At 72.1% G+C, this 112,581-nt stretch carries 99 protein-coding genes, 9 tRNA genes, 1 other RNA gene and 2 pseudogenes (2 of these 111 only partly in view); 59 read left to right on the top strand and 52 right to left on the bottom strand.

Annotated elements, in window-relative coordinates:
* The 5 genes from ACZ619_RS16000 to ACZ619_RS16020 form a co-directional block, all read left to right on the top strand.
* On the top strand, window positions 1-602 hold the 3' portion of the coding sequence (locus ACZ619_RS16000; RefSeq protein ID WP_469598992.1) for an ABC transporter permease subunit. It extends 307 nt beyond the left edge of the window; 602 of the gene's 909 nt are visible here — the last part of the coding sequence; its start codon lies off the left edge, out of view; the stop codon is at window positions 600-602.
* On the top strand, window positions 599-1,510 hold the full coding sequence (locus ACZ619_RS16005; protein ID WP_469598994.1) for an ABC transporter ATP-binding protein: 912 nt from the start codon (window positions 599-601) through the stop codon (window positions 1,508-1,510). The genes ACZ619_RS16000 and ACZ619_RS16005 overlap by 4 nt, the downstream gene beginning before the upstream one ends.
* A gap of 10 nt (window positions 1,511-1,520) precedes the next feature.
* Complete coding sequence (locus ACZ619_RS16010) at window positions 1,521-2,240, top strand: ABC transporter permease subunit (RefSeq protein ID WP_469598996.1); 720 nt, start codon at window positions 1,521-1,523, stop codon at window positions 2,238-2,240.
* Window positions 2,241-2,319: 79 nt separating this feature from the next.
* Window positions 2,320-2,517, top strand: coding sequence for an SGM_3592 family protein (locus tag ACZ619_RS16015; protein WP_469598998.1), 198 nt, complete (start codon window positions 2,320-2,322; stop codon window positions 2,515-2,517).
* A gap of 224 nt (window positions 2,518-2,741) precedes the next feature.
* A tRNA-Ser gene (locus ACZ619_RS16020) sits at window positions 2,742-2,829 on the top strand.
* A 42-nt stretch (window positions 2,830-2,871) separates the two neighbouring features.
* Here the strand turns inward: ACZ619_RS16020 and ACZ619_RS16025 are convergent.
* The 9 genes from ACZ619_RS16025 to ACZ619_RS16065 form a co-directional block, all read right to left on the bottom strand.
* Window positions 2,872-3,669: an HAD family hydrolase gene (locus ACZ619_RS16025; RefSeq protein WP_469599000.1), complete on the bottom strand. Its 798-nt coding sequence runs from the start codon at window positions 3,667-3,669 to the stop codon at window positions 2,872-2,874.
* On the bottom strand, window positions 3,666-4,943 hold the full coding sequence (serS, locus tag ACZ619_RS16030) for a serine--tRNA ligase (RefSeq protein ID WP_469599002.1): 1,278 nt from the start codon (window positions 4,941-4,943) through the stop codon (window positions 3,666-3,668). Before serS ends, ACZ619_RS16025 begins: the two co-directional genes overlap by 4 nt.
* 529 nt (window positions 4,944-5,472) lie before the next feature.
* Window positions 5,473-6,408 (bottom strand): prephenate dehydratase, encoded by a 936-nt coding sequence (pheA, locus tag ACZ619_RS16035; protein WP_469599004.1) that lies wholly within the window; start codon window positions 6,406-6,408, stop codon window positions 5,473-5,475.
* A 128-nt stretch (window positions 6,409-6,536) separates the two neighbouring features.
* Window positions 6,537-7,814: an iron uptake transporter deferrochelatase/peroxidase subunit gene (gene efeB, locus ACZ619_RS16040; RefSeq protein WP_469599006.1), complete on the bottom strand. Its 1,278-nt coding sequence runs from the start codon at window positions 7,812-7,814 to the stop codon at window positions 6,537-6,539.
* An 8-nt stretch (window positions 7,815-7,822) separates the two neighbouring features.
* Window positions 7,823-9,853, bottom strand: coding sequence for a copper resistance CopC/CopD family protein (locus ACZ619_RS16045; RefSeq protein ID WP_469599008.1), 2,031 nt, complete (start codon window positions 9,851-9,853; stop codon window positions 7,823-7,825).
* Between the two features lie 14 nt (window positions 9,854-9,867).
* On the bottom strand, window positions 9,868-10,329 hold the full coding sequence (locus ACZ619_RS16050; protein ID WP_469599010.1) for a copper chaperone PCu(A)C: 462 nt from the start codon (window positions 10,327-10,329) through the stop codon (window positions 9,868-9,870).
* Window positions 10,326-10,979: an SCO family protein gene (locus ACZ619_RS16055; RefSeq protein WP_469599012.1), complete on the bottom strand. Its 654-nt coding sequence runs from the start codon at window positions 10,977-10,979 to the stop codon at window positions 10,326-10,328. Before ACZ619_RS16055 ends, ACZ619_RS16050 begins: the two co-directional genes overlap by 4 nt.
* A gap of 107 nt (window positions 10,980-11,086) precedes the next feature.
* Window positions 11,087-11,836 (bottom strand): YcnI family copper-binding membrane protein, encoded by a 750-nt coding sequence (locus ACZ619_RS16060; RefSeq protein ID WP_469599013.1) that lies wholly within the window; start codon window positions 11,834-11,836, stop codon window positions 11,087-11,089.
* 136 nt (window positions 11,837-11,972) lie between these two features.
* On the bottom strand, window positions 11,973-12,830 hold the full coding sequence (locus ACZ619_RS16065; RefSeq protein WP_469599015.1) for a hypothetical protein: 858 nt from the start codon (window positions 12,828-12,830) through the stop codon (window positions 11,973-11,975).
* 389 nt (window positions 12,831-13,219) lie between these two features.
* Between ACZ619_RS16065 and ACZ619_RS16070 the strand changes: the two genes are divergently transcribed.
* The 4 genes from ACZ619_RS16070 to ACZ619_RS16085 all read left to right on the top strand — a co-directional run bounded on the left by ACZ619_RS16070 (window position 13,220) and on the right by ACZ619_RS16085 (window position 16,138).
* On the top strand, window positions 13,220-13,657 hold the full coding sequence (locus ACZ619_RS16070) for an ATP-binding protein (protein WP_469599017.1): 438 nt from the start codon (window positions 13,220-13,222) through the stop codon (window positions 13,655-13,657).
* A 38-nt stretch (window positions 13,658-13,695) separates the two neighbouring features.
* Entirely contained in the window at window positions 13,696-14,271 is a 576-nt protein-coding gene (locus ACZ619_RS16075; protein ID WP_469599019.1) for a GNAT family N-acetyltransferase, read from the top strand.
* A 99-nt stretch (window positions 14,272-14,370) separates the two neighbouring features.
* Entirely contained in the window at window positions 14,371-15,312 is a 942-nt protein-coding gene (locus ACZ619_RS16080; RefSeq protein WP_469599021.1) for an intradiol ring-cleavage dioxygenase, read from the top strand.
* Window positions 15,313-15,322: 10 nt separating this feature from the next.
* Window positions 15,323-16,138, top strand: coding sequence for a triphosphoribosyl-dephospho-CoA synthase (locus tag ACZ619_RS16085; RefSeq protein ID WP_469599023.1), 816 nt, complete (start codon window positions 15,323-15,325; stop codon window positions 16,136-16,138).
* A gap of 66 nt (window positions 16,139-16,204) precedes the next feature.
* Here the strand turns inward: ACZ619_RS16085 and ACZ619_RS16090 are convergent, their stop codons facing one another.
* Both ACZ619_RS16090 and ACZ619_RS16095 read right to left on the bottom strand, forming a co-directional pair.
* Window positions 16,205-17,665, bottom strand: a complete 1,461-nt coding sequence (locus ACZ619_RS16090; RefSeq protein ID WP_469599227.1) for an aminopeptidase P family protein — start codon at window positions 17,663-17,665, stop codon at window positions 16,205-16,207.
* A gap of 106 nt (window positions 17,666-17,771) precedes the next feature.
* A complete protein-coding gene (locus tag ACZ619_RS16095; RefSeq protein WP_469599025.1) occupies window positions 17,772-19,157 on the bottom strand; it encodes a PP2C family protein-serine/threonine phosphatase in 1,386 nt (461 codons plus the stop codon).
* Between the two features lie 654 nt (window positions 19,158-19,811).
* On the opposite strand from ACZ619_RS16095, the gene ACZ619_RS16100 reads away from it, so the two are divergent.
* Both ACZ619_RS16100 and ACZ619_RS16105 read left to right on the top strand, forming a co-directional pair.
* A complete protein-coding gene (locus ACZ619_RS16100; RefSeq protein WP_469599026.1) occupies window positions 19,812-20,486 on the top strand; it encodes a bifunctional DNA primase/polymerase in 675 nt (224 codons plus the stop codon).
* Between the two features lie 55 nt (window positions 20,487-20,541).
* The gene (locus ACZ619_RS16105) at window positions 20,542-21,135 is read left to right on the top strand and encodes a hypothetical protein (protein ID WP_469599028.1); all 594 of its coding nucleotides are present in this window, start codon (window positions 20,542-20,544) and stop codon (window positions 21,133-21,135) included.
* Window positions 21,136-21,380: 245 nt separating this feature from the next.
* On the opposite strand, the gene ACZ619_RS16110 is transcribed toward ACZ619_RS16105, so the two are convergent.
* The 3 genes from ACZ619_RS16110 to ACZ619_RS16120 all read right to left on the bottom strand — a co-directional run bounded on the left by ACZ619_RS16110 (window position 21,381) and on the right by ACZ619_RS16120 (window position 24,247).
* Entirely contained in the window at window positions 21,381-22,346 is a 966-nt protein-coding gene (locus tag ACZ619_RS16110) for a DUF5926 family protein (RefSeq protein WP_469599030.1), read from the bottom strand.
* A 217-nt stretch (window positions 22,347-22,563) separates the two neighbouring features.
* Window positions 22,564-23,202, bottom strand: a complete 639-nt coding sequence (locus tag ACZ619_RS16115; protein WP_469599229.1) for an ATP-binding protein — start codon at window positions 23,200-23,202, stop codon at window positions 22,564-22,566.
* 217 nt (window positions 23,203-23,419) lie between these two features.
* Window positions 23,420-24,247, bottom strand: a complete 828-nt coding sequence (locus tag ACZ619_RS16120) for a glycerophosphodiester phosphodiesterase (RefSeq protein ID WP_469599032.1) — start codon at window positions 24,245-24,247, stop codon at window positions 23,420-23,422.
* Between the two features lie 257 nt (window positions 24,248-24,504).
* Here ACZ619_RS16120 and ACZ619_RS16125 point away from each other — a divergent pair, with 257 nt between their 5' ends.
* Both ACZ619_RS16125 and ACZ619_RS16130 read left to right on the top strand, forming a co-directional pair.
* Entirely contained in the window at window positions 24,505-26,016 is a 1,512-nt protein-coding gene (locus ACZ619_RS16125; RefSeq protein ID WP_469599034.1) for a S1C family serine protease, read from the top strand.
* 60 nt (window positions 26,017-26,076) lie between these two features.
* Window positions 26,077-26,163, top strand: a tRNA-Ser gene (locus ACZ619_RS16130).
* Window positions 26,164-26,299: 136 nt separating this feature from the next.
* Here the strand turns inward: ACZ619_RS16130 and ACZ619_RS16135 are convergent.
* Window positions 26,300-27,175 carry a bifunctional DNA primase/polymerase gene (locus ACZ619_RS16135; RefSeq protein WP_469599036.1) on the bottom strand — a complete coding sequence of 292 codons (876 nt, stop codon included), beginning with the start codon at window positions 27,173-27,175 and terminating at the stop codon, window positions 26,300-26,302.
* Between the two features lie 370 nt (window positions 27,176-27,545).
* Between ACZ619_RS16135 and ACZ619_RS16140 the strand changes: the two genes are divergently transcribed.
* The 8 genes from ACZ619_RS16140 (at window position 27,546) to ACZ619_RS16175 (ending at window position 35,254) form a co-directional block, all read left to right on the top strand.
* Window positions 27,546-27,863: a hypothetical protein gene (locus tag ACZ619_RS16140; protein ID WP_469599038.1), complete on the top strand. Its 318-nt coding sequence runs from the start codon at window positions 27,546-27,548 to the stop codon at window positions 27,861-27,863.
* Between the two features lie 154 nt (window positions 27,864-28,017).
* A complete protein-coding gene (locus tag ACZ619_RS16145) occupies window positions 28,018-29,190 on the top strand; it encodes an acyl-CoA dehydrogenase family protein (RefSeq protein ID WP_469599040.1) in 1,173 nt (390 codons plus the stop codon).
* The gene (locus tag ACZ619_RS16150; protein ID WP_469599042.1) at window positions 29,171-30,115 is read left to right on the top strand and encodes a bifunctional MaoC family dehydratase N-terminal/OB-fold nucleic acid binding domain-containing protein; all 945 of its coding nucleotides are present in this window, start codon (window positions 29,171-29,173) and stop codon (window positions 30,113-30,115) included. The genes ACZ619_RS16145 and ACZ619_RS16150 overlap by 20 nt, the downstream gene beginning before the upstream one ends.
* A 1-nt stretch (window position 30,116) precedes the next feature.
* Window positions 30,117-31,145: an acyl-CoA dehydrogenase family protein gene (locus tag ACZ619_RS16155; RefSeq protein ID WP_469599044.1), complete on the top strand. Its 1,029-nt coding sequence runs from the start codon at window positions 30,117-30,119 to the stop codon at window positions 31,143-31,145.
* Window positions 31,135-31,587: a MaoC family dehydratase gene (locus ACZ619_RS16160; RefSeq protein ID WP_469599046.1), complete on the top strand. Its 453-nt coding sequence runs from the start codon at window positions 31,135-31,137 to the stop codon at window positions 31,585-31,587. The genes ACZ619_RS16155 and ACZ619_RS16160 overlap by 11 nt, the downstream gene beginning before the upstream one ends.
* Complete coding sequence (locus ACZ619_RS16165; protein WP_469599047.1) at window positions 31,584-32,750, top strand: lipid-transfer protein; 1,167 nt, start codon at window positions 31,584-31,586, stop codon at window positions 32,748-32,750. The genes ACZ619_RS16160 and ACZ619_RS16165 overlap by 4 nt, the downstream gene beginning before the upstream one ends.
* Before the next feature lie 168 nt (window positions 32,751-32,918).
* On the top strand, window positions 32,919-33,476 hold the full coding sequence (locus ACZ619_RS16170) for a SigE family RNA polymerase sigma factor (RefSeq protein ID WP_469599049.1): 558 nt from the start codon (window positions 32,919-32,921) through the stop codon (window positions 33,474-33,476).
* Between the two features lie 122 nt (window positions 33,477-33,598).
* Window positions 33,599-35,254, top strand: coding sequence for a long-chain fatty acid--CoA ligase (locus ACZ619_RS16175; protein ID WP_469599051.1), 1,656 nt, complete (start codon window positions 33,599-33,601; stop codon window positions 35,252-35,254).
* Window positions 35,255-35,376: 122 nt separating this feature from the next.
* Here the strand turns inward: ACZ619_RS16175 and ACZ619_RS16180 are convergent, their stop codons facing one another.
* Together ACZ619_RS16180 and ACZ619_RS16185 are read right to left on the bottom strand one after the other, a co-directional pair.
* Entirely contained in the window at window positions 35,377-39,585 is a 4,209-nt protein-coding gene (locus ACZ619_RS16180; protein WP_469599053.1) for a hybrid sensor histidine kinase/response regulator, read from the bottom strand.
* Between the two features lie 261 nt (window positions 39,586-39,846).
* Complete coding sequence (locus ACZ619_RS16185; RefSeq protein ID WP_469599055.1) at window positions 39,847-40,293, bottom strand: SSI family serine proteinase inhibitor; 447 nt, start codon at window positions 40,291-40,293, stop codon at window positions 39,847-39,849.
* Between the two features lie 197 nt (window positions 40,294-40,490).
* On the opposite strand from ACZ619_RS16185, the gene ACZ619_RS16190 reads away from it, so the two are divergent.
* Both ACZ619_RS16190 and ACZ619_RS16195 read left to right on the top strand, forming a co-directional pair.
* Window positions 40,491-40,581: transfer RNA gene (locus ACZ619_RS16190), tRNA-Ser, on the top strand.
* A gap of 179 nt (window positions 40,582-40,760) precedes the next feature.
* Window positions 40,761-40,833: transfer RNA gene (locus tag ACZ619_RS16195), tRNA-Arg, on the top strand.
* A gap of 78 nt (window positions 40,834-40,911) precedes the next feature.
* Here ACZ619_RS16195 and ACZ619_RS16200 read toward each other — a convergent pair.
* Together ACZ619_RS16200 and ACZ619_RS16205 are read right to left on the bottom strand one after the other, a co-directional pair.
* Window positions 40,912-42,138 carry a tyrosine-type recombinase/integrase gene (locus ACZ619_RS16200; RefSeq protein WP_469599057.1) on the bottom strand — a complete coding sequence of 409 codons (1,227 nt, stop codon included), beginning with the start codon at window positions 42,136-42,138 and terminating at the stop codon, window positions 40,912-40,914.
* Window positions 42,135-42,341 carry an excisionase family DNA-binding protein gene (locus tag ACZ619_RS16205; protein ID WP_469599059.1) on the bottom strand — a complete coding sequence of 69 codons (207 nt, stop codon included), beginning with the start codon at window positions 42,339-42,341 and terminating at the stop codon, window positions 42,135-42,137. Before ACZ619_RS16205 ends, ACZ619_RS16200 begins: the two co-directional genes overlap by 4 nt.
* A 199-nt stretch (window positions 42,342-42,540) precedes the next feature.
* Between ACZ619_RS16205 and ACZ619_RS16210 the strand changes: the two genes are divergently transcribed.
* The 9 genes from ACZ619_RS16210 to ACZ619_RS16250 all read left to right on the top strand — a co-directional run bounded on the left by ACZ619_RS16210 (window position 42,541) and on the right by ACZ619_RS16250 (window position 53,303).
* The gene (locus tag ACZ619_RS16210; protein ID WP_469599061.1) at window positions 42,541-42,996 is read left to right on the top strand and encodes a glycosyl hydrolase; all 456 of its coding nucleotides are present in this window, start codon (window positions 42,541-42,543) and stop codon (window positions 42,994-42,996) included.
* A gap of 181 nt (window positions 42,997-43,177) precedes the next feature.
* A complete protein-coding gene (locus ACZ619_RS16215; RefSeq protein ID WP_469599063.1) occupies window positions 43,178-43,561 on the top strand; it encodes an HGxxPAAW family protein in 384 nt (127 codons plus the stop codon).
* 130 nt (window positions 43,562-43,691) lie between these two features.
* Window positions 43,692-44,567, top strand: coding sequence for a DUF2797 domain-containing protein (locus tag ACZ619_RS16220; RefSeq protein ID WP_469599064.1), 876 nt, complete (start codon window positions 43,692-43,694; stop codon window positions 44,565-44,567).
* Between the two features lie 279 nt (window positions 44,568-44,846).
* A complete protein-coding gene (locus ACZ619_RS16225; protein WP_150134013.1) occupies window positions 44,847-45,587 on the top strand; it encodes a response regulator transcription factor in 741 nt (246 codons plus the stop codon).
* Window positions 45,584-47,206 carry an ATP-binding protein gene (locus ACZ619_RS16230; protein WP_469599067.1) on the top strand — a complete coding sequence of 541 codons (1,623 nt, stop codon included), beginning with the start codon at window positions 45,584-45,586 and terminating at the stop codon, window positions 47,204-47,206. Before ACZ619_RS16225 ends, ACZ619_RS16230 begins: the two co-directional genes overlap by 4 nt.
* Before the next feature lie 14 nt (window positions 47,207-47,220).
* Window positions 47,221-48,717, top strand: coding sequence for a bifunctional glycosyltransferase family 2/GtrA family protein (locus tag ACZ619_RS16235; RefSeq protein WP_469599069.1), 1,497 nt, complete (start codon window positions 47,221-47,223; stop codon window positions 48,715-48,717).
* Entirely contained in the window at window positions 48,714-50,999 is a 2,286-nt protein-coding gene (locus ACZ619_RS16240; RefSeq protein WP_469599070.1) for an ArnT family glycosyltransferase, read from the top strand. Before ACZ619_RS16235 ends, ACZ619_RS16240 begins: the two co-directional genes overlap by 4 nt.
* Window positions 51,000-51,107: 108 nt before the next feature.
* The gene (locus ACZ619_RS16245) at window positions 51,108-52,490 is read left to right on the top strand and encodes an MFS transporter (protein WP_469599074.1); all 1,383 of its coding nucleotides are present in this window, start codon (window positions 51,108-51,110) and stop codon (window positions 52,488-52,490) included.
* Window positions 52,491-52,568: 78 nt separating this feature from the next.
* Entirely contained in the window at window positions 52,569-53,303 is a 735-nt protein-coding gene (locus ACZ619_RS16250) for a TetR/AcrR family transcriptional regulator (RefSeq protein WP_469599231.1), read from the top strand.
* 15 nt (window positions 53,304-53,318) lie between these two features.
* Here ACZ619_RS16250 and ACZ619_RS16255 read toward each other — a convergent pair whose 3' ends face one another.
* The 4 genes from ACZ619_RS16255 to ACZ619_RS16270 form a co-directional block, all read right to left on the bottom strand.
* A complete protein-coding gene (locus ACZ619_RS16255) occupies window positions 53,319-53,792 on the bottom strand; it encodes a PPOX class F420-dependent oxidoreductase (protein WP_469599076.1) in 474 nt (157 codons plus the stop codon).
* Between the two features lie 54 nt (window positions 53,793-53,846).
* Complete coding sequence (locus tag ACZ619_RS16260) at window positions 53,847-54,668, bottom strand: YceI family protein (protein WP_469599078.1); 822 nt, start codon at window positions 54,666-54,668, stop codon at window positions 53,847-53,849.
* A 113-nt stretch (window positions 54,669-54,781) separates the two neighbouring features.
* Window positions 54,782-57,268 (bottom strand): MFS transporter, encoded by a 2,487-nt coding sequence (locus tag ACZ619_RS16265; RefSeq protein WP_469599080.1) that lies wholly within the window; start codon window positions 57,266-57,268, stop codon window positions 54,782-54,784.
* A gap of 92 nt (window positions 57,269-57,360) precedes the next feature.
* The gene (locus ACZ619_RS16270; protein ID WP_469599082.1) at window positions 57,361-57,894 is read right to left on the bottom strand and encodes a MarR family winged helix-turn-helix transcriptional regulator; all 534 of its coding nucleotides are present in this window, start codon (window positions 57,892-57,894) and stop codon (window positions 57,361-57,363) included.
* A gap of 199 nt (window positions 57,895-58,093) precedes the next feature.
* On the opposite strand from ACZ619_RS16270, the gene ACZ619_RS16275 reads away from it, so the two are divergent.
* The gene (locus tag ACZ619_RS16275) at window positions 58,094-58,294 is read left to right on the top strand and encodes a hypothetical protein (RefSeq protein WP_469599084.1); all 201 of its coding nucleotides are present in this window, start codon (window positions 58,094-58,096) and stop codon (window positions 58,292-58,294) included.
* Between the two features lie 391 nt (window positions 58,295-58,685).
* Here ACZ619_RS16275 and ACZ619_RS16280 read toward each other — a convergent pair whose 3' ends face one another.
* From ACZ619_RS16280 to ACZ619_RS16300, 5 genes are all read right to left on the bottom strand, one after another.
* A complete protein-coding gene (locus tag ACZ619_RS16280; protein WP_469599086.1) occupies window positions 58,686-59,234 on the bottom strand; it encodes a hypothetical protein in 549 nt (182 codons plus the stop codon).
* Between the two features lie 573 nt (window positions 59,235-59,807).
* Window positions 59,808-60,734 carry an RNA polymerase sigma factor SigF gene (locus ACZ619_RS16285; protein ID WP_469599088.1) on the bottom strand — a complete coding sequence of 309 codons (927 nt, stop codon included), beginning with the start codon at window positions 60,732-60,734 and terminating at the stop codon, window positions 59,808-59,810.
* Window positions 60,735-61,066: 332 nt separating this feature from the next.
* Complete coding sequence (locus ACZ619_RS16290; RefSeq protein WP_469599090.1) at window positions 61,067-61,978, bottom strand: RNA polymerase sigma factor SigF; 912 nt, start codon at window positions 61,976-61,978, stop codon at window positions 61,067-61,069.
* 189 nt (window positions 61,979-62,167) lie between these two features.
* Window positions 62,168-62,461, bottom strand: a complete 294-nt coding sequence (locus ACZ619_RS16295) for a Dabb family protein (RefSeq protein ID WP_469599091.1) — start codon at window positions 62,459-62,461, stop codon at window positions 62,168-62,170.
* Between the two features lie 23 nt (window positions 62,462-62,484).
* Window positions 62,485-62,661 carry a hypothetical protein gene (locus ACZ619_RS16300; RefSeq protein ID WP_469599093.1) on the bottom strand — a complete coding sequence of 59 codons (177 nt, stop codon included), beginning with the start codon at window positions 62,659-62,661 and terminating at the stop codon, window positions 62,485-62,487.
* Window positions 62,662-62,865: 204 nt separating this feature from the next.
* Between ACZ619_RS16300 and ACZ619_RS16305 the strand changes: the two genes are divergently transcribed.
* Window positions 62,866-63,087 (top strand): PLDc N-terminal domain-containing protein, encoded by a 222-nt coding sequence (locus ACZ619_RS16305; RefSeq protein WP_469599095.1) that lies wholly within the window; start codon window positions 62,866-62,868, stop codon window positions 63,085-63,087.
* Between the two features lie 24 nt (window positions 63,088-63,111).
* Here the strand turns inward: ACZ619_RS16305 and ACZ619_RS16310 are convergent.
* The 3 genes from ACZ619_RS16310 to ACZ619_RS16320 form a co-directional block, all read right to left on the bottom strand.
* A tRNA-Ser gene (locus ACZ619_RS16310) sits at window positions 63,112-63,196 on the bottom strand.
* A 63-nt stretch (window positions 63,197-63,259) separates the two neighbouring features.
* Complete coding sequence (gene tadA, locus ACZ619_RS16315; RefSeq protein WP_469599097.1) at window positions 63,260-63,691, bottom strand: tRNA adenosine(34) deaminase TadA; 432 nt, start codon at window positions 63,689-63,691, stop codon at window positions 63,260-63,262.
* 56 nt (window positions 63,692-63,747) lie between these two features.
* Complete coding sequence (locus ACZ619_RS16320) at window positions 63,748-64,275, bottom strand: tRNA adenosine deaminase-associated protein (RefSeq protein ID WP_469599098.1); 528 nt, start codon at window positions 64,273-64,275, stop codon at window positions 63,748-63,750.
* A 410-nt stretch (window positions 64,276-64,685) separates the two neighbouring features.
* Between ACZ619_RS16320 and upp the strand changes: the two genes are divergently transcribed.
* Window positions 64,686-65,321, top strand: coding sequence for a uracil phosphoribosyltransferase (upp, locus tag ACZ619_RS16325; RefSeq protein ID WP_469599100.1), 636 nt, complete (start codon window positions 64,686-64,688; stop codon window positions 65,319-65,321).
* 102 nt (window positions 65,322-65,423) lie between these two features.
* Here upp and ACZ619_RS16330 read toward each other — a convergent pair whose 3' ends face one another.
* Window positions 65,424-66,080 carry a LytR C-terminal domain-containing protein gene (locus tag ACZ619_RS16330; protein ID WP_469599102.1) on the bottom strand — a complete coding sequence of 219 codons (657 nt, stop codon included), beginning with the start codon at window positions 66,078-66,080 and terminating at the stop codon, window positions 65,424-65,426.
* Between the two features lie 112 nt (window positions 66,081-66,192).
* A complete protein-coding gene (locus ACZ619_RS16335; RefSeq protein ID WP_003999914.1) occupies window positions 66,193-66,489 on the bottom strand; it encodes a type II toxin-antitoxin system VapB family antitoxin in 297 nt (98 codons plus the stop codon).
* A 113-nt stretch (window positions 66,490-66,602) separates the two neighbouring features.
* On the opposite strand from ACZ619_RS16335, the gene ACZ619_RS16340 reads away from it, so the two are divergent.
* Window positions 66,603-68,222 carry a helicase HerA-like domain-containing protein gene (locus ACZ619_RS16340; protein ID WP_469599104.1) on the top strand — a complete coding sequence of 540 codons (1,620 nt, stop codon included), beginning with the start codon at window positions 66,603-66,605 and terminating at the stop codon, window positions 68,220-68,222.
* 31 nt (window positions 68,223-68,253) lie between these two features.
* Here ACZ619_RS16340 and ACZ619_RS16345 read toward each other — a convergent pair whose 3' ends face one another.
* The 4 genes from ACZ619_RS16345 to ACZ619_RS16360 form a co-directional block, all read right to left on the bottom strand.
* Window positions 68,254-68,382 (bottom strand): hypothetical protein, encoded by a 129-nt coding sequence (locus ACZ619_RS16345; protein WP_469599106.1) that lies wholly within the window; start codon window positions 68,380-68,382, stop codon window positions 68,254-68,256.
* A 62-nt stretch (window positions 68,383-68,444) separates the two neighbouring features.
* Window positions 68,445-68,795 carry a hypothetical protein gene (locus ACZ619_RS16350; RefSeq protein WP_469599107.1) on the bottom strand — a complete coding sequence of 117 codons (351 nt, stop codon included), beginning with the start codon at window positions 68,793-68,795 and terminating at the stop codon, window positions 68,445-68,447.
* Between the two features lie 103 nt (window positions 68,796-68,898).
* Window positions 68,899-69,546, bottom strand: coding sequence for an HdeD family acid-resistance protein (locus ACZ619_RS16355; RefSeq protein ID WP_469599109.1), 648 nt, complete (start codon window positions 69,544-69,546; stop codon window positions 68,899-68,901).
* Window positions 69,547-69,946: 400 nt separating this feature from the next.
* On the bottom strand, window positions 69,947-70,549 hold the full coding sequence (locus tag ACZ619_RS16360) for an HhH-GPD-type base excision DNA repair protein (RefSeq protein ID WP_469599111.1): 603 nt from the start codon (window positions 70,547-70,549) through the stop codon (window positions 69,947-69,949).
* Between the two features lie 136 nt (window positions 70,550-70,685).
* On the opposite strand from ACZ619_RS16360, the gene ACZ619_RS16365 reads away from it, so the two are divergent.
* The 5 genes from ACZ619_RS16365 to ACZ619_RS16385 all read left to right on the top strand — a co-directional run bounded on the left by ACZ619_RS16365 (window position 70,686) and on the right by ACZ619_RS16385 (window position 77,031).
* Window positions 70,686-73,058, top strand: coding sequence for a penicillin acylase family protein (locus ACZ619_RS16365; RefSeq protein WP_469599113.1), 2,373 nt, complete (start codon window positions 70,686-70,688; stop codon window positions 73,056-73,058).
* Window positions 73,051-73,665 (top strand): GNAT family N-acetyltransferase, encoded by a 615-nt coding sequence (locus tag ACZ619_RS16370; protein ID WP_469599115.1) that lies wholly within the window; start codon window positions 73,051-73,053, stop codon window positions 73,663-73,665. Before ACZ619_RS16365 ends, ACZ619_RS16370 begins: the two co-directional genes overlap by 8 nt.
* Window positions 73,652-74,125, top strand: a complete 474-nt coding sequence (locus ACZ619_RS16375) for a cupin domain-containing protein (RefSeq protein ID WP_469599233.1) — start codon at window positions 73,652-73,654, stop codon at window positions 74,123-74,125. The genes ACZ619_RS16370 and ACZ619_RS16375 overlap by 14 nt, the downstream gene beginning before the upstream one ends.
* Window positions 74,122-74,880: an SDR family NAD(P)-dependent oxidoreductase gene (locus ACZ619_RS16380; protein WP_469599117.1), complete on the top strand. Its 759-nt coding sequence runs from the start codon at window positions 74,122-74,124 to the stop codon at window positions 74,878-74,880. Before ACZ619_RS16375 ends, ACZ619_RS16380 begins: the two co-directional genes overlap by 4 nt.
* 150 nt (window positions 74,881-75,030) lie before the next feature.
* Window positions 75,031-77,031, top strand: coding sequence for a copper resistance CopC/CopD family protein (locus ACZ619_RS16385; RefSeq protein ID WP_469599235.1), 2,001 nt, complete (start codon window positions 75,031-75,033; stop codon window positions 77,029-77,031).
* Here the strand turns inward: ACZ619_RS16385 and ACZ619_RS16390 are convergent.
* Window positions 77,028-77,960: a LysR family transcriptional regulator gene (locus ACZ619_RS16390; protein WP_469599119.1), complete on the bottom strand. Its 933-nt coding sequence runs from the start codon at window positions 77,958-77,960 to the stop codon at window positions 77,028-77,030. The genes ACZ619_RS16385 and ACZ619_RS16390 overlap by 4 nt on opposite strands.
* Window positions 77,961-78,223: 263 nt before the next feature.
* Here ACZ619_RS16390 and ACZ619_RS16395 point away from each other — a divergent pair, with 263 nt between their 5' ends.
* Both ACZ619_RS16395 and ACZ619_RS16400 read left to right on the top strand, forming a co-directional pair.
* Window positions 78,224-79,564 carry an MFS transporter gene (locus ACZ619_RS16395; RefSeq protein WP_469599121.1) on the top strand — a complete coding sequence of 447 codons (1,341 nt, stop codon included), beginning with the start codon at window positions 78,224-78,226 and terminating at the stop codon, window positions 79,562-79,564.
* Window positions 79,565-79,596: 32 nt separating this feature from the next.
* Window positions 79,597-81,243, top strand: coding sequence for an amidohydrolase (locus ACZ619_RS16400; RefSeq protein ID WP_469599123.1), 1,647 nt, complete (start codon window positions 79,597-79,599; stop codon window positions 81,241-81,243).
* A gap of 352 nt (window positions 81,244-81,595) precedes the next feature.
* Here the strand turns inward: ACZ619_RS16400 and ACZ619_RS16405 are convergent.
* The 3 genes and pseudogenes from ACZ619_RS16405 to ACZ619_RS16415 all read right to left on the bottom strand — a co-directional run bounded on the left by ACZ619_RS16405 (window position 81,596) and on the right by ACZ619_RS16415 (window position 85,102).
* A pseudogene (locus tag ACZ619_RS16405) lies at window positions 81,596-84,027 on the bottom strand (helicase-associated domain-containing protein).
* 374 nt (window positions 84,028-84,401) lie between these two features.
* Complete coding sequence (locus ACZ619_RS16410; protein ID WP_469599124.1) at window positions 84,402-84,827, bottom strand: hypothetical protein; 426 nt, start codon at window positions 84,825-84,827, stop codon at window positions 84,402-84,404.
* Window positions 84,824-85,102: a ribbon-helix-helix domain-containing protein gene (locus tag ACZ619_RS16415; protein WP_469599126.1), complete on the bottom strand. Its 279-nt coding sequence runs from the start codon at window positions 85,100-85,102 to the stop codon at window positions 84,824-84,826. The genes ACZ619_RS16410 and ACZ619_RS16415 overlap by 4 nt, the downstream gene beginning before the upstream one ends.
* A 233-nt stretch (window positions 85,103-85,335) precedes the next feature.
* Between ACZ619_RS16415 and ACZ619_RS16420 the strand changes: the two genes are divergently transcribed.
* Both ACZ619_RS16420 and ACZ619_RS16425 read left to right on the top strand, forming a co-directional pair.
* Window positions 85,336-85,905: a hypothetical protein gene (locus ACZ619_RS16420; RefSeq protein ID WP_469599128.1), complete on the top strand. Its 570-nt coding sequence runs from the start codon at window positions 85,336-85,338 to the stop codon at window positions 85,903-85,905.
* Window positions 85,906-87,710: 1,805 nt separating this feature from the next.
* A pseudogene (locus tag ACZ619_RS16425) lies at window positions 87,711-88,016 on the top strand (tyrosine-type recombinase/integrase); the annotation flags it as partial.
* Between the two features lie 68 nt (window positions 88,017-88,084).
* On the opposite strand, the gene ACZ619_RS16430 reads toward ACZ619_RS16425, so the two are convergent.
* A tRNA-Ser gene (locus ACZ619_RS16430) sits at window positions 88,085-88,172 on the bottom strand.
* Between the two features lie 72 nt (window positions 88,173-88,244).
* Between ACZ619_RS16430 and ffs the strand changes: the two genes are divergently transcribed.
* The 6 genes from ffs (at window position 88,245) to ACZ619_RS16460 (ending at window position 97,410) form a co-directional block, all read left to right on the top strand.
* An RNA gene (ffs, locus tag ACZ619_RS16435) (signal recognition particle sRNA small type) lies at window positions 88,245-88,343 on the top strand.
* 58 nt (window positions 88,344-88,401) lie between these two features.
* Window positions 88,402-90,672, top strand: coding sequence for a DNA polymerase III subunit gamma and tau (locus tag ACZ619_RS16440; RefSeq protein WP_469599130.1), 2,271 nt, complete (start codon window positions 88,402-88,404; stop codon window positions 90,670-90,672).
* Between the two features lie 376 nt (window positions 90,673-91,048).
* Window positions 91,049-92,302 carry a phosphoribosylamine--glycine ligase gene (purD, locus tag ACZ619_RS16445; protein WP_469599132.1) on the top strand — a complete coding sequence of 418 codons (1,254 nt, stop codon included), beginning with the start codon at window positions 91,049-91,051 and terminating at the stop codon, window positions 92,300-92,302.
* A 297-nt stretch (window positions 92,303-92,599) separates the two neighbouring features.
* Entirely contained in the window at window positions 92,600-94,630 is a 2,031-nt protein-coding gene (locus ACZ619_RS16450) for a M48 family metalloprotease (protein ID WP_469599133.1), read from the top strand.
* A 291-nt stretch (window positions 94,631-94,921) separates the two neighbouring features.
* On the top strand, window positions 94,922-96,418 hold the full coding sequence (locus tag ACZ619_RS16455; RefSeq protein ID WP_469599135.1) for a N,N-dimethylformamidase beta subunit family domain-containing protein: 1,497 nt from the start codon (window positions 94,922-94,924) through the stop codon (window positions 96,416-96,418).
* 92 nt (window positions 96,419-96,510) lie between these two features.
* Window positions 96,511-97,410 carry a phosphoribosylaminoimidazolesuccinocarboxamide synthase gene (locus ACZ619_RS16460; protein ID WP_469599137.1) on the top strand — a complete coding sequence of 300 codons (900 nt, stop codon included), beginning with the start codon at window positions 96,511-96,513 and terminating at the stop codon, window positions 97,408-97,410.
* A 76-nt stretch (window positions 97,411-97,486) separates the two neighbouring features.
* Here ACZ619_RS16460 and ACZ619_RS16465 read toward each other — a convergent pair.
* The 8 genes from ACZ619_RS16465 to ACZ619_RS16500 form a co-directional block, all read right to left on the bottom strand.
* Window positions 97,487-97,559, bottom strand: a tRNA-Gly gene (locus tag ACZ619_RS16465).
* A 22-nt stretch (window positions 97,560-97,581) separates the two neighbouring features.
* The gene (locus ACZ619_RS16470) at window positions 97,582-98,196 is read right to left on the bottom strand and encodes a response regulator (RefSeq protein WP_469599139.1); all 615 of its coding nucleotides are present in this window, start codon (window positions 98,194-98,196) and stop codon (window positions 97,582-97,584) included.
* Window positions 98,151-99,440 (bottom strand): sensor histidine kinase, encoded by a 1,290-nt coding sequence (locus ACZ619_RS16475; RefSeq protein WP_469599141.1) that lies wholly within the window; start codon window positions 99,438-99,440, stop codon window positions 98,151-98,153. Before ACZ619_RS16475 ends, ACZ619_RS16470 begins: the two co-directional genes overlap by 46 nt.
* Before the next feature lie 20 nt (window positions 99,441-99,460).
* On the bottom strand, window positions 99,461-100,273 hold the full coding sequence (locus ACZ619_RS16480) for an ABC transporter permease (RefSeq protein WP_469599143.1): 813 nt from the start codon (window positions 100,271-100,273) through the stop codon (window positions 99,461-99,463).
* A complete protein-coding gene (locus ACZ619_RS16485; RefSeq protein ID WP_469599145.1) occupies window positions 100,270-101,208 on the bottom strand; it encodes an ABC transporter ATP-binding protein in 939 nt (312 codons plus the stop codon). Before ACZ619_RS16485 ends, ACZ619_RS16480 begins: the two co-directional genes overlap by 4 nt.
* A gap of 141 nt (window positions 101,209-101,349) precedes the next feature.
* Window positions 101,350-101,425, bottom strand: a tRNA-Gly gene (locus ACZ619_RS16490).
* Between the two features lie 81 nt (window positions 101,426-101,506).
* Window positions 101,507-101,578, bottom strand: a tRNA-Gly gene (locus ACZ619_RS16495).
* Between the two features lie 133 nt (window positions 101,579-101,711).
* Complete coding sequence (locus ACZ619_RS16500; protein ID WP_469599147.1) at window positions 101,712-102,029, bottom strand: histone-like nucleoid-structuring protein Lsr2; 318 nt, start codon at window positions 102,027-102,029, stop codon at window positions 101,712-101,714.
* 361 nt (window positions 102,030-102,390) lie between these two features.
* On the opposite strand from ACZ619_RS16500, the gene purS reads away from it, so the two are divergent.
* The 7 genes from purS to purM all read left to right on the top strand — a co-directional run bounded on the left by purS (window position 102,391) and on the right by purM (window position 109,980).
* Entirely contained in the window at window positions 102,391-102,654 is a 264-nt protein-coding gene (purS, locus tag ACZ619_RS16505; protein WP_015659417.1) for a phosphoribosylformylglycinamidine synthase subunit PurS, read from the top strand.
* Window positions 102,651-103,331, top strand: a complete 681-nt coding sequence (purQ, locus tag ACZ619_RS16510) for a phosphoribosylformylglycinamidine synthase subunit PurQ (RefSeq protein WP_469599149.1) — start codon at window positions 102,651-102,653, stop codon at window positions 103,329-103,331. The genes purS and purQ overlap by 4 nt, the downstream gene beginning before the upstream one ends.
* Complete coding sequence (purL, locus tag ACZ619_RS16515) at window positions 103,328-105,586, top strand: phosphoribosylformylglycinamidine synthase subunit PurL (protein ID WP_469599151.1); 2,259 nt, start codon at window positions 103,328-103,330, stop codon at window positions 105,584-105,586. The genes purQ and purL overlap by 4 nt, the downstream gene beginning before the upstream one ends.
* 250 nt (window positions 105,587-105,836) lie before the next feature.
* Window positions 105,837-106,634 carry a maleylpyruvate isomerase family mycothiol-dependent enzyme gene (locus ACZ619_RS16520; RefSeq protein WP_469599153.1) on the top strand — a complete coding sequence of 266 codons (798 nt, stop codon included), beginning with the start codon at window positions 105,837-105,839 and terminating at the stop codon, window positions 106,632-106,634.
* 70 nt (window positions 106,635-106,704) lie between these two features.
* Complete coding sequence (locus tag ACZ619_RS16525) at window positions 106,705-107,127, top strand: META domain-containing protein (RefSeq protein WP_469599155.1); 423 nt, start codon at window positions 106,705-106,707, stop codon at window positions 107,125-107,127.
* A 221-nt stretch (window positions 107,128-107,348) separates the two neighbouring features.
* Window positions 107,349-108,878: an amidophosphoribosyltransferase gene (gene purF / locus ACZ619_RS16530; RefSeq protein ID WP_469599157.1), complete on the top strand. Its 1,530-nt coding sequence runs from the start codon at window positions 107,349-107,351 to the stop codon at window positions 108,876-108,878.
* A gap of 31 nt (window positions 108,879-108,909) precedes the next feature.
* Window positions 108,910-109,980: a phosphoribosylformylglycinamidine cyclo-ligase gene (purM, locus tag ACZ619_RS16535; RefSeq protein ID WP_469599159.1), complete on the top strand. Its 1,071-nt coding sequence runs from the start codon at window positions 108,910-108,912 to the stop codon at window positions 109,978-109,980.
* Window positions 109,981-110,064: 84 nt separating this feature from the next.
* Here the strand turns inward: purM and ACZ619_RS16540 are convergent, their stop codons facing one another.
* Window positions 110,065-110,328 (bottom strand): DUF3073 domain-containing protein, encoded by a 264-nt coding sequence (locus tag ACZ619_RS16540; RefSeq protein WP_469599239.1) that lies wholly within the window; start codon window positions 110,326-110,328, stop codon window positions 110,065-110,067.
* Window positions 110,329-110,628: 300 nt separating this feature from the next.
* Complete coding sequence (locus ACZ619_RS16545; protein WP_469599161.1) at window positions 110,629-111,720, bottom strand: Leu/Phe/Val dehydrogenase; 1,092 nt, start codon at window positions 111,718-111,720, stop codon at window positions 110,629-110,631.
* A 236-nt stretch (window positions 111,721-111,956) separates the two neighbouring features.
* On the opposite strand from ACZ619_RS16545, the gene ACZ619_RS16550 reads away from it, so the two are divergent.
* Window positions 111,957-112,581, top strand: partial view of a DUF8083 family protein gene (locus ACZ619_RS16550; protein ID WP_469599163.1) — the 5' portion only. 218 nt of this gene lie beyond the right edge of the window; the window shows 625 of its 843 coding nt (coding positions 1-625); the start codon lies at window positions 111,957-111,959; its stop codon lies off the right edge, out of view.

A 112,581-nucleotide genomic window follows, 5' to 3' on the forward strand; every position in this document is an offset into this window, starting at 1 on the left:
TGTACGTCGCCTCGCAGGCGCCCCAGGCCGTCTCCCGCGACCTGCGCTTCAAGACCATCCCGCTGTACTTCTCGCGGCCCATCGAGACCGCCGACTACGTCCGGGCCAAGTTCGCCGCCCTGGCCTCCGCGATGTTCGTCCTCACCGGAGCCCCGCTGCTCGTGCTCTACATCGGCGCACTGCTCGCCAAGATGGACTTTGCCCACCAGAGCAAGGGCTTCGGCCAGGGACTGCTCTCGGTGGCCCTGCTGTCCCTGCTGTTCTCCGGCATCGGACTGGTCATCGCCTCGGTCACACCGCGCCGCGGCTTCGGCATCGCCGCCGTGATCGCCGTCCTGACCATCTCCTACGGTGCGGTCTCCACCCTCCAGGCCATCGCCGACGCCCAGGGCAGCACCGGCGCCGTCCCATGGATCGGCCTGTTCTCGCCGGTCACCCTGATCGGCGGGCTGAGCACCGCGCTCCTGGGCGGCACCAACACCTTCCCGGGCGGCGACGGACCCTCCCACGCCCAGGGCGCGGTGTACCTGCTCGTCGTCCTCGGCCTGATCGCCGCGAGCTACGGCCTGCTGCTGCGCCGCTACCAGAAGGTGGGACTGTGACCACACTCTCCATCGACCACGTCTCCCGCTGGTTCGGCAACGTGGTCGCCGTCAACGACATCACCATGACCATCGGGCCCGGAGTCACCGGCCTGCTCGGCCCCAACGGCGCCGGGAAGTCCACCCTCATCAACATGATGGGCGGCTTCCTCGCCCCCTCCACCGGCACGGTCACCCTCGACGGGCAGCCGACCTGGCGCAACGAGGCCATCTACCAGCACATCGGCATCGTCCCGGAACGCGAGGCGATGTACGACTTCCTCACCGGCCGCGAATTCGTCGTCGCCAACGCGGAGCTGCACGGCCTCGGCGCCAAGGCGGCCGCGCGGGCGCTCGCCACGGTCGAGATGGAGTACGCGCAGGACCGCAGGATCCAGACCTACTCCAAGGGCATGCGCCAGCGCGTGAAGATGGCGTCCGCCCTGGTCCACGACCCTTCGCTGCTCCTGCTCGACGAGCCCTTCAACGGCATGGACCCGCGCCAGCGCATGCAGCTCATGGACCTGCTGCGGAAGATGGGCGACGAGGGCCGCACGGTGCTCTTCTCCTCCCACATCCTCGAAGAGGTCGAGCAGCTCGCCCGGCACATCGAGGTCGTGGTCGCCGGACGGCACGCGGCCAGCGGCGACTTCCGCAGGATCCGCCGCCTGATGACCGACCGCCCGCACCGCTACCTGGTCCGCTCCAGCGACGACCGCGCCCTCGCGGCCGCGCTCATCGCGGACCCCTCCACCTCGGGCATCGAGGTCGACCTCGCCGAGGGCGCGCTGCGCGTCCAGGCCGTCGACTTCGGCCGCTTCACCACCCTGCTGCCCAAGGTCGCCCGCGACCACGGCATCCGGCTGCTCACGGTCTCGCCGTCCGACGAGTCCCTCGAATCCGTGTTCTCGTACCTGGTCACGGCGTAGGAGGCCGAAGATGTACGACCCCACAGTCGCCCGGCTCACCTACCGGGCCCTGCTCGGCCGTCGCCGGGCCCTCATCCTGGGCGCGCTGCCCCTGCTGCTGATCGTGATCTCCGTGGTCGTCCGCGCCCTGGCCGGCGCCGACGACCAGACCGCCGCCGACCTGCTGGGCGGCCTCGGGCTGGCCACCATGGTGCCGATCATCGGCGTCATCGCGGGCACCGGCGCGATCGGTCCGGAGATCGACGACGGCTCGGTGGTGTACCTGCTGTCCAAGCCGATCAAACGGCCGACGATCATCTTCACCAAGCTGATCGTGGCGGTCGCCGTGACGATGGTGTTCTCGGCCCTGCCGACCCTGATCGCGGGCCTCGTCCTCAACGGCAACGGCCAGCAGATCGCCGTCGCCTACACGGTCGCCGCGCTGGTCGCGTCCATCGCCTACGCCGCGCTCTTCCTGCTGCTGGGCACGGTGTCACGGCACGCGGTGGTCTTCGGCCTCGTCTACGCCCTGGTCTGGGAGGCCCTGTTCGGCTCCCTGGTCCCCGGCGCGCGCACGCTGAGCGTCCAGCAGTGGGCCCTCGCCGTCGCGCACAAGGTGACCGGCGGCGAGCTGGTCACCTCCGACGTGTCCCTGACCACGGGCACGGTGCTGCTGGTCGTGGTCACGGTCCTGGCGACCTGGTACGCGGGCCGGAAGCTGCGCTCGCTGACGCTGGCGGGCGAGGAGTAGGCGCCCGCCTTGTTGACGGGGGATTCACCTCTGCCCGGGCACACTGGGCGAAGGGGACGCTGTGCGGAGAGGAACGGGGATGGCGGAGGACTGGGACGGCATCGTTCTGAACGAGGACTTCATACGGTCGGCCGAGAGCTCGGAGCCGTCCGCGCGGGCGCGGATGCTGGCGGCCCGCTGGAAGGCCGAGAAACCCGAGCCCCAGCCGTGGCGCTCGGACGAGCCGCCGGCGGGGTGGTTCTTCAGCAAGGCCCGGCGCAAGTGGTGGCGCCGGTAGGCGGTTCTTCGCCCGAGGGCGCCTGCCGGATAATCGCTGGCGCCCGACTCGGCCCGAAGGCACAGTTGTCGTGTCAGCCCATGGACCGGGAGAGGAGCCGGACGATGTCCATGCACGACAGTACGTCCCGCTCCCACCAGGGCAGCCCCCGGCGGATCGCCGTGTAGCTGCCCGGGGCGGCCGCTTCGAGCACGCGACGTCGCTCTCGCGTGGGCCGCCCACCCGGAGGATTGGCCGAGTGGTAAGGCACCGGCTTGCTAAGCCGTGGTCGGGCCCGGAAAGCCCGCGCACGTTCGATCCGTGCATCCTCCGCAGACTTCGCAGACTTCGCACCTGCCCGGGCCGGAGCGCCCCTCAGCCCAGCAGGCGCTCCACGACCACCGCGATCCCGTCCTCCTCGTTGGAGGACGTCACCTCGTCGGCCACCGCGCGCAGTTCCTCGTGGGCGTTGGCCATGGCCACCCCGCGCGCCGCCCAGGCGAACATCGGGAGGTCGTTCGGCATGTCGCCGAAGGCGATCGTGTCGGCCGCCTTCAGCCCCAGCCGGCGCGCCGCCAGCGACAGACCCGTCGCCTTCGACAGCCCCAGCGGCAGCAGCTCGACGATTCCCGCGCCCGCCATGGCCACCGTGACGAAGCCGCCGGCCGCCTGCCGCGCGGCCTCCGTCAGCTCGTCGTCGGAGAGGTCGGGGTGCTGTATGTAGATCTTGTTCAGCGGCGCCGCCCAGAGGTCCGCCACGTCTGTGAACGGCGTCGACGGAAGATGCCCCGTCACCGCGTACCCCGGCCCCACCAGCACCTCGCCGTCGAGGCCGTCGCGGCTCGCCGCGAGGTACAGCGGGCCCACCTCCGCCTCGATCTTCGCGAGGGCGACCCCGGCCAGTTGGCGGTCCAGGGTCACCGACGTCAGCAGACGGTGCGTCCCGGCGTCGTACACCTGAGCGCCCTGGGCGCAGACGGCGAGGCCCTCGTAGCCGAGGTCGTCCAGGATGTGCCGGGTCCAGGGCGCCGCACGGCCGGTGACGACGATGTGCGCGGCGCCCGCCGCGGTGGCCGCGGCGAGCGCGTCACGGGTGCGCCGGGAGATCGACTCGTCGGAGCGCAGCAGTGTCCCGTCGAGGTCGGTGGCGATCAGCCGGTAGGGGAAGCTCACCGGGACACCGGCTCCAGGACCTCCCGGCCGCCCAGGTACGGGCGCAGCACCTCGGGCACGTACACCGAGCCGTCGGCCTGCTGGTGGTTCTCCAGAATCGCCACGATGGTGCGCGGTACGGCGCACAGCGTGCCGTTGAGCGTGGCCAGCGGCTTGACCTGCTTGCCGTCGCGGACCCGGATCGACAGCCGGCGGGACTGGAACTCGGTGCAGTCCGAGGTCGAGGTCAGCTCGCGGTACTTGCCCTGCGTCGGGATCCAGGCCTCGCAGTCGAACTTGCGGGCGGCCGAGGAGCCGAGGTCACCGGTGGCGACGTCGATCACGCGGAACGGCAGCTCCAGCGAGGTCAGCCACTGCTTCTCCCAGGCCAGCAGACGCTGGTGCTCCGCCTCCGAGTCCTCGGGGGAGACGTAGGAGAACATCTCCACCTTGTCGAACTGGTGGACGCGGAAGATGCCCTTGGTGTCCTTGCCGTGCGAACCGGCCTCGCGGCGGAAGCAGGGCGAGAAGCCGGCGTAACGGAGCGGAAGGCGCTCCGCCTCGATGATCTCGTCCATGTGGTACGCGGCGAGGGGTACCTCGGAGGTGCCGACCAGGTAGAGGTCGTCCTTGTCGAGGTGGTAGACGTCCTGGGCCGCCTGGCCGAGGAAGCCGGTGCCCGCCATGGACTGGGGGCGGACCAGCGCCGGGGTCAGCATCGGCGTGAAGCCGGCCTCGGTGGCCTGCGCGATCGCCGCGTTGACGAGCGCGAGCTCCAGGAGCGCGCCGACGCCGGTCAGGAAGTAGAAGCGGGAGCCGGAGACCTTGGCGCCGCGCTCGACGTCGATCGCGCCGAGGAGCTGGCCCAGCTCCAGGTGGTCCTTGGGCTCGAAGCCCTCGGCGCCGAAGTCGCGGACGGTGCCGTGCGTCTCCAGCGTGACGAAGTCCTCCTCGCCGCCGACGGGTACGTCGGGGTGGACGAGGTTGCCGAGCCGGAGCAGCAGCTCCTGGGTCTCGGCGGCGGCCGTGTCGCGCTCGGCGTCGGCGGCCTTGACGTCGGCGGCGAGCTGGCCGGCCTGCTTGAGCAGCTCGGCCTTCTCGTCGCCGGAGGCCCGGGGGATGAGCTTGCCGAGCGACTTCTGCTCGTTGCGCAGCTCGTCGAAGCGGACGCCGGAGGACCTGCGCCGCTCGTCGGCGGAGAGGAGGGCGTCGACGAGCGCGACGTCCTCTCCACGGGCGCGCTGGGACGCGCGCACACGGTCGGGGTCCTCACGGAGCAGGCGAAGGTCAATCACGGAGCCAAGGCTACCGGGGTGGGTGGCCGCTCACGAATCACTATTCGCACGTGCTCCGAATCGCGGCTTACGTTCCGCTATGGGCGAATTGCCGAGCGTGTCAATAAAAAGAGTCCCACTCCCCGGGACGGGGCACCCGCGCGGCCCGCGGTTGACCGGATTCCCTTGTGGAGAACGGGACTTGGCGGCCCCGTTGTCCACAGGAATCCACACCCCGGCGAGAGTTATCCACAGGGTGTGTGGAAGGCGTGTGGACTCCGGAATTGATCACTCCGTAACCGTGGCGTGAAGAGAGGAGTTCCCGGTTCAAACCGGGACAAAACCCACTTTCGAGTGGAAAGGCGTCGCTCCAAAAGATGAACCATGGGAAACGAGTGGACGAAGGGTGACATCAGTGATCGCGGCCGAGCCTGTGGGTTGTAGGCCGATTTGTCGACAGGCTCATGCGCCCCTGTCGACTTGTCCCCAGGTCGAGATGGTCACCTGTGGATAACTTCTGTGGATAACGAATATCGGAGCGTACGACTGGCTAGAAGCGCCCGTCCTGGCAGCGCGCCACCCAGTCCGAGGCCGCCATGAACTCCTTGTCCGAGGTTCCCGGCCGGGTGGGCCCCGCGGTCTCGCCGGGCCGGATGTCCGCCCGCGGGTAGGAGCCCAGGAACCGCACCTGGCGGCAGATCCGCTTGAGCCCCATCAGGGTCTCCGCCACCCGACGGTCGGAGATGTGGCCCTCGGCGTCGATGCAGAAGCAGTAGTTGCCGATACCGGCGCCGGTCGGCCGGGACTGGAGCAGCATCAGGTTGATGCCCCGGGTGGCGAACTCGCCGAGCAGGTCGCGCAGCCCGCCGGGGTGGTCGTCGTTCTGCCAGAGGACGACCGAGGTCTTGTCCGCGCCGGTCGGGGCGGCGGGCCGGGCCGGGCGGCCCACCAGGACGAACCGGGTCTGCGCGTTCTCCGCGTCGTGGATCCCGGTCTCCAGGGCCTCCAGGCCGTACCGGGCCGCCGCGAACTCGCCCGCGAAGGCGGCGTCGTAGCGGCCCTCCTGGACCAGCCGGGCCCCGTCCGCGTTGGAGGCGGCGGACTCCCAGAGCGCGTCCGGGAGGTTGGCCCGCAGCCAGTTGCGCACCTGCGGCTGGGCGGCCGGATGGGCGGTGACCGTCTTGATGTCGGACAGTGCGGTGCCCGGCCGGACCAGCAGCGCGAAGGTGATCGACAGCAGCACCTCGCGGTAGATCATCAGCGGCTCGCCCGCGACCAGCTCGTCCAGCGTGGTGGTGATGCCGCCCTCGACGGAGTTCTCGATCGGCACGAACGCGGCCTCGGCCTCGCCGGCGCGCACCGCGTCCAGCGCGGACTGCACGGAGACGTACGGGAGCAGCTCCCGGGTGGCGGCCTCCGGAAGCGTGCGCAGGGCGACTTCGGTGAAGGTGCCTTCGGGACCGAGATACGCATAGCTCGCTGGCATGTCCCTCACCCTAATGGCCGCAGGGGGACCCGGCTCCCCCGTCTCACCGGAACCACTCGACCGGGTGGTTTGAAATGCCGAATCGCACCAGTAGTGATCAGAAACCGCTCCTGTGACCGGACCGCCGGTCAGCCCTCCAGCAGCCGCTGACCCACGTACTCCCCGTCGGCCGCCCCGCCCGGCACCGCGAACAGACCGCTCGCCTCGTGCCGGATGTACTGCGAGAGCGCGTCCCCGCGGTCCAGCTTCCGCTGCACCGGCACGAACCCGCGCAGCGGATCCGCCTGCCAGCAGACGAAGAGCAGCCCGGCGTCCGGCGTCCCGTCGGCGTCGATGCCGTCGTGGTACGAGAACGGGCGCCGCAGGACGGCCGCGCCGCCGTTCTGGTCGGGCCGGGTGATCCGGGCATGGGCGTTGAGCGGGACGACGTACTCCCCGTCGGACCTGGCCTTCTCCAGGTCCATCCCGGTCGTCTCGGTGCCCCCGGACAGCGGTGCCCCGGTCGCCTTGCGACGTCCGATCACGTTCTCCTGCGCGGTGAGCGACAGCTTCTCCCAGTCGTCGAGAAGCATGCGGATCCGGCGTACGACGGCGTAGGAGCCGTTCGCCATCCACGCGGGGTCGCCCGACGACGGCACGAAGATCCTCTGGTCGAAGTCCGCGTCGGCCGGCTTCGGGTTCCGGGTGCCGTCCAGCTGCCCCATGAGGTTGCGGGCCGTCATGGGGTGGGCGGTGGCGCCCGGGGTGCGGTTGAAGCCGTTCATCTGCCAGCGCACCTTCGCCGCGCTGCCCGCGTCCTTCTGGATCGCGCGCAGGGCGTGGAAGGCGACCAGGGCGTCGTCGGCGCCGATCTGCACCCACAGGTCGCCGTTGCTGCGTGAGCGGTCGAGGTGGTCGGAGGAGAAGTCGGGGAGCGGGTCCAGGGCGGACGGGCGCTGCTTCTCCAGGCCGGTGCGGGTGAAGAAGCTGTTGCCGAAGCCGAAGGTGACCGTCAGCGAGGAGGGCCCCGCGTCCTTGGCGACCTCCGTGTCGTCCTGCGTCATCGGCTCGCCCGCCATCAGCCGCGCGGCCGTCGTCGACCAGCGGCGCAGCAGCGCGGCGGCCTCGGTGCGGCCCGCGCCCGCCGCCAGGTCGAAGGCGACGAGGTGGCCGCGTGCCTGGAGGCCCTCGGTGATGCCGGGCTGATGTTTCCCGTGAAACATCGCCCGGCCGGAGCCGACCGAGCTGAGCGGGGTGGCCTGGGCGGGAGCGGCCGCGTAGCCGACGCCCGCGCCCGCGGCGCCGAGCACGAGTCCGGTGGCCCCGGCGGTGCCGAGCAGCGCGCGCCGGCTGACGCCGCCGGCCGGAGGAGCCGTCGGGCCTTCCCCGGCGGCCGGCGTACGAAGGGACTGGGACGGTTCTGGCATGGTGCGGTTCAGCCGATCTGCGCGTTCTTGGAGACGGTCACCTGGTCGATGTCGGAGGTCCGCACCGTCACGGAGACCTTCCAGTCGCCCGCGATGGGGATCTGCACCCCGTTCGCGGCCCAGTGCCCGGTGGTGATGTGGTCCGGGGCCACCGGAAGCGGCCCGAGGTTCTTGGCGGCGAGGGTGAAGGCGACCTTCACCTCGGGGATGTCGAAGGCCCGGCCGTTGGGGCGCTGGACGTAGACGTGCATCTCGTTGCCGCCCACGGTCGCGGGGTCGAGGTCGACGCGGACGACGCCCTTGCCGTCCTTGCCGCCGGTGTCGAAGGACATGTCGAGGGTCAGCGCGCCCGAGGAGGAGTCGGACGCGGCCGAGGAGGAGGACGCGGTCGAGGTGGCGGCCTTGGCGTCCTGCTCGGTGCGGCCGGGCTCGGTCTGCGTCAGCACGGTGGTGACCGCGAGCAGGACGACGGCGACGCCGGTCTCCGCGAGCACCGAGCGGCGCAGGCCGAAGCGGTGCGGGTCGGCGTCGCGGACGCGCTTCTGCCGGGCGGTGTCCATGGCGGCCTGCTGCCGGGCCAGCTGGGCGGCGCGCTCGGGGTCCCCGTCACCGGACGCGCCCTCGCCGGAAGCACCGGAAGCACCGGAAGCACCGGAAGTACCGGAAGCGTCGGAAGTGCCGAAGGCGTCGGAGGTGGGTGTGGCGGAGGCACCGGTGCCGGTCTTGGCGGACGCCTTGACCGTCTCCTTCTCCTCGGCCGGGGTCCTCGCCTCGGTGTCCTCCGCCGCCCCGGCGTCCGTCGCCACGGTGTCCGCGAGGCGTCCCGTCCACCGGCGGGAGAGGGACGCGATGCCGACGAGCAGCGCCACGAGCCCGATCTTGACCAGCAGCAGCTGCCCGTACGTCGTGTCGGTGAAGGCCGACCAGGAGCCGAGCTGGCGCCAGGACTGGTAGACGCCGGTGGCGACCAGGGCGAGCACGGAGCCGAAGGCGAGGCGGGAGAAGCGGGCCACGGCGGCGGACCCGACGGGTGTGTCGGCGGGTGCCCGGTAGAGGGCGGTCAGCAGGGCGGTGAGGCCGCCCAGCCAGGTGGCGACGGCGAGCAGGTGCAGCACGTCCACCGGCATCGCGATGCCCGGCTGGAGCCCGGTGGAGGCGTGCTCGGCCATGGCCCAGCTCGCCGCGAGCCCGGCGGCCACGACGGTTCCGCCGATGGCGAGCCCGAAGGTCAGGTCGTGCTTCTCCTCGCCCTCCTCGCGCTTGTCGTAGGCGCCGAAGAGGACGGCGACGAAGAGGGCCGCGGCCGCGAGCAGCAGCAGCCGGGAGACCAGGGCGGCGCCGGGCTTGGTCTGGAGGACCTGGCCGAGCAGGTTCAGGTCGAAGACGTCGCCGAAGCTGCCGGAGGTCGTGTAGGAGCCGCGCAGGAGCAGCAGCCAGAGGGTGGCCGCGGTGAGCGTCAGCCAGCCGCCGACGACGAGGCGCTGCAGGGCCCGTACCCCCGCGCCGCGCCGCCAGCAGGCGAGCACGAAGGCGGCACCGCCGACGAGCACGATGTAGCCGGCGTACGACAGGTAGCGGCCGAGGCCGTAGAGCCAGCCGACGACTCCGCCGCCCGCGGCCTGGTCGCCGACGGAGGCGACGGTCTTGGAGGGCGATCCGACGGAGAAGGTGTAGGCGCCGGCGACCGGGTGGCTGTCCGCCGAGACCACCTGGTAGGCGACGGTGTACGTGCCCTTGCCGAGCCCGCTCTTGAGCTGCACGGCGTAGGTGGTGCCGCTCAGGTTGGTCGGCTTGCCCGCGTCGACGCGCTTGCCCTTGGGGTCGAGGACCCGCAGGGAGTTGTCGTTCATCGACACGTTCTCGGAGAACGTGAGCGAGACCTGGTCGGGCGCCTTGGGGACCACCACCCCCTGGGCGGGGTCGCTGCCGGTCAGCGCGGCGTGCGCGGAGGCCGGGGCGGCACCGGCGAGCAGCGCGCCGGTGACGGCGAGGAACAGCAGCACCAGCGTGCGCAGGCGCGGGGTGATGGTCCGCGTCAAGGTCGGTCCCTCCCTCAGTGTCCGGTCGACGGGTTGTACGTGGCGGACTTCACCGGCATCTCGACGGTGAGCGGACCGGATTCGGCGAATGTGAGCTTCAGGGCGATCGTGTCGCCCTGTTTCGGCTGTCGCTTCAGCTTCTCGAACATCAGATGATTGCCGCCGCTTTTGAACACGAGTTGACCGTGTGCGGGCACCTCGAAGGAGCCGACCTCCTCCATGGCCCCGCCGTTGGTCTCGTGCAGGGTGATCTCGCCGGCCGAGGCACTGGTCACGGAGGTCAGTTCGTCCTTCGTGGCGCCCTTGTTGGTGATCGTCAGGAATCCGGCGGCCATGTCGGCGGAGACCGGCTGGGGCATGTAGGAGGCGCTGACGGACAGTTCGGCGGCCGAGGAGCCGGAGCCGCCGCAGCCCGCCAGCGTCAGGACGGAGCCGATCGCCGCCGCGGTCAGGGTGAGGCGCCGTGCGGGCGTCACGGGTTCTGTCCCTTGATCAGCTTGGGGAGGTCCTTGGTGTAGTCGTCGACGGTGGCGTCCTCGCCGTACAGGACGTAGCCGCCGTCGGTCTTCGGGGAGAAGGCGATGACCTGGGTGCCGTGCACCGAGACGACCTTGCCGGTCTTCTTGTCCTTGTGGGTCGGCTCGATGGAGATGCCGAGGGTGCGGGCGCCGGCCTGGATGGTGGAGAAGTCGCCGGTCAGGCCGATGAACTCGGGGTCGATGCCCTTGAGCCACTTGCCCAGTTCGGACGGGGTGTCACGGGCGGGGTCGGTGGTGACGAACACGACCCGCAGCTTCGCCTGGTCGGCCTTGGACAGCGCCTTCTTGGCGACCGCGAGGTTGTTCATGGTCAGCGGGCAGACGTCGGGGCAGTGCGTGTAGCCGAAGTAGACCAGCGTCGGCCGGCCCTTGGTCTCGGCGCGCAGGTCGTACTTCTTGCCGTGGGTGTCGGTGAGCACCAGGCCGGGCTTCTCGAAGGGCTGGTCGAGAACGGTCCCGGCCTTGTTCGAGTTGTCCCCGGAGACCACGGTGACGGGTGAGGTGCTGTCGTCGCCGCTGCCGCAGGCGGAGAGGGTCAGAGTGGCGGCGGCGAGCAGCGCGGCCGCGGCGAACGTCTTCTTGCGCATAGGAAAATGTCCCAGATGTGAGATTTCCGGCGCGCACCGGGGGTGTACGGCGGCCGTCTTCGGCGACGGCCGCCCGCACCTCCCGGTGCGCGTCACGGACGTGGTGCTCAGGCCTCGGAGCCGGTGGACCGGCGGCGGCCGGCGAGGACGCCGTAGGCGACCCCGGCCGCGCCGACGACGATGCCGACGACGCCGAGCACGCGGGCGGTGGTGTCGGTGCCGCCGGACGAGCCGGAGTCCTCGGAGGCGGTGGTCTCGGTCTTGGCCGAGGTCTCCTCGGCGGTGTCCTCGGCGGTCGTGGAGCCGTGGTGGTCGCCGGTGGCGGCGGACAGCTCAAGGACGGGCGCCGGGTTCTCCGGCTCGTCCTGGCCCTTCTGCTGGACCTCGATCCAGCGGACGACCTCCTTGTTGGAGTACGTCTGGATCGCCTTGAAGACCAGTTCGTCGGTGTTCTCCGGCAGGGCGCCCACGGAGAGCGGGAACTTCTGGAAGTAGCCCGCCTGGATGCCCTTGCCGTCGGTGGCGGTCCAGGTGACCTTGGTGACGGCCTCGCTGATCTTCTCGCCGTGCATCTCCAGCGGCTCGGCCAGCTTGGACTTGGTGACCTCGATCTTCCAGCCGGCCATCGGCTGCGGCATCACGGAGGCCAGCGGGTGGTCGGTGGGGAAGCTGACCTCGACCTTGGTGGTCGAGGCGTTGTCGCGCTCGTTGGGGACCTTGAAGTCGATGACCGCGTAGCCGCCCTTGGCCGCGGTGCCCTCGGGCACCACGCTGACGTGTGCGAACGCGGGCGAGGAGACGGCCAGGACGGCCGTGCCCGCGACGGCGGCAGCGGCGGCGATACGAGAAGCCTTCATGGCAGGGAGCACTCCACTCTGAGTGAGTTCTGTCGTTGAGGGGCGCGCGGACGGCGAAGGAGCGCACGCGCGCGTGCCGCACGACGGTGGCCGGCCCCTCCGGACCGATCCCGGGGAGTGTGCTGGTCGCGTCGTGTCAGGCGGCGAGAACGAGGACGGCGGCGGTCGCGGGCGGACCGCGCCGGATCACGGAGTGCTGGAGCGCGACGGTGTGCGGGGCGGGCGGTTCCTCCCGGGTGCGCCGGCGGCCGTGCGCGGGTGCCTCGGGTACGGCCACGAGCCCGGCGCACAGGGCCCGGGCGAGCGTGAGCGCCCCGCGCAGGGAGCGGACGAGCGCCGCCTCGGCGACCCCCTGCGCCGACAGGCCGAGCAGCCGCAGCAGCGCCAGGTCGCCGCGGCGCAGCAGCCACCCGGCCACGACGGCCGCGAGCAGGTGCCCGAGCAGCATCGGCACGGAGGGCAGCAGCGAGCCGGAGGACCCGGTGGCGTCGGACGAGTGCGTCATCGCGCTCATGTCCATGGCCGGGGCGGAGGTGCCGAGGTGCGCGGCCGAGAGGATCTTGTACGCGTGGGCGGGGCTGAGCTGGGTCGCCCCGGCCCCGCACAGCAGCTCGGCCGCCCGCTGCACCAGCGCCGCGTCGCTCATCGGCGTCGAGGCGCCGGAGCCCGTGGAGGAGCCGGCGGTCATCGAGGCCGAGGCGGCCATCGCCGTGCTGCCGTGCTGGCCGAGGCCGAACAGCGTGTGCAGCACGGTCTGCAGGACGGCGAGCAGCGCGACGGTCCCCGGCAGCGAGCGGGCCCGCCCGGTGAGCGGGGCGACGAGGGCGAGGGTGCCGAGGAAGCCCGCGCCGAGCGTCCACAGCGGGACGGTCGCGCAGGAGGCCATGGTGTGTCCCGCCGCGGCCAGCACGACGCAGAGCGCGGCGAAGACCGCGGCCCGCGTGAGCCGCAGTCCGCTTCCGGAGCGCGCCGCGCGCGGCTGGGGGGCAGTCATGGCGGGCTCATCATCGCACTGGCGCCCGGGCCGCTTCACGGCAGGTCCGGAAGATTCCGTTACGACCGGAAACGCGGGAAGAACCCGAACGGCGTGGGCGCGGCGGGCGGGTGGCGGTGCCGGGCGGCGTGGCGCGGCGGCCGCGGACGTCCGCCGGCCGGCAGAAGCGGAAGCCGCCCGGCCGGTCGACGGGTGGCTTGCGGGCGGGGAAGGAGGGGAACGAGAGGAAGAAGCGGAAGATCGAGTTTGTGCCGAACCACCCGCCCATACACCGAAACCTCCCGGGGCGCATCCCCCGGATGGGCGTTCTCACATGGACGGAGTGCTTACACCCGCGTACGGGTGGCAATAGGTATCGGTATGTCGAGCCGCGGCCAGGAGGCTGGAGCATGAGCATCTGGTGGTCACTCCATCTGCGGCGCGAGGCCGCGAGCGTCCCGCTCGCCCGGCGGTTGCTGATCGGGACGATGGAGACGGCGGGTGTCGACCCGGACATCTCCTACGACCTCTCCGTCGCCCTCAGCGAGGCCTGCGCGAACGCCGTCGAGCACGGCGGCGCCGGCCGCACCACCGGGGCGTACCGGGTCACCGCCTACCTGGACGGGGAGAAGTGCCGTATCGAAGTGGCCGATTCCGGACCGGGGTTCGCCCGTGCCCAGGGCTTCAGACCCGCGCGGCCGGACGCCGAGCACGGGCGGGGGCTCTGTCTCATCAGGGAACTCGCCGATCACGTCCACATCGGCAACAAACCGGGCCGCGGCGGCACGGTGGTGAGCTTCGACAAGATCCTCAAGTGGAAGAAAGATCCTTCTCTGCTTTCGGCATGACTCTCCCTCCCGGATAACACCCGCGCTAGGGTGCGCGCATGATTCTCAGAAAGATCAAAGAAAGCGCAATCAACCCCGGTGTGATTCTGCGTCCCATTGCCCTCGGCGACGCGAGAGCGCTGTGCTCCGCGTACGTGGACAGCCGACGTCATCTCGAACCCTGGGAACCGGTCAGACCGGAGTCCTTCTTCACCGTCGAGGGGCAGACCGAACGCCTCGATGGCCTGCTACGACAGGCCGCGGACGGGGTCGTGGTCCCCTTGCTCATGGAGTCGGCGGCGGACGGCCGCATCGTCGGCGCGATCACCCTTTCCGGAATTTCGCTCGGCCCTTTCTGCAGTTCCTACGTCGGCTATTGGGTGGCGGGCGATCAGCAGGGCCGAGGGCTGGCCACGGCCGCGCTGGACCGGGTCTGCGACATCGCCCGGGATGTCGTGGGACTGCACCGGATCGAGGCGTCCACCCTCATCGACAACACGACGTCGCAACGCGTGCTGAAGAAATGCGGGTTCGAGACGATCGGTGATGCCCCGCAGTATCTGCACATCAATGGGGAATGGCGGGACAGCCGTCTGTTCCAGCGGATCCTGCACGACCGGGACCCCGCCCTGTGACCAGCGCCTTCGCGCCGGTTTCAGCTTCCTGGGCGTTCACAGCTCGTTGCCAGCTCAACCCCATGCCCCTGACAAACGGGGTTCCTAGCTTCATCGGACATGACGGGAAACCACAAAGACACGTCGATCACCCGCCGCCGCGCCCTCGTGGTGTCCGGCGGCACGGTGGCGGCCGGCGGCCTCGCGGTCGCCGGCTTCCAGTCGGCCTTCGCCGACACGACCGACGCCAGTGCCGACGCGGATGCCACGGCCTCCGCGAGTTCCACCAGCAGTGAGTGCATGACGCTGATGAGCAGCGTCACGGAGGGCCCGTACTACCTCGATGGTGCCTTGGTGCGCAAGGACATCACCGAGGGCAAGGCCGGCGTTCCGCTGACCCTGCGCCTGACCGTCGTCGACGCCACCGACGGCTGCACCCCGGTCAAGGGTGCGGCGGTCGAGATCTGGCACTGCGACGCCTGGGGCTACTACTCCGGGTACACCACCGCGAACCCGGGCGGCTCGGCCCCCGCGGAGAGCGAGGAGGGCGACTCCGCCGACGACAACACGTACCTGCGCGGCTACCAGATCGCCAACGCCAACGGGGTCGTCAAGTTCGAGACGATCTTCCCCGGCTGGTACACCCCCCGCACCTGCCACATCCACGTCAGGGTGCACACGGGCGGTGAGAAGGCGGACGGCACCTACGAGGGCGGCACGATCAACTACACGGGCCAGCTGTTCTTCGCCGACGACATCGCCGAGGAGATCTTCACGCTGGAGCCCTACTCGAAGCACACCGGCGACTACACCGTCCTCGCCGACGACATGGTGTACGACGGCGGCGGCGCCTCCAGCGGTCTGCTGACCCTGAAGGCCGTGCACAAGAAGGACCCCTCGAAGGGCTACAAGGGCTTCCTGACCCTGGCCATCGACCCGGACGCCGAGGGCACGGGCGCGGGCAGCGGCGGCGGCACCCCGCCGAGCGACGCCCCGACGGGTACACCGCCGAGCGACGCCCCCGGCGGCAGCGCCTCCCCTTCGGCCTCCGCCTCCTCGTAAGGTAAGAGACATGACAAGCCGCGAGGACGACGCGCTGGCGCAGGCCGCGGTGGCCGCGCTCACCGGTCAGCTGGCGCTGGCCCCGAAGCCGGGGCTGCCCGACCCGCGTGACCTGGACGCCCGCAGCAGGCGCCGGGAGCACGACAGCCTGCGCTGGTCGGCCAGGGCGCTCGCGCCCGGCCTCGCGGCGATGGCCGCCTCCGCCCGGCGCACCGGCGAGGCCACGCCGCTGCTGCGGGCGGAGCTGGGTTCGATCGGCCGCTGCACCGAGCACTCCGTCGGCCTGGCCGGCGGCGGCCACAGGGGCGCCCTGTGGGCCCTCGGCCTGCTGGTCGCCGCGGCCGCCCTGGACCCCAGGGCCAAGGCCCGCGAGATCGCCGCCAACGCCCGCAAGATCGCCGCGTTCAACGACAAGGGCGCCCCCAGGCGGCCCTCCCGGGGCTCCTCGATCTCCGCGAAGTACGGCGCGGCCGGCGCCCGGGGCGAGGCCAGGGCCGGGTTCCCGCACGTGCGCCGGGCGCTGGACGCGCTCTCGGCCGCCCGCAAGGCCGGCGCCACCGAGGACCAGGCCCGCCTCGACGCCCTGGTCACCGTGATGTCCACCCTCCAGGACACCGAACTGCTCTACGACGTGGGCCCGCTGGGCCTGCGCCACGTCCAGGCGGGTGCCCGCGGCGTCCTGGAGGCGGGCGGCACGGCCACCCGGGAGGGAGCGGCGGCCCTCACGGCGTTCGACACCGACCTGAGGGAACGCGGCTGGAGCCCGAGGGGCAGCGCGGGCCTGATGGCCGGGGCGCTCTTCCTGGACGCCCTGCCCGCTCGGTGACATCCCCGCGGAACGCGACGAAGGGCCGGGCACCCACCCAGGGTGCCCGGCCCTTCTCGTTATGCGTCAGCCCTTCAGCGCGGCCATCCAGCTCTCGACCTCGTCCGACCGCCGGGGCAGCCCCGCGGACAGGTTCCGGTTGCCGTCCTCCGTCACCAGGATGTCGTCCTCGATCCGGACGCCGATGCCCCGGTACTCCTCCGGCACGGTCAGGTCGTCGGCCTGGAAGTACAGCCCCGGCTCGACCGTGAGCACCATGCCCGGCTCCAGCACGCCCTGCACATACGTCTCGGTCCGCGCGGCGGCGCAGTCGTGGACGTCCAGCCCGAGCATGTGCCCGGTCCCGTGCAGCGTCCAGCGGCGCTGCAGGCCCAGCTCCAGCACCCGCTCGACCGGCCCCTCCACGAGCCCCCACTCGACGAGCCGCTCGGCCAGCACCCGCTGCGCGGCGTCGTGGAAGTCGCGGTACTTCGCGCCCGGCTGCACCGCCGCGATACCGGCCTCCTGGGCGTCGTACACGGCGTCGTAGATCTTCTTCTGGAGCTCGCTGTACGTGCCGTTGACCGGCAGCGTGCGCGTGACGTCGGCGGTGTACAGCGAGTGCGTCTCGACGCCCGCGTCCAGGAGCAGCAGCTCGCCCGCGCGCACCGGACCGTCGTTGCGCACCCAGTGCAGCGTGCAGGCGTGCGGGCCGGCGGCGCAGATGGAGCCGTAGCCGATGTCGTTGCCCTCGACCCGCGCGCGCAGGAAGAACGTGCCCTCGATGTACCGCTCGCTGGTGGCCTCGGCCTTGTCGAGCACGCGCACGACGTCCTCGAAGCCGCGCGCCGTGGAGTCGACGGCCTTCTGCAGCTCGCCGATCTCCCACTCGTCCTTGACCAGCCGCGCCTCGGAGAGGAAGACCCGCAGCTCCTCGTCGCGCTCGGCGGTGACCTTGTCGGTCAGCGCGGCCTCGATGCCGGCGTCGTACCCGCGCACGACGCGCACCGGGCCGGTGGCCTCGCGCAGCCGGTCGGCGAGTTCGCGCACGTCGGCGGCGGGGATGCCGTAGAGCACCGCGGACTCGGTGAGGGAGTGGCGGCGGCCCACCCACAGCTCGCCCTGGCCGGAGAGCCAGAACTCGCCGTTCTCGCGGTCGGAGCGGGGCAGCAGGTAGACGGTGGCCACATGGCCGTCGCCCTTCGGCTCCAGGACGAGTACGCCGTCCTCGGTCTGGTTGCCGGTGAGGTAGACGTACTCGACCGACGCGCGGAACGGGTATTCCGTGTCGTTCGAGCGGGTCTTCAGGTTGCCCGCCGGGATCACCAGGCGCTCGCCCGGGAAGCGGGCGGACAGCTCGGCACGGCGGCGGGCGGTGTGCCCGGCCTGCTCGACGGGGGTCAGGTCGCGCAGCTCCGTGTCCGCCCAGCCGGACTTCATACTCTCGGCGAGCTCGTCGGACACGCCCGGGTACAGGCCGTTCTTGCGCTGCTTGATCGGCTCTTCCGACTCTGTCTCCGGGTTCTCCGGGGTGAGCTCGTCGGCCACGTCATCCTCCTCGACACTGCTGTGGATCCCGTCCATCGTACGTTCGTACCGAACGGCGTCCCAGGGTCGAGGGGCCCGTGACGATGTGAGACTGCTGACTGACCGGTCAGTCGAAGCGCGCGGCCAGCAGTACGACGTCCTCCTGGCCGTCCGCCGCGTCCAGCCCGTCCGGCAGCACCGTGCGCAGCACGTGGTCGGCGATCGCCCCGGGGTCCTGGCGCAGCGCGCGCGGGACGCTCGCGGCGGCCGTGTGCAGCCGGGCGAAGGCGCGGTCCATCGGGTCGCCGGTGCGGTGCAGCAGGCCGTCGGTGTAGAAGAGCACCGTTTCTCCTGCTTCGGCCTGGATCTCCACGCTGGGCGCCTCCCAGCACGCCAGCATGCCCAGCGGCGCGGACACGGAGGTCTCCGCGAACTCGGTGCGGCGCTCCCCGATCAGCAGCGGCGGGCTGTGCCCGGCCCCGGCCAGGGTGACCTTGCGCAGCGCGGGCTCGCAGTACGCGAACAGGGCGGTGGCGGACCGGGCCGGCTCGGTCAGCCGCAGCAGCAGTTCCAGATCGGACAGGACCGCCACCGGGTCCTCGCCCTCCATCACGGCGTACGCCCGCAGCGAGGCGCGCAGCCGGCCCATCGCGGCGACCGCGCTGGGCCCGGAGCCGGTCACCGAGCCGACCGCGAGCCCGAGGGCCGCGTCCGGCAGCGGCAGCGCGTCGTACCAGTCGCCGCCGCCGCGCGGGCCGGTGCGGTGCCGCGCGGCGAGCTGGACGCCGGCCACCCGGGGCAGCCGGGAGGGGAGCAGTTCCTCGGCGATGGTCGCCATGCACGCGCGCGTGCGCTCCACCTCCAGCAGCCGGGCCAGGTGCTCGGCGGCGTGGCGGACGTAGAGGCCCACGAGATGGCGCTGGCGCTCGTCCGGCTCGGCGGGCTCGGCGTACAGCCAGACGACGGCGCCGAGGCGGGCGGCCGCGTCGGTGGTCAGGGGGAGCGCGTAGCTCGCGGCGTAGCCGAGGCGGACGGCGACCTCGCGGTGCCGGGGATCGAGGCCGTCCTCGGCGAACAGGTCGGGGTGGGCCAGCTCGCCGGCGGCGCCGGTGTCGTACGGCAGCGCGGCGCGCGGGACGGTCTCCATGTGGCCGAGGTCCGCGCGGTCGAGGCCGAGGCCGAGCGTGGTGTGCGGGCCGAGCCCGTCGCCGGGTTCCAGCGCCACGACACCGCGCCGGGCGCCCACGAGGGCGGCACCGGCGCGCAGCAGTTCCTGGAGGGCGGGCTCCAGCCCGTCGGTGCGGGCGAGCCGTTCGGTCAGTTCGTGCAGCGTGGTGAGGTCGGAGACCCAGCCCGCCAGACGGTCCTGGAGGAGGGTCCCCGGGGCCGGGGCGGCGGCGGCCTTCGGCACGCAAGGTGCCGCGGGGGCGGGGGTTGCGGGCGCGACAGTGTGTGCGGGCGTGGGGACCGTTGAATCGATTCCAGCCACTTTCGGAGGGTGCGGGGCGTTCATCGCGTCCGGCTTTCAGACCTGTGCGTATTGCTCAAAAGCATCGCAAACCCCCATGTCTTTCTGCACCGCTAGCAGTGTCTCCACATGTACACGCACTCGTGAGGGGATGTCCAGCATTGTCCTGCCGGGATTCCTGGTGTCCGTGGGCCTCTTGAGAGGTTCTCCCGTATGGCTTGCACAAAAGCAAAGTTGGCTTAAAACTGACTCGGGCGACGGTTCACTGCGGTCGACTGGCCTAGCTCCACAGAGCGTCACAGCGGTCGTGATGGGTACGTACTCGGTGAAGGCCAGGGGCGGTTGGGGACCACCCGGAACCTGGCGACGGACCCGGGCGTCTTAACCACCGACGACCGTGCCCCATCCTCCCGTGGCGGAGGCGGAGAGAAACACTCGGAACGGCAAAACGCCAGACTTCGCCACCCCTACGCCGTGGCCGTGCTTTTGGCAGACGCAGTACAGCAGCAGTACGAGCAGCACGACGCAGTACTTGGCAGTACTTGAACGCGGGCGCGGCCCCCGCTCGAACCCACGGGGTTCCCCTTGCCCGGTGCAGGGGTGTGATGCGCCAACAGGTACGCACAGTGAAGTGATCGACACATGGTGTGATGTGGTCCACGGTGTTGCCAGCGGTGCAACGGAAAGGAACGAGCGCTCATGCGCGAGATCCTCGGAAGGCGACGCAGGCTCCTGTCCAAGCGGAACGACAAGGGTCCTGAGCTCCTCGACGCGGCCCTGACCTTCGCGACGGAATGGCAGTGGCCCGTACTCCCGGGCGTGGCCCCGGACCCGCAGGGCCGGGCCCGCTGCGCCTGCCCCGACCCGGAGTGCACGGTGCCCGGCGCACACCCCTTCGACCCCGGTCTGCTCGCGGCCACCACGGACGAGCGCATGGTCCGCTGGTGGTGGGGCAACCGGCCGACCGCGCCGATCGTCCTCGCGACCGGTGCCGCCGGCGGGGCGGCGCCCTGCGCGGTCAGCCTGCCGGCGCTCGCCGCGTCCCGTGCCCTCGCCCTGCTCGACCGCCGCGGCATGCGCCTCGGCCCGGTGATCGCCGCGCCCACCCGCTGGTCGCTGCTCGTGAAGCCGTACTCCATGGAGCAGTTGGGCGAACTGCTGTACGCCAAGGACTTCGTGCCCGGCTCGCTCCGCTTCCACGGGGAGGGCGGCTATCTCGCCCTGCCCCCCTCCGAGACCGGCCAGGGCGCCATCCGCTGGGAGCGCGCGCCGCTGCCCGGTTCGGCCAAGCCCTGGGTGCCCGATGTCGAGGCCGTGGTGGACGCCGTGGTGGACGCCCTCACTCGTACGGGTGTGAGCGCGCCCGAGTTGTAAGGGTGTCGGCCCGCGAGCGCCCTGGTCGCGGTGTTCCGCTGGCTATCTTCCGCACATGAACGTACGTCTGCTCGCCCTCGCGGGCGTCATGGTGTGCGCGGTGGCGCTGCCGCTGACCGTGGCGTCCGCGGGACAGGTGGGCGATGCCGCCGCGGAGCGCGATGGTTCCGCGGGGCGCGACGACCAGAAGCTGCCGGCCCCCACCCGCTCGCCCCTGCTGCTCGGCCTGGGCCTCGCCACGGCCGCCCGCTGCGGTCCCGAACTCACCTCCCCCGACGGGGTGGAGGCGCAGACCTGTGTGATGGCCCAGGGCGCGGACACCTGGGCGCGCACCTACTACCGCAACGCCACCGGGGCGGCGCTGGACGCCGTGCTCAGCCTCATGGGGCCGCAGGGCCGCACCGTGCAGACGCACTGCGACGCAGGCGGCGACGACGAGCCGGCCACCTGTGAGACGCCGAGGGAGCGTACGCGGGGCTCGCTGGACGCCTACACGGCCGTCGCGGAGTTCGCGGCGCGCGACGGCGCGGGAGCGCTGCTGCTGCGCGCCGGGAGCAACACCGAGCGCGACCCGCAGGGCAACTCCGCTCCGGCGGCCGGGGCCGCACCAGAGACTGCGACCAACTCCGATGCATCGAACGGCAGTTGACGCACCGTCGCGGTTCGTACAGTGTGCGCGGGCATGAAAAGGCCCGGTTGCTGGCGACGGGGGATGCACCAGCAACCGGGCTACTGAGACGGTAACAAGAGATCGGCGGTTCGCAAATTCGATCTCGGCTATTCGGACACGTATTTGCTTGCCGTGTAGGGAAGTTGTGACGGGAGTCACCCGATTCGACAGGTCCGGCGCGGCTGACCGACCGGTCAGCCGCGACCCTATGCCCGAGCTGATCGTCAGCTGAGCGTGACCTGTCGGTTGGTGAGCCCGCCGCGGGCTCGGCGCTCGTCCGCCGTGAGCGGTGCGTCCGAGGCCAGAGCGGTCGCGAGCCGCTCCGCGAACTCCGCCGCCGGCTTCTCCACGTCCTCCGCCGAGACCCCGCTCGGCAGGTCCCAGACCGGGACCACGAGACCGTGGGCACGGAACGAACCGACCAGCCGGGTGCCCTCGCCGAGGCCGGAACCGCCCGCCGCGTGCAGCCGCGCGAGAGCGTCCAGAAGCTGCTCCTCGGCATACGGCATGACCCACCGCAGATGGTTCTTCTCGGGCGTCTCGCACCAGTAGGCCGAGTCCACGCCGCTCAGCTTCACCGTCGGGATGGCGGCCGCGTTGGCCCGCTCCAGGGAGGCGGTCACGTCCGAGGTGGCGTTCTCCGCGTCCGGCACCCAGAACTCGAAGCCCTCGTGCACAACTGGCTCGAACGCGCCCTCGGGGTCGAGCAGATCCTGGAGCCGGGGGCTCTCGGCGGGGGCGCGCCGGCCCTGCACCGGGGTGCCCGGCTCGGCGGCGAGGGCGCGCTGCAGGGTGTCGGCGAGGTCGCGGCTGATGTCGCCGGAGGCCGTGTCGTTCTGGAGGCCGAGCAGGACCGTGCCGTCGTCGCGGCGCAGCGCCGGCCAGGCCATCGGGAGCACGGTGGCGAGCACGACCGACGGGACGCCCTCGGGCAGGCCGTCCTTCAGGGTCAGTTCGACCGTGGCGGCGGGCACCAGCTCGCGCAGCGCCACCCAGTCGCCCTCGCTCGGCAGCCCCTCGAACGGGCGGTGCACCAGCTCGGTCGCCGCGTGCGAGGCCGCCCGGCCGTGGCACGCCTTGTAGCGCCGGCCGCTGCCGCAGGGGCAGGGTTCGCGGGCACCGACGACCGGGATCTCTCCGTCGCTGAGCTGCGGCCGCGTGGCCTTCGTCTGGGGTCGCTTCTTGGCCATCTGGGTGTCTCCCGGTTACGGCTCGTCTCGTACTGGCGGGAGCCTAGCCGTTCACGCCCTGGGCCACGGGAACCTGTGGACAACGACCCCGACACGGGCCGCCCGCCCGGAGCCGACCACCCGAGTCGAACCACCCGGAACCGGCCCGCCCGGAACCGGCCACCCGGTACCGACTGCCCGGAGCCGACCGACCGGAGTCGGTCGGTCCGGTCGGCCGTCAGTCCAGGTCGTCGAACGCGTCGGCGAAGTCCAGTTCGGCCATCTCCGGGACGGAGGGGGCCAGGACGCGCGCGGCGAAGGCGTCGCGGCGGGGTCCGCCGCCCGCTTCCCGCGCGTTCTCGTGGACCACGACCCAGACGGTCACCTCGCCGTGGGCGTCGTCCCGGACGCCCCAGTCGTCGGCCAGCGCGGTGATGATGTTCAGCCCGCGGCCGCCGTGCGCCGTGACCGACGGGGTCATGGGAGCGGGGCGGGTCGGGCCGCCGCCGTCCGTCACCTCGACGATCAGCCGGCCGCGGGTGTCCACCCGCCAGGCGGCCCGGACGTCACCGTCCCCGGCCAGCGCGTCGCCCAGGGGGCGTCCGTGTTTGCAGGCGTTGCTCAACAGTTCGGAAAGGATCAGCACGGCATCGTCGATGACCGCTTCCGATACACCACCCGTGCGCAATTGATCGCGCATCCGGTGCCTGGCCTTCCCCACGCCCGCAGGGCCATGGGGTACGGCCATGCTCGACGACGTGGGCACCTCCTGTGCCACCACCAACGCCACCCCCGAGACCTCCTTTGCCCCACGCCACGGTGTGGATGCCCCCTTGGCCTGAACCGGAAACCGGCCAATGAATGCCCGGTGACGCATTCGCAACGATCGAATACGCACCGAACGCGCCGGAGCACTCCCTGTGACGGGACCGTCACCGTGCCCCCCGGCACGGCTTCGTGTGGCTTGATTTCGATGGTGTGGCCGAGAAGTGAGAATGGTGCGAGTGGGGCGCTTGGGTCAAGAGGTGCGAGGTGCCCTTACCCCACTCTTTATCTGAGGCTTATTCAGATCGGCACCCTGGGGCCGGCTCGGCTCAGCGCCCCAGCCGGCGCAGCACGGCCCCCGGCCGGTTCGTGATGATCGCGTCGATGCCGAGCTCGACACAGAGGTCGACGTCCTCGGGCTCGTTCACCGTCCACACGTGCACCTGGTGGCCGTTGCGCTTCAGTCGTTCCACGTACCCGGGGTGGCTGCGCACGATCCGGACCGAGGGTCCCGCGATCCGCACCCCGGCCGGCAGCCTGCCGTCCCGCAGCCGGGGCGAGAGGAACTGCAGCAGATAGACGGTCGGCAGCGTCGGCGAGGCCGCCCGCACCCGGGCCAGCGACCGCGCGGAGAAGCTCATGACCCGCACCGGCGACTCGGCCGCCGTCGCCGGAGCGTCCAGCCCGAACCGCTTGAGCAGGACCAGCAGCCGTTCCTCGACCTGCCCCGCCCACCGCGTGGGGTGCTTGGTCTCGATCGCCAGCTCCACCCGCCGCCCGGCGTCCGCGACCAGCTCCAGCAGCCGTTCCAGGGTGAGTACGGAGGTGTCCGCGCGGTCCTCGGGCCGGAACTCCCAGTCGGGCTCCTCGTCCCGTCCACGCCAGGCGGGTCCCTTGCGCCAGGCGCCGAAGTCCAGCGCGGCCAGCTCCGACAGCTCCAGCGCCGAGACCGCGCCGCGCCCGTTGGACGTACGGTTGACCCGTCGGTCGTGGACACAGACCAGGTGGCCGTCCGCCGTCAGCCGGACGTCGCACTCCAGGGCGTCGGCGCCGTCCTCGATGGCCTTCTTGTAGGCGGCCAGTGTGTGCTCGGGGGCGTCCTCGGAGGCGCCTCGGTGCGCGACGACCTGGATGCGGTGCTGTGGTGCGTGGGTCACCGCGACATGGTGCCACCGCGCGGGCGTGCGTGGGGCATCCCTGATGTCGGCAAAGGGAACTTTTGTCGGACAGGCCCTATATAAAGGTTGTCCGTGTACCCACAGCCACCGCTTATGGTGCTCTGACGGCCGGTGGGAAAAGCTGACGGCATACAAAAGCACATGCACAGCTGAATCGCGCCGGACCCGACAGCAAGCGTGAATGAGCGTGACCGAGTGCGACCGAGGACAACAGCCGTGGATCGAGGAGAAAAGCTGTGAGCACCGAGAACGAGGGCAACCCGGTACCCCCGGCCCCGTCCGCACCTCCCGTGCCGCCGGCGTCTCCCGCTGCTTCCCCGCAGGCAGCCGCGTCCGAGGGGGACGCGCCGACCACCCAGATCCCGCCGGCGCCCCAGAGCGCGCCCGGCGCGGCCACGGGTGACCCGTACGCGACCGCGCCGCAGCCCCCCGCGACCGCGCCGGACGCCTCGTGGCCGCCCCCGGTCCCCGAGACCCCTTCCTACGCGGACTCCGGTGCGGGCTACGCGGACCCGGCGGCGGCCTACGCGGACCCGGCTGCGGGCGCGGGTGCCGGCTGGGGCACGCCGTACGACCAGACGAACCAGGCCTACCAGCAGCCGCAGCCCGCGCCGAAGAAGGGCGGCGGGCGCGGCGGTCTGATCGCCGCCGTCCTGGTGGCCGCGCTGGTCGCGGGCGGCCTCGGCGGCGGGCTCGGCTACACGCTGGCGAAGAACAACGACAACAGCGGTTCCACGACCGTCTCCGCGTCCTCCGACGGCGGTGCCACCCAGGTCAAGCGCGCCGCCGGCACCATCGCGGCGGTCGCCCAGAAGTCGCTGCCCAGCACGGTCACCATCGAGGCCGAGTCGACCAGCGGTGAGGGCGGCACCGGCACCGGGTTCGTCTTCGACACCCAGGGTCACATCCTCACCAACAACCACGTCGTCGCCGACGCCCTGGACGGCGGCAAGCTGACGGCGACGTTCCCGAACGGCAAGAAGTACGACGCCGAGGTCGTCGGCCACGCGCAGGGCTACGACGTCGCGGTGATCAAGCTCAAGAACCCGCCGTCGGACCTCAAGCCGCTCGCCCTGGGCGACTCCGACAAGGTGGCCGTCGGCGACGAGACGATCGCGATCGGCGCGCCCTTCGGACTGTCCAACACCGTCACCACGGGCATCATCAGTGCCAAGAACCGCCCGGTCGCCTCCAGCGACGGCAGTTCCACCAGCAAGGCGTCCTACATGAGCGCCCTGCAGACCGACGCCTCCATCAACCCGGGCAACTCCGGCGGTCCGCTGCTGGACGCCTCCGGCGCGGTGATCGGCATCAACTCCGCGATCCAGTCCGCCTCCAGCGGCGGCCTGGGCAGCAGCGGCCAGTCGGGCTCGATCGGTCTCGGCTTCGCGATCCCGATCAACCAGGCCAAGTACGTGGCCCAGCAGCTGATCAAGACCGGCAAGCCGGTCTACGCGAGGATCGGCGCCTCGGTGTCGCTGGAGGACAGCACGGGCGGCGCGCAGATCACCGACTCCGGCTCGGGCGGCTCCGCCGCGGTCGAGTCGGGCGGCCCCGCGGACGAGGCCGGCCTCAAGTCGGGCGACGTCATCACCAAGCTCGACGACACGGTGATCGACAGCGGCCCGACCCTGATCGGCGAGATCTGGACCCACAAGCCCGGCGACAAGGTCCAGATCACGTACAAGCGGGGCGGCACCGAGCACACGGTGACCCTCACCCTCGGCTCCCGCGTCGGCGACAACTGACCCACACCCGCCCACGCGGACCGGTTACTCTGTTCCCCGCGCCGATCTCGGTCGGCGCGGGGAGGCGTGCCCGAGCGGCCGAAGGGAACGGTCTTGAAAACCGTCGTGGCAGCGATGTCACCGTGGGTTCAAATCCCACCGCCTCCGCACTGAGCGACACGAGCACGGCCCCCGACCAGGCACGACGGTCGGGGGCCGTCGCTTTCCGGAAAGGCGCTCACGCGCATGGGCGGCCCCAGGCGTGAGGTGTTCTCGGGCGTGAGGAGCCCTCGGGTGCGAGGGGTCACGGCCGGTGTCCCGTCATCCGCGCGGCCGACGCGATCGTCGCGCGGGCCTCGCGTTCGGTGAGGCCGGTGTGGACGGCCGCGTCGGTCAGCGGCGCCCGCAGGGCCCGGCCGATGCCGTTCTCGTAGGCCCGGCAGGCCGCCCAGAAGAGGCGGGTGTTGCGCTGGCCCTCGTGCGCGGCGAGGACGAACTGGATCAGGCCCTGGCCGCGGTCGCCGACCGACGGATGGGTCGCGGGGTGGGGCGCTCGCGGCGGTGGCAGCAGGAGGCGGAGCAGGGACGGCGGGCAGGGCGCCGGCACCAGGTGCTCGGTGCCGGGGGCGGTGGCGTAGACGCCGTGGGCGGTGCGGGAGCCGGGGCCGACGAGGTAGCCGCCGGCGCCGCGGATGTCGATGCCGGGCGCCAGACGGCTGGCCGAGTTGGGGATCACGGCGTCCGGCGGTCCGGTCAGCCAGAGGTGGCGGCCGCCGCTGGGCGTGAGCACGACGACCGTGGGCGGGACGGTGAACAGGTGCCGCAGCGCCAGTTCGCGCAGGGCCGAGGTGGAGTCGGTGCCGGACTTGACGTCCAGGTCGACGCCGATGAGCCGGTGCGGGGGCAGTCCGCAGGCGATGCCGTAGCCGGTCGCCCAGGGGGCCGCGGCGAACAGTTCGCGGATCCGGGCCGGGTCGGTGGTGGCGTCGTACACCCCGTGGCCGGGGCGGCCGCACTCGCCGTGGCAGGGCGGTCCGGCCGGGTCCGGATCGGAGCGGTGCGGGGAGCGCAGGGCCGGGAGCTTCGTCCGGGACAGGGGGATGACGGACAGGCCGCGCTCGGCGGCTGACAGGGCGTGTGCGAGGGCCAGGGTCGTGGCCTGCCGGTCGATGGTGGCCATGACTTTATTTTCGTACTCATGTTCGAAAAAGGGAAGGGGGAGCCGCCTCGACACGCCGGGGCCGGCGGATATGGCCGGAACGCTCCCGGGGTGATGCCGGAACGGTTCTTCTCTTGAGGTGCCCGGAGGGGGGAATGTCGGCATCGGTCATGACTGGGGCATGAGTCGACCAAAGGTGCCGAAAGGGGTTTATCGACTTGTCATCACGCTTGAGGGCGAATGAGGGCTTCCGGGATGGTTCGCCGGGGATCCGGTGGGCAACTCTGGTCTCGCGACGTCGATCACGAAGTCCGGGGCGGTTGGCCAACTGCCTCGGAAAAAGCCTTACTTGACGTACTTCCGGCACTGCCGGGCTCTGAGAGGAAACAACATGGCAAGCATCCGTACCGCCCGCGTCCTCGCCGCCGTCTCCGCGCTCCCGCTCGCCGCCGCGCTCTTCACCGGCGTAGCGGCCGCGGACAACGGCGCGGTCGCGGACAACGGATCGAGCGCCAACGCCGGCGTGGCCGGCATCGTCGGCAGCGGGGTCGGTCACGACAACAACGGCAACTCCTCCACCACCCAGCAGAACGCGGTGGGCAACGGCGCCTCCAACCAGAGCAACACCGCTCAGGTCAACGGCTCCGCCTGGACGGCCCTCCAGCAGGGCAACGAGAACGTCGCCGTCCACTTCACCAAGCTCTGGTAGCCCCCTCCGGGCCCTTGTGGGGTGTGCTCTGTGGGGATGGGGCGGTTACGTCCGCGCGGCGGTGCCTCGGCACCGCCGCGCAGGCGTTTCCCGGGGGTTCCGCCGCCCTGTTCGACCTTGACAGCGGACCGTATCTGACGGACAGTCAGAAATCATGCATCTGGCTCCCACCGAACGCCAGCAGCGGCTGCGCGCCGAACTCCGTGCCTATTTCCGGTCCTTGATCCCGGACCCCGCCCCCGAGGCGCCCGGGGAACGCCGCGCCCTGCTGCGCCGCATCGGCGCCGACGGCCTGCTCGGGCTCGGCTGGCCCGTGGCGTACGGCGGTCAGGGCCGGGGCGCCGACGAGCAGTTCGTCTTCTTCGACGAGGCGTACCGGGCCGGCGCCCCCGTCTCGATGGTCACGCTCAACACGGTCGGGCCCACGCTGATGAAGTACGGCAGCGACGAGCAGAAGGCCCGCTTCCTGCCCGGCATCCTCCGCGGCGACCTGGTCTTCGCCATCGGCTACAGCGAACCCTCCGCCGGCACCGACCTGGCCTCGCTGCGCACCCGGGCGGTGCGGGACGGCGACGGCTGGCGGATCGACGGGCAGAAGATCTTCACCTCGGGCGCCCAGCACGCCGACTGGATCTGGCTGGCCTGCCGCACCGACCCCGAGGCGCCCAGACACCGCGGCATCTCGATCCTCCTGGTCCCCGCCGACGCCCCCGGGTTCTCCTGGACGCCGATCGAGACGGTCGGCGGCCAGATCACCACGGCGACCTACTACGACGACGTCCGCGTGCCCGCCGGGAACCTGGTCGGCGCCGAGCACGACGGCTGGTCGCTCATCACGAACCAGCTCAACCACGAGCGGGTCGCCCTCGCCGCGACCGGTATGCAGGCCGAGGACTTCTACACGGCCGCCCTCGCCGTCGCCCGCACCCCCGATCCGGTGACGGGCCGACGCCGTGTTGACGAGCCGTGGATCCGTTCCAGGCTGGCCGAGGCGCATGCCCGGCTGGCGGCGAACCGCCTGCTCAGCTGGCGTCTGGTGGGGGACGTGGGGGCGGGCCGGCTGGCCCCCGCGGAGGCCAGCGGGGTGAAGTTCGCGGGAACGGAATCGGCGGTCGCGACGTATCGCATGTGTCAGGAGATCGTCGGAGAGGCGGCATTGGTCCGCTCCGGTTCGCCGGGGGTGTTCGGGGACGGCGGGCTGGAGCGGCTGAACAGGGCGGCACAGATCAACACGTTCGGGGGCGGGGTGAGCGAGGTGCAGCGGGAGATCGTCGCGACGATGCGGCTCGGGATGAGGAGGGGTGGCCGTGACCGGGGGGAACGATGAGTTCGCCGTACGGCTCAGGGTGTACGAGGGGCAGCCGGCCGCCGTCTCCGGCGTGGGCAAGGACCCGGTCAACGCGCCCATGATCCGGCACTGGTGCGAGGCGATGGGCGACACGAACCCGGCGTACGAGGGGCCGGACGCGACCGCCCCGCCCACCATGCTCCAGGCGTGGACGATGGGCGGCCTGTCCGGACACGCGGGGCGCACCGGCGCGTACGACGAGCTGATGGGCCTGCTCGACGGGGCGGGCTGCACCTCGGTGGTCGCCACCGACTGCGAGCAGGAGTACCTCAGGCCCCTGCGGCCCGGCGACGAGATCGGCTTCGACACGGTGATCGAGTCGGTGTCGGAGCGGAAGACGACCAGGCTGGGCACCGGCTACTTCGTCACTACCCGCACCGACGTCCGCGTCGGCGCCGAACTCGTCGGCACCCACCGCTTCCGCATCCTCAAGTACGCGCCGGGCGGCCGGAAACGGAAGGCCGGCGGCCGTCCGCGCCCGGTGGTCAACCGGGACAACGCCGGCTTCTGGGAGGGCGTGGCCGAGGGCCGCCTCCTCATCCAGCGCTGCGCCGCCTGCGGCACCCTGCGCCACCCCTGGCTGCCCGGCTGCAACACCTGCGGCTCCCTGGACTGGGACACCGTCGAGGCGTCCGGCGAGGGCACGGTCTACTCGTACGTCGTCATGCACCACCCGCCCTTCCCGGCCTTCGACCCGCCCTACGCCGTGGGTCTGGTCGAACTGGCCGAGGGCGTGCGGATGGTGAGCAACGTGGTCGGGGTGCCGTACGACAAGGTGCGGATCGGGCTGCCGGTCCGGGTGGAGTTCCGGCGGTACGACGATGACGCCGGGGAACTGGTCCTGCCCCTCTTCCGGGTCGTCGACGGACTCGGCGGTCTCGGCGGTCTCGGCGGGGAGGTCTGAGATGGACTTCACGCCCACCGAGGCACAGGCCGAGGCCCGGGACCTGGCCGCCAGGATCTTCGCCGACCTCGCCACCCACGAGCGGCTCGGGGCCGCCGGCACCGGCAGCGACCCGGAGCTGTGGAAGGCGCTGTGCGGGGCCGGGCTGGTGGCCGCGGTGGAGGAACTGGGCCTGCTCGGGCTGGTGCTGCTCCTGGAGGAGCAGGGGCGCACCACGGCCCAGGTGCCCTACGCGGCGAGCTGTGTGTACGGGCTGCTGGCAGTCGCCGCGCACGGGACCGCGGAACAGCGCGAGCGGCTGCTGCCGGGTATCGGGGCCGGGTCGGCGGTGGTGACCGGCGCCTTCCCGGCCCACACCGCCGTACGGCCGTCCGCGCGGGGCGGGCTGAGCGGCACCGTCCCCGTCGTCCCGTGGCTGCGCGACGCCACGCACGTCCTGGTCGCCGACGTGGAACGGCGGCTGTGGCTGGTCCCGCTCGGGGAGGGCACCGGCACCGAGCGCGTCGAGCTGACCGCGCCCTGGGCGGCCGGCCGGCTCACGCTCCTCGAGGCCCCCGCCGAGCCCCTCGGCACCGGCCCCGGCGCCTACGCCGAGGTCCTCGCCGCCGCCCGCACCGCCTTCGCCGGACTCCAGGCCGGTGTCTGCGCGGGTTCCCTGGCCCGGGCGGTCGCGCACACCAACACCCGGGAGCAGTTCGGGCGCCCGCTCGCCACCCGGCAGGCCGTGCAGCTCCGGGCCGCCGACGCCCACATGGACACCGAGGCGATCCGGGTGACGGCGTACGAGGCGGCCTGGCGGCGGGACGCGGGCCTGCCGTACGCCACCCACGCGCTGACCGCCGCCTGGTGGGCGTCCGAGGCGGGACAGCGGGTCGTGCACACCGGCCAGCACCTGCACGGCGGCGCGGGTGCCGACGTGGAGCATCCGGTGCACCGGCACTTCCTGTGGGGACGGCAGCTGGACGCGTATCTGGGCGGCGGGAGCGAAGTGCTCCAGGAACTGGGGGAGTTGATCGCGAGTGAGGACTGAGACGACGCGGCCGGCGGTGGGGACGGACCTGCCGCCCCTGGAGATCCCGATCACGCGGACGCTGATCGTGTCCGGGGCGATCGCCTCCCGGGACTACCAGGACGTGCACCACGACGCGGAACTGGCCCGCGGCAAGGGCTCGCCGGACATCTTCATGAACATCCTCACCACCAACGGCCTGGTCGGCCGGTACATCACCGACCACTTCGGCCCCACGGCGGTGCTCCGCGCGGTCGCCATCCGGCTCGGGGCGCCCAACTACCCCGGGGACACGATGGTGCTGACCGGCCGGGTCGAGGAGCTGGACGAGGCGACGGGCACGGCGAGGGTGCGGGTGGTCGGCGCCAACGCCATCGGCAACCACGTGACCGGCACGGTCACCGTCACCGTGGCCGTCGCCGCCGAGGCACCGGCACCCGTCGCCGTCGAGGGGGAGTCATGAGCGTGCGGGGCCGGGACTCGCTGGGCGGGCGGGCGGCGGTCGTGGGGATCGGGGCGACCGAGTTCTCCAAGGACTCGGGCCGCAGCGAGCTGCGGCTGGCCGCGGAGGCGGTGCGGGCCGCGCTGGACGACGCGGGCCTGGCCCCGGCCGACGTGGACGGGATGGTGACGTTCACGATGGACACCAGCCCGGAGATCACCGTGGCCCAGGCCTGCGGGATCGGCGAGCTGTCCTTCTTCTCCCGGGTCCACTACGGCGGCGGCGCGGCCTGCGCCACCGTCCAGCAGGCGGCGCTCGCGATCGCGGCCGGGATCGCCGAGGTGGTGGTCTGCTACCGGGCCTTCAACGAGAGGTCGGGCCGCCGCTTCGGTTCGGGCGTACGGCACCGGGAGCCGACCGCGGAGGGCGCGGCGCTCGGCTGGGCGCTGCCGTTCGGGCTGCTCACCCCGGCGTCCTGGGTGGCGATGACGGCGCAGCGCTATCTGCACACCTACGGGCTGACCCCGGAGGCGTTCGGGCACGTGGCCGTCACCGACCGGAAGTACGCGGCGACCAACCCCGCCGCCTACTTCCACGGCCGCCCCATCACCCTCGCCGAGCACGCGGCCTCGCGCTGGATCGTGGAGCCGCTGCGGCTGCTGGACTGCTGCCAGGAGACGGACGGCGGACAGGCCCTCGTCGTCACCTCGGTGGAGCGGGCGCGCGCCCTGCCGCATCCGCCGGCCGTGATCGCGGCGGCCGCGCAGGGGGCGGGCCGGGCCCAGGAGCAGATGACCAGCTTCTACCGGGACGACCTGACCGGGCTGCCGGAGATGGGCGTGGTGGCGAGACAGCTGTGGCGCACCTGCGGGCTCGCCCCGGCCGACATCGACGTGGGGATCCTGTACGACCACTTCACCCCGTTCGTGCTGATGCAGCTGGAGGAGTTCGGGTTCTGCGGTCCCGGGGAGGCGGCGGACTTCGTCGCGGAGGAGCGGCTGCCGCTGAACACCCACGGGGGCCAGCTCGGGGAGGCGTACCTGCACGGGATGAACGGGGTGGCCGAGGGGGTGCGGCAGCTGCGCGGCACGGCCGTGAACCCGGTGGAGGGAGCGGCGCGGGTCCTGGTGACGGCGGGCACGGGCGTACCGACGTCCGGGCTGGTGCTCACCCGGGAGGACTGAGCCCGTGCCCCTCGGAGGACGAGCCCGCAGGGGTGAACCCGTAGGACGACCGCCCCGTACTCCACCTTCAGGAGGTGTAGCCGACCCCACCCCTACAACCTGAGGGGGAGTCGCCTTCGGGACCTGCGGCCGATCCGCCGGAACACACCCCGCTCATAGCGTGGAGCCATGACCACACCCGTCTGCACCAGCGCTTCGGAGGCCGCCGTCCCAGCGGGGCAGACCCGGCCGTATCCGACGTTCGCGTCGTACGTCAGGGCCCGCCAGCCGGTCCTGCTGCGCACCGCCCGGTCGCTGACCGCGAACGCGAGCGACGCCGAGGACCTGCTCCAGACCGCGCTCGCCAAGACGTACGTCGCCTGGGAGCGGATCGAGGACCACCGGGCCCTGGACGGCTACGTGCGCCGGGCCCTGCTGAACACACGGACCTCGCAGTGGCGCAAGCGCCGCGTCGACGAGTTCGTCTGCGACGAGCTGCCCGAGCCGGAGCCGGTGGCCGGCGGGGACGACCCGGCCGAGCGGCAGGCGCTGCACGACGCGATGTGGCGGGCGATCACGAAGCTGCCCGCGCGGCAGCGGGCGATGGTCGTGCTGCGGTACTACGAGGACCTGAGCGAGGTACAGACGGCCGAGGTGCTCGGGGTGTCGGTGGGCACGGTGAAGTCCGCGGTGTCGCGTGCGCTCGGCAAGCTGCGCGAGGACCCTGAGCTGGTGCTCGCACGTTAGCCGTGTCGGTTGTCCCACACGCCGAGTTGTCCCCCGCCTAGTGACATACCGTCCGGTATGTGCGCAGAATCAGCGCAGCCCCTTTACCGCCGAGTAGGCAATGTCGCCCCCGGGAGGACGCCGTGCTGAGCACCATGCAGGACGTACCGCTGACCGTGACCCGCATCCTTGAGCACGGTGTGCTGGTGCACGGACGGTCCCAGATCGTCACCTGGACCGGGGAGGGCGAGCCGCAGCGGCGCAGCTTCGCCGAGGCGGGGGTCCGTGCCGTGCAGCTGGCGAACGCCCTGCGCGACGAACTCGGGGTCCGGGGCGACGACCGGGTGGCGACCCTGATGTGGAACAACGCCGAGCACGTCGAGGCGTACTTCGCCATCCCCTCCATGGGCGCGGTCCTGCACACCCTCAACCTGCGGCTGCCCGCCGAGCAGCTGGTGTGGATCGTCAACCACGCGGCCGACAAGGTCGTCATCGTCAACGGCTCGCTGATCCCGCTGCTGGCCCCGCTGCTGTCCAAGCTGCCGACCGTGGAGCACATCGTCGTGGCCGGCCCCGGCGACCGCTCCCCGCTCGCGGGCGCCACCGCGCGCGTCCACGAGTACGAGGAGCTGATCGCGGACCGGCCCAGGACCTACGACTGGCCCGAGATCGACGAACGCCAGGCCGCCGCCATGTGCTACACCTCCGGCACCACCGGCGACCCCAAGGGCGTCGTGTACAGCCACCGCTCCATCTACCTGCACTCCATGCAGGTCAACATGACCCAGTCGATGGGGCTCACCGACCGGGACACCTCGCTGGTCGTCGTGCCGCAGTTCCACGTCAACGCCTGGGGCCTGCCGCACGCCACCTTCATGACCGGCGTCAACCTGCTCATGCCGGACCGTTTCCTCCAGCCGGCCCCGCTCGCCGCGATGATCGAGAGCGAGCGCCCGACGCACGCGGCCGCGGTCCCCACCATCTGGCAGGGCCTGCTCGCGGAGCTGCTCGCCAACCCGCGCGACGTCTCCTCCCTCACCCAGGTCACCATCGGCGGCGCGGCCTGTCCGCCCTCCCTGATGACCGCGTTCGACAAGCTGGGCATGCGGGTCTGCCACGCCTGGGGCATGACGGAGACCTCCCCGCTCGGCACCATCGCACGGCCGCCGGCCCACGCGGTCGGCACGGACGAGGAGTTCGGCTACCGCCTCACCCAGGGCCGCTTCCCGGCCTCCGTCGAGGCCCGGCTCAGCGGCCCCGGCGGCGAGCACCTCCCCTGGGACGGCGAGTCCGCGGGCGAACTGGAGGTGCGCGGCCCCTGGATCGCCGGCGCGTACTACAACGGCCCCGACGCCGCTCTCCTGCGCCCCGCCGACAAGTTCAGCGAGGACGGCTGGCTGAAGACCGGCGACGTCGGCACCATCTCCCCCGACGGCTTCCTCACCCTCACCGACCGCGCCAAGGACGTCATCAAGTCCGGCGGCGAGTGGATCTCCTCGGTCGAACTGGAGAACGCGCTGATGTCCCACCCGGACGTCGCCGAGGCGGCGGTCGTCGCCGTCCCCGACGACAAGTGGGGCGAGCGCCCGCTGGCCACGGTCGTCCTCAGGGAAGGCTCGCACGCCGACTTCGAGAGCCTGCGCGCGTTCCTCGCGGAGGAGGGCAAGATCGCGAAGTGGCAGCTGCCCGAGCGGTGGACGGTGATCGAGGCGGTGCCGAAGACCAGCGTCGGCAAGTTCGACAAGAAGGTCCTGCGCAGGCGCTACGCCGAGGGCGACCTCGACGTCACCAGCCTGTAGACGTCACCAGCCTGTAGACGCCCCGCACCGGAGCGCCCCTGCGGGGGCGCGGGGAACCGCGCGACCGGCCACGCCCGACCCGTGGCCGGGGGTCGGCGGTTCCCCCGTGGTGCTTTCCGGGTTCAGTTCGTCCCGATCCGCGACAGCAGGTCCACGATCCGGCCCTGCACCTCCGTGCTGGTCGACCGCTCCGCCAGGAACAGCACCGTCTCCCCCGACGCCAGCCTCGGCAGGTCGGCCTGGTCGACGGCCGCCGTGTAGACCACCAGCGGCGTGCGGTTGAGCTGCCCGTTCGCGCGGAGCCAGTCGATGATGCCGGCCTGGCGGCGGTGCACCTGCATCAGGTCCATCACCACCAGGTTCGGCCGCAGCTGCCCGGCCAGCGTCACCGCGTCCGCGTCGCTCGCCGCCCGCGCCACCTGCATCCCGCGCCGCTCCAGCGTCGAGGTGAGGGCGAGGGCGATCTCCGCGTGCTCCTCGATGAGCAGCACCCGCGGCGGATGCTGCTCGCTGTCCCGGGGCGCCAGCGCCTTCAGGAGAACGGCGGGATCGGCGCCGTACGCCGCGTCCCGCGTCGCCTGCCCGAGACCGGCCGTGACCATCACCGGCACCTCGGCCGCCACCGCCGCCTGCCGCAGCGACTGCAGCGCGGTCCGGGTGATCGGCCCGGTCAGCGGGTCCACGAACAGTGCCGCGGGGAACGCGGCGATCTGCGCGTCGACCTCCTCGCGGGAGTGCACGATCACCGGCCGGTAGCCGCGGTCGCTCAGCGCCTGCTGCGTGGTGACGTCCGGCGCGGGCCAGACCAGCAGCCGGCGCGGGTTGTCCAGCGGCTCCGGGGGCAGTTCGTCGTCCAGCGGCTGCGGGCGCGGCGGGTCGGCGACCTCGATCGCGCCGCCGGGACCGTCCAGCGGTTCGGGGCCCTCGGCCGCGTTCACGTCCGGAGCGCCTATGGCGTACGACCGTCCGGCCCCGTCGGTCGCGCCCACCAGCCGGGACTGCCCGGCCAGCGAGGGCTGCGGCAGCGGCTGGGCGGCGACCGGCTGCTCGGCCGGCGGATGCGGGCGGGCCGGCTGCTCCGCCGACGGCTGGTCGGCGCGCGTGGTCGGGTCAGGGGGCGTGCCCAGCTTGCGACGGCGTCCGTTGCCGCCCGGCTGGTGCGGGGGCGGGGTGGCCGTCGGCTGCTGCACCTGCGCGGCCTGCCGAGAGAACGGCACGCCCTGCCCCAGCGTCCGCACGCTGAAGGCGCGGCCCTGGGTGGAGTCGGGGTCGACCGGCGCGGGCGTCGCCGCCGCCTCGGCGGGCAACGGCTGCGCGACCCGAGCCGGTTGGGCGGCGGCGGGGGCGGGCGTCTCGTCGGCACCGCCCGGCCACTGCTGCGGAACGGCGGGGGCCGCGGGGGCGGACTCCGCCGGCAGCGGCTGGGCACCGGCCGGGGCCGGCTCGGCGGACGCCGAGGGAGCGGGGACGGCCGGCGGCAGCGCCTGCGGCGCGACCTGCCCCGGAGCCACCGGGACGGCACCGGCCGGAGCCACCGGGACGGCGCCGGCCGCGGCGGGCGCCTGCGGCTGCGCCGGTACGGCCGCGCCCGGCAGCGCCTGCGGAACCGGCTGGCCCGGCTGCTGCCCGGGGCCCGCCTGAGCCACGGCGGCAACACCGGCCGGCGCGACGACCTGCCCGGCGGGCCCGGCCTGCACCGGGATGCCCTGACCGGACTGACCGGACTGACCCGGCGGCCCGGACTGACCGGGCTGCACGAGCTGGCCGGGCTGCACCAGCTGACCAGGCTGTACGAGTTGAGCGGGCTGCCCGGGCTGGCCGGGCAGGACCGGCTGGCCGGGGGCGGACGCCTGCGCGGGGACCGTCGGTACGGCCTGGCCGCCCTCCTCCGCGGGCTGCCCCACGGCCCGCCGGCGGCGGCCGGTCGGTGCGCTGGTGGGGTGCGGCTGCGGCGGGGTGTGGTCCTCGGCCTGGTCGTGCGCCACGGCGTCGTGCCGGCCCTCGTCGCCCGCGACGGCGGCCGGTTCGGGGGTACGGTCCGCCTCGGCGGGCGGCAGCGCGAAGACCGGGCGGGGCCCCGCCTCCTGCGCGGCGGCCCGCTCGGCCGCGGCGGCCAGCGCACGCCGGCGCCGTCCGGTCGGCTGGCCGTCCTCCGAGGGCTGGTCGGCCGGCAGCCGGCCGGCCGCGGGAAGCGCCGGCGGCAGCGCCTGCCGCTCCTCGGGCTCCCGGCGCGCGGGATGCCCCGCCGCCGAGGCCGGCACGGGCACGCCCTGCGGCGGAACGGTGCCGCCCAGACCCGTACCCGCGGCGGCCGTCCCGGCGCCCTGCTCCGCCGCCGTCACCACGGCACCCTCGGCGACACCGGCGTCGGCCGGACGCCCACGCCGCCGCCCGGTACCGCCGGACGCCGACTCGGCGCTCTCCAGCGCGGGCGGACCGCTCTGCGCGCCGTCCGCCGCCTCCACGGCCCGTCGGCGCCGCCGCCCGGTCGGCGGCACGGCCGGGGCCTCGCCCTCGCCGCCGCCCTCGCCGCCCTCGGCGGGCGCGTCGCTCTCCAGGAAGGCGTCCACGGAGGACCGCCGGGCCCGCCGCCGCCCACCGGCACCGGACTCGTCCGCGGCCGGGGCGGCCGGCTCCACGTCGGCCGCCGGGGCCGGGGCGACGGCTCCGGCACCGCCGCCGATCGGCACCTCCAGCACGAACGCGCTGCCGCTCATGCCCGGCACCTCGTGCGTCTGGAGCACACCGCCGTGGGCGCGCACGATCCCGCGCACGATCGGCTCGTGCACCGGGTCCCCGCCGGCGTACGGCCCGCGCACCTCGATGCGCACGACCTCGCCGCGCTGGGCCGCCGCGACGACCACCGTGTTGTCCATGTACCCGCCGGCCGAGACCGGCGAGTTGCCGGTCGCGTCGACACCGGCCACGTCCGCGACCAGGTGCGCCAGCGCGACGGCGAGCCGCTGCGGGTCGACCTCGGCCTCGATGGGCGGGGCGTGCACCGCGAACTGGACCCGGCCGGGCCCGATCAGCTCCACCGCGCCGTCCACACCGGCGGCGACGACGGCGTCGAGCATCACCTTCGTCCGGGTGATGTCCTCGGTCCCCGCGTCCAGCCGCTGGTAGCCGAGCACGTTGTCGATGAGCTGGGTGATGCGCGAGTAGCCGGCCGAGAGGTGGTGCAGCACCTGGTTGGCCTCGGGCCACAGCTGCCCGGCGTCGTCGGCGGCGAGCGTGGCCAGCTCGCGGCGCAGCTCGTCCAGCGGGCCGCGCAGCGACCGCGCGAGCAGCGTCAGCAGCTGCTCGTGGCGGCCGGAGAGGGCCTCGTAGCGGTCCTTCTCCCGCTCGCCGAGGGCCGCGTACCGGTCCTCGTCGGCCGCCAGCTCCTCGGCGTGCCGCTCCCGCAGGTCCTCGATCTCGGTGACGTGCTTCTGGCGCAGCGCGGTCAGGTCGGAGGCGTGCTCCTCGGAGAGCCGCTCCAGCTCCTCGGCGTGCGCCGTCTCCTGGGCCGACTTCTCGTCGACGACGGCGTCGTACGGCCGCCGGTCGGTGAAGGTCATCACGGCGCCCACGAGCAGGTCGCCGTCGCGCACCGGGGCGGTCGTCAGGTCGACCGGCACCTTCTTGTCGCCCTTGGCCCACAGCACCTGGCCGCGCACCCGGTGCTTGCGTCCGGAGCGCAGGGTGTCGGCGAGCGGCGACTCGGCGTACGGGAAGGGGGAGCCGTCGGCGCGCGAGTGCAGCACCAGGTTGTGCAGCTCCTTGCCGCCGAGCTCACCGGCCCGGAATCCCAGTATCTGGGCGGCGGCCGGGTTGACGAGGACGATCCGCCCGTCGGTGTCCGTCCCCACGACGCCCTCGCTCGCGGCCCGCAGGATCATCTCGGTCTGCCGCTGCGAGCGCGCCAGCTCGGCCTCGGTGTCCACGGTGCCGGTGAGGTCGCGCACGACGAGCATCAGCAGCTCGTTGTCGCTGTAGCCGTAACCGTCGTACGCCTGCTGCCCGTTCTCCAGGTTGGCGCTGGTGACCTCGACCGGGAACTCCGAGCCGTCGGTCCGCCGGGCGACCATCCGGGTCGGCTTGGTCCGCCCGCGCGGGTCCATGTGGTCGGGACGCCGCATGGAACCGGGGATCAGCCGGGAGTCGAACTGCGGGAGCAGGTCGAGCAGCCCCCGCCCGACCAGCGCGGTGCCGGGCGCCTCGAACGCCTCCAGCGCGATGGTGTTGGCGTTGACGACGGTTCCGTTGGCGTTGACCAGCAGCAACGCGTCGGGAAGTGCGTCGAGTATGGCTGCGAGGCGAGCAGCGCCTCGGGATGGCCTGCTGCTCACGAGACGCTTCCTCCCTGTTACCGCACCTTGCCGACCGCTCGGGCCATCTTGCCAACCTGCCCGCGACGTGTCACGCGAGGGAGTCTAAAGCCACCGGTCCCGCTAGCGGCGCCGGATGAGAGGGAGGTCGCACGACGAAGTGACGACGAACATGTGACCGACAGGTCTCGTCTCCGCCGTACCTTCGCGGGACTTTTACGGTGCCGGGGCTTCCCCGGTGCGACGGCTGTGCCCGCTGTGTGAGCCGGGCGGTACCGCATTTTATGGACCCAGGTCGGGCAGAAGGGGGACCATCCGGTTCCAGCGGCCGATCTCGCAGCCGTCGCTGCGGTCGTACGTCGCGTCGACCGGGCGGCCGGCCCAGGTGCCGGTGACATGGGCGGTGGCGGGGCCGCCGTAGAGCATGGTGCAGGCGGTGCCGGGGGCGACCGGGGCGAAGGTGTCCCGGCCCCATTGCGTGTTCTCGTCGAGGAGCTGGCAGGCCCCGTCCACGTCCGGGTGACTGCCGGCTCCGGGATGACAGGACAGCTCGTACGTCCCGTCCCGCCCGGCCCCCGCGTGCCGGACGGTGACCGAGAGATGGTCGCCCCCGGCAGGGGCGGCAGAGGCGGCGGAGGCGGGTGGGACGGAAAGAGCGGCGAGGGATCCGAGGGACCCGAGAGTGGCGGCGACGGCCCCAAGGGCGCCGCGCGCGGCGAAGTGCGTCATGCCCAGCCCAACGCGCCGCCCGCCGGGACGTTGCGCCTCGGGACGTTGCGCCCGGATGTCGAGCCCCGCCCGCGCCGACGGGAAGACCTTTGCCCTGCGGCCCGGCTGCCTAGTACCGTGGGAGCCGATTGGTGACAGCACGCTCGACTGTGTCATCATCTGCACGCACCACTCGCGCTCACGCGGGCGGCTGTGCTGGAGGCGTCGCCTAGTCCGGTCTATGGCGCCGCACTGCTAATGCGGTTTGGGCCTTAAAGCCCATCGAGGGTTCAAATCCCTCCGCCTCCGCACCTGATCACCGAAGCCCCGGTCCACCTGGACCGGGGCTTCGGTGCTTCCGGGCGTTTTCGCAGCTCACAAGGGGTGTGCCTAACGGATTTCACATGACGGCGGCAGTCATGTAATGTTCTTCCTGTCGCCGAGAGCGGCCCGGAAGGGCAAGGATCGAAGGCAGAAACTAAAAACAAGCACTCGTAGCTTAACGGATAGAGCATCTGACTACGGATCAGAAGGTTGCAGGTTCGAATCCTGCCGAGTGCACATAGGTGAGAGGCCCCGGAGAGATCCGGGGTCTCTTGCGTTTCGGGGGCGTACAGCAGCGAAGTACAGCAACAGCCGTCAGGCGGTGCCGTCCATGGCCGCGGACAGCTGTCCGAGAGCCGCGCGCACCTCCTCCTCACTCGCTTCCGCGTAGACCTCCATCGTCATGGCGATCTGCGAGTGGCGGAGGATTCGTTGAGCGATCTTCGGATGGACTTTGAGCGCCACCAGGAGTGAGCTGCATGTGTGGCGGGTGTTCCGGAGCGGGATTGCCCGGAGGCCGGCGCGGCGGGCCCGCAGGGCGAACATGCGGGTGAGGTTCCCCGGCTCGATCGGCGTTCCGTACTTCGTGGTGAAGACCAGGCCGCGGGTGTCCTGCCAGAGCTCCCCGGCCGCCTTCCGGTCTCCGAGCTGCTGAGCACGGCGCATCCGCAGGGCCTTGAGGCAGAACGCCGGGAGTGGAAGGAAGTCGTCGGACTCCTCCGTCTTGGTCTCACGGTGGAGGATCTGACGGCCCGCCCGCTGGATCTGGTGGTCCACGTACAGCTCACCGGTCTCGAAGTCGATCGACTTCCAGGTGAGGCCGAGGACTTCCCCGCGGCGCAGCCCGAGGCAGGGCACCAGGACCCAGGCCGCGAACAACGGATCCTCCCGGCGGAGCGCGTCCGCGAGGAATCCGCCCGCCTCCACCACGGACCGGGGCTTGATCCGGCGTCGGCGAGGCTTGGGGACCTTCACCAGGGAGGCCACGTTCTTGCTGATCTCCTCCTCGGTCACGGCGTGGGTCAGCGCTGCCCGCAGGGCATCACGCGCGGCCTGGACGACCCGCCGGGACGGGTACGACTCGCAGCACTCGCCCACGGCGCAGCACCGCCGGCGCGACGTGGCCCGCTTGGCATCCTTGCCCTGGGCGCAGCACTGGCAGATGCCGGCCAGCTTGGTCAGCCACTCGCGCACGTCCCGGACGGTCAGCTTGTCCAGTCGCTTCGCGCCCAGGTGCGGGGCGATGTAGAGGCGTACGGAACCCTCGTACGAGACGTACGAAAGCGGCGCCAGGTTGGGTTTCACGATGGACTCAAGCCAGTACGCGAGGAACACGGCGACCGTGCGGTGACGGGTCTGAACGGGGCCCTTGGAGGCCTCACCGTGCAGCTTGATCCACTTCTCGTGTGTCTCTTCGCGGCTCTTGCCGTAGACGTATTTCCGCTTGCGGTCGCCCTCCGGGGTGGTCACCCAGACGTAGGCCGCGAAGCCGTTCTTGTACGGGTAGATCGAGCCTTCCCCGTTGGCGCGCTTGCCGCTCATGCCGCCCACTCCTCGGCGTCGGTCGCGATGCGGTTCACGTACTCGTCGACCCAGGCGGGGAGGATCCTGCGGTTGCGTCCGACCTTGACCGACCGGATCTCACCGCTCAGGACGAGCGCCTTTGTCTTGGAGAGGCCGAAGCCGAGCATTTCGGCGACTTCGGCCGTCGTGTGCCACCTCCGCTGGGTGATCACTGTGCTCACTTGGGCGGTCTGTTCGTCGTGGCGGCAGGCGGTGACCTCCGAAGCACGAATCCCGGCCGCGCGGCAGGGCGCGTGCCCTTGTGCGGGCTGCTGATCGCACTTCCGTGCGCCTGTTCCTGGCGGGTGACAGTGGCTCCTGCGGCAGCGATCCTGACTACTTCCATCCCTTTCGGATGGGTAAGGCGGGAGGGGGAAGGCAATGTCACTTGTGCGTCGGTATCGCGGTAAAGCGGCCGGCCTGGCCTGGGCGTTGATGCTGAGCGGGGCGATCGCCGGGCCGGTCGGAGCCGCCACGCCGGCCGCCGCTGCGGCCGACTGGTGGGCGTGTCCCGCGGGCAGCAATCCGAACCGGTGGGACCCTCGCTACACGTCGGTGGTCGCCACCGCCGGGGTCTGGTGGCGGAAGATCGAACTGCGCTATCACAGCGGCACCCGGTGTGCCTGGGGTCACATCTCCAACGGCTCACCCGGCGATGCGGTCTGGGTCGACTGGTCGGCCAACAGGGGACAGACGTGGAAACAGCTGGACGTGACCAGAATCCCGGGAGGCCGCCGCGAGGCGTACACAGCCGCCCGCAATGACGCCGGGTACGTGATGCGTGCGTGCGGCAAGGCCGGGAACCGCGTGGAGATCGTCTGCACCCGTTGGTACTAGACCGTCGGTACCGGACCGTCGGTACCGGACGGTCCTTCGCCGAGAGGGCGTCGGTGATCTCGGACAGCTCAGGTGCAGTCGAGTTCCCGATTCCTCGAAGGCTCCCGGATTCCCTCGACAGATTCCCTCAGCGCGTGAGAGATATGTGTGGTTCCGCTGCCTACGCGAGGGAGTCGGGTACGTGAGTCAGCACGACGAAGGCCACACGGTCGCGGGTTGGACCGGGACCGTGATCGCGACCGTCGGAAGCGGTCTGCTGGGGTTCGGCATCTGCGCGGTCTCGGCCGCGGCCCTGGCCGGAGGGCTCGCGGTGTGTGCCGCGAGCGTCCTGGTCACCTGGGTCCTGCACCTCGCCGGCTGGGGCAAGCCGCCGGGTTCGCGGCCGCGCGCGCAGTGGGCCCTGGGGGCCAGGGACGGCACGGCCCGCGCCGGCCACACCGGCTGTGTGGGATGCCGGCTGGCGGGACGCGGGCGCGGCGGGGCGTCCGCGCTGCGGCCGTTCGGCGCCGGGGGAGAGGCCGGGGGAGAGACGGAGCCGGCCGTGGTCCGGGAGGCCGACCGCTGAGCGTAGGACCGGCCATTGAGCCGAGGGCCGGTTGCCGGGTGGAGGGTCCGGTGCGGCCGTCGTCCGCTGCCGTCGGCGTCGTCGGGACAGTCGGGGCCACTGTCAGTGGCTGCCTCTACCCTCGTCGGTGATGGCACAGGTGACGTGGAAGTGTTCGGGGCTGCGGTGGTCGGACGACGGGCCGGTGCTGCTGTGGAGCGGTGGGCGGCGCAGTCCGCTCGTCCGGGGGAAGCGGGTGGCCTTCGCGGTCGCCGAAGGGGGCGGGCGGGAGTGCGTGGGGGCGCGGGGGAACGCCTGCCCGGTGCGGGCGCCGGTGTCGGGGCGGAGCACCGGCGCGCGGTGCGAGGAGTGCGCGCGGCTGGACCGGGCGCACTCGGTCGCCGCCGACACCCTCGCCGACGACCCCCGGCCGTACCACGTCTATCTGGCGTGGTTCGGGCCCGGAATGGTCAAGGTGGGGATCACCGGCGTAGAGCGGGGGCCGGCGCGGCTGCTGGAGCAGGGGGCGGTCTGCTTCAGCTGGCTGGGCGCCGGGCCGTTGATGGCGGCGCGGCGGACCGAGGAGCTGCTGCGGGCCGCGCTCGGGGTGCCGGACCGGATCCCGTACGCCGACAAGCGCGTCGTACGCGCCGTGCTGCCGGAGACACCGGCCGGGCGGGCCGCGGAGGTGGAGGAGTTGCACGCGCGGGCGCTGACGCTCGGCGGGTGGCCCGAGGCGCTCGTGCCGGAGCCCTGCCGACCCGTCGACCATGCCGGGGTGTTCGGGCTGGCCGGGCTGCCGGCCGCCGTGGGCGAGGTGACAGGGCTGGTCCCGGGCGGCGCGGTGAGCGGTGAGCTGCTCGCGGCCGCCGGTCCCGATCTTCATCTGGCGACCGGGCGCGGGGTCGTCGTCCTGGACACGCGTTTGCTGTCCGGGTGGGAGTTGGCTGCCGTCGGGGGTGGGGGTGCCGGTCAAGTGGGCTTTCCGCTCAGGGAGTTCGCCGTGCCTCAGGATGGGCTCTTCTGAAGTGCCGGGCCATGCCTGCTCGCGCGGCTGGGTACCCTCTCAACAGCGCCTGCACAGAAGCTCATTACTAGCTGATCCGCGCTTCATCCGCGCTTCATCGACGGCCCCGGGCGGACGCGGCGCGGACATGATCCACACAGCCCGGCGCGAGCCGGCTCACGAGTTCGTGCGCACGTGGTGGGATTCCCAGGCGTTCCCTGAGAGGCACCTGTGTGTTTCTTAGGGAAATCACAGATTAGTGAAAGCGTGCTCTCAGAGGACCCGGACATGGTGTCCACCATGACCACGACCTCGCCCCAGGGGCGCACCGAACTGCTGAGGCCGGACGGGAGCCCCGTCCGAGTGCTTGTGGTGGACGACGAGCTGTCGATCACCGAACTCCTGTCCATGGCCCTCCGTTACGAGGGCTGGCAGATCAGGAGCGCGGGCGACGGCCAGGGCGCCATCCAGACCGCCCGGGAGTTCCGTCCCGACGCCGTCGTCCTCGACATGATGCTGCCCGACATGGACGGCCTCACCGTGCTGGGGCGCCTGCGGCGCGAGCTGCCCGACGTTCCGGTGCTCTTCCTGACGGCCAAGGACGCGGTCGAGGACCGGATCGCCGGTCTCACCGCCGGCGGCGACGACTACGTCACCAAACCCTTCAGCCTCGAAGAGGTCGTGGCCCGGCTGCGGGGTCTCATCCGGCGCTCCGGCGCCGCCGACCGCCGCTCCGACTCCGTGCTCGTCGTCGGCGACCTCACCCTGGACGAGGACAGCCACGAGGTCTCGCGGGCCGGTGAGTCCATCCACCTCACCGCCACCGAGTTCGAGCTGCTGCGCTTCCTGATGCGCAACCCGCGGCGCGTGCTCAGCAAGGCCCAGATCCTGGACCGCGTCTGGTCCTACGACTTCGGCGGCCAGGCCAACGTGGTCGAGCTCTACATCTCCTACCTGCGCCGGAAGATAGACGCCGGACGCGAGCCGATGATCCACACCCGGCGTGGGGCCGGTTACCTGATCAAGCCCGCCGCGTCATGAGCGGACGACGACGGCCGCGTCCGCAGAAGCGACGGGCGGGAAAGCCGCGCACGCTGCGGACCCGGCTCGTCGTCGTGTCCGTGACCCTGATCGCCGTGGTCTGCACGGTGATCGGAGCAGTCACCACCCTGGTCCTGCGGGACCACCTGTACGGGCAGCTGAACAGCAACCTGCGGGAGGTCGCCGCGCGCGCCTCCGGCGGACCCGCCGGAGGACCCGACGGCAAGGGCAACGTCCTGGGCAGCAAGACGCTGGGGCTGTCCGAGCCGACCGATCTCGGCAAGTTCGTCAGCCAGGGCCCGAACCCGCCCAAGACGCTCGCGGCGCAGGTAGAGAACGGGTCGATCACCAGCGGCAAGGTCGGCAACAAGGACGACTCCGCCGGCTACACGCAGATGAAGGCCGGGAACCTCACCGAGGCCCAGATCAAGGTGCTCGGCGCGGTCGCCCAGGACGACCAGCCGCACACGGTCGCCCTGCCCGGCCTCGGCAACTACCAGGTCCAGTACGTCAAGGGCAACACCGGCACCTACTACGTCGGCATCCCCACCTCCGACGTCGACGGCACCATCGGCACCCTGATCCTGGTCGAGATCAGCCTCACCGTCTCCGGTCTGATCGCCGCCACCCTCGCCGGCACCGTCATCGTCGGCGTGGCCACCCGGCCGCTGCGCAAGGTCGCCAACACCGCCACCCGGGTCTCCGAACTCCCGCTGCACACCGGCGAGGTGAACCTCAGCGAGCGGGTCCCGGAGTCCGAGTGCGACCCGCACACCGAGGTCGGCCAGGTCGGCTCCGCGCTCAACCGCATGCTCAACCACGTGCACGGCGCGCTGCACGCCCGCCAGCAGAGCGAGATGCGGGTACGGCAGTTCGTCGCCGACGCGAGCCACGAGCTGCGCACCCCGCTCGCCTCCATCCGCGGCTACGCCGAGCTGACCCGGCGCGGCCGGGAGCAGGTCGGCCCCGACACCCGGCACGCGCTCGGCCGTATCGAGTCCGAGGCCGGGCGGATGACCCTCCTGGTGGAGGACCTGCTGCTGCTGGCCCGGCTCGACGCCGGCCGTCCGCTCCAGTTCGAGCACACCGACCTCATCCCGCTCGTCGTCGACACGATCAGCGACACCCGCGCGGCCGGCATGGACCACAACTGGCGGCTCGACCTGCCCGACGAGCCGGCGCTGGTCGCCGCCGACGCGGCCCGCATCCAGCAGGTGCTGATCAACCTGCTCGGCAACGCGCGCAAGCACACGCCGGCCGGCACCACTGTCACCGCCCGCATCCAGCGGCGCGGCCCGTGGATGTGCGTGGACGTCGAGGACAACGGCCAGGGCATCCCGCAGGACCTGCTGCCGCACGTCTTCGAGCGGTTCGCGCGAGGCGACTCCGCGCGGTCGCGGGCCACCGGCTCCACCGGCCTGGGCCTCGCCATCGTGCAGGCCGTCGCCTCCGCGCACGGCGGCGCGGTCACCGTGGACAGTGTTCCGGGCCGTACGGTGTTCACCCTCTATCTGCCCGCGCTTGCCCCGGCGGCTCCCCAGCCGGATCCCGAAACCAACTGGCAATCGCACTCACAGGCACAGCACAGTGCCACCACATGGGCACAACAGGGCGCTTGACGAGAGTCGATGCCATGCGAACCGACTCTTCTCCCGGCACTCTGCCGGCGCGGGAGCACCTCCCGGCCGGTAACGCCGGTACGCCTGTCCTGGACGTAGTGATCCCCGTCTACAACGAGGAGAAGGACCTCGGCCCATGCGTCCTCAGACTGCATGACCACCTCAAGCGCACCTTCCCGTACGCGTTCCGCATCACCGTCGCGGACAACGCGTCCACGGACACCACCCCCCAGGTGGCGCAGAAGCTCGAGGCGGAGCTGGCCGAGGTCACGTCGTTCCGGCTGGAGCAGAAGGGCCGCGGCCGGGCGCTGCGGACCGTCTGGTCCGCCTCGGACGCGCCGATCCTCGCGTACATGGACGTGGATCTGTCGACCGACCTGAACGCGCTGCTGCCGCTGGTGGCGCCGCTCATCTCCGGCCACTCCGACCTGGCGATCGGTTCCCGGCTGTCCCGTTCGTCGCGCGTGGTGCGCGGTGCCAAGCGGGAGTTCATCAGCCGTACGTACAACCTGATCCTGCGCGGCTCGCTCCAGGCCCGCTTCTCCGACGCCCAGTGCGGCTTCAAGGCGATCCGGCGCGATGTCGCGCAGGTGCTGCTGCCGCTGGTCGAGGACACCGGCTGGTTCTTCGACACCGAGATGCTGGTGGTCGCCGAGCGCGCGGGGCTGCGCATCCACGAGGTGCCCGTCGACTGGGTCGACGACCCCGACTCGACCGTGCACATCGTGAAGACCGCCACCGACGACCTCAAGGGCGTGTGGCGGGTCGGCAAGGCCCTGGCCACCGGCGCGCTGCCGCTGGACCGGCTCACCCGCCCGTTCGGCGACGACCCGCGCGACCGTGACGTCCAGGACGTGCCCAAGGGCCTGGCCCGCCAGCTCGTCGGGTTCTGCGTGGTCGGCGGTCTGTCGACCCTCTTCTACCTGCTCCTCTACAGCGCCTTCCGCTCCTTCTCCGGCTCGCAGATCGCCAACGCGCTCGCGCTGCTGGTGTCGGCGGTGGCGAACACCGCGGCCAACCGGCGCCTGACCTTCGGGGTGCGCGGCCGGGGCGGGGCGGTCCGGCACCAGGCGCAGGGCCTGGTCGTCTTCGGTATCGGCCTCGCGCTGACCAGTGGCTCCCTCGCCGCCCTGAACGCGGCGAGCAGCGAACCCTCGCACTCCACCGAGCTGGCGGTGCTGATCGCGGCCAACCTCGCGGCGACCGTGCTGCGCTTCCTGCTCTTCCGCGCCTGGGTCTTCCCGGACCGCGAGGGCAACGACCGGCAGCGGTCGACGGTGGTCGCCCAGCACAACCCGTCGTCCCCCACCTACTCGACCGGCGGGTACCAGCCGCAGCCGTACCAGCCGCAGGGCCCGCTCCCGCAGCGCCCGGCGCACGAGCCGTACGCGCAGAGCGGCACCACGACCCAGTTCCGCGCCGGTGAAGCCGCGGACGGCACCTGGAGGGACAGCACCATGCAGTTGCAGCCGGTGCGCCCCCACGACAGCGACCCGGGGGACCCCCGATGACCACCCACACCGACCATCCGACCCCGTGGGGGCCGCCCCCCACGGAACCGCCGTCGGCGCAGCAGGCGCCGGACGTGCCGGACGCGCCGGCACCGGAGGCGGGCACGGGTGAACCGAAGCAGCCGTTCGTCCGCAGACTGTGGCGCGGCCGCCCCGAGGACCCGAGCTGGGCGCGCCCGGCCTTCCTCGGCCTGCTGGCCGCCACCTTCCTGCTGTACATGTACAACCTGAGCTCCTCCGGCTACGCCAACTCCTTCTACTCGGCGGCCGTGCAGGCGGGCAGCAAGTCCTGGAAGGCCTTCTTCTTCGGCTCGCTGGACGCCGGCAACGCGATCACCGTCGACAAGCCCCCGGCCTCGCTGTGGCCGATGGAGCTGTTCGTCCGGGTCTTCGGCCTCAACTCGTGGGCCATCCTCGCCCCCGAGGTCCTCATGGGCGTCGCGACGGTCGCCGTCGTGTACGCGGGTGTGCGGCGCCGGTTCAGCCCCGCCGCCGGTCTGATCGCGGGCGGTGTGCTCGCGCTCACTCCGGTCGCCGCGCTGATGTTCCGGTTCAACAACCCGGACGCGATGCTGGCGCTGCTGATGGCGGTGGCCTGCTACGCGGTGGTCCGCGCGGTCGAGGACGGCCGGACGAAGTGGCTGGTGTGGGCCGGTGTCGCGATCGGTTTCGCGTTCCTCGCCAAGACCCTCCAGGCCTTCCTGATCCTGCCGCCGCTCGCGATCGTGTACGCGGTCTGCGCGCCGGTGTCGGTGAAGAAGCGGTTCGGGCAGCTGGCGGTCGCCACCGGCGCGCTGATCGTGTCCGGCGGCTGGTGGGTCGCGATCGTCGAGCTGTGGCCGGCGTCCTCCCGCCCGTACATCGGCGGCTCGCAGAACAACAGCTTCCTGGAGCTGACCTTCGGCTACAACGGCTTCGGCCGCCTCAGCGGCGACGAGACCGGCAGCGTCGGCGGCGGTGGCGGCGGTGGCGGCAGCACCGGCCAGTGGGGCGAGACCGGCTGGGACCGGATGTTCAACTCCGAGATCGGCGGCCAGATCTCCTGGCTGCTGCCCTCCGCGCTGATCCTCCTGGCCGCCGGTCTGGTGGCCACCCGCAAGCTGAGGCGCACGTCGGTCACCCGCGCCTCGTTCCTGGTGTGGGGCGGCTCGCTGCTGATCACCATGATCGTCTTCAGCTACATGGCGGGCATCTTCCACCAGTACTACACGGTCGCCCTGGCCCCCTACCTGGCCGCCGTGATCGGCATGGGCGCCGACCAGCTGTGGAAGCAGCGCACCGAGATGTGGGCGTCGATCACCCTCGCCGCCTCCGTGGTCGCCGGCGCGGTCTGGGGCTACGTCCTGCTCAACCGCACCTCGGACTACCTGCCCTGGCTGAAGTACCTGGTCCTGATCGGCGGTCTGGCCGCCGCGCTCGGCCTGATCTTCGCGGGCCGGATCAGCCGTCGGCTCGCCCTCGGGGCGGCGGCGGTGGGCCTGGTCGCGGCGCTGGCCGGCCCGACGGCGTACACCCTGAGCACGCTCCAGACGGGGCACACCGGCTCCATCGTCACGGCCGGTCCGTCCGGCGGCGGCATGGGCGGCATGGGCGGCGGCGGTGGCGGTGGCGGTATGCCCGGCGGCACGGGCGGCGGTGGCGGCTTCGGCCAGAACCAGCAGAACGGCAACGGCGGCACCAACTCCCAGAACGGCCAGCAGGGCTTCCCGGGCGGCGGCACGGGCGGCACCGGCGGCTTCGGCGGCGGTATGCCGGGCCAGAACGGGCAGAGCCAGGGCCAGGGCCAGCAGAACGGCAACGGCAGCACCCAGAACGGCAACGGCAGCACCCAGAACGGCCAGGGCTTCCCCGGCGGCGGCCAGATGAGCGAGGGCTTCGGCGGCATGGGCGGCGGCGGTGGCGTCGGCGGCCTGCTGAACGGCGCGACCGTCAGCTCCGAGGCCAAGAAGCTGCTGGAGAAGAACTCGTCCGAGTACACCTGGGTCGCCGCGGCCATCGGTGCCCAGAACGCGGCGAGCTACCAGCTCTCCACCGGCGACCCGGTGATGGCGATCGGCGGCTTCAACGGCACCGACCCGTCCCCGACGCTGGCCCAGTTCAAGAAGTACGTGGCGGACGGAAAGATCCACTACTTCATCTCCTCCGGCACCGGCGGCGGCATGGGCGGCAGCAGCACGGGCACGTCCTCGCAGATCACCTCGTGGGTCGAGAAGAACTTCAAGAAGGTGACGGTGGGTTCGTCCACCTTCTACGACCTGACGCAGAAGGCGAGCGGCAGCTGACGGCCGACTGACCGGCGGACGAAGGGCGGTGGCCTCGGCCACCGCCCTTCGGCGTACGGGGAGGAATCGCGTTGTACGCCGTACAAGAGCTGTTCTACGGTGTACGGCATGACTTCTCAGGGCCACCCCCAGCGCTGGCTGATCCTCGGTGTCATCTGCCTCGCGCAGCTCACCGTGCTGCTCGACAACACCGTCCTGAACGTGGCCATCCCCTCCCTCACCCGGGAACTGCACGCGACGACCGCCGGCATCCAGTGGATGATCAACGCGTACTCGCTCGTCCAGTCCGGTCTGCTCCTGACGGCGGGCAGCGCGGCCGACCGCTACGGCCGCAAGAAGATGCTCATCACGGGCCTGGCCCTGTTCGGCGCGGGCTCACTGGCCGCCGGACTGGCGGACTCCACCGGCCAACTGGTCGCGGCCCGGGCCGGCATGGGCGTGGGCGGCGCGCTCCTGCTCACCACCACCCTCGCCGTGGCCATGCAGATCTTCACCCCCGACGAGCACCCCAAGGCCATCGGCATCTGGAGCGCCGTCAACGCGCTGGGCTTCGCCGCCGGTCCGCTGATCGGCGGGTTCGTGCTCGACCACTTCTGGTGGGGCGCGATCTTCCTGGTCAACCTCCCGGTCGCGGCGCTCGCCCTGGCCGCCGTCGTCGTGCTCGTCCCCGAGTCGAAGAACCCCCAGGGCGACCGCCCCGACCTGCTCGGCGCGCTGCTCTCCACGATCGGCATGGCCGCGCTGGTCTTCGCGATCATCTCCGGCCCCGAGCACGGCTGGACGTCCGGACGGGTGCCGGCCACGGCCGCGGTGGCCGTCGTGGCCCTGTCGCTCTTCGCGTACTGGGAACTGCGCGTCCCCTTCCCGATGCTCGACCCCCACTTCTTCAGGGACCGCCGCTTCACGGGCGCCGTCGCCGGCGCGGTCCTCATCACCTTCGGCATGGGCGGCGCGCTGTTCCTCCTCACCCAGCACCTCCAGCTCGTCCTCGGCTACGGCCCGCTGGAGGCCGGCCTGCGCACGGCACCGCTCGCGCTGACGGTCGTCGCCCTCAACTTCACCGGCCTGTCCGCGAAGTGGGCGGTGCGGCTCGGCACACCGGTGGCGATAGCCGCGGGGATGCTGCTGATGTCCCTCGGCCTGGTGTCGATCGCGGTGTCCGACTCCGGCGGCTACGGCGGCACACTGCTCGGGCTGCTGCTGATCGGCGCGGGGTGCGCGATCGCCAACCCGGCCATGGCGCACGCCATCATGAGCGCGATCCCTCCGGAGAAGGCGGGCGTCGGGGCCGGGATCAACGGGACGCTGGCCGAGTTCGGCAACGGGCTGGGCGTGGCCGTGCTGGGGGCGGTGCTGAGCTCCTGGGTGGCTTCCGGCACGTCGTTGTCGGCGGGGCTGGGGGCCGGACAGCTGGTGGGGGCGGCCGCGGTGGCGGCCGGGGGGTTCGTGGCGGCGGGGCTGCTCAGACGGGCGGAGAAGAATGTCGCCTGACGGGGAGGGGGTACATGTTCCTCGGCGGGTGCGGTCCTGGCATCTTGGGAAGTGATCGTCTTGGCGGAGGAGGGCGCGATGGTGCGGGCCAGTGTGTGGCTGGAGGAGCGGGACCGCAAGGCGGGGCGTACGGGTCAGCCCTCCGGCCTCGACCGGGCCCGCATCACCACCGCCACCGTCCGGCTGCTCGACTCCGACGGGCTCGGCAAGTTCTCCATGCGGCGGCTGGCGGCCGAGCTCAACGTGACCGCGATGTCCGTGTACTGGTACGTCGACACCAAGGACGACCTGCTCGAACTCGCTCTCGACGCGGCCTTCGGCGAACTGCGCCTGCCGGACGCGGCCGACGGGAGCGACTGGCGCGAGCAACTGCGCGCGCTGGCCACGGAGTACCGCGCGCTCCTGGTCCGCCACCCCTGGCTCTCCCCCCTGGCCGGCCGCTACCTCAACATCGGCCCCCACTCGCTCGCCTTCTCCCGGGTGGTCCAGCAGGTGGTCCGCCGCGCCGGCCTGCCCGCGCACGGCGTGACCGGCGCGATCTCGGCCGTCTTCCAGTTCGTCTACGGCTACGGCACGATCGAGGGCCACTTCGCCGAGCGGGTGGCGGCGGCCGGCATGACCCCCGACGAGTACCTCAGCACCGCCATGGACGCCGTGACCGAGGTCCCGGGGACGGCCGAGGTCGTCAACGAGTCCAGGGACCTCATGGCGGCCCGCGGCGGCGACACCGTCGCCGAGATGCTCGACAGGGACTTCACGTTCGCGCTGGACCTGCTGATCGCGGGCATCGAGGCCAAGGTGCGGCGCCCCTGAGGGGCACGGGGACCGCTAGGCGTCCGGTGCGGCCAGCCGTGCCGGGAAACCGCCGGTGGCGACCGGCCCCCACCGCTCCGGGGTCACCCGGATGATCGACTTGCCCTGCTTCACCATCGCCGCCCGGTACTCGTCCCAGTCCGGATGCTCCCCGGAGATGTTCCGGAAGTACTCCACCAGCGGCTCCACCGACTCCGGGGAGTCGATCACCTCCGCACGCCCGTCGATCTGCACCCACGGCCCGTTCCAGTCGTCGCTCAGGACGATCACGCTCACCCGCTCGTCCCGCTTCGCGTTCCGCGTCTTGGCCCGCTCGGGGTAGGTGGAGGCCACGATCCGCCCGGAGTCGTCGACCCCGCAGGTCAGCGGCGACCCCTGCGGGCTCCCGTCGGTGCGGCGGGTGAGCAGGATCGCCCGGTGCCGGGGCCGTACGAAGTCCAGCAGCTCGTCGAGGGAGACGGACGTGTTCGTCGCGATGTTCGGTGCCATGGCGCCAGCCTAGGGCCGGGGAGCCCGGTCGTCCTGTCCCTGCCGTGCCCATGTTCAGGCCTGCGGCAGCGACTCCCCCTGCACCGCCTGGACCTCCAGCTCGATCCTGAGGGTCGTGCCGATCGCGGCGATGCCCGCCTGGACGACCTGGTTGTAGTTCATCGCGAAGTCCTCGCGGTGCAGTTCGGTCGTCGCGCGGAACGCGGCCCGCGTGCCGCCCCACGGGTCGGCGCCGGTGCCGAGGTAGGACAGCGCGAGGTCGACGGGGCGCACGACACCGCGCATCGAGAGCTCGCCGTGCACGGTCCAGCGGTCGGAGCCGGCCACCGTCAGGCCGGTCGAGGTGTAGACGATCTCGGGGTGCCGGTCGACGTCCAGGAAGTCGGCCGAACGCAGATGGGTGTCGCGCACGGCGTTGCCCGTGTCGATGGAGGCGGCCCGGACGACCGCCCGGACACGGGACTTGGCGACGTCGTCCGGGGCGATCTCGATCGAGGCGCCGAAGTCGGTGAAGCGGCCGCGCACGCTGGAGATGCCCAGGTGCTGGGCGACCGCGCCGACCGTCGAGTGCGCCGGGTCCACCGTCCACGGTCCGGGCGGCGGCAGCTCCGTACCGCCCTGCCGCGCCAGCGTGACCGTGCCTACCTCGGCGCGGCCGCTCGCGGTGACGATGGCGCTGGAGGCGGCGGGCGCGTAGCCCACGGCCGTGACGATGACGGTGTACGCCCCCGGTGCCATCGGATTCGGGTCCCGTACCGTGCCCTCGTCGTCGGCCTCGGCGCGCAGCACCTGGCTGCCGGTCATGTCGGTCACCGTGACGACCGCGTGCGACACGGCCCATCCGTCCCGGGTGCGGATCCTCGCGGTCAGTCCCATCCCGTTTCTCCCTGCGAACACTCAGACGCTCGAAAAATTACAGATCGGCCCAGCGGACCGGCCCGTGGCGGGCGCCTCCTCGTGGGCGCGCCCGCCACGGGCCGGAGTACGAACTACTCGCCGGGGTGGGAGAGTTCGATGTCGTGGCCGTCGACACCCGCGCCGGCCACGGTCAGGGCCGTGGCGACCGGCGGGTAGCCCGTCGCGATCACGGTGTAGTCGCCGCCGTCCAGGTCGGCGAAGGCGTACGCGCCGTCCACGCCGGTGGTGGCCGTGCCGACCACGTTGCCGGCCGCGTCCACGAGGGTGACGCGGGCGTCGGCCAGCGGGCCGTGCGGGGCCCGGACGACCCCCTGGAGCTGGGCGCCGGCGTCCAGGTCGACCTCGATCCGGGTGACCCCGGTGATGCCGATCTCGACGGGCAGGGCGCGGGGCCGGTAGCCGGCCGCGTTCACCGCGACGGTCACCACACCGGGCACCAGCTCGCCGAAGACGAACTGGCCCTGCTCACCGGTGGCCGCGGTGGCCAGCAGGTCGCCGCGCACATCGGTGACGATCACCATCGCGTCCTTGACCGGCAGCGCGCTGCCCGCGCCCCGGACCACACCGCTCAGCCCGCTGGTGCCGCTGAGCAGGATGTCGTACGGCAGTGCGTCCTCGCCGACCACGACGGTGGAGGCCTGCGGCTGGTAGCCGTCGGCGGAGGCGATCAGGACGTACGAGCCCGCGCCGGGCGCGTCCAGCCGGTACGCGCCGTCGAAGCCCGCGACCGAGCGGCCCAGCTGGCGGCCGGAGAGCGAGATCAGGGTGACCGCGGCCTGCGCGACCGGGGCGCTCTCGGCGCCGCGCACGAAACCGTGCACCGGGGTGCCGCCGGGGCCCGTGGACTGCTCCGGTACGGCGACGGTGGCGACGGCGGTGAGCTGCCGGGTGGCCTCGGCGCCGGTCTCCGGGGCGCTGTTCACCACCGGGGCGGCCCAGCCGGGGACCTGCCGCTCCTCGGCGAAGGTGTCGGAGGGGACCTCGGCGGCGACGGCGGTGGGGGCCGCCGCGGCGGGGGCGTTCTCCGCGGCCTCCCCCTGCGCGGCCTGGGCGAGGGCGCCGGACGTGCGCAGCGGGACCTCCTTGATGAACAGGCAGAGGATCAGCGCGACCAGGGCGAACGGGGCCGCGTACAGGAAGACGTCCGCGATGCCGTGGCCGTAGGCGCCCTCCAGCCAGGTGCGCACCTTCAGGGGCAGCGCGTCCATGTCGGGCAGGGCGCTGCCGCCGACCGCCTTGGCCGCGGCCGCCTGGGACTTGAGGTCCAGGGAGGTGATGGTGTCCTTGGCGTAGTGGGTGATCCGGGTGGACATCACCGAGCCGAGCACCCCGACGCCGACCGCGCCGCCGAGCGAGCGGAAGAAGCTCACCGTGGAGGAGGCGGCGCCCAGGTCCTTCGGGGCGACCTGGTTCTGGGTGGACAGGACCAGGTTCTGCATCATCATGCCGACGCCGATCCCGAGCAGCGCCATGTAGATGGACAGCTCCCAGTACGGGGTGTCGTAGCGCATCAGGCCGAGCAGGCCGAGGCCCGCGGTCAGCGAGACGGCACCGGCGACCAGCCAGCCCTTCCAGCGGCCGGTGCTGGTGATGAAGCGGCCGGAGACCATGGACGCGACGAACAGACCGCCGATCATCGGGATCGTCATGACACCCGACATCGTCGGGGACTTGTCCCGGGCCAGCTGGAAGTACTGCGAGAAGAAGACCGTGCCCGAGTACATGCCGACGCCGACGAAGAGCGAGGCCGCGGAGGCCAGGGTGATCGTGCGGTTGCGGAACAGGCGCAGCGGGATGATCGGTTCGGTGGCGCGGGTCTCGGTGAAGACGAACAGCAGCGTGAGGACCACGGTGCCGCCGACCATCACGGCGGTCTGCCAGGACAGCCAGTCGTACTTGTCGTCCGCGAAGGTGACCCAGAGCAGCAGCAGCGAGGCGGCCGCGGTGATGAAGAAGGCGCCGGTCCAGTCGACCTTGACCTTCCGCTTGGCGACCGGCAGGTGCAGCGTCTTCTGCAGTACGAACAGCGCGATCAGCGCGAAGGGGATACCGACGAACAGGCAGTAGCGCCAGCCGAGCCAGCTGGTGTCGGTGATGACACCGCCGAGCAGCGGACCGCCGACGGTCGCGACCGCGAACGTCGCGCCGGTGTAGCCGGAGTAACGGCCGCGCTCCCGCGGGGAGATCATCGCGGCCATGATCACCTGGACCAGGGCGGACAGACCGCCGGCGCCGAGGCCCTGCACCACACGGGCGCTGATGAGCATCGCGGGGTTCTGCGCCAGGCCGGCGATGACCGAGCCGATGACGTAGATGACCAGGGATATCTGGACCAGGGCCTTCTTGCTGACCAGGTCGGAGAGCTTGCCCCACAGCGGTACCGAGGCGGTCATGGCGAGCAGCGCCGCCGTCACGACCCAGGTGTACGCGGACTGGCCGCCGCCGAGGTCCTTGATGATCGTCGGCAGCGCGTTGGTGACGATGGTGGACGACAGGATGGCGGCGAACAGGCCCAGCAGCAGGCCGGACAGCGCCTCCATGATCTGCCGGTGCGTCATGGGGGCGTGCTCCTCGGAGCCTCCCCCGTGCTTGGCGTGAGCCCGCACACCGGCTGGTGTGGTCGTTGCCATGGACTTCCTTCTCTTGCGTCTTATGCGGGTGTACGGGTGGTCGGTTCGAGTACGGGGGGTTCGAGTACGGGAGCGGGGGCCCGGGCCGCCGGGGTGGCGGTGAGCGGGGGGTGGGGGGCCGTCGCCCGGCAGTCGCCGAAGCTGGCCCGGAGCCGGGTCATCAGCCGGATCAGCTGGTCGACCTCCTCGTCGCTCCAGTCGCCCAGCCGCTCGGTGAGCAGCGCCGTACTGCGCCGGGAGAGCTCCACGAGGGTCTCCTCGCCGGCGGGGGTGAGGCGCAGGATGCGGGACCGCTTGTCCGCGGGGTCGGGGGACCGCTCGATCCAGCCGCGCTCGGCGACGTGCGCCACGTGCCGGCTGGTCACGGACATGTCCACGGCGAGCAGCTCGGCGAGCTTGCTCATGCGCATGGAGCCGTGGCGGCCGAGCAGCGTCAGCACGGCCGCGGAACCGCCCGGGCAGTCGTGCGGCAGTATCCGCGCGAGATCCCGTTTCACGGCTCCGACGGCGCTGAGCTGACGCGCCAGCTCCTCGAACTGCGCCTGCTCCGCCATCACACCTCCTCGACCGTATTCGTTGCTTGGGGCAACCATAGAACTGCTTGGTTGCCACAGGCAAATAAATTGGCGAGGTAGGGGACAAAAACTTGGCAAAGGCAAGTATTGCGAACGTAAACACGCAGGTGGGGACGGTTCCCCCCGCCGGTGGCCCCCCACTTGGGCCCCACCTCCGGATTCGCTAGTGTCTCGGGCCATGGCTAACACCCAGGGCCCCCAGGGCAACTACGACCCCGCCGGCAGCACCCAGATGTTCCGCGCGTTCGTCGACGAGGACCCGCAGACCCCCCAGCAGACCCCCGCGGCCTCCGGCGGCGGCCCCCGCATCGGCCTGATCCTCGGCGTCGTCGCCGCGGTGATCGTGGTCGCGGCGGTGGCCTGGCTGGCACTCAAGTAGGAGAACGCCGGGCGGTACGGCGAGGAACCCGGGGTGATCCGCCCCGGGCTCTCGTCGTGCCCGTGGGCCGGTTGAGGCGCGCGCGCCTCGGCGGGCCTCCCGGGCACCCTGCCCGCGCCGGTGTCCCCGGTGACGGCGATGGCCGACGCCCGGGGCGCGGTCGCACCCTTCACCTCGCTGCTGACGACGCTGCCCGTGGGCGCCGCCTCCCACGGCTCCCTCCCACGGCCCCTCGCCGGCCCGCCCGCCCAGGTCGGGCGGCGGCCGACCGACCGACCGGGTGAGCACGGGGGACGGCGGCCCGCCCGCACTCGCCGTGCCGATCGACGACAACGCCCGCTACCACCCGGCCACGGCGACGACTGCTGCGGTGCTCGCCCTCGCCCTCGGCCTAGCTCCAGTCGACGGTCTCGACCCGGGTCTCGACGTGCATGCCCAGCGGGACGCGCCAGTCGTCCACGCAGACCGTCCAGGTGCCGTTCCTGTCGGAGCCGGCCGCGATCGGGGTCGGCAGGGTCTCGGTCGAGCGGATCGTGGCCCAGTCGATGCCGAGCAGGCCGATGATGTGCGTGCCGAGCGTGATCTTCCCGGAACGCGCCGCCGTACCGCCCGAGTTGTGGAACGCGACGGTCACCTTCTCGCACCAGCGCTTGTCGGTGGCCTTGCGGGTGGGGGTGCTCCAGGTGAGCGCGGCGGGCGAAGCGGCGGACGGCTGCGGTGAGTTCGGGACCGCGGAACCGGACGCCGGCGGCTGCCCGCCGTCACGCCGGGACGAGGACGGGGCGGGCGAAGCCGAAGTGCCGGACGAAGGGGCCGGGTTGCCGGCCGCGTCGCCACCCGTCGAGGCCGCGTCGCCGCCTTCGGTGGCCGCCCCACCGCCCGCGGAGGCCGTTCCACCCGTCGCCGCGCGCCCCGCTCCGTCGAGCGGCACCAGTGTCACCGAGCCCGTGGGTCCCGTGGACCCCCGTCCGGTCCCGCCCGGCACCGCCCCCACCGCCGTATAGCCGTTTCCCGCCCCCGCCCGCACAGGCCGTCAGAGCCGAGGCCAGGCACGCGACCACAGCCGACGAGGCGACCAGCGCACCCCGCCGACCCCCCACCACCGTCCACGGCACACCGGATCCCGACCCCGACCCGGTCGCCGGCACCCGGCGGACCCGCCGGCCACTCGACGCCGCGCTCGGGCGGGCCGGGGTGGGTGCCGGTGCCGTCGGTGAGGTGCCGGGGCGGGGCTCGGGTGCCGTGCGCGGGCGGGCCGGCCCGGCTGTCGTGATGTTCCGGTGGGGCGGGGCCGGTTCCGGTGTCGCCGTCGGGGCGGCCGGGCCGAGGGCCGGTGCGGGCCGGGGTCTCGCCGGACCGGCCGTCGGCGCCGGCGGCGTGGTGTCGCCGTGGTCGACGGGGGCTCTGCGCGGACGGGGCGGAGCGGCCGCCGGTGGTGCCGGGTGGCGGCCGCTCGGTGTCCTCCGGAGAAGCATCGCGCCAGTGTGGCTGACGCTCCGTCAGTAAGGAAGGGTCAGTCCGAGATCAGGCCCTCGCGGAGCTGGGCCAGGGTCCGGGTCAGCAGACGGGAGACGTGCATCTGGGAGATGCCGACCTCCTCGCCGATCTGGGACTGGGTCATGTTCGCGAAGAAGCGGAGCATGATGATCCGGCGCTCGCGGGGCGGGAGCTTGGCGAGCAGCGGCTTGAGGGACTCGCGGTACTCCACACCCTCCAGGGCCGTGTCCTCGTAGCCGAGGCGGTCCGCCAGGGAGCCCTCTCCGCCGTCGTCCTCGGGGGCCGGGGAGTCGAGGGAGGAGGCGGTGTAGGCGTTGCCGACCGCGAGGCCGTCGACGACGTCCTCCTCGGAGACGCCGAGGACGGCGGCCAGCTCCGGCACCGTCGGGGAGCGGTCCAGCTTCTGGGAGAGCTCGTCACTGGCCTTGGTGAGGGCCAGCCGCAGCTCCTGGAGGCGGCGCGGGACGCGGACCGACCACGACGTGTCGCGGAAGAACCGCTTGATCTCACCGACGACCGTCGGCATCGCGAACGTCGGGAACTCCACGCCGCGTTCGCAGTCGAAGCGGTCGATCGCCTTGATCAGGCCGATGGTGCCGACCTGGACGATGTCCTCCATCGGCTCGTTGCGGCTGCGGAAGCGGGCCGCCGCGTAGCGCACGAGGGGGAGGTTGAGTTCGATCAGGGTGTCCCGGACGTAGGCACGCTCGGGGCTGTCCTCTTCGAGTGCGGCAAGGCGCAGGAACAGGGAGCGGGACAGGGTGCGGGTGTCGAGGTTCTCCGAGACGGCCGGAAGCTCCTGGGCCGGCGGGGCCTCCAGCGCCGGGGCGCCGTCGATGGCGCCATCGATGCTGTCGAGCACGTCGATGGCGTCGAGCTCCTTGGGCGCTGCCTCGCTTTTCGTGGGCGTGAGCACCTTCGAGCTGCCCTGGACTGCGGACATGCCACCCCCTTTGGGTCGCGGGACGGTCGCGGCTGCCCCTCCCCGTCGAGGAACGGCGCCTTCACCTGAATACCGGAGCCTGGGCCCCGGCAAACGCGCTTCCGGAAGAATGTCACATGTCGGCAACACGCTGTAGTGACATGTCGACATGAGAGATGTGAATCCGCCCTGGATGCAAGGGGTCTGACGCTTTTTCGACGCCCAACTGTCGGGAAGTGCGCTGGTGAGCGATTCGCTCGCGCCGGTGATGGCTCGATCCTGTGCGCGGTTATGGCCGTACGGAGCCGCCCCGGGCGGGTCTCGGGCCGGTAACGGTCCCCGGGGCCCGGGGGCTAGGCCTCGATGCGGTTCGCGGAGCGCAGGCGCTGGAAGCTGCGGGCCAGCAGGCGCGAGACGTGCATCTGGGAGACGCCGAGCTCGGCGCTGATCTGCGACTGGGTGAGGTTGCTGTAGTAGCGCAGGAGCAGGATCCGCTGTTCGCGCTCCGGGAGTTGGACGAGGAGGTGGCGGACCAGGTCGCGGTGTTCCACGCCGTCCAGGGCCGGGTCCTCGTAGCCGATGCGGTCCAGCAGGCCGGGCAGCCCGTCGCCCTCCTGAGCGGCCTCCAGGGAGGTCGCGTGGTACGACCGGCCGGCCTCGATGCAGGAGAGCACCTCGTCCTCGCTGATGCGCAGCCGCTCGGCGATCTCGGCGGTGGAGGGGGAGCGGCCGAAGGCGGTGGTCAGGTCCTCGGTCGCGCTGTTCACCTGCACCCACAGCTCGTGCAGCCGGCGCGGGACGTGCACGGTGCGGACGTTGTCCCGGAAGTAGCGCTTGATCTCGCCGACGACGGTCGGCATCGCGAAGGTCGGGAACTGCACGCCCCGGTCCGGGTCGAAGCGGTCGATGGCGTTGATCAGGCCGATGGTGCCGACCTGGACGACGTCCTCCATCGGCTCGTTGCGGGAGCGGAAGCGGGCGGCGGCGTAGCGCACGAGCGGGAGGTTCGCCTCGATGAGCGCCGCGCGCACCCGGTTGTGCTCCGGCGTGCCCGGCTTGAGCTCCTTGAGCTGTCCGAAGAGCACCTGGGTCAGCGCCCGGGTGTCGGCGCCCCGCCGCTTCTCCGGCGCGGGAGCGGGCGCCTGGGCCGGGGTCTGCGCCATCGGCTGGGGTGTGGACTGGGTCATCGGCTGGGGCAGGGGCTGGGCGGGAGGCTGGGCTGGGGCGGGCGCCTCTTCCTGGGGCGGCGCAGAACTGGCCGACACGGTCAACGCCACCTCTTCATCGGTCAATCATCCGTCAAAAGCGGTCATAGCATCACAAGACATGTGCACTGTGTGCAAGCACCCCATAGCGCCGTGTTGAGGGTGAGTTGGGGCAAGTTGGTGCATAAGACGAACGAAAGCCCCCCGCCGTTCCCGGCGGGGGGCTTCGATCCGAAACGGGCGGGCCGCTCAGAACTCGTAGTCGGCGATCACCCACGTGGCGAACTCCCGCCACTGCGCGGCGGCCGCCTGGTGGTCCGGGTGCTCCAGGTAGCTCTTGAGCGCGTCCCGGTCCTCGACCGCCGAGTTGATCGCGAAGTCGTACGCGATGGGCCGTTCGGTGATGTTCCAGCCGCATTCCCAGAAGCGCAGCTCCGCGATCTTGTCGCCGAGCGAGAAGAAGGCCTCGGCGCCGGTGACGGCACGCGGATCGTCGCGCTCGACGCCGTCGTTGAGCTTGAAGAGGACCAGGTGGCGGATCATGGGGGCTCCCGGGGGGTGGTGCGCTACTTGGCTCCGTTCACGATCCAGGTCATGAACTCGCCGATGGCCTTGGCCGCGTCCGATATGCCCTCGAACCCTATCTGGACGTAGTCGGCCGCCTTGGCCGGGTCCGTGATGATCACGTACAGCGCGAAGACCACGAGCACGTAGACGGCGATCTTCTTGGCGTTCACCGCCACCTGGCATCTCCCCTGTCCGCACGCCTGCTTGCCGGGCGCGAGTGTAACCCTCCGATCGTTTTGTATGACCAACGGCGCGGTGGGTGCCGGAATTGTTTTCCGAAGCGTGAACCGATCGCGGGGGCCCGTCCGATGAGGGGACGAGAGACCGGGAGAACCGGCCGGGGCCCGTCGGGGCGGCCGGCGTCGAGGGGGAGAGCGCACATGCTGATGACGGCGATGGCCTTCGGGCTCGTCACCCTGCTGATCGTGTTCGTCGTGGCGGCGCTGCTCGACTGCGTCCGCACGCCCGCGTGGCAGGTCCGCTGGGTCCCGAAGTGGCTCTGGCTGCTGTTCCTGTTCCACGCGCCGGTCTTCGGCGCCCTGGTCTGGAACTACGCGGGCAAGCACCCGGTCACCGGGGACACGGCGAAGGGCCCGGCCTAGAAGACCGAGCCCTTCGTCTCAGAGCGGTAGCGGAGGGATTTGAACCCTCGGTGACTTGCGCCACACTCGCTTTCGAGGCGAGCTCCTTCGGCCGCTCGGACACGCTACCGAGAGAGACCCTACAGCACGGGAGGCCGTGCCCTGAAATCGGTATCCGGAGGCCCACGGTCCGTCAGCGGGCGCGGAAGAAGTCCGTGAGCAGACGGGCGGACTCCGCGGCCAGGACGCCCTCGACGACCTCGGGGCGGTGGTTCAGGCGCCGGTCCCGTACGACGTCCCAGAGGGACCCCGCGGCACCGGCCTTGTCGTCGCGGGCGCCGTAGACGACCCGGTCCACCCGGGCCTGCACCAAGGCGCCCGCGCACATCGTGCAGGGCTCCAGGGTGACCACGAGCGTGCAGCCGGTGAGCCGCCACTCGCCGAGCCGCGCGGCGGCCCGGCGCAGCGCCAGGACCTCGGCGTGCGCGGTGGGGTCGCCGGTCGCCTCGCGTTCGTTGTGGCCGGCCGCGAGGACCGTCGTACCGTCCGTGGACAGTACGACGGCGCCGACGGGGACGTCGCCGCCCCGCACGGCCTGGCCGGCCTCGTCCAGGGCGAGCCGCATCGCGGCCCGCCAGCGGTCGCGTACCGGGTCGGGGGACCCGGCTGCCTCGTGGAGGCTCAGCGGACGGTCTCCAGGACGTCGGAGGCGCCCAGGGCGTCGGCGATCTCGCCGAGCGCGTCGTCGTCGAGCGAGAGCAGCTCCTTGGCCGTCACACCCAGGTCGTCGAGGATCCCGCTGTCCCCGACCGGGCCGGAGGGCACGGCGGAGCCGTCCGGGTCGTCGTCATCCTCCGTCTCCGGTTCACCGTCCTCGGTGCCGTCGAGGTCGAGGGAGTCCAGGTCGTCGGTGTCGTCGTCGGGCTCCCTTCCGAGCATTTCGTCGGTGAGCAGGAGCTCGCCGTACGAGCTGCGGGCGGCGGCGGCTGCGTTGGAGACGAAGACCCTGGGGTCCTCCTCGCCGTCCACGCGCACGACGCCGAACCAAGCGTCTTCCTGCTCGATGAAGACGAGCACCGTGTCGTCGGCGTCCGAGGCCGATTCCCGGGCCAGGTCGGCCAGGTCCGACAGGGTCTCCACATCGTCGAGCTCTGTGTCGCTCGCTTCCCACCCGTCTTCGGTGCGCGCGAGCAGTGCGGCGAAGTACACCGTGACTCTCCCACTGGTCTTAGGCGTGCCGGTTGGGGGTCCCCCCGGCGGAGGTTCTGGGCGGGGAGAGCTGTGCTCCGAGCCCCGCCCACTCGGAATCGTGGCAGAAACAAGGCGTTCAGGGGACGTCTTCGGCTCCCTGTGTCTGGCAGTTTTGATCGCACGTATGCAAAGAGGCGTTCATGTGTCCGGGTACGGACTCACCAGCGCACTCGTTGCCGCCACCAGCGGATCGTACGCGGGTTTTCCCGCGGCCCGCGCACGGACTTCCCCGTCGCGGACCGCAACACGTCACCTGCAGTGGATCTTTGCCGAAGGATCGGCTTTACGACGCTTACCGTCGTCCTTCCCCCGGACGGGCGGTTTGGTGCCAGCGCGAGCCGTGCGCGGACGCGGTTACTGTTGTCGGCATGCGTCTCCACGTCGTCGACCACCCCCTGGTCGCCCACAAGCTCACCACGCTGCGCGACCGGCGCACCGACTCCGCGACGTTCCGTCGGCTCGCCGACGAACTGGTCACCCTGCTCGCCTACGAGGCGACACGTGACGTGCGGACCGAGGCCGTCGACATCCAGACCCCGGTGGCCGGCACGACCGGCGTCAAGCTCGCCCGGCCGCGCCCGCTGGTGGTGCCGATCCTGCGGGCCGGGCTCGGCATGCTGGACGGCATGGTGCGGCTGCTGCCGACCGCCGAGGTGGGCTTCCTCGGCATGATCCGCAACGAGGAGACGCTCCAGGCGTCCACGTACGCCTCGCGGATGCCGGAGGACCTCTCCGGGCGGCAGGTGTACGTCCTCGACCCGATGCTGGCGACCGGCGGCACCCTGGTGGCGGCGATCCGCGAGCTGATCAGGCGCGGCGCGGACGACGTGACCGCGGTGGTCCTGCTCGCCGCGCCCGAGGGCGTCGAGATCATGGAGCGGGAACTGGCGGGCACGCCGGTCACCGTCGTCACGGCGGCCGTCGACGACCACCTCAACGAGCACGGCTACATCGTCCCGGGCCTGGGCGACGCGGGCGACCGCCTGTACGGCGCGGCCGAGTAGGACCGCCGTCCGCACCGGCGCCGCGGGGTGCGGTCCGCACCCCGTGTCCGGCGCCGGCGTTCGGTGCCGGCGTTCGGTGCCCGGCGCCGCGCGGAGCACCGGTCAGCAGTGCTTCCTGGTCGTCGTCGCCGTGGGTTCGGGGCTGGCCAGGGCCGTGATGGCCTTGGCGGCCGTCGCCCGGGGGGTGAGGGTCTTGAAGGTGTCGCCGATGATCAGGTCGACGGCGGCGCCCTTGCGGCCCGCTTCCGTGCGCTGGTCGGCGGCGGTCAGCTGGGTGGCGAGGACCGGCAGCGTGGTCTTCAGGGCGGAGGCCGGGCCGAGCAGTACGGCCGTGCCCTTGACCTTCCGGTCGAACTTCGCCGGCGCGTTGCCGATGTCGCCGATCCTGAAGCCGCGCTTCTTGAGCTCGTCCGCGGTGTCCTTGGCCAGGCCCGTACGGGTCGTGGCGTTGTAGACGTTCACCGTGATCTGCGCGGGCTGCGGCAGCGCCGCCGCGGACGCCCCGGCCGCCGGACTCGGGCTCGCCGCCGCCTTCTTGACGCAGCCGCTCGCGGAACCGGCCGCCGAGGCCGTCCCGCCGCCGCCCGTGAAGACGTCGATGAGCTGCAGGGTGCCCCAGCCGACCAGGCCGAGCGCGGTGACGGAGGCGACCACGGAGAGGGTCAACCGGGCACGCCGCCGGCGCGGGCGCATGCGAGGGTACTTGTCCCCGGTGATCCGGTACTGGCCGCCCATGCCGGGGGGAGTCAGCATGCTCATGAGCGCAGCGTAGTGCGCCCCGGAGGCGTTGACTAATAGATGATCATCCGATGGTGGACGGTCCAACCCGAAAGGGTCAACGGGCGCCGAAACGCCGGGCGGCGAACCGGGGTCAGTCGAGTTCGAGCACGCGTGCGTGCAGCACCTGCCGCTGCTGGAGGGCGGCGCGGACCGCGCGGTGCAGCCCGTCCTCCAGGTACAGGTCGCCCTGCCACTTCACGACGTGCGCGAAGAGGTCGCCGTAGAACGTCGAGTCCTCGGCGAGGAGGGTCTCCAGGTCGAGCTGGCCCTTGGTCGTCACGAGCTGATCGAGGCGGACCGGGCGCGGTGCGACGTCCGCCCACTGCCGGGTGCTCTCCCGGCCGTGGTCGGGGTACGGCCGGCCGTTTCCGATGCGCTTGAAGATCACACGGAAAGCCTACCGGTCCAGACGTTCCGGGCGCAGCCATGGCGTCCGAGTGCGACGCTGGAAAAGACACCGTAAAGGACATCAAACAGGCCAAACGGGAAGCTGGGGGTCCGATGACGAGTGCCGGTGCGGGCGACGAAGCCGACGGCGCGGAGGGCACGGTTCCGGCCGAGGCCGCCGCGATCGCCTCCGGGTACGCCTTCACCGGCCGGGCGCTGGATCTCGGCGCGCTCCTGTGGGACGGGCGCTGCCTTCCCGGGGCGCGGATCCGCATCCCCCTCCCCGTGCTCAACCGGCACGGCCTGGTCGCCGGCGCCACCGGCACCGGAAAGACCAAGACCCTCCAGCTGATGGCCGAACAGCTCTCGGCGCAGGGCGTCCCGGTGTTCCTGGCCGACGTCAAGGGCGACCTGTCCGGCATCGCCAGGCCCGGCCGGGCGGACGATCGGGTCCGCGGCCGGGCGGGCGAGGTGGGGCAGGACTGGACGGCGGCCGGCTTCCCGGCGGAGTTCCTCGCGCTGGGCGGACTGGGCCACGGCGTTCCGGTCCGGGCCACGGTCACCAGCTTCGGGCCGGTGCTGCTGTCGAAGGTGCTCCAGCTCAACCAGACCCAGGAGCAGTCCCTCGGCCTGATCTTCCACTACGCCGACACCAAGGGCCTGGAGCTGTACGACCTCAAGGACCTGCGGGCGGTGGTCGCCTTCCTCACCTCCGACGAGGGCAGGGCCGAACTGCGCGACATCGGCGGCCTGTCGACGGCCACGGCCGGGGTGATCCTGCGCTCCCTGACCGCCTTCGAGGCGCAGGGCATGACCGACTTCTTCGGCGAGCCGGAGTTCGACACGGCCGACCTGCTGCGCACGGCACCGGACGGCCGCGGTGTCGTCTCGGTCCTCGAACTGCCCGCCGTGCAGGACAAGCCCCTGCTGTTCTCCACCTTCCTGATGTGGCTGCTGGCCGACCTCTTCCACGACCTGCCCGAGATCGGCGACGCCGACAAGCCCAAGCTGGTCTTCTTCTTCGACGAGGCGCATCTCCTGTTCACCGGCGCGTCGAAGGCGTTCCTGGAGTCGATCACGCAGACCGTGCGGCTGATTCGCTCGAAAGGGGTCGGCGTCTTCTTCGTCACGCAGACCCCGAAGGACGTGCCCTCCGACGTCCTCGCCCAGCTGGGCAACCGTGTCCAGCACGCGCTCAGGGCGTTCACCCCGGAGGACCAGAAGGCGCTGAAGGCGACCGTGCAGACCTTCCCGAGGTCGCCGTACGACCTGGAGGAACTGCTCACCGGGCTCGGCACCGGCGAGGCCGTGGTCACCGTGCTCAGCGAGAAGGGCGCCCCGACGCCGGTCGCGGCGACCCGGCTGCGGGCACCGGAGTCCCTGATGGGCCCCGTCGACGCGGCGGAACTGGACGCGGCGGTCCGGGACTCCGCGCTCCACGGGCGTTATGCACAGGCTGTGGACCGGGAGTCGGCGTACGAGAAGCTGCGGGCGGCGCAGGCCTCCGCCGCGGAGCCGAAGACCGCGTCCGGGACGGGAGAAACGGCCACGGCGGGAGAGACGGCCGCGGCGGGTGGGAAGGCCGGGACGGGTGGGAAGGCCGGGGCGGAACCCTCTCTGGTCGAACAGGTGGTCGGAAGTGGGGTGTTCAAGTCCCTCGCGCGGTCCGTGGGCACCCAGCTCGGCCGGGAGATCACCCGGTCCCTGTTCGGTACGGCCCGCAGGCGGAGGTGAGCCGGGCGGTGCCGTCCGGCTCACCCCGCCGTCAACGGCCCTTGCGCTCCTGGGAGGGCGGCCGCTGCGGCGGAGCCGCCTTCGCCTGCGGCTTGGGCGTGCTGCGGACGGCCTCGGCGCGCAGCAGGGCGCGCAGGACCGCGTACGGGTCTGAGGACATGGCTGTGTTCCTTGCGTAGTTCCGTGCGTGGTGCCGACCTGGCTGGGGGAGCGCGGGTCGGGTCAGCAGCGCAGGACCACGGTGCGGAGCAGGGGCGTCGCGTACGGCGGGCGCGGCGGGGCCGGGCACGGCAGCGCGTGGTGCGCCGCGTCGGCGGGCGCCGCCGGGTCGGGGAGCGGCGCGGGGCGCTGGGGTACGTCGGCCCGGTGGACGGTGCGGCCGGGCGGCCGCAGCGCGGAGTCGAGGACGTCGTGCTCGACGGTCCCGGCGGTACCGGTGGAGACCGCCGGTGCGGTCGCGGTGAGGGCCTCGGCGGCCGTCGGGCCGCCGGGCAGCAGCAGGGCGAGCAGCAGCACGAGCGTCCGCAGCCAGGCGTGGCCGGGCTGCGGACGGACGGCGGGGCTGCGGCTCATGCCGGTCATCTCCCCGCGCGGTGGGCGGTGTTCATCGCGCCGGGCACGAGATCCGCTCGCTCGGCGTACGGGCGGGGCGCGGGGTTGACGGGGGCCGGGCCGTTCACACGGTCTGCGGGATCCGCTTGGCCCGGCCGTGGATGCCGAACGAGGTGACGATCTCGACGATGCCGACGACCACCAGCCAGATGCCGGCGACGAGGGTCAGCACGGCGACCGACGCGAAGGGCGACACGATCAGCACGATGCCGGCGACGAACGTGACGATCCCGAGGAAGATCAGCCAGCCGCGGGCGGGCATCGCGGGGTCGTGCACGGCGGCGATGGTCTGGGTGATCCCGCGGATCAGCCAGCCGATGCCGATCCACAGGGCGAGCAGCAGGATCGACTCCATCGGGCCGCGGAAGCAGAACAGGCCCAGCAGGATCGACAGCGCGCCGCTGATGAAGGCCAGCACGCGCAGCGAGGCCGTCCTGTGCGTGCCGAAGGCGGCGATCAGCTGGAAGACGCCGGTGATCAGCAGGTAGACGCCGAACAGCACGCCCGCGACGCGCAGCGAGGCGTGCGGCCAGACGAGGATGACGATCCCGAGGATCAGGGAGGCGATCCCGGTGAGCAGCACGATCTGCCATGCGGCCCGGGCGAGGTAGTGCAGCGGGCCCTCGAAGGCCGGTTCGGGTTCACGCCACGGAGAACCGGCGTGCGCCCTGCGGTCGTCGTCGGCGGGCCCGGTGCTGAAAGGCTCGGTCATGCCCCATGCTGCGAACACCGCCCCCGCCCCCGCCATCCGACGGGGCCCGGACGGGTGACCCCGAAGCCAGGCCACCACCACCCACGAGCGCCTCCCCCGCGCGCTGGAGCACCGGGTCGCCGGGGCGCCGGGGCGCTGGGGTCGCCGGGCACCAGCCCTCCTGGACCCCACCGAAGTTCCGGCGACGCGCCGGGTTTCCGGGGGTCAGCCGTTGCTCTGGTGGCTCGTCGGGTTTCCGGGGGTCAGCCGTAGCTCCGGTCGTTCGTCGGCTTCTTCGGGGATTCGCCGTTGCTCCGGGACCCGTCGCTCCCCGGGGATCCGATGTCGCTCCGGGGCCCGTCGGTGTGCTGCTCCGAGGTGCCGGGTGCTCGGGGGGCTCATCGACCGTCTGCGGAGCCCGCTACTGGCCCCCGGCCTTCGCCGCCTTCGCCGCCGCCTTCATCTCCTGCTTGTGGGCCCGTACCTTGGCCAGGGACTCCGGGCCGGTGATGTCGGCCACCGACCGGAACGACCGTGCCTCCCCGTACGCACCCGCGGCCTCCCGCCACCCCGTCGGCCGCACCCCCAGCTGCTTGCCCAGCAGCGCCAGGAAGATCTGGGCCTTCTGCTTCCCGAAGCCGGGCAGTTCCTGTAGCCGCTTCAGCAGCTCCGCCCCGGTGCCGGCGTCGCGCCAGACGCCCTCGGCGTCACCGTCGTGGTGCTCGACCAGGTACTGGCACAGCTGCTGGATGCGCTTGGCCATCGACCCGGGGTAGCGGTGCACCGCGGGCTTCTCGGAGAGCAGCGCTGCGAACGCCTCCGGGTCCCGCGCGGCGATCTCGTGGGCGTCGAGGTCGTCCGCGCCCATGCGCGCGGCGATGGTCGCCGGGCCCTTGAACGCCCACTCCATCGGGACCTGCTGGTCGAGCAGCATCCCGACGAGCGCGGCGAGTCTGCTGCGGCTGAGGAGTTCGTCGGCCTCGGGGTCCTGCGCGAGATGCAGGCTGCTGGCATTGGCGTCCATGCGTCGATGATCCCGCGCCCGGCCCCGGCCCGCGCGCTCGCGACGGCCCGGCCTCCGCGGCCCCCGCACGCCTCACGTACGATTCCTCCACGAATTAGATTAGGCAAGCCTAACCTTAGACAAGAGGGGTCGCAGGGTGACCATCGAGACGTACCGAGACGCCTGGGGCATCCCGCATCTGCGAGCCTCCGACGCCCGCGAACTCGCCCGTGCGCAGGGCCGGGTCACGGCCCACGACCGGGCCTGGCAGTTGGAGATGGAGCGGCACCGTGTCCAGGGCACGTCGGCGTCCTTCCTCGGTGCCCCGGCCGTCGCCTGGGACGTCTTCGCCCGCCGGGCCCGGCTCGCGGACACGGCGCGACGCTGTTTCACGGCCCTGGAGGAGCGGGACCCGGAGACGGCGGACTGGGTACGGGCGTACGTGGCCGGCGTCAACGAGGGGCTCGTGGCGGGCGCCGCCCGCGCCCCCGAGTTCGCCCGCACCGGCCTGGCGCCCGGCACCTGGGAGCCCTGGCACCCGCTGGGCGTCTGGCTGGCCACGCACATCCTGTTCGCCGGTTTCCCGGCCAAGCTGTGGCGCGAGGAGGCGGTCCGGCACCTCGGCGAGGAGGCGGTCCCGCTCTTCGCCACGGACGGCCCCGCCACCGCGGGCAGCAACGGCTGGCTGCTCTCGGGTGCCCGCACCACCACCGGCCGGGCCGTCCTCGCCGGCGACCCCCACCGCTTCATCGAGGATCCCGGCGTCTACCAGCAGATCCGCCTCGCCTGCCCCGAGTTCGACGTCGTCGGCCTGGCCGTCCCGGGCGTCCCCGGCATCGCCCACTTCGCCCACGCGGGCACGGTCGCCTGGTCCATCACCAACGCGATGGCCGACTACCAGGACCTCTACCGGGAGCGCCTGCGGCGCACGCCGACCGGGGTGCGGGCGCTGGGCCCCGACGGCAGGTGGGCCCGAGTGGAACGCCACACGGAGACGGTCGAGATCGCAGGCGAACCCCCGCTACGGATAGAGCTACTCGAAACCGAACGGGGCCCCCTGCTCACCGAGGGCCCGCCGACGGAACCGACGGAGCCGACGGAGCAGATGGAACCGACGGAACCGACGGAACCGACAGGGACCGAGCCGACAGGAACCGAGTGGACAAGGGCCGAGCCGACAGGGACGGAGCCGGAGTTGGCGGGGGTGATGGGGACGGAGCCGGCGGGAGTCGGCCGGGAGAGTCGTGGGCCGGGCGGCGGGTCGCCTGGGGCGGCACCCCGCGAGCAGCCGGTGGCCGCCGACGCCGCTCGGCCCCCGCAGGGGCCACCCGCACCTGACCACGAAAGCCGCACGGGTGATGCGGGTGGGGGGACGTATGCCGACGGCGAAGCCGAGGCGTTGGCGTTGCGCTACCCACCCCGCGTCACCCAAGACCTCGGCTTCAGCGCCCTCCTCCCCCTCCTCCGCGCCCGCAGCGTCACCGACGTCGACAGCGCCTTCGACCTCTGGGCCGAACCCGTCAACGTCGTCCACGCGGCCGACACCGCCGGAGGCACCCTGCACCGCGTCGCCGGCCGCGTCCCCGTCCGCTCCCGCACCAACCGCACCCGGCTCGCCCCCGCCTGGCTCCCCGGCCACGCATGGCAGGGCTGGCACGAGATGCCGTACGGCGAACTCACCGACGGCGTCGCGGTGATGGCGAACCAGCGCGGCCCGGCCACCCCCCTCGGCGTCGAGTTCGCCCCGCCCCACCGCGCCGACCGCATCCGCGCCCTCCTCGACGGCCGCCGCACCTGGTCCGCCGCCGACATGCCCGCGATCCACACCGACACCCACCTCGCCTCCGCGGCCCCCCTCCTCGACCGCCTCGCCGCCCTCGACGGCCTCACCCCCGCGGCCGCCGCCCTCCGCGACCGGCTCCTCGCCTGGGACCGCCGCATGGACGCCGACAGCGCCGACGCCGCCGGCTACGCGGCCGTACGCACCGCGGTCGTACGGCGCCTCGCCGCGCACCCCGCCTTCGCCGCCCTCGCCGAACCCCCCGCCCACCCGGAGGCCCTGCTGCCCTGGCTGGCCCTCACCCCCCGCATCGCCTTCGCCCTCGAACACCTGCTGAGGGCCGATGAGTTGTACGGCATCGACCGCGCCGCCGAGGTACGCGCGGCGGTCGAGGAGGTCGCCGTCGACCCGCCCGCCGGCACCTGGGGCGACACCCACCGCCTCGCCCCCTGGCAGGCGCTGCCCGATCCGTCGTACGAGGGTCCGGCGCTCTCCGGCGACCACGACTGCGTGCTGTGCACCACGGCCGTCCCCGGTCTCACCGACCTCGCCGCGCGCGGCCCGGCCGCCCGGTACGTCTGGGACCTGGCCGACCGCGGCAACAGCCTGTGGGTGGTGCCGCTCGGCGCGGACGGGGTCCCCGGCGCGGACCACCACACCGACCAACTCCCCTTGTGGCTCAAGGGGGAACTGGTTCCGGTCAGCACCGACTGGGACCGACTGGAACTCGTCGAGGAGACCGATGTCTGAGCAGCCGTACGCCCCCGTCCACGAGGAGACGGTGGACGGCTTCGGCACCGTCCGCCTGCGCCCGCTGCACCCGGACCGGGACTCCGCGGTCGTGCACGGCTGGGTCAGCGAGGAACGCGCCGTCTTCTGGGGCATGACCGGCCTCAGCCGCACCCAGGTCGCCGAGGTCTACGCCCACATGGCCGCCCTCGACACCCACCACGCCTTCCTCGCCGAGAAGGACGGCGAACCGGTCGCGCTCCTGCAGACGTACGAGCCCGAGGCGGACCGGGTGAGCGAGTGCTACGACCCCCGCCCCGGCGACATCGGCATCCACCTCCTGCTCGCCCCGGCCGGCCCGGAGGGCGCGCGCCCCGGCTGGACGCAGGCCCTGCTCGCCACCCTGACGACGTACGTCCTGCGCACCCTCGACCGGCGGCGCGTCGTCGTGGACCCGGACGTCCGCAACCGGAAGGCCATCGCCCGCTTCACCCGCCAGGGCTTCACGCTCGGCCCGGCCGTCGTCCTCCCGGAGATCGACCTCCCGGACGTCCACCTGCCCGAGAAACACGCCCAACTGGCTTTTCTCACCCGGGAGGTAGCCTTCCCGGGTGATGACGCCCGATGACCTGATCGCGCATTACGCCCTGGAGCCGATCCCCCGCGAGGGCGGCCTGTTCCGGCGCACCTGGGAAGGTCCCCGGCGCGCCGACGGCCGCCCCGAGGGCACCGCGATAGTCGCCCTCCTGACCGCCGACGACTACTCCGCCCTGCACCGCCTCCCCTCCGACGAGGTCTGGCACTTCTACCTCGGCGACCCCCTCGACCTCCTGCTCCTCGCCCCCGACGGCACCAGCAGCGCCCCCGTCCTCGGCCCGGACCCGCGCGCCGGCCACCACCTCCAGCTCACGGTCCCGGCCGGCACCTGGATGGGCGCCCGGGTGGCCGCCCCCGGCGCCTGGACCTTCTTCGGGTGCACCATGGCCCCGGGATTCACCTACGAGGGGTACGAACACGGGAACGCGGCCCACCTCACGGCGCGTTACCCCGCCGAGGCCGCCCGCATCGCGGAACTCTGCCGCCCATGACCCCACTCCTGCACGGACAGACCGCCCTCGTCACGGGCGCGAGCGGCGGCATCGGCCGGGCCGTCGCGCTGCGCCTGGCCGAGGAGGGCGCGACGGTCGCCCTGCACTGCCGCACACAGACCCGGGCGGCCCGCGACCTCGCCGCCGCCATCGGCGACCGGGCGGTCGTCGTCCAGGGCGACCTGAGCGACGAGGCGACCTGCCACCGCGTGGTCCGCGAGGCCGCCGACCGGTGCGGCGGACGCCTGACCGCACTCGTCAACAACGCGGCCGTGCAGCCCGTACAGCCCCTGCCCGGCATGACGGCGGACGACTGGCGCGCGGTCGTCGACACCAACCTCACCAGCGTCTTCGCCTGCACCCAGGCCGTCGCCGGCATCATGCGCGCCCACCCCGGCGGCGGCACGGTCACCCACATCGCCTCCATCGAGGCGACCCACCCGGCCCCCGGCCACGCCCACTACGGCGCGTCGAAGGCGGCGGTCCTCGCACACGCCAGAGCGGCGGCCCTGGAGTACGGCCCCTTCGGCGTCCGCGTCAACACGGTCTCCCCCGGCCTGATCGACCGGGAGGGACTGGAGGAGGCCTGGCCGGAGGGCGTACGACGCTGGCGGCGGGCGGCGCCGACCGGCCGCCTGGGCCGCCCCGAGGACGTCGCCGACGCGGTGGTCTTCCTGACCTCGCCCCTCGCGTCCTGGATCACCGGCCACGACCTGGTGGTGGACGGAGGAGTCTCGGCCCGCCCGACCTGGTGACGGCGCCCGGCGGGCGAAATGAGCACGGTCCGCCCCCTGTCCGTATGACCCGTGAACGTGAATACGTGTTTCCGAACGCAGGACGGTGACGTGAGCGAAGAACACGCCCGGCGACGCCCGACGGCCCCCCACCGGGCAGCCCCCCACCCGGTGGCTTCCCGCCGGGCGGCTCCCCACCGAACGGCCCTCCGCGCCGTCGCCCTGCTCGGCACCCTCCTCACCGCCCTCCTCCTCGCCTCGGCCGCCCCCGCCTCCGCCCACGCGGCACTGCGCGGCAGCGACCCCGCCGACGGCGCCGTACTGAAGTCGTCGCCCAGGGCCGTCACCCTGACCTTCACCGAGTCCGTCGGCCTGCTCGACGACTCCTTCCGCGTCTACGACCCCACCAACCACCGGGTGACCACCGGCGACCCCGAACACGGCCCCGACGGCTCGGACACCGCCCGGATCACCTTCCCGAAGAAGCTCGGCACCGGAACGTTCACCGTGGCGTGGCGGGTCGTGTCGGCGGACAGCCACCCCGTCTCCGGCGCCCTCACCTTCTCCGTGGGCGAGCCGTCGGCCACCACCGCGGCCGTCCCGACCGGCCCGGTCGAGGATCCGGCCACCGCCAGCCTCTACAACATGGGCCGCTACGTCGCGTACCTCGCCGTGGCGCTGCTGATCGGCACGGTCGCCTTCGTCACCGTCTGCCGCCCCCCGAACCCCGGTTCCCTGCGCGGGGCGGCGGTGACGGCCTGGTGGGTCCTGCTGGCCGCGACCCTCTTCCTCTTCGTGCTCCGTTCCCCCTACGAACAGGGCACCTCCCCGGCGACCGCCTTCCGCCTCTCCGCCCTCGCCGAGTCGGCGCAGGGCCGCCCGGGCCTCGCCCTGCTGGCCAGGGTCGCCCTGCTGGCGATCACGGCCGCCCTCCACCTGTTCCTCCTGCGCAGGCGCGCGCTCTGGACCCGCCCGGTCGTCGCGGCGGGCGGTGTCCTCGCCGTCGCCCTGGCCCTGACCTGGGCCGCGGCGGAGCACGCCTCGGCCGGTATCCAGGTGCCGCTGGCGATGGCCTCCTCGGTGCTGCACCTCCTCGCGATGGCGCTGTGGCTGGGCGGTCTCACGGCCCTCCTGCTCACGCTGCGCCGGGTCACCGCCGCGCCCCTGCCCGCCGCCGTGGTCACCCGCTTCTCCCGGGTGGCCTTCGCCTCGGTGACGGTCCTCGTCGTCACCGGCGTCTACCAGTCCTGGCGCGGCCTGGGCTCCTGGCAGACCCTCACCGACACGTCGTACGGCAGGCTCCTCGTCGTCAAACTCGCCGCGGTGACCCTGCTGCTGGCGGCGGCCTCCCAGTCCCGCCGCTGGACGGCGAGGCTGGCGGCGGCCCCGGCGGCGGCCCCGGTGGCGGCGACGTCCGCGGCCCTAGAACGCGTCCCGCAGCCGGTCGGCGCCCCCCTCCCGGACGAACCCCCCACGGACCAGCCACGGGAGACCGAGGCACCGGAGGGCGACACACCGGAGGGCGAGGCACCGGAGGGCGAGGCACCGGAGGGCGACACACCGGAGGGCGGGGCACCGGGGAGCGAGGAACGAGGGAGCGAGGCACCGGGGGAGGAGTCACCTGCCGGTCAGACCCCGCCGCAGGGGCGGGCACCGTCCGCCGCCAGCCCGGGCGCCCACCGCGCCCTGCGCCGCTCGGTCCTCGCCGAGGTCGCCGTCGGCGTGGTCGTCCTGGTCGTCACCACGATCCTCACCGGCACCCTGCCGGGCCGCGCGGAGGCCGAGGCGGCCGCGTCGGGAGCGACGGCGAACACGGTGACCGGCATCCCGGCGGCCGCCGTCGCCCTCGTCCCCTTCGACGTCGGCACCCCCAACGGCCACGGCAAGGTGCAGATCACCCTGGACCCGGGCCGGGTCGGCAACAACTCCGTCGAGGCGGTCGTCCTCGGCCCCGACGGCGGCATCTCCACCGTCCCCGAACTCCGCCTCTCCTTCACCCTCGCCGCCCAGAAGATCGGCCCCCTCCCCGCCGGCCTCGCCGACCGCGGCGGCTACTGGGCCGCCAACTCCGTCAACCTCCCGATCGCGGGCGAGTGGACGATGAACGTCACGGTCCGCGTGTCGGACCTCGACCAGGTGACGGTGACGAAGAGGATCCGCGTCGCGGGCTAGCCCCCCTGCGCAGGCGGCTCCGGAGCGTTGCGGGGGCGGCTGCCGGGCTTTCTCCCGCCGTCGTTGGCCCTGAGCCAGCCCGACAGCTCCCGCATGACCGCGTCGATCTCGTCGTGCGCGTAGTGGTCCGGGTCCCAGCCCGCGTACAGGGAGACGGCCAGCGGACGGTCCTGGCTGGTCAGGGCGCGGGCACTCAGGCCGTACTGCGGGTGGTCGAGGACGACGCAGACGCCGTGGCCCGCGGCGGCCAGCGCCTGGGACATGGCCTCGGACTGAGGCTCGAAGGAGGGCCGGAGCGGCGTGCCCTGCTCGTACAGCGCCGTGTCCAGGGTGCGCCGCACGGCGCTGGCCCGGCTGCTGACGATGACGGGGTGGTCGAGCAGCCGCGCCAGCTCCAGGTCACCGGACCCTTCCCGGGCCAGCGGATGGGCGTCTGGCATCTGTGCGCTGATCCGCCGTTCCCCGAGACGCCGCGCCGCCATGGTACCGGGCGGCGGCCCGGTGGAGATGCCGATGTCGACGTCCCCGGCCCTCAGCCGCTCGTACACCTGGTCCGGTTCGCAGCCCCGGGCGTCGGCCAGCGGGCCGCCGACCTCGGCGACGAACGGGGCCACGAGGTGGGTGATGGTGGAGTGGGGGCAGGCCACGCGGAACCGCAGCGGGCTCTGTCCGGAGACCGCCTGCAACAGCTCCGTACCCCGGGCGGCGCGCAGGGTGAGGTCCCTGGCGACGGGCACGAAGCGCCGTCCGGCCGCCGTGAGCCGGACCCCCGCGCCGGTGCGCCGGAGCAGCTCCGTGCCCAGCTCGCGTTCGAGGGAGCGCAGCTGCCGGGAGATGGAGGGCTGGGCCACGTGGACGCGCGCGGCGGCCGCCGTCATCGAGCCGGTGTCGACCACCGCCAGGAAATACCGCAGGACCCGTAGTTCCACCGTGCCTCCGTCGTATCGCCACCGGGCCTTCGTCCCGACGAGGCCAGGCCATGGCCTGCCGGGCCGGGCCATGCCTTGGAGGCATGGCAGCACAGCTTAGAAGGTACTGGACCGTATGGCCGGTGGGCTACGAAACTGAGGCGGACCGGACAACACCGTTCGAACGGGCACCCGCAGCGTCGCGGTCAGCGCAAGGCACTCCCCGCCGCGCACCGCACGTAGGTCGAATCCGCAGGAACCGCCGCTCACTCCCGGAGTCAGCCATGCCCCAAGCCATGTCCACCGCCGGCCGCAACGCCAGACGCGCCACCACCGCGTCCTTCATCGGGACGGCCGTCGAGTGGTACGACTTCTACATCTACGGCACCGCCACCGCCCTGGTGTTCGGCAAGCTGTTCTTCTCCGCCGCCAGCCCCGCCGCGGGCACCCTCGCGGCCTTCGCCACCTTCTGGGTCGGCTTCCTGGCCCGCCCGCTCGGCGGACTGGTCTTCGGCCACATCGGCGACCGGGTGGGACGGAAGAACGTCCTCGTCACCACCCTGGTCCTGATGGGATCCGCCACCACCCTCATCGGCGTACTGCCCACCTACGCCTCCATCGGCGTCGCAGCGCCGGTGCTGCTCGTCCTGCTCCGGGCCGTCCAGGGCATCGCCGTCGGCGGTGAATGGGGCGGCGCGGTGCTCATGGCCACCGAGAGCGCCGACCGCGGGCGCCGCGGCATCGCCGGCATGTGGGTCCAGCAGGGCTCGCCCGCGGGCGCCGTACTGGCCACCCTGGTCTTCATCGCCGTGGGACACCTGCCGGACGACGCGTTCCTGTCGTGGGGCTGGCGCGTCCCGTTCCTGCTGTCCGCCGTGCTGGTGGTCATCGGGCTGGTCATCCGGCTGAAGGTCACGGAGTCCACCGACTTCGAGGCGGCCAGGGAGCGCGAGAACGCCACCCCGAAGGTCCCCGTCGTCGAACTGCTCCGCACCTCCTGGCCGCTGGTCCTGCTCGGTGTGGGCGCCAGCGCGATGGGCATCTCGGCCGCCTACTTCACCAACACCTTCGTGCTGTCCTGGGCCACGAGCGACCTGGGCGTGGACCGGCAGACCATGCTCGACATCCTGCTCGTCCTCGCCGTCCTGCAGTTCCTGTGGCAGCCGGCCGCGGCGCTGCTGGCCCAGCGCGTGGGGACCGTCCGGCTGATGGCGGGCGCCCTGGTCGCCAACATCGTCGTCGCGGTGCCGATGTTCCTGCTGATCGCCACGCGGGACAGCACGCTGATCGCGGTGGGTCTCGCCATGGCCGTGATCACCGGGGCCAGCTACTACGCGCTGCTGGCCGGCTTCCTGTCCCAGGTTTTCCCCGTCAGGGTCCGCTACACCGGCGTCTCGCTGGCCTACCAGCTGTGCAGCACCGTCATCGGCGGCTCCACCCCGCTGGTCGCCCAGTGGCTGCTCACCCTCGGCGGCGGTTACTGGCCGGTCGTCGGCTACTACATCGCGCTCCTGCTGCTCACCACGGTCTGCGTACTGGCCCTGGCCCGGAAGAGCTCCGGACTCGGCGGCGCCTCGCGGACCGACGCCCGCGAGCCGGACAGCCTGTCCGCCGTCGCGCCGTGAGCCGGCCGCACCCACTTCCCGGAGGACCAGTCATGCACCTGGACGCACTGTTCACCAACGGCCGCTTCACCACGCTCGACGCGGACCGTCCCACCGCCCACACCCTCGGCGTCCTCGGGGGCCGCGTCGTCGGCCTCGACGACGAGGTCGCCGGATGTACCGCCGACCGCGTCCACGACCTGCAAGGGGCCCCGGTGGTGCCCGGCTTCAACGACGCCCACCACCACCTGAGCATGCGGGGCCGCCGCCTCCTCCAGCTCGACCTGCACGCCCGGTCGGTCCCCACCCTCGACGCCCTCTACGCCGCGGTGCGCGAACGGGCGGCCCGGCTCGGCCCCGACGAATGGCTCTTCGGCGCGGGCTACGACCAGAACAAGATCGGCGCCCATCCGACGGCCGAGGCCCTGGACGAGGCGGCGCAGGGGCGTCCCGTGTGGCTGGAGCACGTCTCCTGCCACATGGGCGTGGCCAGCACTGCGGCCTTCACCCGCGCCGGCTTCACCGGTCGGCTCGGCGTGCCCGACCTCGACGGCGGCAACGTCGAGCGGGACGCGGACGGCAGGGCGGTGGGCCTCCTCCAGGAGACCGCCATGCACCTGGTGACCCGGGCGTTCCGGCCCTCCCCCGTGGACTCGATCGTCGCCGCCATCGCGGCCGGCAACGACCAGGGCGTGACGGAGGGCATCACCAGCCTCACCGAGCCGGGGATCGCCGCCGCCGAGCACGTCGGGCACGGCCCGGCCGACCTGCACGCCTTCCACCGCGCGGTGCGCGAGGGCGCGCTGAGCATCCGTACCACGGTGATGCCCTACATGACCGTCCTGCACGACCTGGGGGCCGTCGGCGGCGGCGACACCTGGTTCGGACTCGACCTCGGGCTGGGCAGCGGGTTCGGCGACGACCGGCTGAAGATCGGCGCCACCAAGATCGCCACGGACGGCTCGCTCATCGGCCGCTCGGCGCACATGTGCAGCGGCTACCACGACGAACCCGACAACGTCGGCTTCCTCCAGTTCGACGAGGGCTGGCTGCGCCGGACGATCAACGAGGCGCACCGGTGCGGCTGGCAGATCGCGGCCCACGCGATCGGGGACGCCGCCATCGACGTCGTCCTGGACGCCTTCGAGGCGGCGCAGGCCGCGCATCCGCGCCGGGACGCGCGCCACCGCATCGAGCACTTCGCCGTCGCCTCCGACAAGCAGGTCCGCCGCCTGGCGGACCTGGGCGTCGTCCCCGTGCCGCAGGGGCGGTTCGTCTCGGAGATCGGCGACGGCATGATCGCCGCGCTGGGCCCCGAGCGCGCCGAGCACTGCTACCGCATGCGCAGCCTGCTGGACGCCGGAGCGGTCCTGCCCGGCAGCAGCGACGCACCGGTCGCGCACGGCAGCCCGCTGCTCGGCATCCACGACATGGTCAACCGCCGCACCGCCGCCGGCGTCCCGCTGGCTCCCGCCGAGGCGGTCACCCCGGCACAGGCGCTGTACGCCTACACGGTGGGCTCCGCCTACGCCGAGCACGCCGACGACCGCAAGGGCCGCCTCGCCCGCGGCATGCTGGCGGACTTCGCCGTCCTCTCGGACGACCTCCTGTCCGTCGCCCCGCACTGCATCGGCACCCTGACCGTCGGCGCCACGGTGATCGGCGGCCAGGTCGTCCACGACGCGGGCGCCCTCGCCTGACCGACGGACGCCCCCGCACAACGCCCCGTCCACGGACGGGGGCGAACCCACCTCCAGCAGCCGCAACCACAACCAGGGACCGGCCCCCGCCCCAGGCACAAACGTCGAAGGGCCCCCTGTTTCCAGGGGGCCCTTCGACAACGTGCCCGGTGAGGCACTGGCGGAGGATACGAGATCCGAACTCGTGAGGGGTTGCCCCCCCAACACGCTTTCCACATGTTCGTCCGGGGGTTCGGGGACGCTCGGGAGCGTCCTGACCTGCGACGGAACGGGTGGCGGTGGAGGTTTCGGACGGTGCTGCGGGGTGCCCGCGGGGTGGCACGCCTGGGTACCCGGCCTTGGCCGCCGAGTCCTACGCGGGCATCACGCCATGGATGCGGGAGAGAGTGAAGACGCGTTCCGCTTCGCGCAGGTGGCACCAGGCGTCGAGGTAGGGCGGGTCGAGTTCCAGGTCGCTCAGGGTGCGTACGGTCCGGTTGCCCGAGGTGGCGATGTACTCGATCGTGATGGCCGCACCGGTGTCGATGGCATGGGCGACCTGGCGGACGTCGCTGTACGACAGGTGCTTCGCGTATCCGGCGACGATCTCCTCGGTGTCCGTCGCGAAAGGCACCCCGCTGCCGAACGGGTCGGGTTCGGGTGAGACCGGCGGGGCCTTGAGCAGCCGGTCGGCCAAGGCGTCCGTCCCGGTGTCGGCGGGCATGCCCGAGGCGCCGGTCGCGGCCGTCCGGGGGCCGTGCCGCCCGACGTTCCTTCGCGGGGGCGGGACGGCAGCGGCGGCCCTCTGCGGCAGGCGCTTTTCGATGCGCACCGTTCCCCCGACGGTCTCGGCGACCGGGGCGTAGCCCGCAGCGCGGAGCGCGGCGAGAGCCGTCGCGGGTGGGCTGCCGCTGACCAGGACCGTCGGGGCGAGCTGCCGCAGGGCGAGCTCGGCCAGTGCGCGGTGGGCGGCGAGTTCGGCCAGGAGCGCGGGTTCGTCGCCGTGGATGACACAGGCCGCGGGGGCGATGCGTACCCGGCCGTGACCTCGTGCGGTGTCGGCGATGAGATAGGTCAGCGGCTGTGGCAGGGCTGTGGCGGAGCCGGCGGCCAGGTCGGCTGTGATGTCGTCCGGGGTGCGGCCGGCGTCCAGGGCCCGGCGGATACTGCCGGCACTGAAGCGCCATACCGACGCCGTGCCACTGGTCTCCCGGTCGGCCGTCGAATCCAGCAGCGCTGCGAGTCGCGCGGACGGGGTGCCGGTGACGACGGCGGTGAGATCGGCGCCGATCCGGGCCGTCGTGGTCGCGGGGGGGGCAGCAGCCGCCGGACCGTGAGGTCGAGCTCTTCGTCGGCGTGGGCCGCCAGGTGGGCGCCGAGCGGGGACAGCGCACCCCGTGCCAGCACGCCCAGCAGTTCGCCTTCGCGGATCACGGTGCTGAACGGTGCCGCGTCCTGGGGCGAGGCGTCGTCGGCGAGCGGACGGTGCCAGGCCACGCGCGGCCCCAGCTCCGAAGCGACCTTGACACCCTGTCCCGCCGGGAGCCCCGCTGCCGCGGTGAGCAGCCCGTGGCGGGCCTGCAGACAGCCGCCGCAGTCAGGCGCGCCGGCGAGCGCGGGCAGCGCCTTGTCGTCTTCGTCGCGCGCCCGGGTGGGGGTGAGCGGCAGGTCCCGCCATGCCCGGAGCAGTACGGCGAGTTGTTCCGCGGGCTCCTGCTCGGCCCAGGCGTCGTACGCCTCGGTGGGAGGTACGCGATCGCCGTCGCGAGCCAGCAGTCCGGCGGCGTAAGCGGTCTCCAGGGCGATGCGTACGACGGCGTCGTCCGCTTGGGCGGCCTTGCCGAGCCGGGCCAGTTCACGCGCGCCGATCCCGCCCGACTTCAGCCGGGTCGGTGGAGCGGTCGCGCACACCGAGAGGACGGAGGCGGCATGGGCCGCGAACGCGGTGGCGGCCACCGCGGCCTCCCGCTCCACCTCCGAAGAGGTGACGGGCACCAACTGTGTGACGGGCGGCAGAGGATCGAACGGAGCGTGCCAATCGGCTCCCCGCACGGCCAAAGCCACCTCGACCGGCATCCGGACGGGCCCGTACCGGTGACGGTCCTGGAGCAGAAGCCCACGGTCGAGTGCCCACCGGGCGCCTGGTTGGAGATCGGGGTCAGGAGCCCCGAACGCGACGAACAGCGACTGACGCGGCGTGGACCTGGCGTTCTGCTCAAGCAACTTCCGGGTGGCCGCTGGTGCCCCCGCCACCAGCGCGGCGACCCGCTCCGCGTCACTGTGGTGCTCCACCAGAGCCGCGAGTCGCTGCTGCTTGGTGCCGGGTGGCTTGACACCCAGGACCGCCAGCATGCCGCGCAGTTCCTCCGAGGTGGTGCCGGCCAGCAGCTCCTCCAGCGGGGCGTCAAGCCCCAGGGGCGTGCTCCAGGCCTGCCGCAAGGGCGTGGACATGCGGAGTGCCTCGTTGCCGTCGTGCCACACGAGCGCCCGATCCGACAGCGCCTCCAGGGTCGCGTCCAGTGCGTGCACCGCCGCCGGGGATGTCGAGCCGAGCAACTCCGCGAGACTCTCCCGGGTCGCTCGTGCTCCCAGGGCGGCCAGCGCCTCGGTGACCTGCAAGCACGGCAGCGTGAGCCGCGGCAGGACGAGTGCCACGGACCCCGGACGCTGGAGACGGTCCGCCAGTTCCCCCACCGAGCGTGGTTCCGGAGAGGAGGCCGCGTCCTTCCGCATGGCGAGTACGCGTGCCAGGCGGGAACGGTCGAGTTCGCTCAGCCAGGTCGCAAGCGTCGATCGGGACTCCATGAGGGTGCACCTCGACAAGCAGGAAACGTCACGGACGGGCCGAAGTCGCTTCGGCGCCAAGGCCAAGGATGGCGCAGTTCCATGATCTGCGGATGTCGTACGAGGACAGAACCCGCAGCGCCTCCCCGCCGGGCCCAGCCCGACGAGACGAGCCGACGGCAGGAGAAGATCCGGCCGCCCGCTCGCCGAAATGTTCTTAATCGGCAGATATGAGTGCAACCAAAACTGCAACCGGTGCACGACGAAAAGCCGAGCCGCGATTGCGGCTCGGCTCCTCGTTTCGCCTGTTCAGGCGGCTGCGGAGGATACGAGATCCGAACTCGTGAGGGGGTGACGGGGGTGAATGAGACCAGAACTGAGACCAGGGCGCAGGGTCATACCTGCTTGACGACGATGGTGTCCGGGAGGAGCTTCTCCAGGTCGTCTACGTCCGAGGTGAAGACGGTGACCTGCCCCTTCTGCTGGCGTGCGATGACAGCGAGCACGGCATCGATGGCGTACTTGTGACCGTGCAGCTTGGCGTCGGCCAGGAGTCGTCGGGCCTGGCGGGCTTCGTCCTTGCCGATGTCTGCGACCTTGAGCCGGGAGAGCACCCAGTCCCAGCGCTGCTCGGTGGTTCTGCCGTCGAACGCCTCGACCAGCGTCATGGGAGATGTCACGACCTCGGCCTCACCCCCGGCTGCGAGGTCGAGCCAGGTGATCATCTTGCGGTCGCCGCGCACGGCCAGGGACAGGGCCTCGCAGTCGAGTACGAAGACGCGCAGTGGCCGTTGCCTGTGCTCACCGGCGCGCTTCTTCACGCGGCCTCTCCGGCATCGTGTCCTCCGGCCGCGCGGCGGCGCTCGTGCTCGGTGTCGAGATCGTCCAGTTCCGAGAGTGCTGCCGCGCGCTCGTCCTCGGTGACCGCGCCGTGTTCCTCCTGCAACCAGTCGACCAGCTCCAGCAGCCGGTCCCGATCGCGCTTGAATCGCAGTGCTTCGGCGACGTACGCCGAAAGTCCCCGCTCAGCCGCGTCGGCGCGGATCTCGTCTAGTAGATCTTCGGGGATCGTCACCGTTACTTTCTTGGTTGCCATACAAGTCACCATACTCCTGGTGTGAATGCCCTTACCGGGTTGCCGTGACCTGTAGGGCAAGGAGGCCAATAGCCAATCCGTGAGCCCTGCCCACACGTGATCGCTGACTCGTACCGCTTCACTCGGCCAGCGTGTGCCGTTCACTCTCATCAGCGCATGCTGCGTCGGATGAGGATGGTTGCCCTTCGCGGTGGTGAGCCTCCTGACGTTGATGAACGACAGGAGGAGAGTTCATGTCCCTGCTGCCTTCGGCAGACGTCTTCAGATCGATCGAGCTAAAGGTTCCGCAGTTGCTCGGTGGACAGTTGGTCTGTCCACATGGACCCGGGGAGAGATGTTCGGTCGGCGAGCACCTCACGCTCCCGGAGGCGAAGGAAGCGGCGGCACGAGATGCCGCTGATGCCGCTGTGCGGGATGCGCTGTGGCGGTGCGTGGGGCGCGATGCCCGAAGCGACGTGCCGAACTTGGCTCAGCGCGGCCAGTTGCTCGCGTTGTACTTCATCATCCCCTACCTGCGGAAGTCGGCCGCGAGAGTCTCGAGGAGGCTCTGCGTCGATGTCGCAGAGGTGAGGTCAGCCGTGCTCGTCGGCGCGTTGTACGGGCTGGCACTGGCGGCTGAAGCCGACGACGTCCGTGATGAGGTCGTCCGGGCTGCCAATGCCGCCGGCTGGGCGGTAGAGCGGGCTGATCCGGCCGAGCGTACGACGGATCCGCGCAGTCTTGTCGACGGCGCGAGCCAATGCCCCTCCGCAAGGTGGCAGACCTCCTCGGAGTCGACGCAGCGAAGGCGGGCGGACTGGTGAGGGCGGGCCGCTTCCCCTGCCGTGTCACGAAGGAGAAGGGAAAGTACGTAGTCCTTCCCGCCGATGTGTTGGTCGCCATGGGGCTCGATGATCCGATCGTGCGGATCGTCGACCTGCTGGCCGGAGCCGAGTTCGCGAGGCGATGGGACTGAGGGCCGGCCGCCGGTGGGCCGAGTGTGACATCGGAGGGTTGGGTGCGCGAACGTGGACGGTCGGTGCACTGCTGATCCGTCGAGCGGCTCCACGTCGGCGGCCTCGGCCGCACGGTGACAGTCATGCCGACACTGCGCGGCTGTTCGGGGGCGTTCGCGGGGGTTCAGGGGGCAGGCCAGACGGGGTGCGCGTATGGCGGTGAACGGTGGCGGCTGGCGGTGCACTGAACAAAGGCCAGGACAACTAGCACCACGAAGAGAGCCAGTTTCGCTATGGCGAGTTGGTGGTTCCGAACCGCCGGGAGCCGGATGGTTCTGCGGTTCTCTCTCCTCTGCGGGGAGGGAACCGCCTGATCCGTTCCCCACTGCTCCGAACCGGGTCTGACGAGAAGCGAAGGAGCGAGATCATGTACAACTGCGAGGGATGCGGACGGTCCCGGCAGGGGTTGTTCTTCGGCTCCGGGATCGGAGAAGCGAAGTGGTGGTGCTGGCGCTGCCAGAGCACCGATCAGAAGGAACTGATCAGTTCTTTGGATGACCACGCTGGTGTACGCCTCTGCCCGGCGTCGTTGATGTCAGCCGTGGATGTCAGAAGCCTTCTGATCCGTAGCTCTATCAAGATCGGGCATTGACGGTCATACAGGCCGCTCGGAGGGGGCTGATGGGCACCACTGGTCATGGCCGGCCGCTGTGGTTGCTGTACTTCGCTGCTGTACAGCATCGTGTCAGAACTCCAGGGTCGCCAGATCTTGCCGGAAGACCGTGCGTGCCGCACGGGTCGCTTCTCCGTGAGCCTGTCTGGCGGCATGGTATTCATCTGACGTCACCGTGCATCCGGACGCGAGTGTTTCTCGAACCTGACGCAAAGAGTGGTACGAAGCGTCTATGGCTTCCGATACACCGGCGGCTGCTGTCAGGACGAGCCGTTCTCGCGCCTCATCGCACCCCGACGCCTGGAACGCCTGCCGTATCTTGGCTGCCCTCGCCTGTGGGTCCGGGTATGCCTCGTCGGCGGCCAACCGCATAGCCTCGTGCGCACGCCGAAGGGCCACCAAACAGTCCGCGTACATGGTTCGGCGGTCTTGCAACCTGTTATCCCTGACAGTTCGCCGCCAACGCAAGTGCTCGCCGGCCAGCGTCGCCCCAATGCCGAACACTGCTCCGAGTGCCGTCCCGGCAAGCGTCCCCCACTCCACGCGGAAGATCGTGCCACACAACTTCCCTTGATGTCCCCTCCCAAGCGCTCTCACTGCGGGCACCCAACTCAACTGGCAATCAAGGGAGTTGGGCCATGGCGATGTTTCACTCTCGGAGGGGCCCCGCAGATCAGCAGACCTTAAAGTCTCGGAGCGACCGCCCCCGCCCCCACCGGGCCCACCACCTCACAGCCTGAGCCTTCCCGCCCTCCATCCGCCCGGAAGGGCGGATGGCTTGAACCAGTAGAGAAAGTTGTAACTCACTCGGGGCTGTGGGGCTGTCCGGTCCCGGTAGATGCTTGACGCTTCGATCCCGGCTGATGGTTGACGGTGGCCGTGATCGGCTTTTCTGTGCACGTCGTTGCGTCGTGTGGCAGGAGGCCGGGATTGGCTCTGGTGGAGTTGTCGGTTGTCGAGCAGAGGTATCGGGCTGTGCTCGCGGTGCACTGGGAAGGGGAAGGGGTACGTGTTCGCCTCGCCGGTCGGGGGACCGCTGAGCCCCAACACCGACTTCCACGTCTGGAAGCCGCTCCTCCGGGATGTCGGTGTCCGCAACGGCCGCCTCCATGACGCTCGCCACACCGCCGCGACCGTGCTCCTGATCCTCGGCGTCCCGGACGTCGTGATCGACTCGATCATGGGTTGGGAGCCTGGAGGAGCGGCCCGGATGCGCGCTCGGTACATGCACGTGACGGGGACCATGCTCCGCAAGGTCGCGCAGCAGGTCGGCGATGTGCTCTGGGAGCTTCCGAAGACGAACTGAGACGGACAACGTCGAAGGGCCCCGCTGCGAACAGCGGGGCCCTTCGACGTATTGCCCGGTGAGAGCAATGGCGGAGGATACGAGATTCGAACTCGTGAGGGGTTGCCCCCAACACGCTTTCCAAGCGTGCGCCCTAGGCCTCTAGGCGAATCCTCCGGTGGGAACATTACATGACCGAGAGGAGTGCTCGCGAACTCGTTCCTAGCCGCTGACGTCGGGTACTCTGTGCAGAGCCCCTCACGCGGCGCTATCTGACTGAACTCCCCCAGGGCCGGAAGGCAGCAAGGGTAGGTCGGCTCTGGCGGGTGCGTGGGGGGCGCTTGCGTTCGCCGGGCGGAGCCTTCGGCGGGGTGGGTTGTCGGTGGGCGCCTATAACCTCGTATGCGTGTCGTCTCTCGCGCTGTACCGCCGCTATCGCCCGGAGTCGTTCGCCGAGGTCATCGGGCAGGAGCATGTCACCGACCCGCTGCAGCAGGCGCTGCGGAACAACCGGGTCAATCACGCGTACCTGTTCAGCGGCCCGCGCGGATGCGGCAAGACGACCAGCGCGCGCATCCTGGCCCGCTGCCTGAACTGCGAGCAGGGGCCCACGCCGACCCCGTGCGGCGAGTGCCAGTCGTGCCAGGACCTCGCGCGCAACGGACCGGGTTCCATCGACGTCATCGAGATCGACGCGGCTTCTCACGGTGGTGTGGACGACGCCCGTGACCTGCGTGAGAAGGCCTTCTTCGGACCCGCGGGCAGCCGCTACAAGATCTACATCATCGACGAGGCCCACATGGTCACGTCGGCCGGCTTCAACGCCCTGCTCAAGGTCGTCGAGGAGCCGCCGGAGCATCTGAAGTTCATCTTCGCCACCACCGAGCCCGAGAAGGTCATCGGGACCATCCGGTCGCGGACCCACCACTACCCGTTCCGGCTGGTCCCGCCCGGCACCCTGCGGGACTACCTCGGCGAGGTGTGCGGGAAGGAGCAGATCCCCGTCGCGGAGGGGGTGCTGCCGCTCGTCGTGCGCGCCGGCGCCGGGTCCGTGCGTGACTCCATGTCCGTCATGGACCAGCTGCTCGCCGGGGCCGGCGAGCAGGGTGTGACCTACGCCATGGCCACCTCCCTGCTCGGCTACACGGACGGCTCGCTGCTCGACTCGGTCGTCGAGGCCTTCGCCACCGGCGACGGGGCCGCCGCCTTCGAGGTCGTGGACCGCATCATCGAGGGCGGCAACGACCCCCGGCGCTTCGTCGCCGACCTGCTGGAGCGGCTCCGTGACCTCGTGATCCTCGCCGCCGTCCCGGACGCCGCCGAGAAGGGGCTGTTCGACGCGCCCGCCGACGTCATCGAGCGGATGCAGGCCCAGGCCGGCACGTTCGGCGCGGCCGAGCTCAGCCGCGCCGCCGACCTCGTCAACGAGGGGCTGACCGAGATGCGCGGTGCCACCTCCCCGCGCCTCCAGCTCGAGCTGATCTGCGCCCGCGTCCTGCTGCCGGCCGCCTACGGCGACGAGCGGTCCGTCATGGCCCGCCTCGACCGGCTGGAGCGGGGCGTCAACTTCTCCGCCGGGGCCGGTGCCCCCGCGATGGGGTACGTCCCCGGGCCCGAGGCCCACATGGCGGCCCCGGTTCCCGAAGGGGGCGGTCCGGCGGCGGCCCGGGCGGCCGTGCGCGGGGGAGCGGTGGGCGCAGGCGCGGGAGCGCCCGCGCCTGCGATGCCTGCGCCCGCACCCATGCCGACGCCCGCCCCCGCGCCCGCAGCCGCGCCCCCACAGGCTGCCCCACCGGCTGCCGCGGCGGCTCCCGCGCCCGCGCCGGTCCCCCAGTCCCCGTCCCAGCCTCCAGCCGCGGCCCCAGCCCCGGCTCCGGCCGCCGCGCCCGGTGCCTGGCCGACCGCGGCCGCCGCGGGTGGCGGCACGCGCCGGCCCGGCGGCTGGCCCACGGCCGCGCCGTCCGCCGGTGCCCCGGCCGCACACCAGGCCCAGCAGGCGCATCAGGCCCCCGCGTCGGTACCCGCGTCCGCCCCCGCGGCCCCGGCGGCTTCCGGCCCGGCCGCCGCCCCCGCCCCCACCGGCGGCCTCGACCCCCGGGTGCTCTGGCCGAACATCCTGGAGGCGGTCAAGAACCGCCGTCGCTTCACCTGGATCCTGCTCAGTCAGAACGCCCAGGTCACCGGCTTCGACGGCACCACCCTCCAGCTCGGCTTCGTCAACGCCGGTGCCCGTGACAACTTCGCGGGCAGCGGCAGCGAGGACGTGCTGCGGCAGGCGCTGGGCGAGCAGTTCGGCGTGCAGTGGAAGGTCGAGGCGGTCGTCGACCCGACGGGCGGTGGTGGCGGTGGTTCCGCCGCGGCCGCCGGTTCCGGGTACGGCGGTGCCCCGGCCGCCGGGTACGGCGCACCCCAGGCGGGCGGCTACGGCAGTCCCGCCCCGGCAGCCCCGCCCCGCCCGGCGCCCGCACAGCCCGCTCCGGCGGCCCCGCCCCGCAGCGCCCCCGCGGCAGCGGCCCCGGCGCCCCCGCCCGCCGCCCCCGAGCCGCCCCCGGTCGCCCCCGAGGACGACATCCCGGAGGAGGACGACCCCGACCTCGACGAGTCGGCGCTCTCGGGCCACGAACTGATCGTGCGGGAGCTGGGCGCGACCGTCGTGGAGGAGATCCAGAACGAGTGACGGGAAGCGGCCGGTCCGGCACGGCCGGCACGGCTCCCCGCCGCGTCCCGGCCGGCGCCTCGCTCGCCTCCCGTTGCGGCCCGGCCGACTTCCCGCTCGCCTCCCGTCGCGTCCCGGTCGGCGCCTCGCTCGCCTCCTGCCGCGGCCCGGCCGACTTCCCGCTCGCTCCACGTCGCGGGCCCGGCCGACTTCCCGCTCGCTCCACGTCGCGGGCCCGGCCGACTTCCCGCTCGCTCCACGTCGCGGGCCCGGCCGACTTCCCGCTCGCCTCCCACCGAATCTCGGCCGGCTCCTCGCCCGTTTCCCACCGGCCCCCGGCGGCTTCCCGCCCCCTTGGAGGAACCTCCAGTCCGCCGGTCCGGCTACGCTGGCCCCCGTGAAGGTCCTCGTCATCGGCAGCGGCGCCCGCGAACACGCCCTGTGCCGCTCCCTGTCCCTCGATTCCGACGTCACCGCGCTGTACTGCGCACCCGGCAACGCCGGCATCGCCGAGGTCGCCGAGCTGCACCAGGTCGACGCCCTGGACGGCGCGGCCGTCGCCGGCCTGGCCCGGGAGCTCGGTGCCGACCTCGTGGTCGTCGGCCCGGAGGCCCCGCTCGTCGCCGGGGTCGCCGACGCCGTGCGCGCCGCGGGCATCCCGGTCTTCGGCCCCTCCGGGGAGGCCGCGCGGATCGAGGGGTCCAAGGCGTTCGCCAAGGACGTCATGGCGGGGGCCGGAGTGCCCACCGCCCGTTCGTATGTCTGCACCAACGCCGACGAGGTCGCCGAGGCCCTCGACGCCTTCGGGGCGCCGTACGTCGTCAAGGACGACGGGCTCGCGGCGGGCAAGGGTGTCGTCGTCACCGACGACCTGGCCGCCGCCAAGGCGCACGCCGCCGACTGCGACCGCGTCGTCATCGAGGAGTTCCTCGACGGCCCCGAGGTCTCCCTCTTCGCGATCACCGACGGCGAGACGGTCCTCCCGCTCCAGCCCGCCCAGGACTTCAAGCGCGCCCTGGACGGCGACGAGGGCCCCAACACCGGCGGCATGGGCGCGTACTCCCCGCTGCCCTGGGCCGACCCCAAGCTCGTCGAGGAGGTCCTGGAGACCGTCCTCCAGCCCACCGTCGACGAGATGCGGCGGCGCGGCACCCCGTTCTCCGGTCTCCTCTACGCCGGCCTCGCGATCACCTCGCGCGGCGTCCGGGTCATCGAGTTCAACGCCCGCTTCGGCGACCCCGAGACCCAGGTCGTCCTCGCCCGTCTGAAGACCCCGCTCGCCGGTGTCCTGCTCGCCGCCGCGAACGGCACCCTCGACGACCTGCCGCCGCTGCGCTGGAGCGAGGACGCCGCGGTCACCGTGGTGATCGCCTCCCACAACTACCCCGGCACCCCGCGCACCGGCGACCCGATCACCGGCCTCGACACGGTGGCCGCCGAGCACGCCCCGGACGCCTACGTCCTGCACGCGGGGACGAAGCGCGACGGCGACGCGGTCGTCAGCGCGGGCGGCCGCGTCCTGTCCGTCACGGCCACCGGCAAGGACCTCACCGACGCCCGTACGCGCGCGTACGGCGCGGTGGCCCGGATCGGGCTCGACGGCTCCCAGCACCGCACGGACATCGCCGCGAAGGCGGCCGCCGAGTCCTGACCGCCCAGCAGGCCCAGGACTCCCACCTGGTTCCAGACGTTCTTCCCGATCAGGCCCCGGACCCGTAATCCGGGGCCTGATCATTGCTTTCTGTCGATCACCTCTGACCAAAGCCATTCCATCGAGTGACCGATGCCCCATCCGGCTGACGCGGGCCGGGGCCCCAACTATGGTGCGGCGCAAGCGTTCCGGCACTTGGCCCACCGGCATTGCGATGTCAGTGACGGGTGCCACAGTGGGGGAGTGAGCAACAGCCAGGACAGCGCCAGGACTGCAGGGAGGGGGTGAGGTCCGGTCGTGACCGGAATCGGTGTGGAGGCGGGAGCGCAGGCGGCCCGTACGCGGGCCCTCGCGGTGCTGCGCGTCCGCGGCCGGGCCCTGGCCGTGGCGCTGCTGCCCGCGGCGGCCACGGTGATCCTGCTGACCGGCGGTTCCACCGGCCACTTCGTCGGCCGGGGCTGGGACACGGCCCGCTGGGCGGTCGGCGTGCTCGCGGTGGTCGTCCTGCTGGCCGCCGCCGGTGTCGCCCTGGTCGTGGCCCGCGCCCGTCCCGCCGTCAGTCCCACGGTCCCGATCCCCGAGGAGTCCGCGCCGGACCTGTACCGGATGGTGCGCGACCTCGCCGACCGCCTCGGCGTCCCGGTGCCCTCCGCCATAGCGCTCACCCCGGACTGCGACAGCTGGCTGGAGGACCGCACCCACCCGGCCCACGGCCCGCCCGCGCCCAGGGCCGGCGACGAGCTCGGCAGCGCCCGGCCGCACCGCCGTACCCCCGCCGCGCCCGTCCTCGTCATCGGCTCCCCGTTCCTGTGGTGGATGCGCGTCGGCGAGCTGCGCGCGGTCCTCGCCCCGGTCGTCGCCGGTACGGGACCCTCGGCGCAGCCGGACATAGCCGCCGCCCGCCGCTTCGTCCGGGGGCTGGACGCGGCGGTGGCCGTCTCCTCGACGTCCGGCCGATGTCCGGCGACCCGGGTGGTCTGCGCGGGCGTCGGCTGGGTGGCGCGGCTGCTGCTGCGCGGCTGCCGGGAGCACGCGGCCCTGATGGAGCGCGGGGTCGCCGCGGCGGCGGCCGAGCGCGCCCAGGCCGTGGACTACGGACTGCGGATCGTCGCCCAGGAGCAGGTCGGTCTCGCGTACGCCGGCTGGGACCGCCTCCTGACCCGGGTCGCGGTGCCCGCCTGGCGGATGGGCCGCTGGCCCTCCCGGCTGGACGCGGGCGTGGTCGCGGCGCTGACCGAGCTGTCCCGGCGCGACCGGCTGGCCGAGGGCTTCGCCTCCCGGCTGGGCGAGCGGCCCGCCTGCGACCTGCTGGAGGAGCCGGGGCTGGTGGACGAGGCCGCCTCGCTGCTCGCCGCCCGCCTGTTCCACGGCGGTCCCGCGGAGCCGGGTCCGGACTGGTCGCCGGTGGCCTGGCAGGAGTATCCGGACGAGGTCGTCGACCGCACATGGCGCACCGAGGCGGCCCGGCTGCACCGGGTCCTGGACTCCCTCGGCGTGCGCGCCACCCTCGACCCCGGCGCCCCCGACCCCGGCGGCCCCACCCTGGCCCGGGTCATGGACCACCTCACCGACCCCACCGCCGCCGCCAGGTCCAAGGACTTCCCGCCCCACGACGAGGACACCGACCCCGACCGCGCCTTCCCCGGCACCTTCGGCCACGACATCCACGACAGCCACGCCGGCCACGACAGCCATGCCGGCCCCGACAACCCGGCCGGCCCCGACTCCGACCTCGCCCACGGCGAGCCGCCGGCCGATCCCGACCTCGCCCACGCCCACGTCCACACCCACGCCCACGACGACAACCCGGCCGACCCCGGTACCGGTACAGGCTCCGACCGCACCCCCGCCTACGAGGACGACGCCATGGACGACGCCATGGACGACGCAGAGGATGCCGCCGGTACCGAGCGGAGTGCCGCCCTCGCCGCCGGGCTCACCGCGGCCCTCGCCCGCGAGGAGCGCGAGGGTGCGACCGCCGCCTCCGCACCGCGCCCCGGCTCGCCCGCGCCCGCCGGGCAGGGCCCCGACAGCGCCCTGTGGGACGACGGCGGACTGCCCCTCTTCCCGCTCCAGCCCCCGCGCACCGCCCGCGAACTCCTAGCCGACCACGTCAAGGCGATGGTGTGCTGCGCGGCCGTGGACACCGCCGGAGCCACCCCCGGTCTGGACTGGCTCGACGGCCCGTCCCTGCTGGTCGACGGCGAGCGGGCCGCCGACCTGACGCCCAGAGTCCTCAGCCTCATCGAGGAGGGAGACCCGGCCCCGCTGCGGGCCTGGCTGGTCGAGTCCGGCATACGCCCCGAGAAGCCGGTACGGCTGGTCTGACCTGCGCGTTTCGGCGCTTTCGCGGAGCAAAGCGTTCCACTTCAGGCAAATTCGCAACGAACCGTGACCGGGCGCGTGCGTTATGTGATGTGCTGGGACCGATGTCGGTTGTGGCAAGCGCATCCGACATACGACAGGCGCCACAGTCACGGCAGGACCACGGCACGGACACAGCCGTGACCACGGCACGGACACAGCCGTGACCACCGCACGGACAGCCGTATCAACCGCACGCCCATCGACTCGTAACAGCACACCTCACGGGGGGCAGTACGAGGGAGGGGAGCCACCATGGCATCGGACCACATCCGCCGCTGGGAGTCGGGAGCCCTCGCGCACGCCGTCACGGACCCCTTCGGTCTGGGGCCCGTCCCCTGGCTGCGCGGCAGCGAGACCTACTTCGACGACACCGGCCACGTCGTCCCCTGGTACGTGGACCCGAGCAGGCCGCAGCCCACCAGCGAGAACCCGCGGATCCCGGCGCCCCGCGCCGCCACCGGCGGCCCGCGCTCGGCGGACGACGTGCACCGCCAGATCAAGGGGTTCACCTCGACCGGCGCGGTCGCGCCCGGCGAGGCCGTCGACTTCCACATCACCGTCGACCCGCCGCAGGAGTTCAGCGTCGACGTCTACCGCATCGGACACTACGGCGGTGACGGCGCCGCCAAGATCACCACCAGCCCGCGGCTGTCCGGCATCGTCCAGCCCCCGCCGCTGGCCGCCGACCGCACCGTCTCCTGCCACCACTGGTGGCTGTCCTGGCGGCTCCAGGTCCCCTCGTACTGGAGCGTCGGAGCGTATGTCGCCGTCCTCACCACGGCGGACGGCTACCGCTCCCACGTCCCCTTCACGGTGCGCGACGACCACCGGGCCGACCTGCTGCTCCTGCTGCCCGACATCACCTGGCAGGCGTACAACCTCTACCCCGAGGACGGCCGCACCGGCGCCAGCCTCTACCACGCCTGGGACGAGAGGGGCCGGCTGCTCGGCGAGGCCGAGGCGGCCACCACCGTCTCCTTCGACCGGCCGTACGCGGGCGCGGGCCTGCCCCTGCACGTCGGCCACGCCTACGACTTCATCCGCTGGGCCGAGCGCTACGGCTACGACCTCGCCTACGCCGACGCCCGCGACCTGCACGCCGGCCGCGTCGACCCCACCCGCTACCGGGGCCTGGTCTTCCCCGGCCACGACGAGTACTGGTCCCCGCAGATGCGCCGGACCGTGGAACTGGCCCGCGACAGCGGCACCAGCCTCGTCTTCCTCTCCGCCAACACCATGTACTGGCAGGTGGAGCTGGGTCCCTCCCCGTCCGGGGTCGCCGACCGCCTGCTGACCTGCCGAAAGCGCCGGGGCCCGGGCAAGCCGGTGCTCTGGCGCGAGATCGACCGGCCCGAGCAGCAGACCGTCGGCATCCAGTACGCGGGCCGGGTCCCCGAGCCGTCCCCGCTGATCGTGCGCAACGCGCGCCACTGGCTCTGGGACGCCACCGGCGCCCACGAGGGCGACGAACTGCCGGGCCTGGTGGCCGGCGAGGCCGACCGCTACTTCCCGCGCACCGCGCTCCCCGAGCACGAGGAGCGCATCCTGCTCTCCCACTCCCCCTACACCGACAACGACGGCGCCGTGCGCCACCAGGAGACCTCGCTGTACCGCGCGCCCTCCGGCGCCCTGGTCTTCGCCTCCGGCACCTTCGCCTGGTCCCCGGCCCTGGACCGACCCGGTCATGTCGACGCCCGGGTGCAGCGTGCCACCGCCAACCTCCTGGACCGCATCTGCAAACACGACTGACCCGTGCGGGTGCCCGCGCAGCCCCCGTGTCCGCGACCGGCCGGGCATACGGGAGAATCGAGGGCACCTGTACAGAACCACGGGGAGGAACCGTGTCCGGATTCGTCGAAAAGCCCGAGCCCCTGGAGGTGCCGGGTCTGGTGCATCTGCACACCGGCAAGGTGCGCGAGCTGTACCAGAACGCGGCCGGTGAACTCGTGATGGTCGCCAGCGACCGCATCTCGGCGTACGACTGGGTACTGCCGACCGAGATCCCCGACAAGGGCCGGGTGCTCACCCGGCTGTCCCTGTGGTGGTTCGACCAGCTCGCCCACATCGCGCCCAACCATGTGCTGAGCACCGAGCTGCCCGAGGGCGCCCCCGCCGACTGGGCGGGCCGCACCCTGATCTGCAAGTCCCTGAAGATGCTCCCGGTGGAGTGCGTGGCCCGCGGCTACCTCACCGGCTCCGGCCTCGCCGAGTACCAGGAGTCCCGCACGGTCTGCGGCCTCGCCCTGCCCGAGGGCCTGGTCGACGGCTCCGAGCTGCCTGCCCCGATCTTCACCCCGGCCACCAAGGCCGAGGTCGGCGAGCACGACGAGAACGTGTCGTACGAGGAGGTCGCCCGGCAGGTCGGCGCCGAGACGGCCGCCCAGCTGCGCCAGGCCACCCTCGCCGTGTACGGCAGGGCCCGGGACATCGCCCGGGACCGGGGGATCGTCCTGGCGGACACGAAGTTCGAGTTCGGCTACGAGAACGACACCCTCGTGCTCGCCGACGAGGTGCTCACCCCGGACTCCTCGCGGTTCTGGCCGGCCGACGAGTGGCAGCCGGGCCGCGCCCAGCCGTCGTTCGACAAGCAGTTCGTGCGCGACTGGCTGACCTCGGCCGAGTCCGGCTGGGACCGCAGGAGCGAGCAGCCCCCGCCGCCGCTGCCGGAGCGGGTGGTCGAGGCGACCCGCGCGAAGTACATCGAGGCGTACGAGCGGCTGACCGGCCAGAGCTGGTCGTAGCGCACCGAGGGGCTCTCGGAGGAGCTCGAAGGGGTACGAAAAAGGCCCCGGTCCGATGGACCGGGGCCTTGTCCCGAGCGGACGACGAGGCTCGAACTCGCGACCTCAACCTTGGCAAGGTTGCGCTCTACCAACTGAGCTACGTCCGCATGCGCCGTGGCGCGAGAGCAACTATACCCAACCTCGCTCCCGTGCGAGACGCACTGCCGTATGCCGGTTCTCCGCACCGAGCTTGGTGACGGCCGAGGAGAGGTAGTTCCGCACGGTTCCCGGCGACAGCGCGGCCCGCTCGGCGATCTCCGCGACCGGCGCCCCGTCGGCCGCCAGTTCCAGCACCTCGGCCTCCCGCGCGGTCAGCGGCGAGTCCCCGGCGGAGATCGCGTCGGCGGCCAACTCGGGGTCGATGTAGCGGTTTCCGGCGTGCACGGTCCGGATGATCTCGGCGAGCCGCTGTGCGCTGACCGTCTTCGGGACGAACCCCCGCACCCCCGCCGCGAGCGCCCGCTTCAGGTGCCCGGGCCGGCCGTGACCGGTGACGATCAGCACCTGGCAGCCGGGCAGTTCGGCCCGCAGTGATGTGGCGACCTTCACACCGTCCGCCCCCGGCATCTGGAGGTCCAGCACCGCCACATCGGGCCGGTGGGCCCGTGCCATGGCCAGCGCCTCGGGCCCGCTCGCCGCCTCCGCGACGACGGCCAGGTCGTCCTCCAGGCCGAGCAGCGCGGCCAGCGCGCCCCGGATCAGATGCTCGTCGTCGGCGAGCAGCAGCCGCACCCGGGACGCCATGAGGTGACTCCGCTCACACTCGTGTCGGCCGCCGTACGGCCGGACAGCGGTACCGAGGCCACCAGCCGGAACCCGTCCGTCCCCACCGGCCCCGCCTCCAGCGTCCCGTCCACGCCCGCGAGCCGCTCCCGCAGCCCGGCGAGCCCGGACCCGCCGCGTCCGTCGCCCTCGCCGGGACGCGGCCCGGCCCCGTCGTTCTCCACCGTCAGCACCACACACCCCTTCCGTGTCCGCAGTCCCACCGCGCACCGTCCCGCGTCCCCGTGCCGCAGCACGTTGGTCGTCGCCTCGCGCACCACCCAGCCGAGCGCCGACTGCACCTCGGCGGGCAGCCCCGCGGTCTCGCCTGTCACCTCGCAGGAGATCCCGGCCGCCGTCAACACACCCTGTGCACCCGCGAGTTCGGTGCCGAGGTCGGCTTCCCGGTACCCGCGCACGACATCGCGCACCTCCCGTTGCGACTCCTGCGCGATGCGCTGCACCTCGATCATCTGCTCGACGGCCTCGGGGCGTTCGCGACGGGCCAGCCGGACCGCCAGTTCGCTCTTGAGGGCGATGACGGCGAGGTTGCGGCCGAGGACGTCGTGCAGATCGCGGCCGAACCGCAGCCGCTCCTCGGCGACGGCGAGCCGGGCGCGGGTCTCGCGGGCCTCGTCGAGTTCGTAGACGGCGTCCAGCAGCCAGACGGAGAAGACCGAGGCGAAGGCGAGGAACGTCCCGCCGAGGAACACCACGACCCCGGTGACCAGCGCGGCCGCCCCGGGACGGCCGAACGCGAAGGAGACCGCCCCGGCTCCGCACGCGAAGCCCGCGACGAGCGACAGCACCCGCTTGCGGTCGCGCACCGCGAGCGCCATGGTCCCGGCCCCGAAGGCGAGCACCCCGGTGAAGACGCTGCCGCCGGCGGCGTCCAGGTCCGGGCCCGAGCCGTGCCCGCGCAGCACGAGGGCGACGACGGCGACGGCGTACGTCGCCGCGCCGAGCACCCACAGCAGCCGCACCGGCCGCTGTCTGCGGCCGCGCGTCCAGTCCAGGGCCCGGGAGGCGGTCAGCGCGCAGAGCAGCGCGTGGCCGACGACGGCCGCCATCAGCCGGCCCGCGACCGCCGGGTCCGCCTGGGCGAACACCGGCAGCCCGATCGCCGAGACCTCGATCAGCGCGAAGAAGTGGAACGACCACCGCGTGTACGTCTCGACCTTGGCGGGTGTGGTCTTCCCCCGCCACCAGCCGCCTGCCCCGCTCATCCCGGTCCCGTCCCTCGTCCTCAGCGCCGGGGTTCCCAGCGGAACCACCGTCGTACAGCAAACACCGCGACCACGGTCCAGGCCAGCGCGGTGAGGACCGCCGCCAGGGCCTGGCCCGCACCGAGTTCGCCGGTCCAGCCGCCGCGGACCAGGCGGACGGCGGGGGAGAGCGGGAGCAGTTCGCAGACGGCGGCGACCCGGTCGGGCAGGAGGTCCGCGGGCAGGGCGATGCCCGAGCCCAGCATCGACACGAGGACCAGGGGCAGCGCGGTGACCTGGGCGCTCTCGGTGGTCCGGGTGAAGGCGGAGGTGAGCGCGGCGAGCGCGGCGCTCAGCAGCAGACCGAAGAGCAGCCCGAGCAGCGTGAGGTACGGCGCCTCGGGCGCGCCCGCGTCGAGCAGCACCGCGCAGCCGGCGCAGAGCAGGAGCGCCTGGGCCAGGCCGAGGCAGACGGCGGGCAGCGCGGTCCCGGCGAGTATCTCGGCGTCGGTGGGCTCGCCGGTGCGCAGCCGTTTGAGGACGAGTTCCTCGCGGCGCGACACGAACGCGCCGACCAGCGAGTTGTAGACGGCGAAGAGGAACGAGAAGCCGGTCGCGGCGGTCAGCATCAGGGTGCCGACGCCCACGTCCCCGAGTCCGCCCTGGTCGATCGCGGGCCGCACCGTGAACGGCAGCGCCAGTGGTACGAGCAGCGCGGTGAGCACGGCGCCGCGACTGCGGGCGAGCAGGGTGAGTTCCGCCCGGGCCAGGGCCCGCAGCCGTCGCCCGGACGGGGCGAGGGGCCGCGCCCGCGGGCCGGTGCGGGGCGCCGTCCCCGTGAGGTTCCCGGTCATGCCGCCAACTCCTTCTCCCGCGCGATTCCCAGGAACGCCTCCTCCAGCGAGGCCGACCGCACGTCGAGGCCATGCAGCTCCACCCGTGCCGCCTCAGCCCAGACCAGCAGCCCGGTGGCCGCCTGTTGCAACTCGCGGGTCCGCAGCCGTACGACGTCCCCGTCCATCTCGTGTCCGCACACGCCCAGCTGGCCGAGCGGCGGCAGGTCGCCCAGGAAGTAGCCGCTCGGCAGCCGGAAGGAGATCCGGGAGGGCTGGGCCGCGGTCACCTCGGCCGGTGTCCCGGTGGTCGCGATGCGCCCCCGGTGCAGGATGGCGAGCCGGTCGGCGAGGTCCTCGGCCTCCTCCAGGTAGTGCGTGGTGAGCAGGACGGTCGTCCCACAGTCGCGCAGGGCGCGCACCAACTCCCAGGTGGCGCGGCGTCCTTCGGCGTCGAGCCCGGTCGTCGGCTCGTCCAGGAACAGCACCTCGGGCCGGCCGAGCAGCGCGAGCGCCAGGTCGAGGCGGCGCCGCTCGCCGCCGGAGAGCTGCTTGACCCGGACGTCCGCCCTGCCGTCGAGCCCGACCAGCGCCAGCGCCTCCCCCTGGGGGCGGGCTCCGGTCGTGCAGCCGGTCCACATCCGTACCGTCTCGCCGACGGTCAGCTCGGACGGGAAGCCGCCCTCCTGGAGCATCACGCCGGTGCGCGGCCGTACGGCGGCCCGCTCGCGGTGCGGGTCGTGGCCCAGTACCCGCACCCGGCCCCCGCTCGGCGGTGCGAGTCCCTCCAGCAGTTCGACGGTCGAGGTCTTTCCGGCGCCGTTGGTGCCGAGCAGTGCGAAGACCTCCCCGCGGGCCACGGAGAAGGTGATGCCGCGGACCGCTTCGAACCCGCCCCCGTAGACGCGACGGAGATCTGTGACCTCGATCACGTGTTCGTGTTCGTTGTGTGCCATGGGACCAGCGTTCCGGCGGTCGGCGTCCGGCGGCAGTGCGCGGTGTCATCGCCCGCCATGACAAATGTCAGATGTCGAAGACCGCTGGGGCTCGGGACACGAAAAAACCCCAGTCATGCGACTGGGGTTTCTTCTTTGAGCTGGAGCGGACGACGAGGCTCGAACTCGCGACCTCAACCTTGGCAAGGTTGCGCTCTACCAACTGAGCTACGTCCGCACTGCTCCCGACCGGCTCCCACCGATCGGCGCAAGCACCAGCCTACCTGATCCACAAGCATGATCAGGACCGGCGGTGCAGAGCGGGTGACAGGAATTGCACACTGCGCCTTCCCCCTGGAAGGGGGATGTTCTACTACTGAACTACACCCGCATGTACTTCGGGGTTCCGGCCTTTCGGCCTTGCCCCTCGGCGTGCTCCAGACATTAGCTGATCAGCAGGGGGGTAGCGCAAGTCGGCTGCCTCCAGGGGTGGCTGACGCACCCTGGGGCAGCCGGCCGGCTCCTCACTGCGCGGCGCTGAACGCCTCGTACACCTTCTTCGGGATACGGCCGCGCGCCGGGACGTCCATCTTGTTCGCCTGGGCCCAGGCGCGGACGGCCGCCGGGTCGGGGGCGACCTCCGTCTGCTTGTACGCCTTGCCCGACTTCGACCGCTTGCGGCCGGCCACCACGTACGGCTCAAGGGCCTTGCGCAGTTTCTTGGCGTTGGCTTGATTCAGATCGATCTCGTACGACCTGCCGTCGAGTCCGAAGGCGATCGTTTCCGCCGCTTCCGAGCCGTCGATGTCGTCAAAGAGAGTGACCACGACCTTCTGCGCCACGAATATCGGTCCCTTCGTGTGGCACGTCTATACAGCTCATCACAGCTCAACGGTGATGCGGCGATGACGTGCCGAGTATCGGCTATTGCCAATTCATTTGTACAGTGCCTGGCAATACAAAGTGAAGCCCGACTAAATCCGTCCGCGTGTCCCCCGCGCAATAGATGTCTCGGGCGAACCCGGGGAACTTTCCCAGAACTTTTCGTGATGATCCCCCGCTGTCACCCGATCGTGATGCGCCTCACGTAGTTTCCTACAACTCTACTCGCGTAGAAATTTGGTGCGGGTAGTCTGAAGACACCGGTCGGAGACGCCGACGGGTATCTGCTCAGCAGCCAGCACCACAACACCGGGAGTGCCAGTGGCACGCGTCGTAGTCGACGTCATGCTCAAGCCGGAGATCCTCGACCCCCAGGGCCAGGCGGTCCAGCGTGCGCTGCCGCGCCTGGGTTTCGAAGGCATCTCCGACGTACGTCAGGGAAAGCGATTCGAACTGGAAGTTGACGGGCCGGTCGACGAGGCCGCGCTCGCCCGCATCCACGATCTTGCGGAATCCTTCCTCGCCAACACCGTGATCGAGGACTTCACCGTCAAGGTGGAGGAAGTGGCGGAGGCCGCGAAGTGACCGCTCGTATTGGCGTCGTCACTTTCCCGGGAAGTCTCGACGACCGGGACACCCAGCGCGCGATCCGCCTCGCGGGCGCCGAACCGGTGGCCCTCTGGCACAAGGACAAGGACCTCCACCAGGTCGACGCGGTCGTCCTCCCCGGCGGTTTCTCCTACGGCGACTATCTGCGGGCCGGCGCCATCTCCCGCTTCTCGCCGGTGATGGAGTCCGTCATCGAGCAGGCGAAGACCGGCCTCCCGGTCCTCGGTATCTGCAACGGCTTCCAGATCCTCACCGAGGCGCACCTGCTCCCGGGCGCGATGCTCGGCAACAACCACCTCCACTTCATCTGCCGCGACCAGAAGCTGCGGGTGGAGAACGCGGGGACGGCCTGGACCGGCGACTACCGCGAGGGCCAGGAGATCCACATCCCGCTGAAGAACATGGACGGCCGGTACGTCGCCGACGAGTACACGCTCGACCAGCTGGAGGCCGAGGGCCGGGTGGTCTTCCGCTACGTGGACTTCAACCCGAACGGCTCGCTCCGCGACATCGCCGGTATCACCAATGAGGCGGGCAACGTCGTCGGCCTGATGCCGCACCCGGAGCACGCCGTGGAGCCGCTCATCGGCACCGGCCGCACCGACGGCCTCCCCTTCTTCACCTCGATCCTCAAGAAGCTGGTCAACGCATGAGCCGGACGCCTCTGGACACGGTCGAGCACGCGGCCGCGACCCCCGACGTCGAGCTGCCCTGGGCCGAACTCGGTCTGAAGAAGGACGAGTACGAGCGGGTCGTGGAGATCCTCGGGCGCCGCCCGACCGGCGCCGAGCTCGCCATGTACTCGGTCATGTGGTCCGAGCACTGCTCGTACAAGTCGTCGAAGGTGCACCTGCGCCAGTTCGGCGAGAAGGCCCCGCAGTCCGACGCCCTCCTCGTCGGCATCGGCGAGAACGCCGGTGTCGTCGACGTCGGCCAGGGCTACGCGGTCACCTTCAAGGTCGAGTCCCACAACCACCCGTCCTACGTCGAGCCCTACCAGGGCGCGGCCACCGGTGTCGGCGGCATCGTCCGCGACATCATCGCCATGGGCGCCCGCCCGGTCGCGGTCGTGGACCCGCTGCGCTTCGGTGCCGCCGACCACCCCGACACCAAGCGCGTGCTGCCCGGCGTCGTCGCCGGCATCGGCGGCTACGGCAACTGCCTGGGCCTGCCGAACATCGGCGGCGAGGTCGTCTTCGACGCCTGCTACCAGGGCAACCCGCTGGTCAACGCCGGTGCCATCGGCGTCATGCGGCACGAGGACATCCACCTCGCCAAGGCCTCCGGCGCCGGCAACCAGGTCATCCTGTACGGCGCCCGGACCGGCGGCGACGGCATCGGCGGCGCGTCGATCCTTGCCTCCGAGACCTTCGACGACGCGAAGCCCTCCAAGCGCCCCGCGGTCCAGGTCGGCGACCCCTTCCAGGAGAAGCTCCTCATCGAGTGCACCCTGGAGGCCTTCCGGGAGAAGCTGGTCGTCGGCATCCAGGACCTCGGCGCGGCCGGCCTCTCCTGCGCGACCTCCGAGCTCGCCTCGAACGGCTCCGGCGGCATGACCGTCACCCTGGACGACGTCCCGCTGCGCGACTCGACGCTCTCGCCCGAGGAAATCCTCATGAGCGAGTCGCAGGAACGCATGTGCGCGGTCGTCGAGCCGGCGAAGGTCGAGCGGTTCCTGGAGATCTGCGCCAAGTGGGACGTCATCGCCACCGTCATCGGCGAGGTCACCGACGGCGACCGCCTGGAGATCTTCTGGCACGGCGGGAAGATCGTCGACGTCGACCCGCGCACCGTCGCGCACGACGGCCCGGTCTACGAGCGCCCGTACGCCCGCCCGTCCTGGCAGGACGAGCTCCAGGCGGACGACGCGAACAAGCTGGCCCGCCCGGCGTCGGCCGAGGAGCTGAAGGACCAGGTCCTCCGGCTGGTCGGCTCCCCGAACCAGGCCTCCAAGAAGTGGATCACCTCGCAGTACGACCACTTCGTGCAGGGCAACACCGTGCTGGCGCAGCCCGAGGACTCGGGCATGATCCGCGTCGACGAGGAGAGCGGCCTCGGCGTCGCCATCGCGACCGACGGCAACGGCCGCTACGCCAAGCTCGACCCGTACACGGGCGCGCAGCTGGCGCTGGCCGAGGCCTACCGGAACGTGGCGACGACCGGTGCCAGGCCGCTCGCCGTCTCCGACTGCCTGAACTTCGGTTCGCCCGAGGACCCGGCGGTGATGTGGCAGTTCGCCGAGGCCGTGCGCGGTCTGGCGGACGGCTGCCTCCAGCTGGGCACCCCGGTGACCGGCGGCAACGTCTCGCTCTACAACCAGACGGGCGAGGCGGCCATCCACCCGACCCCGGTCGTGGCGGTCCTCGGCGTGATCGACGACGTCGCGCGCCGGACGCCGGTCGCCTTCCAGGAGGAGGGGCAGCTGCTCTACCTCCTCGGCGACACCCGTGAGGAGTTCGGCGGCTCGGCCTGGTCCCAGGTCGTCCACGACCACCTCGGCGGCCTGCCCCCGAAGGTGGACCTGGAGCGGGAGCGGCTGCTGGCCGAGATCCTGATCTCCGCCTCCCGCGACGGCATGATCGACTCGGCCCACGACCTGTCGGACGGCGGTCTGGTCCAGGCGGTCGTGGAGTCGGCGCTGCTCGGCGGCAAGGGCGCGCGGCTGGTCGTACCGGACGGGCTCGACGCGTTCACGTTCCTGCTCTCCGAGTCGGCCGGCCGCGCGATCGTCGCCGTGCCGCGCTCGGAGGAGGTCCGCTTCAACGACATGTGCGGTGCGCGCGGCCTGCCGGTCACCCGCATCGGTGTCGTCGACGGCGACACGGTCGAGGTCCAGGGCGAGTTCAGCCTCACCCTGGCCGAACTCCGCGAGGCGCACGAGGGCACGATCGAGGCCCTGCTCGCGTAACCCGCACCACCGCGACGGCCCCGCCTGCACCGACAGGCGGGGCCGTTCCGCGTCCGCACGGAGTGATCCGGCCGGCTGTTCCGCATCCGGCCGGGGGCCGGTCGTTCCGCATCCGGCCGGGCGGCGTACGCCGGCGGTCGCGGCGTGCCGGAGGGGGCTCCGCGATGCCCCCGTCCGCTGCCCGTCGGCCGCCGCGGACTCCGGCCGTACCGCTCGCGGCGGACCCCCGGCCCTGCATAGGCTCACCGGCATGCCCCAGGCCAAGAAGCGTGTGCGCAGTTACGATCCGGCGCGGACGCGCGCCGCTGTCCTCGCCCAGTTCGGCCATGTGCGGGAGGCGGTCCGGGGGCTCACCCCCGAGCAGCTCGCGCTCCCCACCCGGCTCGGCACCTGGACCGTCCGCGACCTGGCCGCCCACCTCGGCATGGCGGTCACCGCGGTCCACCGGGCCCTGGCCGAACCCGCGCCCGCCAGGGCCGACACGGCACCGCTCGACTGGCCCTTCCGGACCGCCCGCAACGCCACCGCCATCGCCGAGTTCACCGGTCGCCTCGCCGCCGGACACCCCGACCTCGACGCCTACCTCGCCGACATCGACCTCGGCTTCCGCGCCCTGCTCGCCGAGCACCCCGGCACCCGGCTGCTCGCCACCGGCGCCGGCGCGATGTCCCTCGACGACTACCTCGTCACCCGGACCGTCGAGCTCGTCGTCCACACCGACGACCTCGCCGCGGCCGTCCCGGGCCTCGACGTGCCCTACGACCGGCAGGCCCTGGCCGCCTGCACCCGGCTGCTCGCCGACGCGCTCGCGGTGAGGGCGCCCGGCGGCTCCACCGAGGTGCGGGTGCCGCCGTACGCCGTGGTGCAGTGCGTCGAGGGGCCCCGGCACACCCGGGGCACCCCGCCGAACGTCGTCGAGACCGACCCGCTGACCTGGATCCGGCTGGCCACCGGACGGCTGGGGTGGCCGGAGGCGGTGCGGGAGGCCGAGGTCAGGGCCAGCGGGGAGCGCGCCGACCTCGGCCCCTACCTGCCGCTGATGGGCTGAGCGGACCGGTCCGGGGAACCGGTCTCCCGGTGCGATCCGTCGAACCAGCATGTACAGGTACAAGTGGCGCATGATCCTCGCGGCGGCCACCGTCCTGTTCGCGGTGGCCTGCGGCGGCGGGCGGACGGACACGGGGAGCGGTTCGGTGGGCGACGCGCAGCAGGTGACCGGTATCGACTGGACCGTCGACAGCGTGACCGTCGACGGCAGCACCCTCCGCGCCCCGGCGCACGCCCATATGAAGATCGACGACGGCCGGGCCGCCGGCAGCTACGGCTGCAACCAGTTCAGCGCGACCGCCCTGGTCACGGACGGCCTGCTGCGGCTCAGCCACGCCCGGACCACCCGCATGGCCTGCGACGACGCCCGGATGACCTTCGAGCGGGCGCTCGCCCGGACGCTCGCCGCCGGACCGCTCACCACGACGGTCCAGGGCCGGGAACTCACCCTCACCACCCCCGGCGGCGACCGGGTCCAGCTGTCCAGGAAGTGACCTCCGGACCCCCGAATGATGTGCGACACCTCACTCACGGATACCGTGTGAGGGGGTTGCGCCGGCACCGGCACAGCTGGGCGGCCCCCTTCTGGAGCTTCCTCCCGCCGCGCTGACCAGCGGAAATGGAGAAAGCCACAACAGCGGCCGCCGTCGTAGATCCATTACGGCCGTGTATCCCCAATTCGGACCAGTGGTCGATCTCGCCTACACTCGGTGGCGTGCCACGTGGTGACGGTCTCCTCAATCACGATCTGCTCCCCGGTGAGAAAGGCCCCCAGGACGCATGCGGCGTCTTCGGTGTCTGGGCTCCCGGTGAAGAGGTCGCCAAGCTCACGTACTTCGGGCTCTACGCCCTCCAACATCGGGGCCAGGAATCCGCGGGTATCGCGGTCAGCAACGGCTCCCAGATCCTCGTCTTCAAGGACATGGGGCTGGTCTCCCAGGTCTTCGACGAGACCTCCCTCGGATCGCTCCAGGGTCATATCGCGGTCGGTCACGCCCGCTACTCGACCACCGGTGCCTCCGTCTGGGAGAACGCCCAGCCGACGTTCCGTGCCACCGCGCACGGCTCGATCGCGCTCGGCCACAACGGCAACCTGGTCAACACGGCGCAGCTCGCCGAGATGGTCGCCGCCCTCCCCAAGGACCACAACGGCCGCTCCACCCGGGTCGCGGCCACCAACGACACCGACCTGCTCACCGCGCTCCTCGCGGCCCAGGTCGACGAGGACGGCAAGCCGCTGACCATCGAGGAGGCCGCCCACGCGGTCCTCCCGAAGGTGCGCGGCGCCTTCTCGCTCGTCTTCATGGACGAGCACACCCTCTACGCGGCCCGTGACCCGCAGGGCATCCGCCCGCTGGTCCTCGGCCGCCTGGAGCGCGGCTGGGTGGTCGCCTCCGAGTCGGCCGCGCTCGACATCTGCGGCGCCAGCTATGTGCGCGAGATCGAGCCGGGCGAGTTCGTCGCCATCGACGAGAACGGCCTGCGTACCTCCCGATTCGCTGACGCGAAGCCCAAGGGCTGTGTCTTCGAGTACGTGTACCTGGCCCGCCCCGACACCGACATCGCCGGGCGCAACGTCTACCTCTCCCGGGTGGAGATGGGCCGGAAGCTCGCCAAGGAAGCCCCGGTCGACGCCGACATGGTGATAGCGACCCCGGAGTCCGGAACGCCGGCCGCCATCGGCTACGCGGAGGCCTCGGGAATTCCCTTCGGCAACGGTCTGGTCAAGAACGCCTACGTCGGCCGGACCTTCATCCAGCCCTCGCAGACCATCCGGCAGCTGGGCATCCGTCTGAAGCTCAACCCGCTCAAGGAAGTCATCAAGGGCAAGCGCCTGGTCGTCGTCGACGACTCGATCGTGCGCGGCAACACCCAGCGCGCGCTGGTGCGGATGCTCCGGGAGGCGGGCGCGGCCGAGGTCCACATCCGGATCTCCTCCCCGCCCGTGAAGTGGCCGTGCTTCTTCGGCATCGACTTCGCCACCCGCGCGGAGTTGATCGCCAACGGCATGAGCATCGACGAGATCGGCACCTCGCTCGGCGCCGACTCCCTGGCGTACATCTCCATCGACGGCATGATCGAGGCGACCACCATCGCCAAGCCGAACCTGTGCCGTGCCTGCTTCGACGGCGAGTACCCGATGGAGCTCCCGGACCCCGAGCTGCTCGGCAAGCAGCTCCTGGAGACCGAGCTGGCCGCCGGTCCGGCAGCCACGGCCGCGGCCGACGCGATCCGTCGCCCGTAAGCCCCGTCATCAACCCGAAAGATCCCAGGCAATGTCTGAGAGCCAGCCCTCCGGTGCCTCCTACGCGGCTGCCGGTGTCGACATCGAGGCGGGCGACCGCGCCGTAGAGCTGATGAAGGAGTGGGTGAAGAAGACGCAGCGCCCCGAGGTCCTCGGCGGCCTCGGCGGCTTCGCCGGCCTCTTCGACGCCTCCGCCCTCAAGCACTACGAGCGCCCGCTGCTCGCCTCCGCCACGGACGGCGTGGGCACCAAGGTCGACATCGCCCGGCAGCTGGGCGTGTACGACACCATCGGCCACGACCTGGTCGCGATGGTCATGGACGACATCGTGGTGTGCGGTGCCGAGCCGCTGTTCATGACCGACTACATCTGCGTCGGCAAGGTCCACCCGGAGCGGGTCGCCGCCATCGTCAAGGGCATCGCCGAGGGCTGTGTGCTGGCCGGCTGCGCCCTGGTGGGCGGCGAGACGGCCGAGCACCCGGGTCTGCTGGGCGCGGACGACTTCGACGTCGCCGGCGCCGGTACGGGCGTCGTGGAGGCCGACCGGCTGCTGGGCGCGGATCGTATCCGTACGGGTGACGCGGTGATCGCCATGGCGTCCTCCGGGCTTCACTCCAACGGGTACTCCCTGGTCCGGCACGTCCTGCTGAACCAGGCGGGGCTCGCGCTCGACGCCCGTGTCGAGGAGCTGGGCCGGACCCTCGGCGAGGAACTCCTGGAGCCCACCAAGATCTACTCGCTGGACTGCCTGGCGCTGATCCGCACCGCCGAGGTGCACGCCTTCAGCCACGTGACCGGCGGCGGACTCGCGGCGAACCTGGCCCGGGTGATCCCGGACCACCTGCACGCGACGGTCGACCGCGCCACCTGGACCCCGGGTCCGATCTTCGACCTGGTGGGCCGGACCGGCCAGGTCGAGCGGCTCGAACTGGAGAAGACGCTCAACATGGGCGTCGGCATGATCGCGATCGTCCCGCAGGAATCGGTGGAGGTGGCGCTCGCCACACTGGCCGACCGCGGTGTCGAGGCCTGGGTCGCCGGCGAGATCACGGAGCGCGGCGCGCACACCACCGGTGCGGAACTGGTGGGGGACTACGCCTGACGCGCAGCACGAAACCCGGTCCGGCGATGTACGCCCCGGACCGGGTAGGTGCAGTTGCTACGTGAACTGCTGGGAAGTGGTACGTCAAGCACCGCGACGATGCTGGGACGTGGGACCGGACTGGTCGTCCTCGTCCCCGTCGTCATCGTCGTCGTTGTAGAGATCCGCGTACTGGGCGTACGGGTCGTCGTCCTCGTCGTCGTCCTCGAACGGCTCGCCGTTCGGCGGCTGGCTCGAAGTCGATGCGCCCAGCTCGCTGGCCAGACGTGACAGATCAGTCCCACCGCTGTTGTACTTCAGCTGGCGGGCGACCTTCGTCTGCTTGGCCTTGGCCCGGCCGCGCCCCATGGCTCGACCCCCTCGGTGACGGGGCTCGACGGCCCCAGAGTCTGACACGCGTTCATGATCCGGAACGGGCTCTCCTCGGAGAGACCGGTCCGTAGGGCTTCCACGGTACCTGAGCCCGCGCCCATACGGTACGTCGCCCGCACCACGCGCCTGCCCCGATGACCCGCGAGGTGCCCCGTCCCCGCTGGTCAACGACGATTTTAACCACTTCCTGGCGGGCGACCCGCCGACGAACGTGAGAGTTCTCTCCAACCGTCCGCCGGCAGGTACCGAAAACGTGTCCGGAAACCCGGCGTTCGATCAGCGGCCGTCCGCCGTTCTCGCTTCGTGCATCCGCTGTTCGGCGATCCGGTCGGCCGCGGCGGCCGGCGGAATCCCGTCCTCCTTCGCACGTGCGAATATGGCCAGCGTGGTGTCGAAGATCTTCGCCGCCTTCGCCCTGCACCGGTCGAAGTCGAACCCGTTCAGTTCGTCGGCGACCTGGATGACCCCGCCGGCGTTCACCACGTAGTCGGGCGCGTAGAGGATGCCGCGGTCGGCGAGGTCCTTCTCGACGCCGGGGTGGGCGAGCTGGTTGTTGGCCGCGCCGCACACCACCTTGGCGGTCAGCGCCGGCACGGACTCGTCACTCAGGGCGCCGCCGAGCGCGCAGGGGGCGTAGATGTCCAGGCCCTCGACGCGGATCAGCGCGTCGGTGTCGGCGGCGACCCGCACCTGCGGGTGGCGGTCGGAGATCCGGCCGACGGCCTCCCGGCGCACGTCGGTGACGACCACCCCGGCGCCCTCCTCCAGCAGGTGTTCCACCAGGTGGTGGCCGACCTTGCCGACGCCCGCGATGCCGACGGTGCGGCCGCGCAGCGAGGGGTCGCCCCACAGGTGCTGGGCGCTGGCGCGCATGCCCTGGTAGACGCCGTACGCGGTGAGCACGGAGGAGTCGCCGGCGCCGCCGTTCTCGGGGGAGCGGCCGGTGGTCCAGCGGCACTCGCGGGCCACGACGTCCATGTCGGCGACATAGGTGCCGACGTCGCAGGCGGTGACGTAGCGGCCGCCGAGCGAGGCCACGAAGCGCCCGTAGGCGAGCAGCAGCTGCTCGGTCTTGTCGCGCTCGGGGTCCCCGATGATCACGGCCTTGCCGCCGCCGTGGTCGAGCCCGGCCATGGCGTTCTTGTACGACATCCCGCGCGCGAGGTTGAGGGCGTCGGCGACGGCCTCCTCGTCGGTCGCGTACGGGTAGAAGCGGGTGCCGCCGAGGGCGGGGCCCAGCGCGGTGGAGTGGATGGCGATGACGGCCTTGAGGCCGCTCTTGCGGTCCTGGCAGAGCACGACCTGCTCGTGACCGCCCTGGTCCGAGTGGAACAGGGTGTGCAGGACGCCGCTGGAAACGTCGGTCACTGTGGTGACTCCCGGTTGTGTTCGGCGGGGTGGAAGCTCGGCTCCCCGTACAGGTGGCGGGTGCCGTGGCATGAGCGTAGGGCTCCTGCCGACCCACCATCCGTGCAGTGTTCAGGATCACTCTCCCGTGCCCTGTGCGCACGTATGAGCGTGGGACGATCTGCTGGGGTTTCCCGGGCCGGCGACGGCACGGGTTCCGCTGTTTTCGAGCCCGGTCCGATGGGGAGGGAGCAGGCGTGCCCAAGGTGTCCTCGGTGGTCGTCCCCTACGCGACGTACCTGCGTGTGTACGAGCCGCTGGCCGCCTTCCCGGAGCCGGAGCGCGGTCACTGGACGCGCTATGCCCGCCGCTCCGACCGCCCCTCCTACCAGGACGAACTCCGGCGCTCCCTGGCCGACTTGCTGCCCACCCCGCCGGTCCCGGTGCCGGTGCGGGAGAGCGCGGAGGCCTTCGTCCTGGAGGTCGACGGCGTGGTGTGCGTCTGCCCGTGGCGGACCCGGCTGCGCGGCTGGCAGGCCCTCCAGGAGCTCTCGGACGAGCTGCCGGGGACGGTGCTGGACGCGATGCTGCCGCCGGTGGTGCGCCGCCAGGCCACGATGGACTACGAGCGCTGGCTGGTCCGCAACCCCGACTGCCGGCCCTGGATCCGGACGGCGACCTGGCAGGTGCCGCTGAACTGGTTCGTGCTGGTCTCCGACGAGGAGCGCCGGTACGAGAAGGGCACCGGCGAGATCCCCCCGATGCTGCGCTACCGCACGCCGATGGTGCAGGCCCGGCGCCGGGTGGCCCGGGCGCTGCGCACGCTCAGGGACACGGTCGAGGAGGGGCCGCTGATCGACGGTCTGGTGGACGTCGGCCGCT

This window comes from Streptomyces sp. NPDC104367 (assembly GCF_055583825.1).

Bases quoted from the DNA above. Each gene is read 5' to 3' on its own strand.
- ACZ619_RS16485 (WP_469599145.1), bottom strand. From the start codon at position 101,208: ATGGCACACAACGAACACGAACACGTGATCGAGGTCACAGATCTCCGT.
- ACZ619_RS16155 (WP_469599044.1), top strand. From the start codon at position 30,117: ATGGACTTCACGCCCACCGAGGCACAGGCCGAGGCCCGGGACCTGGCC.
- purL (WP_469599151.1), top strand. From the start codon at position 103,328: ATGAGCCGGACGCCTCTGGACACGGTCGAGCACGCGGCCGCGACCCCC.
- ACZ619_RS16470 (WP_469599139.1), bottom strand. From the start codon at position 98,196: ATGGCGTCCCGGGTGCGGCTGCTGCTCGCCGACGACGAGCATCTGATC.
- ACZ619_RS16080 (WP_469599021.1), top strand. From the start codon at position 14,371: ATGACGGGAAACCACAAAGACACGTCGATCACCCGCCGCCGCGCCCTC.
- ACZ619_RS16060 (WP_469599013.1), bottom strand. From the start codon at position 11,836: ATGAAGGCTTCTCGTATCGCCGCCGCTGCCGCCGTCGCGGGCACGGCC.
- ACZ619_RS16055 (WP_469599012.1), bottom strand. From the start codon at position 10,979: ATGCGCAAGAAGACGTTCGCCGCGGCCGCGCTGCTCGCCGCCGCCACT.
- ACZ619_RS16200 (WP_469599057.1), bottom strand. From the start codon at position 42,138: ATGAGCGGCAAGCGCGCCAACGGGGAAGGCTCGATCTACCCGTACAAG.
- ACZ619_RS16015 (WP_469598998.1), top strand. From the start codon at position 2,320: ATGGCGGAGGACTGGGACGGCATCGTTCTGAACGAGGACTTCATACGG.
- ACZ619_RS16110 (WP_469599030.1), bottom strand. From the start codon at position 22,346: ATGGCCAAGAAGCGACCCCAGACGAAGGCCACGCGGCCGCAGCTCAGC.
- ACZ619_RS16285 (WP_469599088.1), bottom strand. From the start codon at position 60,734: ATGTCCGCAGTCCAGGGCAGCTCGAAGGTGCTCACGCCCACGAAAAGC.
- ACZ619_RS16380 (WP_469599117.1), top strand. From the start codon at position 74,122: ATGACCCCACTCCTGCACGGACAGACCGCCCTCGTCACGGGCGCGAGC.
- ACZ619_RS16420 (WP_469599128.1), top strand. From the start codon at position 85,336: ATGTCCCTGCTGCCTTCGGCAGACGTCTTCAGATCGATCGAGCTAAAG.
- ACZ619_RS16235 (WP_469599069.1), top strand. From the start codon at position 47,221: ATGCGAACCGACTCTTCTCCCGGCACTCTGCCGGCGCGGGAGCACCTC.
- ACZ619_RS16070 (WP_469599017.1), top strand. From the start codon at position 13,220: ATGAGCATCTGGTGGTCACTCCATCTGCGGCGCGAGGCCGCGAGCGTC.
- ACZ619_RS16355 (WP_469599109.1), bottom strand. From the start codon at position 69,546: ATGACCGAGCCTTTCAGCACCGGGCCCGCCGACGACGACCGCAGGGCG.
- ACZ619_RS16455 (WP_469599135.1), top strand. From the start codon at position 94,922: ATGGCATCGGACCACATCCGCCGCTGGGAGTCGGGAGCCCTCGCGCAC.
- ACZ619_RS16075 (WP_469599019.1), top strand. From the start codon at position 13,696: ATGATTCTCAGAAAGATCAAAGAAAGCGCAATCAACCCCGGTGTGATT.
- ACZ619_RS16475 (WP_469599141.1), bottom strand. From the start codon at position 99,440: ATGAGCGGGGCAGGCGGCTGGTGGCGGGGGAAGACCACACCCGCCAAG.
- ACZ619_RS16145 (WP_469599040.1), top strand. From the start codon at position 28,018: ATGCATCTGGCTCCCACCGAACGCCAGCAGCGGCTGCGCGCCGAACTC.
- ACZ619_RS16250 (WP_469599231.1), top strand. From the start codon at position 52,569: ATGGTGCGGGCCAGTGTGTGGCTGGAGGAGCGGGACCGCAAGGCGGGG.
- ACZ619_RS16225 (WP_150134013.1), top strand. From the start codon at position 44,847: ATGACCACGACCTCGCCCCAGGGGCGCACCGAACTGCTGAGGCCGGAC.
- ACZ619_RS16360 (WP_469599111.1), bottom strand. From the start codon at position 70,549: ATGGACGCCAATGCCAGCAGCCTGCATCTCGCGCAGGACCCCGAGGCC.
- ACZ619_RS16480 (WP_469599143.1), bottom strand. From the start codon at position 100,273: ATGACCGGGAACCTCACGGGGACGGCGCCCCGCACCGGCCCGCGGGCG.
- ACZ619_RS16540 (WP_469599239.1), bottom strand. From the start codon at position 110,328: ATGGGGCGCGGCCGGGCCAAGGCCAAGCAGACGAAGGTCGCCCGCCAG.
- ACZ619_RS16295 (WP_469599091.1), bottom strand. From the start codon at position 62,461: ATGATCCGCCACCTGGTCCTCTTCAAGCTCAACGACGGCGTCGAGCGC.
- purM (WP_469599159.1), top strand. From the start codon at position 108,910: ATGTCTGAGAGCCAGCCCTCCGGTGCCTCCTACGCGGCTGCCGGTGTC.
- efeB (WP_469599006.1), bottom strand. From the start codon at position 7,814: ATGCCAGAACCGTCCCAGTCCCTTCGTACGCCGGCCGCCGGGGAAGGC.
- ACZ619_RS16370 (WP_469599115.1), top strand. From the start codon at position 73,051: ATGTCTGAGCAGCCGTACGCCCCCGTCCACGAGGAGACGGTGGACGGC.
- ACZ619_RS16100 (WP_469599026.1), top strand. From the start codon at position 19,812: ATGCGCGAGATCCTCGGAAGGCGACGCAGGCTCCTGTCCAAGCGGAAC.
- ACZ619_RS16095 (WP_469599025.1), bottom strand. From the start codon at position 19,157: ATGAACGCCCCGCACCCTCCGAAAGTGGCTGGAATCGATTCAACGGTC.
- ACZ619_RS16065 (WP_469599015.1), bottom strand. From the start codon at position 12,830: ATGACTGCCCCCCAGCCGCGCGCGGCGCGCTCCGGAAGCGGACTGCGG.
- ACZ619_RS16340 (WP_469599104.1), top strand. From the start codon at position 66,603: ATGACGAGTGCCGGTGCGGGCGACGAAGCCGACGGCGCGGAGGGCACG.
- ACZ619_RS16105 (WP_469599028.1), top strand. From the start codon at position 20,542: ATGAACGTACGTCTGCTCGCCCTCGCGGGCGTCATGGTGTGCGCGGTG.
- ACZ619_RS16115 (WP_469599229.1), bottom strand. From the start codon at position 23,202: ATGCGTCACCGGGCATTCATTGGCCGGTTTCCGGTTCAGGCCAAGGGG.
- ACZ619_RS16085 (WP_469599023.1), top strand. From the start codon at position 15,323: ATGACAAGCCGCGAGGACGACGCGCTGGCGCAGGCCGCGGTGGCCGCG.
- ACZ619_RS16400 (WP_469599123.1), top strand. From the start codon at position 79,597: ATGCACCTGGACGCACTGTTCACCAACGGCCGCTTCACCACGCTCGAC.
- ACZ619_RS16240 (WP_469599070.1), top strand. From the start codon at position 48,714: ATGACCACCCACACCGACCATCCGACCCCGTGGGGGCCGCCCCCCACG.
- ACZ619_RS16210 (WP_469599061.1), top strand. From the start codon at position 42,541: ATGTCACTTGTGCGTCGGTATCGCGGTAAAGCGGCCGGCCTGGCCTGG.
- ACZ619_RS16255 (WP_469599076.1), bottom strand. From the start codon at position 53,792: ATGGCACCGAACATCGCGACGAACACGTCCGTCTCCCTCGACGAGCTG.
- tadA (WP_469599097.1), bottom strand. From the start codon at position 63,691: ATGCGGCTCGCCCTGGACGAGGCCGGCCAGGCCGTGCGGGGCGGCGAC.
- ACZ619_RS16135 (WP_469599036.1), bottom strand. From the start codon at position 27,175: ATGGCCACCATCGACCGGCAGGCCACGACCCTGGCCCTCGCACACGCC.
- ACZ619_RS16520 (WP_469599153.1), top strand. From the start codon at position 105,837: ATGCCCCAGGCCAAGAAGCGTGTGCGCAGTTACGATCCGGCGCGGACG.
- ACZ619_RS16265 (WP_469599080.1), bottom strand. From the start codon at position 57,268: ATGACGCACCGGCAGATCATGGAGGCGCTGTCCGGCCTGCTGCTGGGC.
- pheA (WP_469599004.1), bottom strand. From the start codon at position 6,408: ATGCCAGCGAGCTATGCGTATCTCGGTCCCGAAGGCACCTTCACCGAA.
- ACZ619_RS16330 (WP_469599102.1), bottom strand. From the start codon at position 66,080: ATGAGCATGCTGACTCCCCCCGGCATGGGCGGCCAGTACCGGATCACC.
- ACZ619_RS16185 (WP_469599055.1), bottom strand. From the start codon at position 40,293: ATGACGCACTTCGCCGCGCGCGGCGCCCTTGGGGCCGTCGCCGCCACT.
- ACZ619_RS16010 (WP_469598996.1), top strand. From the start codon at position 1,521: ATGTACGACCCCACAGTCGCCCGGCTCACCTACCGGGCCCTGCTCGGC.
- ACZ619_RS16375 (WP_469599233.1), top strand. From the start codon at position 73,652: ATGACGCCCGATGACCTGATCGCGCATTACGCCCTGGAGCCGATCCCC.
- ACZ619_RS16260 (WP_469599078.1), bottom strand. From the start codon at position 54,668: ATGGGACTGACCGCGAGGATCCGCACCCGGGACGGATGGGCCGTGTCG.
- ACZ619_RS16345 (WP_469599106.1), bottom strand. From the start codon at position 68,382: ATGTCCTCAGACCCGTACGCGGTCCTGCGCGCCCTGCTGCGCGCCGAG.
- ACZ619_RS16140 (WP_469599038.1), top strand. From the start codon at position 27,546: ATGGCAAGCATCCGTACCGCCCGCGTCCTCGCCGCCGTCTCCGCGCTC.
- ACZ619_RS16270 (WP_469599082.1), bottom strand. From the start codon at position 57,894: ATGGCGGAGCAGGCGCAGTTCGAGGAGCTGGCGCGTCAGCTCAGCGCC.
- ACZ619_RS16220 (WP_469599064.1), top strand. From the start codon at position 43,692: ATGGCACAGGTGACGTGGAAGTGTTCGGGGCTGCGGTGGTCGGACGAC.
- upp (WP_469599100.1), top strand. From the start codon at position 64,686: ATGCGTCTCCACGTCGTCGACCACCCCCTGGTCGCCCACAAGCTCACC.
- ACZ619_RS16350 (WP_469599107.1), bottom strand. From the start codon at position 68,795: ATGAGCCGCAGCCCCGCCGTCCGTCCGCAGCCCGGCCACGCCTGGCTG.
- ACZ619_RS16275 (WP_469599084.1), top strand. From the start codon at position 58,094: ATGGCTAACACCCAGGGCCCCCAGGGCAACTACGACCCCGCCGGCAGC.
- ACZ619_RS16395 (WP_469599121.1), top strand. From the start codon at position 78,224: ATGCCCCAAGCCATGTCCACCGCCGGCCGCAACGCCAGACGCGCCACC.
- ACZ619_RS16525 (WP_469599155.1), top strand. From the start codon at position 106,705: ATGATCCTCGCGGCGGCCACCGTCCTGTTCGCGGTGGCCTGCGGCGGC.
- ACZ619_RS16305 (WP_469599095.1), top strand. From the start codon at position 62,866: ATGCTGATGACGGCGATGGCCTTCGGGCTCGTCACCCTGCTGATCGTG.
- ACZ619_RS16245 (WP_469599074.1), top strand. From the start codon at position 51,108: ATGACTTCTCAGGGCCACCCCCAGCGCTGGCTGATCCTCGGTGTCATC.
- ACZ619_RS16415 (WP_469599126.1), bottom strand. From the start codon at position 85,102: ATGGCAACCAAGAAAGTAACGGTGACGATCCCCGAAGATCTACTAGAC.
- ACZ619_RS16230 (WP_469599067.1), top strand. From the start codon at position 45,584: ATGAGCGGACGACGACGGCCGCGTCCGCAGAAGCGACGGGCGGGAAAG.
- ACZ619_RS16165 (WP_469599047.1), top strand. From the start codon at position 31,584: ATGAGCGTGCGGGGCCGGGACTCGCTGGGCGGGCGGGCGGCGGTCGTG.
- ACZ619_RS16170 (WP_469599049.1), top strand. From the start codon at position 32,919: ATGACCACACCCGTCTGCACCAGCGCTTCGGAGGCCGCCGTCCCAGCG.